Source organism: Peribacillus sp. NJ11, from assembly GCF_030348405.1.
GTDB lineage: Bacteria > Bacillota > Bacilli > Bacillales > DSM-1321 > Peribacillus.
In genome coordinates, this window is sequence record NZ_JAUCFO010000001.1 from 1 (window position 1) to 115,343 (window position 115,343).

Consider the following 115,343-nt stretch of genomic DNA (forward strand, 5'->3'; position numbering starts at 1 on the left):
TTTTGTAATGCTCCATTTATTCCAGCTTTTGAACGAATTCCTTATATAGGGCCCTAAGTGCATCTCCCCTGCTGATGATGCCGACGACTTTATCATTTTTATCCACGACGGGGATTTTCTTGAAATGATGCTTGGAAAGTACCTTTATCAATTCATCTAACGGATCTTCGGGGGATAGCTTTGTAATTCTTTTATTTTTAACGATTTGTGAGACTTTATCATTCATCTTGGATGTAACCTTTTCATCCAATTCTTCACCAGGAAGAACCGTAATGTATGTGAAATACCCCATGATGGCTTCCTCGGCAGGTGTCAAATAACGAAGGATATCCCCGTCCGTCACCATTCCCAATAGCTTATCATGTTCATCCACGACCGGGACACCGCCCACTTTATTTTCGATTAAGATTCGCAGAATTTCCTTTAATGTAAAATCAGGACGGGCTACGTAGACTTCCTTTATCATGAAATCCTTAACTAACATATTACCACCCCTTTTTTAATTTGGACGTTCTGTATTTATCTCTCTTCTATTAATACCCTTACTAACTCTATTTAAAAACCCTTGCCGCCTGAACTGCCTTTTTCCAGCCATTATATAAACCATTCCGTTCCTGTTCTTCCATCTCTGGTTCGAATTTCTTATCGACTGCCCATAGCTTTGAAATCTCTTCCTGACTTTCCCAATATCCGACCGCAAGCCCAGCTAAATACGCTGCACCTAACGCTGTCGTTTCACTAATAACCGGTCTTTCGACTGGTACATTCAAGAGGCCGCTTTGAAATTCCATCAAAAAGTTGTTTTTGACAACCCCGCCATCGACCCTCAAAGCCTTCAAGTTAATCCCTGAATCGACTTCCATCGCGCTAAGGACATCTTTTGTCTGGTAGGCCAACGCTTCCAATGTTGCCCGGACAAAATGCTCTTTCGATGTCCCCCTTGTTAGTCCGAATACAGCTCCCCTGACATCACTATCCCAATAAGGGGTACCTAATCCGACAAATGCGGGGACTACATAGACGCCATCGGCTGAAGTGACCCGCAAAGCATACTTTTCACTGTCTTTCGGGTCATGCAAGAGTTTCAATCCGTCCCTTAACCATTGTATTGCCGAACCTGCAACAAAAATACTGCCTTCCAATGCATATTCGACTTTTCCGTTCAGCCCCCATGCAATCGTGGTCAACAGACCATGCTCTGATTTCACTGCCTTTTCTCCTGTATTCATCAGCATAAAGCATCCGGTGCCGTACGTATTCTTAGCCATTCCTTTTTCAAAGCATTCTTGGCCGAACAAAGCTGCCTGTTGATCTCCAGCTGCTCCGGCAATCGGGATTTCGTGGCCAAAGAAATGGTGTGGCGCTGTTTTCCCGTATATCTCCGATGAAGAACGAACATCCGGCAGCATCGATTGCGGAACTTGAAGAATTTCCAGTAGCTCTTCGTCCCACTTCAAATCATGAATGTTATACATCAGCGTCCTTGACGCATTCGAATAATCGGTCACATGTGCTTTACCACCCGAAAGTTTCCATATCAGCCATGTATCGATCGTACCAAACAATAAGTCTCCGTTTTCAGCCTTTTCCCGTGCCCCATCAACATTGTCGAGAATCCATTTCACCTTTGTACCGGAAAAATAAGCATCAATCAACAAACCGGTTTTCCGCAAAAATAATTCATCGAGGCCCTCATCCTTCAATTGTGCGCAGATTTCGCTTGTCTGCCGGGATTGCCAAACGATGGCATGATGAATCGGCTGACCTGTTTCCTTTTCCCATACCACGGTCGTCTCCCGTTGATTCGTGATGCCAATTCCAGCAATCTGTTCCGGTTTTACATTCATTTCCGATAGACAGGAAGCGATTACCGATAAAATGGAACCCCAAATTTCATTGGCATTGTGCTCCACCCATCCTGGATTCGGGAAATATTGGGTGAATTCCTTTTGGGCAATATGCAAAACTTCCCCGCTTTTATTAAATAAAATGGCCCGGGAACTTGTCGTTCCCTGGTCCAATGATAGTATGTAAGTTTCCATGGTTGTCTCCTCCTGCACTTAAGAAAAGGTTCATTTCAGCTTAAGTGTCATGCTGTTTTTTCTTTCTTCATTTTACTAGATATACCCGTGAAAACAAAAAATATATAAATTACGGCTGAAAAATTGAAAAATATTGGCAGGTTAAGAGTTTATCTTTTACAATGAAATTAAGGTCGATAGGAGGAATGGAAATTGAATAATCATGAAATAGATTTTAAGTTATATGGAGATGACATGCAGTTTGTTGAAGTGGAATTGGATCCTCAGGAAACCGTGATTGCCGAAGCTGGAAGTTTAATGATGATGGAAGATCAAATCAAGATGGAAACCATCTTTGGTGATGGGTCTTCAAATGGTGACAGCGGAATGATGGGTAAGCTATTCGGTGCCGGGAAACGGCTCCTTACTGGTGAGAGTCTTTTCATGACGGCTTTTACGAATGAAGGACGAGATAAAAAACACGTTTCATTCGCCTCGCCTTATCCAGGTAAAATCATTCCGATGGATTTAAGCGAGCTCGGCGGGAAAATCATTTGTCAAAAAGACGCTTTCCTGGCGGCAGCAAAAGGCGTTTCGGTCGGAATAGAGTTTCAGAGAAAAATAGGGGCAGGCTTCTTTGGCGGCGAAGGCTTCATCATGCAAAAACTTGAAGGAAATGGAATGACCTTCGTTCATGCCGGCGGCACGATCCATAAAAAAGAATTGGCTGCAGGAGAGGTCTTACGCGTCGATACAGGATGTTTAGTGGCAATGACTAGCGGGGTAGATTATAATATTGAAACTGTAAAAGGCGTGAAAACCGCTTTATTCGGAGGCGAAGGTTTATTCTTTGCAACATTAAAAGGACCCGGAACCGTTTGGGTGCAATCTTTGCCATTCAGCCGGCTTGCCAGCCGTGTATTTGCTGCAGCGCCGCAAAATGGAGGATCATCCGAAGAAGGCAGCGTAGCTAGAGGCTTATTCAATTTATTCAACGATAAATAAGAACCGGACCAATGGCTGCCCCATCATGGCAGTCATTGATCTCTTTTGAAAAGGATGGATAGCTAGATACAGCTTGTTAAGTGGTCTTACATGAGACGCTATAATATCAGGGCAATTTTTGATCAATTCCCGAATTCTCCTGTTATTTTCCGAAAAATAAGAGATTACTATTTTGTTTATACCGTTCACTGGACAGCTGCCGATGCCCCTATCGGTATAAAAGAGCTAGAAGAAATGGAACAGCTGCTAAACCGTGAGCTCGGAACTGAATTGCAATATCTTTATCGAAAAAAATGAGGTTACTCCTCGTATATCATTTTTCTTGTCATACCTCCATCGACGATAAGATCCGCACCCGTAACGAAATCATTTTCCGTTGCCGTCAAATAAAGACAGGCCCTTGCAATATCTTCCGGTTTGCCAACCCGATTGGAAAAATGCTGTTGATGATCTTTATCCCTCAGCGATTCATAATCACCCGTTTCAATCCACCCCGGAGAAATCGAATTGACCGTAATTTTCTCGTTGCCTAAAGAAGCAGCAAGTGCATGTGTCAGTGCTTTGATCCCACCTTTTGTCGCTGCATAGGATTCTGAATCCGGCTCAGACATTATTGCTCTAGTTGATGCTAAATTGATGATTGCACCCCCCGTTTCATTTTTTCGCATTGATTCTGCCGCCGCCCGGGAACAAAGGAAAACACTTCGCAAATTCGTATTCATCATATCGTCCCATTCCTCAATCGTCAGATCATAAAGCGATTTGAATGATGCCTTTCCCGCATTATTGATTAATATATCAATGGTCTTATATGTTTTTAGAGTTACATCCATCAAATGTCGGATGTCTGCTTCCTTACGAACATCCGTTTTAACGAACATGGCTTCATGACCATTACTTTTGAGCTCTTCCACATACAGAAGACCTTCCCGCTCGTCCAAATCTGCGAGAACGACTGAAGCTCCGCTTTCTGCATATCCTTTTGCCACACCTCTCCCTATACCATTCGAAGCGCCTGTAACAATCACCGTTTTATTAGTGAAACCCATTATTCCATCCCCACTTTCACAGCGTATTTTTCCCTATCATAATATCCAATTCGCTTCACTTCAAACAATTTTCCTTGACTGATCAACAAATCCTTTTCCTTATCATCAATAATCATCAGGACCCTTATATTTTTGCAGCTTCCTTAAAGTGATGTATGATAATAGAAACAACATGAATGAACCAGGGTGAAAGGCATCCGCTATTATCTTTCTTACAGTGTAAAAATTTATATTGGAGGAATGTAAAAATGGACTTATTAAAAAATGTGTTTTCTTTAGGATTAGGTGCTGCCGCTGCTACAAAAGAACAAATTGAAAAAGCAGTGGACTCTCTTGTAAAAAAAGGCGATATCAGTAAAGAAGACTCCAAGGTTCTTATTAAGCAATGGGTCGAAAAAGGGGAACAAGCCCAAAAGCAGCTGGATGATTCCGTCAAGGCCAAAGTCAACCAAGCGCTCAACGGCCTAAACTTGGCAACCAAAGAAGAAGTTCAGGAATTGGAGCGACGTATCGTAATTTTGGAGAAACAGAACCAAAATATACAATCGTGACAGGAGGTACTTGAATGTTTCGCAAGCGACTGAAACACGCACATCGTTACCAAGAAATCATTAATGCCTTCTTGAAAAATGGTTTTGGTTATTTCATCTATCGCCTGGGATTATCCGAGAACAAAGCGGCATCGAAACTCCAACCCGATGAAAACCTGAATCTCCGCTCAATTGGAGAGCGGCTGCATACGATATTACAAAGCTTGGGTCCTACATTCATTAAACTTGGTCAGATTGCTAGTACGAGGCGTGATTTCGTTCCGGACGAAATCGTCCGCGAACTTGAAAAGCTACAGGACCAGGTCAGCCCCTTTCCATTTGATAGGGTTCGCAAAATTGTCGAAGCCGAATTGGGTGATTCTTTGGAAAACATTTTTCTGGAATTCCATGAAAAACCACTGGCTACCGCTTCGATTGGGCAGGTCCATACGGCACGGCTTCCGTCACGGGAAGTCGTAGCAATCAAAGTGCAGCGGCCCGATATTCTGCCGACTGTGGAAACGGATTTGGAAATTCTCGATGATTTGGCAAGACTTATGGAAGCTCGGATATCTTGGGCAAGACGCTACCAAATCAGAAAAATGATTGATGAATTCGCTAAATCACTCCGCGCAGAACTCGATTATAATTCCGAAGGCCGAAACGGGGAAAGAATAGCCAAGCAATTCATCGATGATATAGGGTTTAAGGTACCAAGGATCCATTGGGAGTATTCCACAAAAAGGGTCCTGACGATGGATTTCATTCAAGGAATTAAGATCAATCATTATAAACAGCTTGATGATGAAGGTTATGACCGCCGGAAAATCGCGGAAAGGCTAGCGAATTCCATGCTTCAGCAAATATTGATCGATGGCTTTTACCACGGCGACCCTCACCCTGGCAATATCATCATTTTGCCAGGAAACGTCGTCGCACTCATGGATTTCGGAATGGTGGGACGACTGGAGGAAGAAACGAAGTATCAGTTCGCCTCGCTTGTCATCAACCTGAAACGCGGAAGCACCAATGGATTGATCAAGACGCTTTCAGATATGGGCCTTCTGACGGACGAAATCGATATGACCCCATTGAAGGGGGATATTGATGAACTGCGAAATAAATATTATGATATCCCATTGAGCCAAATCAGCTTAGGCGGAGCAGTCAATGACCTGTTCACGGTTGCCAATCGGCACCAAGTCCAAATTCCTCCCGAATTCACGATGCTCGGCAAGGCCCTGCTCACCATGGAGGCCATTGTCGAAGGATTAGATCCGAATTTCAGCATTATGAAAGCAGCTGAACCTTTTGGGGAAAGGCTTTTTAAGGAGCGCTACAATCCAAAAAACATTGCGAAGAACGCCTGGAATCAATTCATCGAGTCTGCCGAAGCCATTGCCGAACTGCCCAAGGATATCAGGGAAGTAACAGGTATCATAAAAAAAGGGAAATTGCGGCTCGATATCAATATTCCCGAACTTCAAGTTTTTTTACATAAGCTTGATCAAATCTCGAACCGGCTGTCTTTCAGTATTATACTGCTTGCATTCAGCATAATCATGGTCGGTCTCATTATCGGTTCTGCAATAGGCGGGGAAACACTGATCCTATGGAAAATACCGGTTATCGAGATTGGTTTTGTCGTTGCAACCCTGATGTTCTTACTCATGCTTTACACCATTTTCAGATCCGGAAAAATGTAAACTTACAAAAAAGGGAAAATCCTTTAATAAGGAGTTTCCCTTTTTCAAGATACCTTTCATTTGTTATTTATCCGACGGTCATATGAAACGGCATACGCACTGTGGCGAAAATGCAGGATTGGGTCCTCAGAACACTCAATTCCTTCAGGAATATTGGTTGGATCAAACAATAGATGATCCTCAGCACCTTCCAATTTATTAAAAATTCCCAAATGCCCGACCATGATTACCTGTTTATCTTCCGACCAAGCTTTGGTTGGATCGTCAGCCGGGTCATTTTCCCCTCCTATTTGAATGTTCAACTTAAAGCCCACCGGACCTTGCTTGAGCCTCTCTTCCATTTCTTCATTCAAATATTCTCCCGAACGCTCGGCTACCTCTTTTTTTGCCAGCATACTAAGGCCGGCATCAGGTACCCACTCATACTTAATGGCCTGACGCTTCCCTTCCGCGTTAATGAAATAGAATGCATGAATGGAGTAATATTGACACGTTGAGAAACTGGCTGGAGAACGCATTTCTTTAAGCATTTGCAGGCTTGCCTTGCTTTCAGGGTATTTCAACAGGATTTTGGCCAGCTCTTTCAGATTGGGGAAACCTTCTTTTGCAGATTTGAAAAAGCCCGCAATATCAACAAACGCTTCCGGTGTTTTTGCAAAGAATAGCGGAATGGTCACAGTAATAAGATCTGACACCTCTCCATTCGGCAATTGAAACTTCACGGCCATGCCCTTAACAGGGGAAATGGCATCAGGATGGCTTGGAATGGGCGAGCTATTTGAAAACCGAATGATCACTGGCACAGCTTCCTCCTGAAGATGCGAAGCCACCGTTAATGGGGACGCTTTTCCGTTTGGGGTAAAAACCCCCTCATACACATATCCCCTTGCATGCGCACGACGATAACCAGGGTATGTTCCAGCTACATTTTCAATCACATTAACTGCTTCACTGGCTAGTTTAGGTTTCAAATTTTTATCATTTTCCTCCATAACACAACACCCCATCTTTTCAATATTAACTCATTGTTCACTAGTTATTACCACTACCCATTAATCTACTTCCCTATTCAAATTAAACCCGCTCTATCACTTTTCTGATAACTGAACTTTTACAAAAAGAATAAAACGCCTGGATAAAATCCAGGCGTTTTATCTTTTATTCAAATTATTCCCCCGATTAAAGGGTGTCCGATTGATTCGAAACGGTTTTAAAAAGTTTAATTGGCGATAACCTTAAGGTAAATAATAATCTCTATAAAATTCCGAATGTTCCCTTTCAAAATTGCCGGTAGCATTATCCCGCTGAGTTTATTTAAAATTCCAGTTAGGGAGCTACTGCCCATTTAAAAAGATTAACTGAATAGTGGGAAGTTCATTCAAATAAGGGTTACAAAAAAAATTGATTCAAAGACCTATATCAATAGAATATGAATTAAACATGAAGTCATTCAACATGAACTGCCGTGCCGTAAGCAATGATTTCACAAGTGTTTTGCATGACCGCAGAGGTTTCCAGACGCATTGTGACTATTGCGTTCGCCCCTTTTCCTCTCGCTTCATCGACCATCCTGCCAATTGCTTTTTGTCTGGCTTCCTTCATCATTTCTGTATACTCAGTAATTTCACCGCCGACAATTGTCCGTAATCCCACGAGAATATCTTTTCCAATATGCTTCGATTGAACACAGTTTCCCTTAACAAGTCCCTTCAGTTCCTTAATTTCTTTACCAGGGACGGTATTAGTAGTCCCCCTTAAACCTTGAAAGATTCTCAATTGCTTTCGAATAAGTCTCCTGAGCTAAATCTTCAGCATTTTCGAGATTAAAGGTCAACTTCAGTAGATATTTAAGCAGAAAAGGATAGGAACCTTGAAACAATGCAGCCAACGCTCCATCATCTCCCTTTTTTGCCGCCTTAACCAGATCTCTTTCATCCATTTATTGTCACCACTCTCATATCCGTAACCTTTATACTTATTTGACGTTTAAGTTGATGATATCGTTCACGGGAAATAAAAAATTCTTTATTCCTGACTTATCTTTACCTCAGAAAGAATTACATGTGTAATAGTTGCCGCAAAAGGGATTGTCCGATTGATGAATTCCTCCACTTCTTCAAGGCTCTCACTGTGGATTTTCAGCATAAAGCAAGCCTGCCCGGCAATTCGATAACAAAAGTCAACATTCGGTAGCTTGGAGATATACTTTTTGAATTTCTCATATTCCCCATTTTTTATCGTTGCTTCCACGATGCACTCAATAGGAAAACCAATCTTTTTATGATTAATCTCGGCAACATACCCTTTAATGATCCCGAATGACTCCATTTGCCGTACCCGTTCTGTAACGGTAGGGGCGGAGAGGTTTACTTTCTTTGCCAACTCCCTCATGGAAATCCGGCTATTCAACCTTAATTCAGCAAGGATGCTTTGGTCTTTTTCATCTATTTTCATTTTAAAATTATTCCCCTTCTTTTCTTTATATTTATTCATTATTCAACCGGAATACTTTACAAACGGAATTAATATTCCTGTATTTTTATATTAGGATTATCTCAAAGGGGAGATGTTCATGACAAGAATAAAAAAATCATCGATTGGATCCAGTCCGTTTCAAAGGTTATTTCATTCAGAAGTTATTTCGCATAAATGGTCGGACCTCTCAGATTGCGTATCTGCAGATGGGTTACTTTCGAAGGAGTTGAAGGAAAACGTCAGAAGGGTGTTGGCATACGGTAATGGTTGTTCATACTGTCAGGCCAAAGGGATTCCATTAAAGCCGGAAGAAACGAAAGAAAGCTATGCAATCGCCTTTGCGGAAGTATTCCTCATTCAACGTGAAAAAACGGAGGAAAAGTTTTTCCGAGTATTGAAGGAGGCATTCAGTGATGAAGAGATTTCTGAACTATTGGCATTCATTTGTTTTACAACGGCCCAGCAATATTTCGGTGCTTTGATGGATTTAAAATAACGCCAAAAAAAGGAACAGGCATCTCGCCTCGTTCCTTTTGTAAAAAACCTATGAACCCTTCAACCGTCCGAACCCATTTACCGGCATCAGTTGAAATTCCAGCTAGGATTTCGCACCATGATCCTCCATTTCATTGACCCTTGGAAGAATGGAGCGGGAAGGTACCGGAGATGTCAAAACTATGGAAGTATTCAGATGTCCATAAGGTATTAATCGATCTATTAGTAATCTCATGCTGTCCATATCAGCTAAAGCCGCTTTCAAAAAATATCCAACTGTTCCTGTTACACGATGGCACTCGATAATGTCTAAATCATTTTTCACTAATTGCTCAAAATCGGAAACAGAAACCTTAAGTTCACTGACTTGAATGAACACAAGTACACCTCTGCCTATTGCCAATGGTGAAACCCTTGCGCTGAAACCCTCAATGATCCCCTTTTCTTGCAGGCGATACATACGTTCAGAAATGCTTGGTCGACTGAGAGCCAATTTCTTCGATAGTTCACTAATCGTAATGCGTCCATTCATTTGTAAAAGTTCCAGTAACCTGACATCTATTTCATCCATGAAGCAACCGCCTTTCATAATGAAGGAATATAAGCTTATATTTCTTTAAAATGTTGTATGGAAAGCGAAAAATACATTCTTTTTTGTATGTAATTTTAACAGTTAATATTCTATCATTAAAATAATCAAATAGATAAAGAAAATTCAGAATTTACCAAAGGGAGGAACCTGCATTGACCTATACGAAAATCCCGGTTCGAAAAAACATCGAAGACATCAGCCCATATGTTTCCGGTAAGCCAATTGAAGAAGTGCAACGTGAACTAGGACTTGAAACGATTGTAAAATTGGCATCCAATGAGAATCCATTCGGTTGTTCAACCCTGGCAAAAGAAGCCATGCTTATCGAAATGGAGCAAACCTCCTTTTATCCTGAAGGTATGGCACCGTCATTAACTGAGAAGTTGGCAAGGAAATTGAATATCGATCAAGACCATATAATCTTAGGCAATGGATCCGATGAGGTAATACGTTTGTTAACAAGAACCTACATTCAACAAAATGATGAAGTCATCATGGCTGATGTTACTTTCCCTCGCTATGAAACGAATGTAGTGATAGATGGCGGCACACCGATAAAGATACCGCTTATTAATGGTGCACATGACCTGCAGGGTATGTACGATGCCATAACTGAAAAGACAAGAATGATATTTGTCTGTAATCCCAATAATCCGACAGGAACGATCGTTCAAAAAGAAAAGTTAAGATCTTTTATCGAGAAGGTGCCGAAACATATTTTACTGATCGTTGATGAAGCCTATTATGAGTATGTCGACGATGCAGAATATTTAGAAACTTTGCCACTGCTAAATAATCATTCAAATCTGGTCATCTTACGCACTTTTTCAAAGATTTATGGATTGGCTGCATTAAGGATTGGATATGGTTTAATGGATGCTTCCATCATACAAGAGCTAGTTAAAGTGAAAGAACCCTTCAATACGAATCGTTTAGCACAGGCTGCGGCCTTCGCTTCCCTCGACGACCATACATTTGTAGAGCAATGCGCACGTAAAAATGCGGAAGGAAGAAGATATTTAGAAAACGAACTACGCGAGATGGGATTAGCTTTCTTCCCTTCACATGCCAACTTCTTGATGATCAAATTGAACCATCCTGGCAGGGACGTTTTTGAGAAGCTATTAATTCAAGGTGTCATTATCCGTTCCGGTCATTTGTTAGGCTATGAAAATACTATCCGCGTGACCATCGGCACCCCACTTGAAAATGAAAGATTCATAACCTACTTACAACATGTAATCAATAAAATGTCGACTACTTGAACTATCAATGAAGTTGCAGCTTGATTGTAATTATTAAAACATGAAAGATACGACATAGACGCCTTTGCCCATGTCGTATCTTTGACGTGAATTTATTTAACAAGATTCCTTTTCTATTATGGTCGTTTCCTGTTCATCCCCATTTTTAAATTTGAAGATCGAAATCGAGATTAATGCAGCCAGCACAATAAGGCAAGCAATGATACTGATTCGGTTCTGTTCACTAAACACGAACATGACACAAATTACGCTTAAGGTGATTACAGCAAATAATGTTACATATGGAAAGCCCCATAATTTAAAACTCGGAGCCTTAGGGTATGAATTGCGAAGTTTTAGCTGCGCTAAACAGATGCTAATCCATACAAGTGAGACCACAAAACCCGGAAACGCCATTAATAGAGTAAATGCCTTGTCCTGGGCAACGTAGGTAATCATGGAGCCGACGACCAATACAACGGCACTTAGTATTAAACTATACAAGGGAACTCCATTTTTCGATACATAAGAGAACGACTTTGGAGCTTCCCCTTCTGCAGCTAAAGAATGCAGCATCCGTGTACACCCATATATTCCAGAGTTAGCAGCAGATAATACGGCCGTAATTAAAATGAAGTTCATGATGTGTGCAGATCCCTGAAAACCGGACATTGATAATACTTGTACGAATGGACTTGCCTGGTCGCTAATTTCGTTCCAAGGAATCAGACCGCAGATTATAAGGATCGGTAAGGTGAAAAATAATACGACTCTCCAAATATAGTTTTTAATGACCTTCGGTAAGATGCGTTCTGCATCCTTCGCTTCCGTTACCGTCACCCCGATTAACTCAGAACCGCCATATGAGAACATGACGATCAGTAATGCCGAAAAGATGGACATCCACCCATTTGGGAAAAACCCTCCGTGCCCTGTGAAGTTTTGTAGATAATTTGATCCGCCGCTTGGGATGACCCCAAATAAAATACAGGCTCCCAAGATAATGAATACGATGATCATTGTAATTTTAATGCCAGCAAACCAAAATTCGAATTCGCCATAATGTTTAACATTCATCATGTTGACCCCAATGATCAAAGCAGCACACCCTAAACTTAATATCCATAGTGGGATTGCCGGGAGCCAATACTGCAAGAAGCTGCCTGCCACCACTACCTCAATGACACAAACGGACAGCCACATGAAACAATACATCCAACCTATGATGAAGGAACTTCGCTTTCCAAATGCTTTCTGAATGAAACCTTTCATATTCGTATTTGGATAGACGATTGCCATTTCCGCTATAGCTCCCATGACTACAAGAAGTAATAATCCTGCAAACATATAAGTAAAAATGACTCCTGGTCCTGCTAACGATATGGTTTCGGAACTTCCTTTAAAAATCCCAGTACCTATTGCCCCTCCCATTGCCATCATGCTGATATGCCGCGGCAATAATCTCTTTTGCAGTGATCCGCCATTTGATTCCATTACATTTGCCTCCTTTATTCCATAATTTCTCAGTATAATAAATCCAACTCATTTCAATCGTTGAATGGCGAATAGATAAATTATCTCATCAACCGTTATGGTTCAGGAGTGAAAGGGTGCAAAGCCTTTTTGAAAAATTTTCTCATACCTCACCAAAGTAAAAATGATATCAATATACCATTAGTTTTACAAGAGGAATCATTACAGGCTATTACTGTTTTGACTTACGGCGGACCAATGACTAGGTTTCTAACTCCATTAAAATAAACCACTCTAATCGGGGACTACACCGGTAATCCCCACTAATTACCAGTTATCCTATTTATTAACAATGTGAATCGCATGTCCCAAAACTGCCTCCGCCGCTTCCATCCATCCCTCAGCCAAGGTTGGATGAGGGTGCACGCTGAGGGCTATATCTTCGACCCGAGCCGCCAGCTCAAGGGCGAGGACCCCTTCACCTATAAGGTTGGAAGCATCTGCACCAACCATATGCATTCCAAGCAATATGTGGCTTTCTGCATCCACGATCACTTCAGCAAATCCCTCTGTTTCATCCATTGCAAGCGCCCTTCCGTTGGCACTGAATGGGAATTTCCCGGTCTTGACGCTGTATCCCTGTTGTTCAGCTTCTTCACGGCTTAAACCAACCCCTGCTATTTGTGGTTCCGAGAAAATCACATAGGGGACATAAGGAGAGTCAATCGCACTTGGCAACCCCCCTATTACTTCCGCTGCCACGATTCCCTGTTTGGACGCTCGATGGGCAAGAGCTGGACCAGGTGTAATGTCTCCGATGGCAAAGATATGCGGCACATTTGTACGGCATTCCATATCTACAGCTATATAGCCTTTTTCGCCAACCGTAACGCCAGCCCGATTCAGGCCAATCTCTTCAGTGTTAGGAATCCTGCCAATCGTAACCAGGGTCTTTTCGCTCACGACCACTTCCGCCCCCTGTTTTTCCGAGGAAACCTGAAGGTGTACATGACCATCCACTACACTCGCCTTTTCTACCCTCGAGGATGTTTTAATGTTCATCCCCAGCTTCTTGGCATTACGGGTAACTTCCTTGACCAGGTTTTCGGCAACCTGGGGGAGAATGCGGCTAGCCATCTCAATGATGGTCACTTTAGTACCTAACTTGGCAAAGGCCATACCCAATTCGATTCCGATATAGCCTCCGCCGATGATCGACAAGCTGGATGGGACTTCCTGCAGCTGCAAAGATGCTGTTGAATCCAAAATATATTCTCCATCGACCTTAATGAATGATGGAATATAAGGTCTGGACCCCGTCGCAATAATTGCCTGTTCAAACTTGTAAGTTTCAAAATCGCCATCGGTTTCGACTCCGATGCGGTCATCAGATAAAAAGGTTGCTTGACCTTTAACCACCGTCACTCCATTTTCTTTACACAAATGGGCAATACCTTGGTTCAACTGGGAAGTGATGCCCTCTTTCCAATCCTGCCAAATTCCCAAGTCCATTGTGTTTTTTTCTTGAGAAAGCCTGATACCCATTTTCCCTAAATCGTTAAGCCTTTGGTACTGATCAGCTGCGTGAATTAAAGCCTTCGAAGGAATACAGCCCCGATTTAGGCAAACCCCGCCCAGCCTATCCCTTTCAACCAGCACGACCGATTTCCCTAACTGTCCGAGACGGATAGCCGCAGCATATCCCCCCGGACCTCCTCCCATGATGATAACATCCGTCTCTACAGCAACTTCCCCTACTACCATTTATCTCATCTCCACAACTAAACGAATTGGATTTTCCAGCAGTTCCTTGATCCTGTTTGTAAAATGTACCGCTGTTACACCATCAATTAAACGATGATCGAAAGATAAAGACATATTCATCATTAAACGGATAACACCTTCCAAATCGCGAACGACCATGCGGTGTTCCATCTTATGCAACGCCAATATTGCCGCTTCCGGATAGTTAATGATCGGGGTGGCATGCAACCCTCCGATCGGTCCTACATTGCTTATGGTAAATGTGCTGCCTGTGATTTGATCTATGCTCAACTTCCCTTCCCTGGCTTGAGTTGCCAATTCCCTGATTTCATCAGCCAGTTGGAAAATGGTTTTTTGATCTGCATGTTTTATGACAGGAACAATGAGACCCTCTTTTGTATTTGTTGCAATCCCAATATGATAATAATTTTTCAGGATAATTTCATTGGTCTTTTCATCAATTGAAGCGTTTAAAGTTTTAAACTCCTTTAAGGCAATGACAATCGCTTTAACGAAAAATGGTAAAAAAGTCAATTTAATATCCTTAACATCGGAATACGCCTTTAATTGATTTTTAAATTCCTTCAATCGGTCCATTTCCAATTCATCTACATGGGTTACATGAGGAATGGTCGAAACCGACTTTACCATATGTTCAGCGATTTTTTTACGAATGCCCTTAAGCAGAATCCGCTCTTCCCACTCATTTTCCAATCCCTTTGCCTTATCGGCATTCTTCATTGTGGCAGTATCTTGAAGAATCTTGTTATCGTTATTATAGACATTTTCCCGTGTAATCGAATGATTTTCTTTAAACTGCTTCAAGTCACTTTCGGTAATTCGCCCTGCAGGACCGGAGCCCTTAACCTGCTCGATATCAATCTTCATTTCCCTCGCCATTTGACGCACGAATGGGGTAGCCAACACACGCACTGCCTCAAGATGCGGCTTGCTTGTTATTTGTCCTGCATTTACTTTTACATCACCTGATTGCACGGCCTGGATTTCTTCTTCACCCATGTCTGTTTCCGGAGCAGGCATACCGTTTTCTACTTGAATGGTGAATATGGTGGTTCCCACTTCCACGATATCCCCTTCGGAAAAAAATATCTTCTTGACCACTCCCGCTGCGGGAGCAGTCAATTCCGCATTGACTTTATCCGTTTGCACTTCAACAATGGGTTGGTCCTGTGTTACCGCATCCCCTTCTTTGATGAGCCATTGGATAATTTCCCCTTCATGCATCCCTTCCCCTACATCAGGAAGTTTGAATTCCAACATGCGTCTTCCTCCTTCTCCACCTTAATCATCAATTAAAATGATATCGTTTCGACTATTCCTTGTTTTACACGGTCAACAGTCGGTAAATAATGATCTTCTATTGTAAACGGCGGAACCGGTACATCAAATCCTGTTACACGCTTAATCGGCGCTTTCAGGTAAATAAGGGCTTCATCATTAATGATGGAGATAATCTCCGCACCTAATCCGGCAGTCTTATGGGCTTCATGGACGATTAATGCACGACCTGTCTTTTTAATGGATTGCACGATCGTATCCCTATCTAAAGGGTATAGTGTTCGAAGATCGACCACTTCACACTTCCAGCCTTTTTCTTCTTCAATCTTTTTCGCGGCATTCAATGCCTCCCTCAACATGGCCCCCCATGCAAAAATGGTCAGGTCACTTCCCTCCTGGACCACTTTTGCTTGACCTATTGGTATTCGGTACATTTCGTCGGGAACTTCTTCCTTAAAAGCCCGATACAATTTGGTCGGTTCCAAAAAAATCACTGGATCAGGATCTTCGAGCGCTGAAATGAGCAGCCCTTTTGCGTCATATGGATTACTGGGTGCAACCACCTTTAAACCCGGAGTATGGGCAAAGAAGGTTTCGACACTTTCGGAATGAAGTTCAGGCCCCCTGATTCCGGCACCATATGGCGTACGGATTACGAGGGGCACCCCAAATTGCCCACGAGTACGATACCTCATACGGGCAGCATGGGAAACGAGTTGCTCGAAACCCGGGTAAATAAAGGCGAGAAACTGGATCTCCACTATGGGCAGCATTCCGTTAAGTGCTAAACCAATGGCAGAGCCGATGATTCCGGATTCAGCTAATGGCGTATCCACAACTCGATCTTTTCCATACTTCTCATAAAGCCCTTCCGTCGATCGGAAAACTCCGCCATTCACTCCAATATCCTCACCCAAGATCATCACGCGATCATCATGACCCAGCATTTGGTCCAGCGCTTCCGTAATAGCCTGGAGCATCGTTAAATTTTTGCCCATTATTTCTTCCCGCCTTTCCTTAAGATTTGGTTCAATTCCTGCTTCTGTTCCTTTAGATGCCATGACTCCTCGGCATATACATGGTTAAACATTTCGAGCGGGTCGGATTTCGGATACCCTTCGGCTTTTTGAAGGTGAGCATCAATCAGTTCGTTGAATTGTTTTAACGCCAATTCTTCCTGCTCTTCATTCCAGTAACCCTCTTTATTCAAATACTTACTAAGACGTGTTATCGGATCCCGGTTTTCCCTCCAGTACGTTGAAATTTCGTCCTGATCGCGATATATGTTCGGATTGTCTGCAGTAGTATGAGCACCATAGCGAAAGGTAACGGCTTCGATTAAAGTAGGTCCTTCCCCTTTATGGGCTCTTTCGACAGCCTCCTTTACAGTCAGCCATACTGCGAAAATATCATTTCCATCCACTCGCACCCCATGGATGTCATAAGCGGCAGCCCTTTGGGATATGGTTTTAGATGCTGATTGCTTTTCAAAAGGCACACTGATGGCGTAGCCATTATTTTGGCAGAAAAAGATTGTTGGGGTTTTATAAACGCCAGCAAAATTCAGTGCCTCATGAAAGTCCCCTTCAGAAGTGGCTCCATCACCAAAATAAGCAATGCTAACATTCTGCTCGCCTTTAATCTTACTTGCCCAAGCCGTTCCAACCGCATGAACCATTTGAGTGGCAATGGGAACACTTGGAGGCAATATCCTTTTGCCTTCTGGACAAATCGAACCATCAAAATGCGCCATCCAGTATAGGAAAACACGGTATAATTCCTGACCATGAATGATTGCCGCTCCATGATCACGGTATGTGGGAAACATCCAATCCCCTGCCGACAATGCTAAAGCGCTTCCTACCTGGGATGCTTCCTGTCCTTCGAAAGGTGCATAAGTTCCAATCCTGCCTTGGCGCTGGAGATTAATTGATTTTCGATCAAATGTTCTGAGCAGGAGCATGCTTTCATACATCTTTAACATCAGTGATTTATCGATTTTTCCATCTATCGTTTCAATGATTTCCCCATCAGGAGTCAATACACGAAACATTTCCGGCTCAACTCCACTTGAATGCGCTTTCATTATTGGGTTTCCCGTCTTTTCCATTTCATTTCTCCCCTTAAGATAGATTTGTTTCGCAAACTTACCAAGGTTTTGAACAGTCATGAAATAACAGCCCAAAATGTTTTCATTGGTCTTTTATGTTTGTGAATATATAATGTTTCATAAACTACATTTGCTTATATAAAAGGATAATACATCCAAGATTTTAATAATATGTTAAATGGAATGAATTTTTCGTATATTACCTTTATTTAGAATATGTTTTCTTATACCTCACCTTCATTTTGAAATTAAGCACCATTAATGGGAAAATTTTATATAAAATCACCAGGTTACCGACAAATTGTTGGACTTGCTTCGATTGATTCAAGTCACCCATTCGCTTGCAGAGGATCCCAAAATGCAACAAATCAGTATCCAGCCCAAAAAGACCCATAATATATTTATGGGTCTTTTTTCATTTCATGATTGTTGGATGTCTTGCAACCACAGGAAAACAGCAGCTACCATAAGCGTAATCCATTATGTTTTTGCGGATTACCATACCAATTTAGTTTCATTTCCTTTTCCCGCTTCACGGATATTAGAAAGATCTATTTTTCAAATGTTCCTTTCACGACCGCTTCACCGTCTTTGACCATGATCCGTCCCATCGCGATGACACTATTTATTTCTAAAGTTTGTTTCTTCATTATAATCAGATCGGCGTCTTTACCTACCGCAAGCTGTCCCTTTTTAGAGAGTTTTAAAATATTTGCCGGATTTTCCGTCACAACTCGTACGGCATCGGCAATTGACACCCCATCCTCGAGGACCGCATCGACAACAGAATCATATAATGACATGCATGTACCAATGTTCAATCCGCGCAGGTTGCCGCTGCCATCGAAGTCAGGCAGACTTGCTTGTCCATCTGAAGTTAAAGTGATCTGCCCGATTTCAACACCTTCTTCCAGTGCCCTTTTTATTGCTGTACTTGCTTTAACCTCCCCTTCTTCAAGGAACTTCTTGATCGTACTTGTCGTAAAATCAATATACCCCCCTTTTTTTGCATATTCCATCCCCGCTTTGAATAAATGCGGATTTCGATTTATATGTGTAGGGTAAAACTGAGTGATTGGTATTTCCGTTGTCTCGACTACTTCTTCAATTACCTGCAAATGATCTCGACTATCGCCGACATGAATGTTGACGATACCGCTTTTCCCGGACAACAGACCTCCATTACGCGCCTGAGAGGCTAGTTTAGCAAGTTCAGATGCAGTCGGCTGCGAAGAACGATGATCGGCAATGGCGATTTCGCCCACACCGATAATTTTATCCACTAGAATCAAATCATCTTCAATCTTGCCGGTTAACGTCTTGACTGGAACTTGATATGAACCTGTCTGAACGAAGCAGCTAATTCCTTCTTCTTCAAGCGCTCTGGCTTTAGCAAGCAGTGCTGGCATCGTCCTTGTCGTACCATCTGTTCCGATGACCCCTACCAATGTCGTTATACCCGCTAACGTGGCATCCGTTAATTGTATTTCAGGTGTCCTCGTCTTGAATCCTCCTTCACCGCCTCCGCCGATAATATGTACATGAGCATCTATAAAACCCGGAACCACGACTTGACCACTCGCATCAATCACTTCCAATTCAACGAAATTGGCAGGTACATCAATCTTGTCCTCAATGAAGCCAATTTGCTTTCCAACCAAGAGGATATCTTTTGGTCCCATATATTCCGGGCCATAAATCTCCCCATTTTTAATTAGTGTGAGCATTGTCCCTCTCCCTTCAAAAATTGAAATTTTCAAATAGGTTTCAAAATCATTTACACGGGTAAATATACAACATGACCCGCTAACAATTACATAAAAAAGACCACACATACTTGTTCGATTTTAAAAATTGTAGCTGAATTGACATCTTGATTATGCTTTTCCAAAAGTATAAAAACATAAAGGAGTAAACGACATGAATAAAGTGATTTCTTCTGACATTAAAACAAATAAAAGATTATCCATGCGACAAATCATGAACCTATATCAAGTTACGAAAGACTTTAAAGGGAATATATATTTTATCTGCAACCATAAATTGGTTGATGCCAAGAAACTTTCAACTTTTGTATCCTTTGTGCTCATTCTCCAAGAATGTGCAACCATGAAAGTCATACTTGAAGGCGAAAATGTACATGCCATGCTCGAAAAAGTACAGGCTATTTGTAAAGAAAATGATGAAAGTGCATTTGGTTTCCAATCGAACCAAACCGTTATCATTTAAATGATTCCAACAATTTCGGGATAAGAAGAGGTTGTATAGAATGAGAACCATTTTAATGGTCATAGGCGCAATCGTCGTAATCGGCATAATAGCAAATCTTATTTTTTAAGAATGATGAAAGACTGTCAAATGATTGACAGTCTTTTTTTGTGTAGATTTTTATTGGAAAGAGCCTGTGTTCCATAGTCCCTTTTCAGAAAAATTACCACGGCACCTCCCAATCCCTCCATTTATTCAAACCATCCCGAATTTCTTTTCCTTTATCAATCCAATATTGCTTTCTTTGCTCCTCTTCTTCCTTTGTCTGTTGCTCCTCTTCTTCCTTTGCCTGTCGCTCAGCTATAAGTGCCTGTTGTTCAGCTATTAGCGGTCCGATATCTTGAGCTTTAAAGGATTGAGCCGCTTGATTCTGTAGAGCTTTCGACATTATTTTTTGAAAGATGAGTGCACTTCCCTGACTGCTGTGTGTCGTTAGGTAATTTTTTTCATCCGTCTTATCATATCCAGCCCATACAGCACCGACCAGTGAAGGTGAATAACCGATGAACCATTGATCTTTAACCCCTGAAATCCCTTCGATGGGCACTTGTGTGGAACCTGTTTTACCTGCTATTTCATAACCGGAAACAGCCGCGTTTTTAGCTGTGCCATATTCCACTGTACCAAGCAGCATCGCATTCATTTTATCGACGACGCTTTTAGAGGTTACTTTGGTGCTTTTCTCTTTCCAGGCCCCTACCTCTTTTCCATCGTTATTTTCTATTCTTACAATGGCATGAGTTTCCTCCCTTTCCCCATCGTTTGCAAATGCTGAAAAGGCTCCTGCCATCTGCAGCGGGGACACACCTTTCCTCATCCCTCCTAGAGCTAGCGACAGATTTCGATCATCCTTGTCATACGGAATCCCAAACCGCTCAAGTGAATCCAGCCCCTTATCGATGCCAATCTCATTCAATAGCCAAACCGTTGGTACATTCAAGGAATTCATCACCGCTTCATACATGGGTACTTCTCCTTTGTATTCACCGCTCAGGTTTGTTGGCTCATATTCACCGAAGCTCATTTTTTCATCCTTTAAAGGGTCAGTGATATCGTATCCCTCCTCAACCGCTGGAGTGTAAACGACAAGTGGTTTAATGGATGAACCCGGAGATCTTGACAGCTGGGTTGCCCGGTTATATCCCATGAATTGATGCTCACCTCTACCACCGACTAGTGCCTTTATCCCGCCCGTTTCAGGATCAAGGAGGACTGACCCGCTTTGAACCATTTGCTCTGTACTCGTTCCAACTGGAAAATTGGCTTCATTCGCATACACGGATTCTGTAGCCTGCTGCATGGATTGATCCAGTGTAGTGTAAATTTTATAGCCCTTTGAAAGCAGTTCCTCAAGCTTAATTCCATATTTACTCGATGCTTCCGATAAAACATGATCAACATAATAAGGATACTTACCTCTTAATGGATCGGTTTCCTTCTCCCCCATAAGAAGTGTCACCGAATCTTTTTTTGCGGCTGCTTCTTCATCTTTCGTCAAATAACCATGTTCCGCCATTCTGGAAAGAACCAAATCACGCCGCTTCACTGCTCCGTCCAAATTCTTATATGGATCAAGTTTGGATGGTAGATTAATGACACCCGCCAGCAAGGCTCCCTCGGCAACGGTCAATTCAGAGACCTCTTTGGAAAAATAAATATTTGCAGCCTTTTTGATTCCCCATGCCCCATGGCCAAAATAAACTTGATTCAAATACATTTCCAGAATTTCATCTTTCGTATATTGATTTTCAACTTCCTGGGCTAGAAAAAACTCTCCTATCTTCCTCTTCAATGTTCGATCCGATTCCAGCATCGTGATTTTCACAAGCTGCTGGGTGAGCGTGCTCCCGCCTTCAACAACACTTCCAGCCTTCGCATTTTTAACCAAGGCTCGCAAGATCCCTTGATAATCTATACCGTGATGTTCATAAAAACGGTGATCCTCAATGGAAACCACCGCTTGTTTCATATGTTCCGGTATTTCATCTATCGCAACACCTTCGGATTTATTTGCCGTGATCGTACTGGCAAGATTCCCATCCAGATCATAGATTCCTGTCGGTTGCTGAAGATTATTTTCAAGATGGCTTATATCTGCACCCTGCCTGAAATACAAGAGTGAACCGGCGCCTAAAACCACAATCGCCAATATTATAATTAGAACTAATTTCACTAACCCTCTCATTTGTACCCCCATTTTCCCATCTGCGACATGTTTCATTAAAAATATTTTACCCTTTTTATTAAAGAAAACTCGTCGATTGACTAAAAGGCTGCAGCTCAGTCGCTTTTTCTTTTAGCACTATACTCGCGTACCGGCTTCCTTGCTGATGATATTCCTTCCGAATGAAAAATAAAGCACGCCAACTAATTGAAGGACCAGGATTTCATCCAACCATTTTAACAATGCTCGTATCTATCCTTTACCCGTAATTGGCGATCTATATACCAATTAAAGGCGTGAAGCCATTTAAAAGTGGGTATAACACCTTAAAGACTTATAAATGGGAGAGATGATATTATGAAAGACGTAAAAAATATTGTCGTCGCTTTTGATGGAAATGAAGAGAGTACACAGGCCGTGGAATATGGAGCAACAATCAAAAAGGCCTTTCCTGAAGCTGAGCTGACCGTAGTCCATGTCCTAAATGATAAGGTTGAACAGAGTATCATGGGAAACGTCACAGCTCCTGGATTCGTACCCGCTGCAGGATTTTATGTCGATCCCGTTCAGACACATCCCGTCGTTGAAGTTGAACAGCGAGAACAAAAGGTAATTGACACCCCTTCCCCCATCGAGAATAGTGTTCGGAACGCAGAAAGTAATACGTTGAGATTGCTAAGTGAATGTCAAGTCAAGGGGAAATTCGAGATATTGGAAGGACATGCGCCAGATAGCATATGTGAATATGCAGAAAGAACTGCGGCCGACCTCATCGTCGTCGGCAATAGCTCTAAAAGCGGTTTGGAAAAATTCTTTCTGGGAAGTACAAGTAGTTCAATTGCGAAAAACGCCCCCTGTTCGGTATTCATTGCAAAATGAGATTGAGCCAGTTCGCCCTGTACGTATCGTTTGGTCATTCTCCGAAAAAAAGCCGGATTCTTGTAGAATCCGGCTTTCTTGTTAATAGGCTTTTTTCAGTAATACATTTGAAGCTGCCGAATATAACATCATCACCACAATGGCCGATAAAATAAAACTGATCAGCATATAAGTCCCATTATAAATGAATGAATAAACCGCTACTGGCTGTCCTTTTGGCGCTGCAGATCCAAAAAACACGATTCCAGAAGTGAAATGACAGAGAAACCTCAGGAAGCTGCCCAAAAACATGCCACCAATCCCGTATAATTTCGCTTTGGAACGCTTTTCCTCTTTATAGCTGTTTACAAACTTGTTCATGAATACACCGGATATCCCGACAACCATAAAGGCAAGATAATAATCAATGAAGCCTTGAATCGGTGTTCCGATCCATGCTGTACCACTTACAATCTGCAATAGTCCAAGTAACAATCCGGCTAACATCCCACCTTTTATGCCCCAACGATATGCCATCAGAAAAATAGGTACCATGGCTATTGAAATCGAACCCCCTTGAGGCCAGATTCTTGAAAAAATGAATCCAGAGACCATATCCAGTAATAAAGCCAATGAAGCAAAAATGGCGACCTCTGTCATGAATAACGTTTTATTTTTCATCATGCCACTCCTTTCTCCAAAAATGAAAAAGTGTCCATGAGTTCCCCCTGCCAATTTTGCGCAAAAAAAGCAACACCGGGGCGGTAATGGATGCCCAGTATTGCTTGTATCCAAAACCACATCCCTACGCTAGTGCTAACTATCAGGTTCATAGGGTCTGAACTCAACCGTTCACTCTCAGCCTTTTTGGCTCCCCTTGTGGAAGTATTTATTTTTCGATCCTCGGTTAGAATATACTACTAGTTTCTTTAATTGACAACTAAAGAAATTGTATATGTCAACAACTTGTCATTCCCATTTTATGGAGATATTCTTTCTTATAAACAACTTCTTTACATACCTTCAATACATCTGCAATTAACCAAGTTAGATGGTTAAATACGACAATTTTTCTATAGACTCACTAAGGTTTGTTTTGATATCTTTATTAAGCCTAATTTACATTGGGGAGGGAATGGACATGGATAAACATTCGATTTCAGCTGAAAAAGGCGCCTACATAAGCATCGCCGCTTACATATTCTTGTCTGCCCTTAAATTGTCATTTGGTTATTTCGGTGATTCTAAAGGACTTTGGGCAGATGGTTTAAATAATACGACCGATATCATCGCTTCCATAGCCGTATTGATTGGTTTGAAAATTTCGAAGAGACCTCCAGATGATAATCATTCATATGGACATTTACGGGCGGAAACCGTAGCCTCGTTGGTAGCTGCCTTCATCATGATCACCGTAGGCCTGCAGGTTGTATTCAGTGCTATAGAATCCTTCTTCCAGCAAGATTCAACAACCGTTCCCAATATGCTTACCGGTTATGTCGCCCTATTCTCTGCAATCTTCATGTACGGAATCTACCGTTATAACTTAGCATTAAGTAAAAAGATCAACAGCTCTTCCATCTACGCCGTTGCACAGGATAATCGTTCCGATGCCCTTGTCAGTGTCGGTGCTTTCATTGGAATCATCGGTACTAAGATGGGAATCCCTTGGCTTGATGCAATAGCTGCAGCAGTCGTGGGGATCATCATATGCAAAACGGCCTGGGATATCTTTCGGGATGCCTCCATCTCTTTAACCGATGGTTTCGACGAGCAGCTCCTGCAAAAGATCGGACAAACCATTATATTGACAGAAGGTGTTAAAGACATGAGTGAAATTAAGGCCCGTATGCACGGAAGTGAAATCCTGCTCGAAACTACCGTTCATGTTAACCCTCTTTTGACCGTCATCCAAGGTCACGATATTACGGTTAAAATCGAAGAGAATCTTTTGAAGGAATATAATATCCAGCATGTGATCGTTCATATCGAACCATATACATTTCATAAAAAAAGGTAACCGTCATTAACTTTACGGATACCTTTTTTTATTATTAATTCATGTAATCACTGTAATAAAACTGTGTCAAAAAAGGTATTTATCGATTGATTGACGAATATTTATCCAATTGACACATGTTAAAAGAACTCTAATCTGTTATCATAAAAGCAAGATGTAATTATTTTAATATTTTGTAATTTTTTTCTAATACATTAATTTCTGGGTCAAAAGTAAATTCATTTTCCTACAGTATGGAGGGCAAAATGGTATCTAATCGAGAAATGACCATTCACTTTTTATCTTCTCAAAAAAGCAGTATCATATCCAAATGGAAAGATGAGTTGCTGCATTTACCGGACGGATATATGGGATATTTTAAGGGAGAAGTGGAAAATATCTTTAATCTGCTAATGGATCAGCTTGGAAAATCGGATACTGACATAGACGATGTAATGAAGGTCGTAGGGGGAAAAATTGCGTCTGATCGAGTTAATAAGCAATTGGATATGGAAAATTTCTTTTCCACTGCAACCATCGGCAGATCCATCATCATTGAGCACGTTTTGAATTCCGAAGCACCCAAAGAAGAGATATCCGATCTAATTAAGCAAATAAACGTTTACTTCGATAAACTCATTCATTTTGCATTATCCCATTATACCGAATTGAAAACGACGGAACTAGAAGAACGCTATAATTTCATAAGCCCAAACCATAAAGACCGTTTGACGCTCCTTGGCCAAATGACCTCTAGCTTTGTCCATGAATTCCGAAATCCACTGACATCCATCATGGGATTCATACAATTGTTACAGGCAGAACAACCGGAAATAAAATACCTTGATATCATTTCAAAGGAATTGGATCAGCTCAATTATCGGATTACACAATTTCTTAATATTTCCAAAAAGGAAACCTCAACATCACCACCAGATCTATTTTCCATTGCTAAGCTAGTTAACGAGGTCATCGAATTTTTATATCCAAGCATTTTGGAAGTAAATGCTTCCATTACATGTAATATTGCCGATGATGCAGTAATTTCCGGTTCTGAAGAAGAATTCCGTCAGGTATTACTTAATATTATTTTAAATGCTCTTGATGTAGTTGCGGGGATGCCTTCCCCATCCATTTACATTTCAGGCTCTGAGTCACCACCCGGCATCCTTACCTTAAATATTTCCAACAATGGGCCGAAGATACCAGACGAGGTAATGCCGAATATTTTTGAACCATTCATCACCACAAAAAAAAGAGGAACGGGATTGGGACTATTCGTCTGTAAAGAAATCGTTTTAAAACATCAAGGAACCTTATCCTGCCACTCTACCGATTTCCTAACGACCTTTTCCATACAATTGAAAACTAAATAATGGATAAATATCCTTTTTTCCATGGGTTTTTAGTGTGAAATTTTTGACTGATTGACGCCCAGTTACTTATACTAATAGTTAGGTTCCACTACTAATCGAGGTGAATGATCCTATAGATTGAAAATAAAACCCTCATAATTTTCATACAAGATAATCGATCTTATTTTTCATCTAACATTTTATACATTAATATCATTTCATCCATTATCGGTTTTGGGAGGTGACTGGGATAATTAAGTCGTTCGGTACATCAGGCGATTCAATTAAATCCCACACTAATTGGACATATTAAGTTTTTTATTAGTCATTATTTTAATCGCTTTAACTGCCTTTTTTGTAGCTTCGGAATTTTCGATCATAAGGGTCCGCAGCTCCAGGATCGATCAGTTGATTGAAGAGGGAAGCAAAAAAGCGATTGCGGCCAAGAAGGTTACATCCGATCTTGATGAATACCTATCCGCCACTCAGCTTGGAATAACCGTTACTGCCCTTGGATTGGGGTGGCTAGGACAACCGACCATCCTCAAATTGGTTGGACCTTTATTCAATGCCTTGAATTTCCCTCAAGAAGTCACAAACATTCTGACATTTGTCATTTCATTTTCCCTGATAACGTTCCTGAATGTGGTTGTAGGTGAATTGGCTCCAAAGACGGTTGCCATCCAAAAGGCTGAGCAAGTGGCCTTGGCTATTGCCGGCCCGCTGATTTTTTTCCATAAGATTGCCTTTCCCTTCATCTGGGTATTGAACCATTCTTCACGTTTCGTTGTCGGATTATTTGGCTTCAAACCTGCATCCGAAAGCGAAATAGCCCATACGGAAGAAGAATTGCGTTTCATCCTGTCGGATAGCTATAAAAGCGGAGAGATTAACCAGTCCGAATTTAAATATGTAAGCAACATCTTTGAATTCGATGACCGTATTGCCAAAGAAATCATGGTACCAAGGACAGAAATCATGACGATATCCAAAGATGAAACGGTACAGGAATTCGTCGATGTGGCCAAAATGGAGAAATACACTCGATATCCTGTTGTCGAAGGTGATAAAGACCATGTCATCGGCTTAGTGAACTTAAAGGAGGTTTTCTCGGATCTTATAAAGAATCGGGAAATCCATATCAAAGCGATTGAAAATTACACGCGTCCGATCATTCGGGTTATGGAAAATATACCCATTCATGATTTACTGTTGAAAATGCAAAAAGAACGCATTCATATGGCTATTTTGATGGATGAATACGGCGGTACTTCAGGACTTGTCACAGTTGAGGATATCCTCGAGGAAATCGTTGGGGAAATTCGTGATGAATTCGATATCGATGAAGTCGCATCGATCAGGAAAATCAAAGATGGACACTATATTTTAGACTCTAAACTTCTTGTAAAGGAAGTGAATGATTTACTTGGCATTCACTTGGAGGAAGATGATGTCGATACTATAGGCGGATGGGTCCTTACTGAAAATTATGATGTGAATGTAGGGGACATCATGGAAAAAGACGGATTCTGCTTTAAAGTGATTGAAATGGAAGATCACGCCATTCGTTCCATCGAGGTGACAAAAAAGGTCGTACAGCTTCCTCTGGAAGAAGACCTTCCCCAAGGATAATAATTAAAAACAGCCACGGAAAAGGTGATTTTACGTGGCTGTTTTTTGATGTAATCATTTATCGAAAAACCGTCCCATTTTTTTGACCGTTACGATTGGAGGTGTACTCTTTTTTTTCCAGATGATATAAAGCATGATAAGTATAAAGGAAAAACCAGCTACCGGAATAAGATAAGGTGCAGTTATTCCCCTGATTTGCTGCCAATTTTCGCCGAGGATCCTCCCTAAGGTCAGAAACAATATGGTCCAAGGTATGACAGCGGCAACCGTATAAAATATAAACTTCCATACGGACATCCTTGCAATTCCGGCAGGGATGGAAATGGCATGGCGAACAACGGGAATGAATCGTGCCGTAAAAACCACTCCTACCCCATAACGTTGAAACCACTCTTCAGCCATTACGATATGATTTTCTTTAATAAAAATATATTTTCCATACTTCAAGAGAAAGGGCCGTCCTCCATAATAACCAGCCCAATAGAGAAATAGTTGTGCCATCGTCCCACCTACCACACCAGCTAAGACAGCTCCCCAAAAATTCATTTGCCCTAGGCCGACCAAATAACCACCGTATCCAAGAACAAGCTCACTCGGGATGATTTCAACCATCAGCCCCAATAAAACCCCCATATACCCCATTTCTGCAAACCAATTCAATATCGTCATTATAAGCTGTGATATCATGCAATCGGACTCCCTTAACGCTAAATTTCAAATTGTTTGTCCTTCTATCCTATTTCAGCTCATAAGGTTCTATTCGATTTTTCATTTCCTGCTTCACCGTGTATCACTTTAGGAAAGCACAAAAAAAGACCAGCTGATATGTACCCCGGTCCCATTGCATCAATATTCTTTTAGCTCCCGTTTTTGGGAAAATTGAGTAAAAGCAGCTGTGGTGAGTAAGGATGAATCGTTTTGTGAAACATTAGTGAAAATCTCTCGGCGTGATTTCGTTTTTTCAATATGAATCCCGAGATTCTTAAACTTTTTGATTATTTGATTATTCATGCTTACCCTCCCTTTCTGCTGTATCGTTATCCTTTAACTTCCCATTTAACGAAAGGATAAAACCCATTTAAACAATTCCATCAAAAAAACATTTTACACGGTGTCAATTTACTTGAATGGTTTGTAATTGGTGTTCATGCACTTCGTCTTTTTCTACATGTACCTGCACCTTATAGGTTCCCGATTCTTCGAATGATACCTTATTTAGATATGTCCCATTTCCATCTTCTTCAGCTTTGGTGAAATGACTCTCTTCGCTGCCTTCCTTCCACACTTCGAAATTCACATCAGCATTTGTCAGTGGCTTACCATCCAATTCTACGGTTGCTTCAAAGTTCGAACTGTTTCCTGCCTTTACAGGGTTACTTTGAAACTCGATTGATACATCCGTACTTGGATGAACCGATGCACCTTCACTTTCATGTTCTGGAACGACAACTTCTTTTTCAGGCATCACATGAAGGCCTTTGGCCGTTACATGGGAAACTACAATATATTTGCCTTGTTCTTCAAAAGTATGCATCACTTGATACACGCCACTTCCAGTATTCTTCGCTTCCAGCATTTCCCGTTTATCCTGTCCGGACTTTCTCACTTCAAACAGTACCTCATCAGCTTCATTCACCAATTGGCTTCCTTGTTTTACTGACGTTTCAAGAATGACTTCTTTGCCAGGCTCCACTTTCCCTTTAATGACGATTGAAGCATCCATCGAATCCGGAACAGCACTGTTCACTTCTTTATCCTCTGGCATTTCAGTCTCTTGACACCCAGCCAGCATAAATAACAACGCAGAACATATATAGAATTTTTTCATAAAAACTTCCCTTTACTATTTATTTAGACTAAAAATCTGTCCTTTTCATACTGCCCATCCTTTCCTTTTTTCAGATTTTTATACATAATTCAATATCAAATAGTTCGCATCACGGTGACTGAAGTCAGCATGGCCACCGCGATGATCGTTAAAAATGAATATAAAAAGATTGAAGTCCCTACAACGCTCAGTCCGCACAGCAGTACGCATCCGTCAATCAAAAAAATCAGCAAACCGACATTGAGCCCACTCTTCCTGGAAATGATCTGTGCCAACATATCCGTTCCGCCAGTAGAGGTTCCATAACGAAGCATCAAGCCGATTCCAAGTCCAATCAACCCTCCCCCAATTATCGCACTTACATAAATGGGAAGATTCCATCCGGTAACGGCATCGGAAAAAATATCGATGCATAAAGAGGAAAAAAGCAAGCCATGCAAGCTGTTCAGAAATAGTTTTTTTTCAAAGTACCAAGCATATATATATAATGGAATGCTGCTCAAAATCACACCCAGGCCTGTTGGAAGTCCCATATAGTAATGAAAGATCAGCCCAATCCCTATCATGCCCCCATCCAATAAATGATAAGGGATCAGAAAAAAATTGATTCCCACACCCACAAGCATGCTGCCGGCAATGATCGCTGCCATCCTTTCCATGATTTTCATGGCTGCCACCTCCTTTAATCTAAATTAAAACCTGTCCAGTTTTTATAGAATATGTTTATGCCATCCAAAAAATAATGAAAATAGCCATTTTTTTGAAGCAGTCTCCCAGTTTTCTGAATATTCTATAATATGATACAATAAATTAGAGAAAACAGTCAAAAATCGCTAATTATTAGCTCAAATTGATCCTTTACAAGCAATTTACCGGATTTAAGGAGCCCTAAGCTGTTTGACTGAATGACTAACTCTTTCTATAATGAAAGTATTTAAATTGATTAAATGAGGTGATTTGATGGGGCATTAAAGAATGTTCGTTTTGACGGACGGACGCTGCTTTGCGTAACGGATATGTGCATACTTTTGAAAAATGGCTGCACTCCTTCATACAGAAATTCTTCTATTTCCCGTCTACGCATCGCTAATCGGCATATACTATTATTCTCTTCATCACTTGAAAAAATGGGAGTTCAAACGGCTGCACACCTATTTACCACAGCTATTTTGAATAAATCCCGAAAATATTCAGCACAGCAAAAAAAATATACTTGTATATTTTAAAAATGTAGGAGGTGGACTCCTTATTCGTCTCGAAGGCGAGTTAAGGGAGACTATTTGGACATAATAAACTTGGTTCTTATTGCCATTTTAATTGCTTTAACAGCATTTTTTGTAGCTACGGAGTTTGCGATTGTTAAAGTGAGAAGCACGAGGATCGATCAATTAATTGAAGAAGGAAAGCCGAATGCTCTTTCAGCAAAGAAGGTCATATCCAACCTAGATGAATACCTCTCGACATGCCAGCTTGGAATTACAGTTACCGCTCTTGGGCTTGGGGTGCTTGGGGAACCGACAGTTGAAAACATTTTGCACCCACTCTTAATTCAATTGAATCTTCCAGATTCCGCTTCACATGCACTCTCAGTTGCAATTGCCTTTTCTTTCATAACCTTCATACATGTGGTTATTGGAGAACTGGCACCGAAAACATTGGCGATTCAAAAAGCGGAGCAAGTAACTTTATTGGTTTCCAAACCTTTAATTGGTTTTAACAAAGTCATGTATCCTTTCATCTGGGTACTGAATGGCTCTGCAAGGACGCTTACAAAAATGCTAGGATTAAAAGCAGTTTCCGAACATGATTTGGCTCATACAGAAGAAGAGCTTCGTATCATTGTTTCCGAAAGCTATAAAAGTGGCGAAATTAACCAATCTGAGTTTAAATATGTGAATAAAATTTTTGAATTCGATGATCGGATTGCAAAAGAAATCATGGTTCCACGTACAGAGATTGCAACGGTATCCAAAGATGATACGATCCAACAGTTTTTCACCGTTATGGCGGAGGAGAACTTTACACGATACCCTGTCATCGATGGTGATAAAGATCATGTTATCGGAATGGTCAACATCAAAGAGCTATTCACTGAAATGATAGACAGGAACAATCAGGCAGCGTCAACGATCAACCGATATGTTCGTCCGATCATCCGTGTCATCGACAGTATCCCAATTCACGATTTACTTTTAAAAATGCAAAAGGAACGCATTCACATGGCTATCCTCATGGATGAATACGGCGGTACATCAGGATTGGTGACCGTTGAGGATATCCTTGAAGAAATCGTTGGCGATATCCGCGATGAATTCGACCTGGATGAAGTGCCGGATGTCCGCAAATTAAAAGAAGATCACTATATCATCGATGCCAAGGTATTAGTCAGTGAAGTGAATGATTTACTTGGATTGGATATCAACGATGAAGATATTGATACGATGGGCGGATGGATCCTTACCGAGAATTACGAGGCCAAACAAGGCGATATCCTGACTTATGGTCCCTATAACTTCAGGATAAAAGAAATGGAAGATCACCATATTTGTTATATTGAAATATATAAACCGGCAAAAGTCGTAAGCGAAGTAAAAGAATTCCCGATGATATCACAAACCGAAATCGTTTCATGATAATAACCCCCGCTCCTAATTGAAAATAGGAGCGGGGGTTATTTTTTTTCAACTGGTACATGAAATAATATAAACACATAATATATAAAATCTGCTGCATTTAGATTGAATGATAACATTAAGTATAGTTCTACCTTTATTGTTTCATACTGTTAGAAAAGCGATACTTTTTGAAGGAGTGAGGAATTATGAAACTCATAACCATCTGCCAGCACTGCAAAGGGAAAGGGAAAACCCGCTATCTGCAATTCTTTTCCCGGGACTGCAATCATTGCAACGGTCAAGGTAAAGCGGTAAAAGATATGTCCAATTTAAGAAATCAGGCAAAACACTTCTAATAATCTTTCATATTTTGAAGTTGGATTTGATGACACCTGCCCTCTTTAACGTATCATAAACAATCAGTATCGAAGGTCCAAGGAAAAGCCCAATGAAACCAAGCATTTTAAACCCTAAATAAAGACTGACCAACGATGCCAAAGGACTCAACCCCATATTCGCTGAATAGATTTTTGGTTCGATGGTCCTTCTTATGATGGTGATGACCAGGAACAGGATAATAAGGCCAATCCCTAGATGATGGTTTCCTTGCGCCCAAACAATTACTGCCCAAGGAACCAGTATAGATCCCGTCCCCAGGATAGGAAGAATGTCCACAACAACTATTAACAGTGCCAATGGGATCGTATACTTTACATTTAACAACCAAAGTCCTCCATAAGCCATGATGAACGTAATTAAACTCAACAGGATTTGTGCCTTGATGAAGCCAACTGCTGCCATACTTAAATCTTGATAAACTAGCGATATCTTTTGATAGGTGGATGTCTTCAAATAAAGGATTGCCTTTTTTCTTAACTTAGGCAATTCAAGACTAATTAAGAATAAAGCGATTAAATATATTAAAAAATCAATGAAAAACCCCGGAATGAGTGTAACGAACTGAACCATATCCTGAACAAAACCCTCAGTGAAACCTTCTAGAGCCATGACTCCCTTTTCCATCGTTTGTTCTATGGACTGAATGAGATTTGGCGGCAACGTTTGGGAATATTGTTCCCATTGCCTAATGACCGGCAATAACGCCGTCAAATACATTTCACGTATGAATCCAGGAAATTCCTCCGAATAGACAATGACCTTCTTGATTAAAACCGAAAAGGAAAAATAAGTGACACTCATAAGCCCGCCTACATATAAAACAAATGAAATCAATACTGCCCAAATCCGGTGCAGCTTTGCCGTTTCACCAATCATGCGGACCATTCCATCCAAAAGGATGGCAGTGAGTAATGCTAATATCAAAGCCCATGAATAGGGAATGACGATAAATATGCCTAAAAGGAAAATACCCCTCCAAAACCAGCGAAAAAAAACAGCGACATTCACTAAGTAAACCCTCCTTGCACTTCTTGTTCTCCTTATATTTATGAAACGGGGTCGTATATATTTCGCTTATACGTTTTATTTTCTCAATAAGGGGAAAAAGAGATACAAAGGGATGGAGGGATTGACATTGGATAATAAAGATAAAGAAAAGTATGTTGAAGAGCGTAATGATAAATCCAAGGCATTCAAGGAAAATCAGGAAAAACAACTGGAACGTGATCAAGTAATCATGCCCATCGATGATTTACCAATTGATGAAATTAAATATGAGCGACAAGAAGAACGAAATAAAAAAGAAACAAAACACCGCTCCACCAGCGAGAGGTTTTAATCAAAAACCAGCCCACTCAGAGGCTGGTTTTTGATTACAGGATATATTGCGCTTTCAGCTTCAAGTAGGGCTCTGCGCTATAAATTCCCTTAAATGCCCTTCATCTTAAGCTCCTCCTATTTCAACTTGAATTCAAGTAGAGCTCTTCTTTTCCCTTCTCACCTTAGTCTTTTCAAATTACCATTCCTTCCGGTTTAATTAACGGCAATCATTCTTACCATTGCATAGCATCCTTTTGAATGATGATTTTCTCCCCCCCTGTTTCCTCCAATCTGGCTTTTTATACTCGCACCTGAATTTCATGGGTACCCCAGAGTCCGTTATCCTTTCTGTTTCAGTAAGGTTCCTCTTGTCAGTTTGTATATGCTTCACCCATTTTTTCTTGATGATTCAGGGAGACTGGACTCTCCCTGAATTCTTTCATTCTGCGATTATCTTTCCCTTCTCTGCGTTGTTTCCAAAAATAAACATTGACTGAAATAAATGATTCTTTACAATAGACTTTTAAGAATTAAAGAATATAATGGACTGGTCGACCATTATAAAGGAGAATCATATGACGAACCCTACTCAATTATTTCATCAATATTTACAAGTATCCAGATCATTAGTCAGCAAAATGAATGAACAAATTACAGCCCTGGAAATTTACCATAATCAGTGGACAATATTGAATTATTTAAAGAACTGTGGATATTCCACAATACCTGATATTTGCAATTACCTGGATGTAGATGGTGTCATCATCACACGTTCGGTCAACAGCATGGAACAAAATAATATGATTAAACAGGTCCCTGGAAAAGATGAACAGGAAAAACGAATCGAACTGACTCCGCGGGGCAAAGAGGTACATACAAAATGCCTTAAGATTGCAGAAAAAATCGAAGGAAAAGCCCTGGAAGGCATTACTGAAGAAGAACAGGACTTATTTTTCCAGACGGTCCTTAAAATCCTCAATAATATAAGAAACTGAATGGGTATCTTATATTATTGTTGAATCAGTGAGAATCAGGGCCTTCCCATTGATCACTTTCGCACCAAGCTATAGCCATGCTTTTTTTAAAAGTCGGATTCCTTCTTCGATTTCCCTTTCGGTTAAACCACCGTACCCAATCAAAATAGTCGGCTCTTTTACCTTCTTTGAAAGATAAACCGAAGTTGGGTGGACTTTAACCCCAACACTGGCAGCCTTTTGAATGAGCTCTGACTCACTGCTGCCGTTTTTTACTTTTAATAGAATGTGCAATCCCGACTTTTCACCGATTACGGCTACACGATCATGGAAGCTCTCTTCAATTGCATTCAGCAACACATTATTCTTTTTACGATAAATCGTTCGCATTTTATTCAGATGGCGTTCCCAATGTCCATTTTTCATAAAAAGACAGAGCGTTTCCTGAATCAGTCTGGAAACGGTCTGTTTGTATCCTATTAGCTTCTCCTTATATTGGCATGCCAACTCCTTGGGTAACACCATATACCCCACTCTGATTGATGGGATTAGCGACTTTGAAAACGTGCCTAGGTAAATGACCTTTCCATTTGTGTCCAACCCCTGCAAGGACGGAATCGGTTTACCTGTATGACGGAATTCCCCGTCATAATCATCTTCAATAATAAAACCACTTTTTTCCACTGCCCAATTCAACAATTCCACCCTTCTGGTTATCGGCATGATCATACCCGAAGGAAATTGATGGGAAGGAGTGACATAGGCAACATTCGCTGCACTCTCTTTCAAGGATTCCACACTCATTCCGCTTTCATCTAATGGAATGAATGCCATATCGGCCCCCTCCAACCCCAGTACCTCCCTAACCCGATGAAAGCCAGGGTCTTCCAACCCAAATATCCGCTCATTTCCAAGAAGTAACCGCAGTAGATGGATGAAATACTGTGTACCTGCCCCAATGATGATTTGACCAGCGCCGCAGCGAACTCCTCTCGATTGAAATAGATAGGAAGAGATCTCAGTCCGGAGCCCCCATTCCCCTTGAGGATCACCGCTCATGAACATTTCCCTTTCATGTAGATACAACGTATTATTCAAGCATTTTTTCCACACAGCATGCGGGAAAGCATCCACATCCACCCGGCCATGATTGTAATCGATCTTATTCCTTTCATGCAGAGGGCATTTCATCACCTCTGCAACATGCAACTGCTCATTCAAAGGTGAGATCGGTTCTAAATCGGCTACGTAAAAACCTTTCCTTAATTGACTTTCCACATACCCTTCTGCCATCAACTGCTGATAAGCCGTATCCACTGTATTCAGGCCTATACCTAAATGCACAGCTAATTTACGTTTAGAAGGCAGTTTCGTTCCTGCCTTTATTTGTCCATTCTGGATTTCCGTTTTAAAATATTTATACAATTGGACATATAAGGCTTCATCTTTATTCGTTTTATCTATGGTAAGAGTGATTTCAAACATTTGGTCCTCCTTAAAACTGGTTCCATAAATTATATCAGCTTTGGTCCTTATTGCAGGACCAGATTATTTTTATAATGAGGATATCAAACAAGAGGAGGATACTATGGAGCATATCGAATTATTCGGGAAACACGTGATACTCACCCCAATGATGGATCATCATATCGAACCGCTTTACGCCGCTTCCCTGTCATCTGAAATATGGAAATGGAGCGCTACAAAGATCTTGTCATATGAAGAGGCGATTTCCTATGTAAAGGAAGGAATTCGGGCAAGGGAACAGGAACTTCATCATCCGTTTGTCGTAATCGATCAGGCTAACGATGCGATAGTTGGCAGCACTAGCTTAAGAAATATTCAATTTGATAATCAATCCCTGGAAATCGGTGCGACTTGGTATCATCCCGACAAATGGCGAACAGCCATAAACACAGAATGTAAGTACCTGCTATTGAAGCATGCTTTTGAAAAGTGGCATATGAAACGGGTTGAATTCAGGACGGACGAATTGAACAAAAGATCACGTGCAGCAATAGCCAGGCTCGGCGCACTTGAAGAAGGCATTTTACGGATGGAGAAAAAACTGCAAGATGGAAGGATAAGGAATACGGTGGTTTACAGCATCCTCGAGCACGAATGGCCCTGTGTGAAAAAGAATTTGGAAGCTTTTTTGGAAAAATGAAGATGGAGAAAAAGAGTGCCGCTCATTTTGGACACTCTTTTTCTCTTGCTCTATTTTTCAGGTGAGTCTTTATGATCCGATTCAATCCTCGCTAAAGAATCCTTTTTACTTTTCGTTGATCGAATGAATATGAAAACGACAATTGCAAATAGAAGCGGCATTAGTAAAGCAAAAACAAGATAAATCATATCTCCAAAGAACAAGTTCATTCCCCCTAAGCAATTAGACCCGCACTTTTGTCTGTAAAGCTATTCCCTATAATTGATCATTGCTTAGTCTCCCGTTCCCATCAAATACTTTGTGACAAGCGGATCATATCCTGGCACTGAATCCCATTTTCATAAATGGCCTCGGTATAGTTAATATTAAAAAAATCGCGATCGATCCCAGTTATTCTAAAACCGCATTTTTGGTAAAGGGCAAGTTGTCCTATCCCCGAATTCCCAGTTCCGATTTCAATCGTTTTATATCCTTGTTCCCTTGCATGGCTTATGGCGTGTCCGATCAATTGTTTACCGATTCCTTTTCCATGGTGCCGTTCATCCACTGCGATGTTCATTATCTCTATCATTTCAGGACCTTTTTGCAGCAAAACATAGACTCCAATCATTCGCTTATCCATCTCGGCAACAAAGCACGTCCCACTTCCCAAGTATGCTTCCACCAATTTCCTTGAAGGATCAGCCAAAAGCAACAAATGCATCGGCGGGGACTCCTCCCTCAATAATTCCCTTATCTCCATTTCCATTCAAACCCTTCTCATTTTAGTTCTTCTACAAGAAGTTCCATCAATTCTGATGCCGGAAGGTCCCTGCTCAATTTATACCCCTGTCCTGCCCACAACGCCATCAATTCAGGATTGTTTTTTTGTCCTGCCGCTTTTCGCATATGCTTGGTCATGTGATGGATATAAGGATAGGCGGCTGGTGCAACGCTATCATATTCCGTTAAAAAATGATTCACCAGCCCGCGTGCCCTCCTGCCGCTGAAGGCGCGGGTAACAGAGGTATGAGTAAAGCGCGGATTTCCGAGAGCTGCCTTATGGACGGGACTTGCCCCGCTTTCGGGACAGCGTAGGAAAGCTGTTCCCAATTGTGCGGCTGTTGCTCCCGCTGCGAGCACGGCAGCGATATCCTTTCCATGCATCAACCCACCTGCCGCAATGATCGGTAACTTCAGTTCATTTTCAATCATCCGTATTAGAACTAAGAGACCATAATCGTCTTCTGAGCAGTTTTCAAAGCTTGCTCGATGCCCTCCTGCCTCAATCCCCTGGACACATAGAACATCGGCACCTGCACTTGCCGCCCTTTTTGCTTCCTGAAGGTTGGTCACTGTCACGGCAATATGGGAACCTGCACTTTGTAGCTCCCTGATTACATTTTCCGAAGGACAGCCAAACGTAAAACTGACGACAGCGACCCGAGCCTCCATTAATGCAGTTAGTTTATTTCCCCAATCATCATCATCACTATCGGCTTTTCCAACCTCAGCCCCTACACTCTCAGCGTCTTTTTTGATTTTTTCACCATAGGCAGATAATAACGTTTCATCCACCACTTCGTTGCCTGGCACAAATACATTCACACCAAAAGGGCGTTCGGTCAATTGACGAGTCTGCCCTATCTCGTCCTTCATCTCTTCTGCAGTCTTATAGCCAGCTGCGAGAAAGCCCAATCCTCCTGCATTGGATACGGAAGCCGCAAGCTTTGGAGTGGAGGCTCCTCCTGCCATCGGTGCTTGAATGATTGGATATTTCAGTAAATCTTTAAACATTCCACACAACTCCTTTTGATTTTTCTTCATGCCCTTATCATTTTTAAGTTTTCTTGGTATAATGATTGTCTGTAAGAGAAAAGTGTCTTAATGATCACCCTTTATATCTTGCAAATATAAAACATAGGTGGTAAATAAAAAATGGAAACAAAACCATATAGAGTATTACTTTATTATTTGTATGTACCTATCGAGAATCACGAAGAATTCGCAGCCGAGCATCTTGCGGCATGTAAAGCACTTGAATTGAAAGGCCGTATCCTGGTGGCATCAGAAGGTATCAACGGGACTGTTTCAGGTACGATCGAACAAACCAACCAATATATGGACATGATGAAAGCAGATCCCCGCTTTGCCGATATCGTGTTTAAAATAGATGAAGCCGATGGCCATGCTTTCAAAAAAATGCATGTTCGTCCACGCAATGAACTTGTCACGCTTCGTCTGGAAGATGACATCAACCCGAACCGGACGACAGGCCAATATTTGAGCCCGAAGGAATTCTTCGAGCAAATGCAAGATGAAAATACTATCGTCCTTGATGCCAGAAATGACTATGAATATGATCTAGGACATTTCAGAGGTGCAATCAAGCCGGAAATCACGAATTTCCGGGAACTTCCGGATTGGGTCCGTGAAAATAAACAAATGTTCGAAGGTAAAAAAATCCTTACGTACTGCACAGGCGGCATCCGCTGCGAGAAGTTCTCCGGCTGGCTTGTCGAAGAAGGCTTTGAGGATGTTAGCCAGCTGCATGGCGGCATCGCAACATACGGGAAGGATCCCGAAGTACAAGGCGACCTTTGGGATGGCCAAATGTATGTATTCGATGAAAGAATTGCCGTACCCATCAATCAAAAGGAACACGTCATTGTCGGACGCGATATTTATTCCGGGGAGCCTTGTGAACGCTATGTCAATTGCGCTAACCCTGAATGCAACAAGAAAATCCTTTGCAGTGAAGAGAACGAACACAAATATATGCGCAGCTGTACCCACGAATGCAGAGTGCATCCGCGTAACCGCTATGTAGTCGAGCATAACCTTTCTGAAGAAGAAGTGGCTGAGAGATTACAGCGAATTGAAGAAACCATTACAGCAAAATAATCAACCAAACCCGAATCAGTGGACATGATCCCTATTCGGGTTTTTTATTATATCCTCATAAATTTTTCAATAAATTTTGGCAATCAATAAACTTCCAAACTAACTACCCTAAAATTCAATCCTTACTCTTACTTCTATATCTAAATAGAAAAACCCTTTTTAAAACAAAAGAATTTAGCCCAAGTACTGCCGAAAAATGGCTCATATTTATATTTTATGAAAGATTCTTATATCATGAACACTTGTAGAAACAAGGAGGAAAAGTAAGCTAAGTGTATGTTATATTTTAATAAAAGGTATAAGTTGGGGGATTATTCGATGTATCAATTTCAACATGAATTCCAACGAAAAGAAAGGATTTTTAAGGCCTACATCTTTTTATTTATCTTAACGGTGTTAGTCAATATCGTTCTATTTTTGGTGGATACTAATTCAAGTTATCCGATGTTTCGTGGCAGTATGAGGTTTTTTTTTCTGTACCATTCTATACTTCGGCTTACGAAGGAACACTTGGGCTGTGCTCATCATTAAATCTTTTGTATGGGTGCATCTATTCTTATTAATTATCGTCTTTCTTAGTTTTATTTAAATGAAAAAAGCGATTCCCCTATAGAAGAATCGCTCTTGCTTCATTAAATTTAATTCTCCTCTGAACTGACAACAATTCCGCAAGCTTGCCGATCGCCTGCATCACCAGTTTTCAAGGTATCTTCATCAGGTCCTTTTTCTCCATTGGCTTCATAACGGTCAGGGATATTGGCAAAGTTGTCTGGATTTGCATGTACGATGACAGCCAACTCCTCTTTCTTCAGTTGGTCCACTGTCATGTTATCCAATGTTGCCGTATACTTCGCTGTCCCATCTTCTTTTACATAGAGAGGGGGCATGTCCCCTGCATGATTCGAGTGGGTTACATCAGTTGGATTGAAGTGCCCCCCCGCTGTAGTGAAAGGGCCATCCTTAGCATCCGCTTCACATGCTGCGTTTTCGTGAACATGGAATCCGTGATAGCCTGGCTCAAGGCCTTCCAAAGCGGTCTCGATCACTACAGCATTCTCTTCCGCGGTAAAGTTTACCGTACCAAGCGTTTTACCTTCTACATCTTTCATTTCCGCTTTAACCTGCGGATCAACCTCTGTTTGTGTTCCTTGTCCCATCGTATTCATGTCCTCGGCATTTTTGTCGGCCTGATTTGAATCATCAGCAGAATTACATCCATACAGTAAAAAGGCAGCACACATAGGAAGCACGAGTTTTTGTTTATAATTCATGATAAATTCCCTCACTCTCTTTATGTATATTCCTCTTATTACTTTCCACTATTATGGAAGAATAAACAGAAAGCGGGATAAATAGGAAAATAGATTACATCAGTGAGAGTGAGCCCCTTACTAAATACACAGACAAGAATTATACTTTATAGCTTAATGGGCTCACATTTTACAAAGTGATGACACCGAAAGTAATGGCTGCGATCGTCATGATGATCGTTGACCCAAACGCCCATTTAAACAGGAATTTTTGATGATCCCCAAAATCCACGCCTACAAGACCAATCAATATGAATGTTGCAGGCACCAATGGCGATAATGGGAACCCTGTGGTCGAATGACCTAATAAAGCGGCCCTTCCGATTTCTACAGGGGCAATACCGAAGTTCGATGCCGTTTCACTTATGATTGGTAGAATGCCAAAGTAATAGGCATCAGGTGAGAATATGAACCCCATCGGAATACTCGTTAGCGCTACCACAAGCGGCAAATGTGCCCCAAGCCAATCCGGAATGACGGTTACGATTGAAGCTGCCATCGAGTCCATCATCTTTGTTTCTGTGAATACACCCGTAAATATTCCTGCAGCGAAAATGAGCGTACAGATCATCACGAAACTATTGGCATGACTTAAAATCCTTTCCTGTTGTTCTTGTGGGTTCGGAAAGTTAACGAATAATGCAATCGCAAAGGCGGAGGCAAATAGGATTTGAATTGGCAGCACTTCCATCACTAACAATACCATCAGTAGAATCGTCAAGAGCCAATTAAACCAAAATAACTTGGATGTTGCTTTAGGTGTGGTTTCGACAGCTGCAGCCTGTTCACTCATACCAGGTGGCATGGTCGTCTCCTTCGAACTGACTCCTAATCTCTCCCTTTCCTTTTTGCCAAGTACATATGCCGAAAAAAGAGTCCATATAAGCCCGCAAATCATGACCGGAATGAGAGGAAGGAATAACTCCGATACTTCAACTTGAAGGCTGGCGGCCGCTCTCACCAAAGGACCGCCCCATGGAATCATATTCATGACCCCAGCACCTAAACCAACGACACAGGCCAGTACGAGCCTGTTCATCCCTAATTTAATATAAAGCGGAAGCATGGCCGAAACGGTGATCATGAATGTGGAAGAACCGTCTCCATCCAAACCTACCAATATGGTTATAATGGCCGTTGCCATGACAACCTTTAGCGGATCGCCTTTTACAAAACTCAGTATTTTCGCGATCATCGGCTCGAATAATCCAACGTCAATCATTAAACCAAAATATAAAATAGCAAAAACGATCATGACTGCTGTCGGTGTAACCTTTAAAATACCTGCCACCATCATATCTCCCATTTCAGATGCAAACCCACCAATCAGGCCAAAAGCTATCGCCGTGAAGATAAAAGCGACGACAACCGATAGACGCTTTGTGATGACTAAGACCAGAAACGTTAAAATCATGCAAAATCCTAAAATAGTTAACATGCTGAAAACTCCTTTAATTTGAAAAACGAACGCTTTTCATTTTGTCTAATTTTTCTGAAAAATCAATATTTTCACATTATATCATTTGCACATTCATTAAAAAACCAGTTTTATCATCAAAAATCAAATTCGTTTAAAAAATCAACTAATTTCTGTATACTATTATTTAGGAACCCGAAGTTTTTTTCGGAGGAAAGAAGTGTTGTATGTAAAATGAATGCTCATAAAGTAGCTAAACGGAATCTTTTCATCATGTGGTTCGCCAACTTCTTCATAGGCGGAAGCATGACGATGGTTCTTCCATTCATATCTTTATACATTGGAACATTCGGGGATTATTCGACTCAATACATCCAGCATTGGTCCGGATGGACATTTGGGATCACTTTTGTGACTGCCTTTTTATTTTCCCCCATTTGGGGACGGATTGGTGACCGGTATGGCAGAAAGAAAATCTTGATTGCCTGTGCCTTTGGGATGGGACTGTCCATTTTCTTGATGGGATTCGTTGAAAATGTTTGGCAGCTATTCGTCTTAAGGATGTTCACGGGAATTTTCACTGGCTTCATATCCATGTCACAGGCCTTCATATCAACGCAGACCCCGAAAGAAATTGCCGGACGCGTACTGGGGACACTGCAAACGGGTAATATAACTGGTTCACTTTTCGGGCCATTGCTTGGAGGCATTCTTGCAGACACACTCGGCTATTCAACCGCCTTTAAATTCACCTCCATCACCATTTTCATCTCTGGACTTCTTGTTTTTGCAACCAAGGAATATCAAATGGAACGGCAAAAGGGAACAAAGTCGAGCTATACAAGCAGGGAGGTTCTTTCGCATATCTTACGGAATCCGATCCTAGTGAATGTCATGCTCATTTCGACCCTTGTTCAAGTTGCCCACTTCAGCATCCAGCCCATTCTTTCTTTATACGTTGGCGAGCTGCATGGAACTTCCAATCTTGGATTTTATTCAGGTATCGCCTTTTCTGCAGCAGGCCTAGGGAATTTATTGATGGCGCGTCACTGGGGCAAGATAGGTGATCGGCATGGACATGTGAAGATTCTTGTGCTGCTTCTTTTTCTGACTGCACTTGTCTACTTGCCTGGTGCCTTCATCAATCATTTTTGGCAGCTTGTTTTTGTACGTTTCATACTCGGCATGGCCATAGGCGGCATCATCCCTGTTAGGATAGCCTACATTCGCCAGGAAGCGCCTGTCACAATGCAAGGGGAAGTACTTGGGTACAATACGAGTCTACGCTTTTTAGGCAATATCATCGGACCTGCAATGGGCGGAATGGTCGCCGGTTTCTATGGATTCTCCGCTGTATTCATCACGACCAGCACCTTGCTCCTCATCGCCGGACTTGTCCTCTATTTCGCGATGCACCGCAATCCGGAGTTGGCCAGATCACATTAATCGAAGGCCTGCTTTCAGAAGAATGCAGGCCTTTATATGTTTAATGCTCATAAAGCCGAAGTACTGGTTACCTCTCAACTGGTTTGTTTCGGTCAGATTCCGATAAAAAGTTAGAAGAAAAATCATTGGAAATAGCAGAAGGAAATCTTGTTACTGAAGTGAATGCGGTATTATCGAAGGAAAACCGAGAAAAAAGATTGGAAACGGATCACTTTCAAGCCTATCAGTGAATAACATGCAACCCTTGTAAAGATGGATTCAACAGAAAATGAATCAAACAAGCTAAATGTTACTGTTGGGGCTAACCACTTTAATATCTTCATCCCCACCCAGTAAACTGATAAGTATTTTTTCCGCACTTCAATTTTATGTTAAGATTATTTTAGGCAAATTTTATGAAAGTAAAAGACGCAAAGCCACGGGCCTAACCCAACAACTTAGTTGCCATGGCAGCCGGGCTGCCAAGATTTATCTTGAATTAGATCGCTTTATTATTTATTTCTTGCCCCTTTTTAATTTGCCTAAAATTAGAAAAAGGAGGGTTATATTTGTTTTTTCCAACCATTTATTCAGCTACTACGGATGAGAGACACATAGTTAAAGATAAAAACACATGTGCTTGCGGCGCAAGATATAATGTATTCGCAATGTTGTCCAGAAGCGACCTACGAAAGATCAGGTTCAAACATTATAAAGAAGTGACATGTCCAAAATGTAAATCCAGTATCAATGAAAAGGGATAGCCCCTTAACACAGGGCTCCTCACCACTTCCATGCATGGTGAAAAGGGAAAATCTCGTTCCGGTAAAAAAAGCCATTTTACCTCATGCCCATTGATATAAACCCTTTCGGGAATCCATTCTACTGGCATTATAAGCATGCGTGCCCTGTTTGTAGGCATAATGATAATCCTCCACCTCAATTGTGGTAACGCCCACCTCCATATGCATCGTCAAGGAAAGCTTCTTGAAAATGGCTGTTCACTAGATAATGGTATGCCTCTTCCCAATACGCAGTTGCGAGTTCCCTTTCGACCGGTATCATCAAAAGCATCACATCATCCCTTTAGTCATGATGATTTCTTAATATTCAAGTACAGTTGTTCTTTCATAGGATCCCATTCCGAGGCTTATTCTGCCTCTTTTTCAATCAGGTTTTAATGGGAAGGCGTAAACTCCACTTCCAGTTTCAATACAGCCCAATTTAAATGCGTCCATTGCCTTATTGGCTAAATGTAACATTCCAATTCACCACCAACGGAACCGACAACTGGATGCCCACCGCAATTCATCCCCCCATTTTGGGATAATCGTTTCATTCAGTTTCGGAAACCCTATCGAAGTGCTTTACAAAAAATGTTTACCGATTCATCGTATAGAAAGATCGAGGTTTCTTCAGCCTTGGTTTCCTCAATGATAGAACTGGCACTTCTTGCACCAAACCTTCCTTCTGAGCATACTACGTTCATTAGCCTGTATATGATAAGACATGAATAGCCCTCGATTTGTCGTTTAAAAGAAGGACTCATGCTATAATTTAGTGCGTTAAAAAAGAAAATTAACACACATAAAAGAAAGAAGGAGTGTTTCTTTGAATACATCTGCATACAAACAGGAATGGTTTGGCAACGTTCGAGGAGATGTTCTATCCGGAATTGTCGTTGCCTTGGCATTGATTCCAGAGGCGATTGCCTTTTCGATCATTGCTGGTGTTGACCCAATGGTTGGTCTATATGCCTCATTCTGCATTGCCATCGTCATCTCTTTTGTCGGCGGAAGGCCGGGAATGATATCGGCTGCCACTGGAGCAATGGCACTCGTCATGGTCGATCTTGTTAAAGATTACGGCTTGAACTATTTACTTGCTGCAACAATATTGACTGGATTGCTCCAAATTTTACTAGGGGTTTTCAAAATCGGGAAATTAATGAAGTTCATCCCAAAGCCAGTCATGACTGGTTTTGTGAATTCTTTAGCCATCTTGATTTTCACGGCACAGCTCACCCACTTCGTCGGCGAAACATGGATCATGTATGTTATGACAGCCGTTTCATTAGCTATTATTTATCTTTTTCCGCTGATCTCGAAAGTCATTCCTTCACCACTTGTCGCCATCATATTCATGACGATCGTTGCAGTTACTACGGGGGCTACGGTACGGACTGTTGGGGATATGGGGCAATTGACCGAAGCACTTCCGATGTTCATGCTTCCAGACATCCCTTTGACCTTCGAAACTTTGGCGATCATTTTCCCATATTCCATTGCCCTGGCGTTTGTGGGGTTGCTTGAATCGTTATTGACAGCTCAAATAGTCGATGGGATGACTGACACGGACAGTAATAAAAATAAGGAAGCCAAAGGCCAAGGGATTGCTAATATCATCGCCGGATGTTTTGGCGGCATGGCAGGATGTGCAATGATCGGTCAATCCGGTATCAATATTAAATCAGGAGGAAGGGGCCGGCTCTCCACTTTTGTAGCTGGCGCATTCCTTATGGTATTAATCGTGGTACTGAATGACGTCCTTATTAAAATACCGATGGCTGCACTTGTAGCAGTCATGATCATGGTTTCAATCGGGACATTTGACTGGTCTTCCCTAAAGAGGCTCAATAAGGCTCCAAGGACGGATGCAGCCGTGATGATCGTGACGGTCCTCATTGTCCTATATACGCATGACTTATCAAAAGGGGTATTTGCTGGAGTGCTCTTGAGCATGATTTTCTTCTCAGCCAAAATTTCTAAAGTGGCTGTTGAGAAAACGGAAGACATCCAAGCTAAGAAAATCACTTATCGTATCAGCGGACAAATATTTTTCGCTTCGGTCCAGGACTTTGTTTCGAAGTTCAATTTCAAGGAAAAAGCCGATGTAATCATCATCGATTTTTCCCACTCTAAAATATGGGATGCTTCTGCAGTCGGTGCTGTTGATACGGTTGTCCTAAAATATCAGCTACAAGGTACACCTGTCCAGGTGCAAGGCCTCGATGAGGAAAGTTCGTTATTGCTAGAAAAACTCGCCACATCAGAAAGTAAAATATCTTGAAGTAGTAAAACTCTGCTGAATAGAAACTTTTCAAACCGACAAAATAGATAACATGAAATATTTCCTTTTGAAAGGAGCGAAAAGCATGACATCCGAGCAGGATTATACGGCAGCAAATCTGTCACCAGATTTATTGAATGAACTGAAAAGCTTTGAAAGCAAACTTGGCGAGGAAGCCAATAAAGAACTGATTGTCATCGCCTATGAAAAAGAAAAGTAAACTTTGAATTAAGAAAAAAGACTCAAACACCTTTAAATGGATGGTTGAGTCTTTTTTTGCATGTACAGAAAAAGGATGCACACGTTTTTAATGAGCACCCCTTTCCCTATATTATTTACTGAATACGCCCGTTAAGACCGGCACGATTTGTTTTTTACGCGATACAACGCCCTCTAAGACGGCGATGTTATTGTTTAATGAAACGTCATATGCTTTTTCCACTGCATTGGCTGCTTTACCAAGAGCCAAGGCAACAGAATCATTGGTCAGGATATCCGTTACTACGAATAGGAATAAATCCAATTCCTTCACAGCGATGACCTCTTCAATGGCTGCTTCTAGTTCGGCCTGCTTAGCAAGGACTTCGTTCGGATCAACAGCATTGACCTGGGCTATCTCCACTTTAGCCATGCCCATGGAGAATTCTTTTGCATCAAGAGTGATAAGCTGGGCAATCGTTTTGTCGCTCAAGTCAGCTCCCGCCTTCAACATTTCCAAACCATATGTTTCAGCGTTGACTCCCGCAATATCAGCCAGTTCCATAGCTGCTGCAACGTCTTGCTCCGTGCAGGTCGGCGATTTGAACAATAAAGAATCCGAAATGATGGCAGACAGCATAAGACCTGCGATCGCTTTAGGGATTTCAACGCCGTTTTCTTTATAGATTTTATTTAAAATGGTTGCCGTACAGCCAACTGGTTCCGCACGGTAATATAAAGGATCGCTTGTTTCAAAGTTAGCGATGCGGTGATGGTCGATAACTTCCAACACACGTACTTGGTCAATATCTTCAGCACTTTGCTGGCGTTCATTGTGATCGACCAGGATCACGCCATCAGCTTCCCCTGCCACCTTTTCCACAAGACGAGGAGCTTCGAATTTGAAGTGGTCCAACGCATATTGAGTTTCACCATTCACTTCACCCAGACGAACTGGTTCAGCGTTGATACCTAACTGCTTTTTCAGATCTGCATAAGCGATTGCTGAACAGATTGTGTCTGTATCCGGGTTTTTATGTCCAAAAACTAATACTTTTTCCAAGATTTTATCTCCTTTTTCATAAATATTTTTCCGCGAATCCCCTTATCGCAATTAAGGAGAGCCACCTTTACTATACACTTTATTTTAACACAAAATCCCCTAAATTCAGTGCTTGAATTACCCATTCCCCAATAAAATCTTTCATTCTTTCACCCTCTACCTTCGCTTTGTCAATAGATAAGGGTTGGTTTTTCTCAAATATATTAGTTGAATTATCATCGTATATGGCTTACGATAATATAAGCAGAAATACTAGATATTGATTACACAAACAACACTAATAACTATATATAGAATTTTTTGTAATCCAAGGTGCCAGCGATGGCTGAAAAGGGAATCCGGTGCGAACCCGGAACTGTCCCCGCAACTGTAAATGTGACGAAATGAGAAACCACTGTATAGCTCTCTATACGGGAAGGACTCAAAGTAGGATGATCATGAGTCAGGAGACCTGCCTTGAATTTTTCACGTTTCTTATTCTTCGGGGATTGAGATGATGAAACGATAGCATAATGGCTATTTTTTCATGGCTCTTTTATTCTATCGTTTGATCCGCTCAATTTATTGGGCGGTTTTTTTTTATTTTAGCGGAAGTTTACAAGGAGGATTATTAATGACTCAAACATATAACTCTACCATAAGTGAAAATGACACCGACACGAATTCCATCCAGCTTGAGATGTTATCGAAGGAATTCGAAGGCCGTCTCGATATGGAAAAGTTCAAAAAGCGTTTTACAAAATGGCTTGATCGCAAAAGTGACTCAACCGAAGAACAGGCATCAAAGAAACTGATTCAGCTCGCTCTTGAAAGTGTCGATATCGATGCTCCCGATTGGACGTTCGTTGCTGCAGCAGAACTGTTGAATGCGATGTATAGGGATGCACAAGCCAATCGAGGTTATGAAGGCATGAGTTATGGCCCATTCTATGAACTGATCACGGAACTCTCCCAACTTTCAGAAGGCCAGCGTTACCCCATCTATAAATCAGAACTGCTCTCTTCTTATACGAAAGCGGAAATTGAGGAATTGGGTTCGGTGATCGACCCGGAAAAGGATAAATTATTTTCTTACATAGGCATCTACTTATTAAACGATCGCTACCTAGCCCGCCCAAAAAAGGACAAGGTCTACGAACTGCCCCAAGAGCGCTTCATGATCATCGCGATGGAAATCATGCGATTGGAAAAAACGGAGCACCGCCTGCAACTTATCAAAGAAGCTTACTGGGCAATGTCCAACCTTTATATGACTGTTGCGACACCTACACTCTCCAATGCAGGAAAAACGCATGGACAGTTAAGCTCTTGCTTTATCGACGCAATTGAAGATTCCATTGATGGTATCTACCTATCTAACTACGATGCCGCAAAAGTATCAAAATTCGGCGGCGGTGTCGGTCTTTACGTTGGTAAGATCCGGTCGCTTGGTTCCGATATCCGTGGTTTCTCTGGAAATAGTTCCGGCACGACTCCTTGGATTCGACTATTCAACCAGACAGCTGTCAGTGTCGATCAATTGGGGCAACGTAAAGGTGCCATCGCGATTTACTTGGATGCCTGGCATAAAGATATCATGAGCTTTCTTGATTTGAAGACGCAAAACGGGGATGACAGATTAAAAGCCCATGATATTTTTACGGGTGTATGCATTCCTGATTTATTCATGGAGGCTGTACGTGACAGAAAAGAATGGTATCTTTTCGATCCGCATACCGTCAAGCAAACCCTTGGATTCTCACTTGAAGACCTTTACGACGAGAAGAAAGGCGAAGGAAGCTTCAGGAATCATTATGCACTTGCTGTCGAGGCCGCAGAAAATGGTACGCTTCCAAACTATAGCTTTGAAAAGATCAATGCGATGGACATCATGAAAAGCATTATGATTTCTCAATTAGAAGAAGGCGTACCATACATGTTCTACCGCGATGAAGTGAACCGGAAGAATCCAAATAAACATAAAGGTATGATTTATTGTTCTAACCTTTGCACCGAGATTGCCCAAAACTTAAGCCCTTCGACGATCACGGATGAATACGAAACAGAAGATGGAGATGTCGTTGTTGTTCGTAAAAGCGGCGATTTCGTTGTCTGCAACCTTTCATCCATTAACTTGCCCCGTGCGGTGAGCAGCGATGTTTTGGAAAGGTTGATTCCCATTCAGATCCGGATGCTGGATAACGTAATCGATGTGAATAATCTTCCGGTCAAGCAAGCATCCATCTCGAACAAACGGTACCGGGCAATTGGTTTAGGAACGTTTGGATGGCATCATTTACTTGCCACACAGAATATTTATTGGGAATCGGATGAGGCTGTTGAATATGCCGATGCATTATACGAAAAGATCGCTTACTTAACGATCAAGGCATCCAATGAATTGGCTATGGAAAAAGGATCGTACCCATATTTCGAAGGATCGGATTGGCATACAGGGGAATATTTCGAACTGCGTGACTATACGGATCAAAAATGGATGGATTTAAAAGCAAACGTCCAGGAACACGGGACCCGTAATGGATATTTAATGGCCATTGCCCCCAATTCATCGACCGCCAAGATCGGTAATTCCACGGATGGGATCGATCCTTTGTATGAAATTGAATTTTACGAAGAAAAGAAAAACTTTAAATTCAAGGTGACCGCACCAGGCTTGACGCCAAATACGTATGAATATTATAAAAAGACCCGATTTAATTTGGATCAACTGGAAAGCATCAGGCAAAATGCTGCCCGCCAACGCCATATTGACCAAGCAATCAGCTTTAATCTGTATGTACACAACACAATCAAAGCCAAGGTCCTATTGGATATACATTTATCGGCTTGGGAATCCGGGTTGAAATCAACATATTATGTTCGTTCAACTTCTTCCGAATATGACAATGCCTGCGAAAGCTGTTCAAGTTAACGACGACCATAACCCAGTAATCTACTCTTAAAGGAGTTTTCACGAATGACAAATCATATCAAAAAGATCCGGATGCTGGAACCAACGCATCCAACTAAAGCGACAGGTGTTTTCAAAGGAGAAGCCTCAGGCTTTCTCCTTTGGAACGATATTCAGTATGAAAAATTCTATGATACCTATACTCAGCTCATCAATAACTTTTGGAAACCATCGAGCGTAAACATGATTCAGGATAAAAAGCAGTGGGGCGAATTGGACGAAGATATCCAGGACGCTTTTCTTGATATCCTTACGATGATTGCTGGAATGGACAGTCTACAAACGCCAACTTTAGTAGAAATCCTTCGGTACATCAAAGATCCGGCGGCAAAAGCTATCCTGGCCAATATGGCCCAGCAGGAATCCATCCATAATGAATCTTATTCCTATATCCTTGCTTCCCTGATCCCAGTAGGCAAGCAAAAACAGCTTTTCGACCGCATTAAAGAACATCCGGAAGTAATAAAGCGTAATCAACCGATCGTGGATGCCTATCAAACGTTCGTGGACGATCCAAGCCCCCAGCATTTATTCGAGGCACTGATCCATTCAACGAACCTCGAAGGGATTTATTTCTATTTGGCTTTCGCTTTCTATTATAATTTAGGACGCCAGAACCTTATGACCGGTTCGGCTACGATGATATCCTATATTCATCGCGATGAAATGGTCCATTTTGATTTCATTGGTATGCTCGTTCAAATCTTGATGTATGAATATCCTGAGTTAAATAATGAAGAAAACACGAAGTTCATTTATACAACGATTGAAAAAGCCGTCGAACTCGAAAAGGAATGGTCTGAATATATGCTTGAAGATATCCAAACCAAAGCCGATCTCGATTTGGAAGAATTCAATGAATACATCGAATATATCGCCAACAAACGGTTACGCATGCTAGGCCTTGAAAACTTGTATAAAGAATATAGCGAGAACCCGATGCCATGGATCAAAACGTTCGATGATGAATCCATCGGACTTACCAAAACCGATTTCTTCGAACAGAAGTCTAGGACATACAGTCAAGTAAATGCCAGCAATGGGTTCGATGAGCTATAAAGTTGCCATTGTCTATCATTCTGCCGGAGGCAATACAAAAGCGCTTGCTGAAGCCATCGCTTCCCTATTACCTAAATCTGAACTATATCGAATGAATGAATTCGATTTACGTACATTGCCGGATTACGATGCATTGATCGTTGGTACCTATACATGGGGAAACGGCGAGCTGCCTGCTAAATCAGCAGCACTTTATACAGAACTGGAGCAGCTGCCAATTGCTTCTCTTAAAACGGGAGTATTCGGAACTGGTGAAACCAACTACAATCATTTTTGTGGGGCGGTCGATCATTTCCGGGACATGTTATTTGCCAAGAGCCAGTTATTGGTGACATTGAAGATAGAACAAATGTATCAAGAATCGGACTTGTCCAGACTTCAAAAGTTCGCCTCGCTATTCCAGAACTGACTGAAAGGGGATATGCATTTTCGCATATCCCTTTCAGTTGTTTTTAAATAAACTTAGTTCCGTGTATCATAGCAAGGGTAAACATGAAGTATAATGAAGGAAAAAAGGAGATAAACATGTCTGATAATACTGCCTATCCTTTTTATGCTAGTGCTTGTCGTATTTGTTATATTCATTGTGTTTTACCTGACAGGGCATTTTAATCGTTCAAAACGGATCGAAGAAAAATTGGACAGAGTATTAAAGGAAATGGCCGAAAAAAAAGAAGCATGAACGTGGCTTCCCTTACAAGGAAAAAAATAAAAAGACTCCAGAATCGGAGTCTTTTTTTATATGCGTTCAATTATTTTTGAACGTTAGCTGCTTGTGGTCCACGAGCGCCTTGCTCGATTTCGAAAGAAACTTCTTGGCCTTCTTCAAGCGTTTTGAAGCCTTCGCCTTGGATAGCTGAGAAATGTACGAATACGTCGTCTTGGCCTTCAACTTCGATGAAACCGAAACCTTTTTCTGCGTTAAACCATTTTACTTTACCTTGTACCATGATAGTTCCTCCTGTGTTTGGAAAAATCCATTTTATTACTATTTTTGGTTCTGGATAATGTTTCAAGAGGAATCCTATAACAGTAAATCCTTCTATCAAACTTATTCCGAACAAAAATAATTACTCATATTATATCATGGGAAATCCAAAAAAAACAAGATTATCACAGTAATTCAACCGACAAATTATCCTAAAATTCTACATTTTCCGCTTCTTGCTTTGACGAAAGCCTTCGTCCAATAAGTAGCGTTCCGCCTCTACTGGACTCTCGAAACACTCCTCCAGATTCGAACCTGAATACACGTTCCAAAGTTGGTCTTCCCTTTCAAGTGAAAGCTCTTGCTTTTCACGGCCAATCCATGTTCCTTCCAACCTAGCGAACTCGTTTTCCTCTTCCTCGATTTCAACAGGAGGTTCAGAAAGATATTCCATGCTTTTTTTGATCAGTTCTTTTAATTCCGCTTCATTATAGTCACGTATATTGATGAACCCTTTACGGTCAGTATCTTTTTTTCTCATATGGCCGGCGTAAACGAATCCATTTCCATTGGGATGCAAATGCTGAACGACGATCTTTTTCTCCTGGACACTTTCTGGATAATGGAAATTCACGCGTCCCAATGAAACGTCTTTTCGCTGTAATTCCGGAAAAGTTTCAATGATGCTCAATTTTTCTTCAAATGTTAACAAATTTCTTCCTCATTTCATTAGTTCATATTGTTTGTCGATTATAACACAGACTGATAAGAAACAATAATCTCCCTCTTCCATTATAATGTAATGAAAGGGAGTGATTTGATTGATCATGAAAATTCGGGACTTGGACTCCGATTATGGCCGGCAGCTTTATAAACTTCAAAAAGCATCCTAAGGTGGAAGCGGATATGATCGGCTATGCCGATATCCCTCCATTATTGGAAACATATGAACATTTCATTCATTGTAATGAATCGTTCATCTGCTTTTTAAAGGGGGATTCCTTAGCAGGGGCAATATCGTATACAAAGGAAAATAGGCTAATGCGTATTTGCCGAATGGTCGTCCACCCCGATTATTTTCGGCAGGGTATTGCGGATGCCCTGTTGACTGCTCTTCAATTACAAGGTGGATGGGATACGATATCCGTATCGACCGGTAAAATGAACCTGCCTGCTCGGAAGCTTTATGAAAAAAACGGCTTCACCCATAAAGAAGACATAGAGGCCGCACCTCTCTTTTTCATAAGCAGCTTCGAGAAACAGCATTCATTTTATGTACGTCACGACAAAAAGCATAATGAATGAAATGACGATGATTACCGCAACCCATAGCCATGCCAATGTCATATTCCCGGAGTCCATGGCGATATAAATCGCGGTTGGTATGGTTTGTGTCTGTCCGGGAATGTTTCCGGCAAACATGAGTGTCGCCCCGAATTCCCCCAACGCACGTGCAGAACTCAATATGCCACCTGTGACGATGGATTTGACTGCCAATGGAAGGGATACAAACAGGAACAATCTCCATTCGCCGGCACCGTCAACCCTTGCTGCATTTTCAATTTCTTCATCAATACCCTCAAAACCTGTTTTAGCCGATTGGTACATAAGCGGAAAAGCCACCACAGTGGATGCAATGACCGCCGCCCACCACGTGAACATCAGGGACTGATCAAAAACCCTTTCAATGAATTGGCCTGGCATTCCATTATTCCCAAAAATCACGATCAATAAAAAACCTACGACAGAAGGAGGCAGGACAAGCGGCAATAAAAATGCTGTTTCCAACAGGACTCTTCCCCTGAATTGCTTTTTAGCCATCATACGCGCAAGGATAATCCCGAAAATGAAAACAAGGATACCCGCTAAACCTGCGACCTGTATCGATAGCCTGACAGGTGACCAAAAATCCCCTGTCATGATACTATCCGCTCATCCATCTTAATTATGAGCCTATGCTGGTGCTTGTTCGGCATTTTCACCGAATCGGTTTTTTTTTCATTAAAGGCAGATTGCATTTCATTTTCTCCCTTTCTTTTGAAATAACTTTTAAGTTTATTTTTCTTGACATCTTGCTGACACATAGAAACGTTAAAGTAAGAGTATCACAAATGTAAAAATAAATTCATTCCATAAACTTTAAAACTTTGAAGGAGTCGATTTTAAATGGTAACAATTTATACTACTCCAAGCAGTTTAGCCTGTCGTAAAGCAAAAGCTTGGCTTAAGAAAAATGAAATTTCATACAATGAACGCAACCTATATTCCCAACCTCTTTCTATAGAAGAAATAAAAGAGATTTTACGTAAAACGGAAGGCGGAACAGATGAAATCATCTCAACCCGTTCCAAAAAATTCAAAAGCCTGAATATCGATATAAATAATACACCACTTAATGATCTTTGCAAGCTTATTCAAGATAACCCTGATCTACTCCGCAGGCCGATCATTTTCGACCATAAGAACTTGCATGCTGGATATAATGAAGAAGAAATGGGACGCTTCCTTCCAAGGAAGGTCCGTCATGTACAATTATGGCGTGCAATCAGCCAATTGGCATAATTAGTTAGCATGTTACGTGCAGTTGCATAAAAGAAGGGTTGTCCATTAAAATCGGACAACCCTTTTTTTATATCTGATTCGCTTTCTCTATAATGATCGTGAAGGTGGTACCTTTTTCATTGCTATCCTTAAGCACAAGATCTCCCTTTTGCGCTTTTGCGAGCATTTTACTGAATGGCAGTCCCAAACCTAAACCACGTACTTTCAACTTTTTGTTTTCCCCCCGATAAAATGGTTCGAACACAAATTGTTGTTCATGTTTTGGGATTCCCCGGCCACTGTCCAGTACATCAATGAAGATTCGTTCTTCATCCTTTTCATAAAGGTGAATCGCAATTTTCCCGTTACCATCAAGTGCATGCCTGGCATTATTCAAAAGGTTAATGACGATTTGCTGCATCCGCAATGAATCAATTTGACCAAAGACCGGTTCATCAGGTACTTTTATCTCAAAAGCGAAAGCTTGATCATCATCCTGGGTCACTTGCCAGCGATAAGCGATTTCCTGGATGAATATATTGATATTTTCTTTTTGCACCCGAATTTTAAAAGCTCCTGCCGATATGGCATTATAATTAAGTAAATCCTCTATCATATCTTGCAGACGTTGAGTTTCCTTTAAGGAAATATCGAGGAATTCCTTACTTTGCTCTCCCGTAACGACCTCATCCTTAACCGCTTGTATGAGTCCGCTAATGGAAGTGACTGGCGTTTTCAAATCATGGGTTACGCCTGCAAGCAATTCCGCCCGCAACCTCTCCATGACCTTCAATCGATTGGTCATTTCCTTAAAAGATTCTATCAGTTCATAAATTTCTTCTTCCTTGATCTCCTCTTCCTCTTTGAAATGGATATCGTAGTTGCCTTCACGAACCTGGACAGCGGCGTTAGCTACGTCTTGGATGGGTCGCGAAATCTGCCTGGAAAGAAAATAAATGACTCCCGTCCCCAGAATTAGAAGGCCTCCAATCATGATTGCCAATAAGCCATGATCTTGGTTGATTTCCTCCAATGCCCCTTCTTCCTGTGCAATGACCACCCAGCCTCTCGTCTCACCATTAAACGTAATCGGGGATTTGACGACATATACTTTGTTGTCGGAAATCTTGACCTTCTGGATTAACTCCTTATTTTTCATAATGACGTCCGGAAGTTTATTTTCATCCGGATCGATATACAATTGAGGCATCGTATATATGATGCTGGCATCAGGGTCGACGATATAGATGATTGGCTGTTGGTCCAAATGAAGGATTTTCTCCCTTTCCTCAACAATCTCCGCAAGGATCGGGCCAACGACAATCTGACCATTTTCCTTTATCGCACGGTCGGATGTTTCATCAGCTAAGTACTTAAGGAGGCTAAGCCTATATTCCAAAGCTGTTTTTTCCATCCACCATAAGGAAAAAACAGACAATAATATCAAACCGGAAATCAAGGTCAATACGTATCTCTTAGTCCAATATCGTTGTAAAGTGGTTCTTTTTTTAGTTTTCATAGACACTCAATTGATACCCCAATCCACGCAATGTTTTTATTTCCCCCTCAGTTACAGGCCATGCATCAATCGCCTTCCTGATCCGTTTGATCGCCAGGTCCACGGCACGGTCGCTGCCATCATAATCCATGCCCCATACTTGATCGAGAAGTTGTTCTCTCGTGAAGATTTGATTAGGGTGCTTAGCAAAAAAAATGAGCAGCGACAAATCACGCGGAGTCAAGTTTATTTCTTCCCCATTCAATTGCACCATATAAGACTGGTCATCGATGGTTAAACTCCCAAACTCATGAACATGTTCATCTTCCGCAACAACCGTCGAGGACCTTCTTAAAACGGCATGCACCCGGGCCACGACTTCTTCGGCAACAAATGGTTTGGAGATGTAATCATCCGCACCTGACTTAAATCCGGATAATCGGTAATCTACATCGTTCAGTGCCGTCAACATGATAACCGGGCATGTATCGTCCTCCCGAATTTCCTTCAATATATCCCAGCCTTCCTTTCCAGGCAACATGACATCAAGCAGGACAAGGTCTGGCTTCGCATCTTCAAAAACCGGAATGGCTTTTAGTCCATCGTATACTTGGACTACATTAAAACCTTCACGCTCCAAATATGCTTTCAATACCATCGAAATGGCAATTTCATCTTCTACTACAAGAATTTTCTTCATATAGGGATTCCTCCTTCCTGAATTATAGTGGAATCATTTTGTATATGCTAACTATTAAAATCATCAAAGCCTTTTTCCTCAATCTTACCCTTTGAATGTGTCAGGATTATGTTCGCAGACCGATGTTTTCACTTAGTATTTTCCATAACTTATTTTGTACAAGTGTTCTCGACTCATTTTACAGGGCTGCATCTGACTGGTTCAATAAAGTCATATGGAAATGGATATGAAATCGCTTGTAAAAACTTATGATAACACCCTTAAGAGACTGGCTCTAACTTAGAGCCGGCCTCTTTTCAATTACATGTCTCGTGTGGATTCGGACAGCCTGCCTCCTGCCTTTCCACTTGAATCGTGCTATGTTCAATTCCAAACTGATCGTGAAGAAGTTTTTGAGCTTCTGCTAGAACTGAATCGTGATTGCCCCCCTCATCAATGACAACATGGCAACTCATTGTCAAAAAACCAGAAGTAATCGTCCAGATATGGAGATCATGGACATCGGATACACTGTCCAAATCCATCAAGGATGCTTTTACGTCATCCATATCGACTTGGTCGGGTGTGCCCTCCATCAAGATATGGAAAGAATCCCTCACCACCCTAAAACCGCTGATAATAATTAAAATCGCGACTATGACGCTCGCAATCGGATCCGCTATTCCCCAATCGAAAAAATAAATCAAAAGTGCGGCAGCAATGGCTCCCACAGATCCGAGCATATCGCCCATCACATGTAAAAAAGCACTCCGAACATTCAAATTTTCTTCCTTATCCCCGCTCATTAAAATCCATGCCGCAATGACATTAACCAGTAAACCAATGATTGAAATCATTAGCATTCCCAAGCTTTGCACTTCAGGGGGATCCACGAACCTCTTAATTGCCTCTATGAAAATGAATACGGATATAACGATCAAGGTCAATCCATTCAAACAGGCAGCAATGATTTCAAACCGTTTATATCCATACGATTTGGTCGATGTCGCTTTCCTTTCCCCCAACCTTATCGCTGTATAACTAAGTCCTAAAGCTGCTGCATCGCTAAGCATGTGACCTGCATCCGACAGTAAAGCCAGACTATTTGTCATGAATCCCCCAATGACCTCAACTACCATAAATGTGGAGATCAATAAGAAAGATGCCAACAACACTTTTTTATTATTAGTATGATGGTGGTGTCCGTGCCCATGATCATGGGAGTGACCATGATGATGTCCCATGCCATCCCTCCTCTCGGATTTAAAACTTATATATAGTATGGGATAAATCCAGAATGGTTTCAAATGATTCACTTCACAGGTTCACCGCTGGAAAAAATGTAGGCCCTGATCCATTTAGCGGGGATCAATACTCTGCCTTCAACCATTTCAAAGCTAAAAATAAACGCTACAGACATTTCCTGCAGCGTTCCTTCCAATTTATCTTTCCTCTTGCATCGTATCATCGACAATGGCGTGTAAATCTTTATTAAACAATTCATTATTACAGACAAGACTGTGTCGTTCCATCTCTTCTTGCTCTTGATTTACCTGTTCTTTTTCCTTCATAACCTACCTCCAGCATCATCATCATGTTTTGCCTATTATCGTATCCACAGGCATGTACATTTATGCTGAATATTTCCCCATATTTCATCATTTATGAACGCACCTGCTGTCCCCCATGGAAGGCCCGTATAATGAATTCATACTCGGGAACCAGTAAGCTTTTATACGATAACAGAAACGATGAATTATCATAGAGGACTTTTTCAAGATTTACCTGTATACCTGTATTTTCAATCGTCACAATGGCATAAGGAGCAATTGGTTCACCATTACAGCCTAGAGATCCCGGGTTCAGATATATCGTTCGGTCATTTTTAAAAAGGTGGGTAGGGTGATGATGTCCAAATCCTATTAAATCATGATGCTCATCTTTGAAAAGCGTTTCTAAGTTATTTAAATTCGGTTCAACGATTTTACTAAATGGATTTTGGCTAATGTGCTCATCCAATTTCTTCGATTCCATATGATAATGGGTGAAGTAAACGGAGTGATCATTAATGATATGCTGTATGGTGCGAGGCAATTTTTCCAGTTTGGTTATGAAATTCCGATGCATTCTTTCAGCTATCCATTCATGATGCTCCTTTACATGAATATGACCGTCCGGATGCGGCTCCCCGTTAATGATGGCCAGGACAGCTTCATCATGATTTCCAGTTATCATCGATAAATCATTTCTTGCAAATAAAAGTTCAAGGACTTCATTTGTATCCGGGCCAATCCCAACCATGTCTCCCAAACAATAGATATGATCTATATCATCCCTTTGATCAATATCCCTAAGAACGGCTTTTAACGCTGAAGCATTACCATGCACATCCGTTATAATGGCAACTCTCATGACTAAGCTCAGCTCCCTTCCCCCATAATCCATATGGTATATTATAACATTTTAAACGAAATCAAAAAAATATTCGGGCTTATTCCCCTTGATTTACCAACGCCCATTTTTTATGAATAAGCAAACACTTTGGCCTAGAATACATAGTATGAAGTATTCCCGGTAAACATGTTTTGCTAGGTATGTAATTCATAAAATGTATGAGGAGGAAATTAAATGGGTGGAAAGGGTAACGATTGTTGTGGCGTCGGTGGCGGCTGCGGCGGTTTCGATAACGGATTTGCATTGCTGATCGTATTATTCATCTTGTTAATCATCATTGGATGCAGTTGGGGATTCGGCGGCGGTGGATGCTGCTAATAATGAAAGAAATGAAAAAGGCGCCTGATCATGGCGCCTTCTTTGCTATTGATTGACTTTTATTTTTTCTCTTTGCTGTTGTTTTCGAGTCTTCATAATGAACCAAATGACTATAAGTGCAATGGGGATAAGCAAGAAATTCGCATATTGTGAAAAGATGGCTCCCGCCTGCTCCCAGCTAGGTCCTAACTTAAACCCTAAATAAACATAAACGCTTGTAACAGGAAGCATCGCCATATAGGTATATAATATGAATTTCCAAATATTCATTTTCAATATTCCGCATGGCAGCGACACGGCGGTACGAATACCTGGTACAAACCGTCCAAAGAAGGCAATTCCCCCACCATACCTTTCAAAGAAGCGGTCAGCTTTTTTCAACTGCTCATCTTTGATCAAAAAGTATTTTCCGAACTTTAATACAAGCGGTCTCCCGCCATACTTGCCTAAGGCATAAAGCGTCAATGGTCCCGTTACCCCACCAAGCGAACCGGCAAGGATAGTCAAGTATAAATTCATATCCCCTTGATAAACCCAGTATCCTGCCAGTGGCAAAACTATTTCAGCAGGAATGAATTCAAAAGTCAAAGCTAGCAAAACACCGAAATAAGATAAAGATTTAAACGCTTCAATCATATCCATTATTAAAGTTTCCATTGAGGTTTCCCCTTTTCTAACTTTTATTACATATAAAAAGGGGTGCTCCAAGATGAATCCGGGCACCCATGATGTCAAAAAGGACATTTTCCATTGTATCACAAGTTAACCCGCATTTTTCCATAATGTTATTCTAAAACAATGTTCTTATGGAGTCCATGTTTTGTTATCGGGCTATTTACTACAGAACTAAGCTTGTAAGAAGAACGATAATAATAGAATATCAGATGGTCCCGAAACGAAAAAAACTTGAGGACGAATTGACCTCAAGCATTCGATATAGTTAACCAAGTGAATAGCCCCTAAATGGGTAGAGATGTACACATGACAAGATCGATACCCTTAGTTCTCAAATCATAAAGGGGGCGGAAAGCCTACTCAATCCATCTTCCAAATGCTTTTTCGCGTCTTTCATCATGCCATCAAGTAATTCTTTAACCGTCGGTATATCGTCAATCAATCCGGCAACCTGGCCGCTGTTCATAAAACCATTATCAACATCACCGTTCATCGCACCATTAATATGGTGGACTTCCGAGGTCATTTCACGGTAATCAATAGGAGACAGTCCCTGTTTTTCCAAATCCAGGACTTTCTCCGTATATCGGTCCTTCAATACTCTTCTTACCTGGCCAACGGATCTGCCCAATATAAACGTATCATTGCCCATCGCTTCGATTAGTTTTTGTTTATATGATGGATGGAACGGTGCTTCTTGTGTAGCGATCAGCCTGGTTCCCAACTGGACTCCTGACGCTCCCAGCATCAACGCAGCGGCCAACCCCTGTCCGTTGCCTATTCCGCCAGCGGCCAAAACCGGAAGCGCCACATGCTTGCTAATTTGCGGAATGAGTGTAAAGGTCGTCAATTCCAGGTTCGAATTGATACCGGCAGCTTCAAACCCTTCAGCTACCAACACATCGGCCCCTGCAGCTTGCGCTTTTTGCGCGTGCTTGACCGATGCAACGATGGCAATCACTTTAATATTCTTTTTTTGCAATAGTGGAATGTAAGGGGCAGGATTTCCCGCAGATAAGGAAACTACAGGAATATCATGCTTCAGGACAAGATTGATTAACTCATCTGTATATGGACTAACGTTAATCGGAATGTTCAACGCAAAATTGTTATTGGTTTTATCTTTGGTTTCGAGAATGATGGCTTCTACCTGTTCAGGATTCATGGTACCACATCCTATTGTCCCTAAGCCCCCTGCATTGGATACTGCAGCGGCAAGACTTGCATTGCTTATATTCCCCATTCCGCCTTGAATAATGGGATATTTTATCGAAAAAAGCTCACAAATATATTTCACTTTCATCCCTCCCTATCCATTTAATGTTATACTATATTCATTAGAAAAACAATTCTGACTTTTCCAAAAGGAGCGAGACTATGATTATTCCGTACAATAATAAAAAGCCATCCATTGATGAATCCGTTTTCGTTGCACCTGGTGCCCATTTAATCGGTGATATTTCGATTGGGAAAGAATCGACCATTTGGTTTAACTCCGTTTTGCGCGGTGATGAAGATTCAATTACAATCGGAGAAAAATGCAGTATTCAAGATAACTCCACCATTCATTTATTTGAAGGGTGCCCAGTTGTCATTGAAGACGAAGTGACGGTTGGTCACAATGTTATCCTACATGGTTGTAAAATAGGAAAACGGTCCATCATCGGGATGGGCTCAACGATATTGGATAATGTAGAGATCGGTGAGGAATGCATTGTCGGCGCGAATACATTGATTTCCTCTGGTAAAATCATACCTCCACGTTCGCTGGTTATCGGTTCCCCGGGGAAAGTGGTTCGCAGATTGAATGATAAAGATCTCGAATTGATCCAACTTTCGATTGATACGTATGTTCAAAAAGGAAAGGACTTCAAAGGGATACTTGATTAATTATCACAAAGGGAATTCCCCCGTTGTCTTTAGTGACTTAAAGTAGAAAAGAGCTCCGGCAAGTCGTCATTAGCGACTGGCTGAAGCTCTTTTTCACTTAATGATAAGAGGATGATCCTTGGCGTCATAGGTTTCGTCTTTCCGCCATAAATCATTGTTTTCCTGAAAAACGCTTTCAAAGAAACGGCTTGCCGGTTCAGCCAAAACTTGATAATACTGGCTAAATAAAAGAGCAGCATGATTCCCATTCCACTTTGAAGGCAACAGTTCCTTTGGCAGGCCCGGATCGACAAATAAAAACTTACGGTATTCATGTACCAGGTTCGTTCGTTCCACAAAGCAATCAGCATCGGACATTTCCCCCCTGCCAATGATGCTTTGATGAACGATGAATTGTTTGCTGTATTTCTCAATGAATTCTTCATATTTATTTTCAATCTCTTCTAAATGCCAGCTTTTCTCGACAAGCGATTGATTTTCTTTTGGACCCTTGTATTCCGAAATGAAAAAATCAACATATTCATTGATGTCATATTTCTCGATCAAGCGCTTGATTTGTTTCTCCAAATCATTAGGGGAAATCCAGCAACCACTGGAAAAACTGCCAAACCCGCTCCATAATAATTCTTTACGTAGATCATCCCGTAATTGCCGCTTATCTTCAGGGATCGTGTACATCAAGATACGCCATTTACCGTCCCATTCATTTGGTTTCATCTTATATATGCGATTGGCCGCTTCATCCATTCTCTGCACACCGCGATCGGTCAAAAAGTAATAACTTTTATTTCCGTGCTTTTCTGACTGAATCCACCCTTGCTTGACCATTCGTGAAACGGCTACACGAACGCCCTGCTCATTATGACCGAATTCCTTTAATAAACGAATTAAACTGCCTATCCAGATTTTACTTCCGTAATTACGGATATAATCACCGTATATCGTAAAAATCATCGATTGCGTATTAGTTCCTATTTTTCTCACCTCACTCTCACATTGTTACTATTTTCACACGGACGACATAATTATTATTATATCTTTTTGAATTGAAACCGCAATATTATTTACCTGAAAATTGCGTTTTTCTCCGTTCACTAAATGCCAGGAGTGCTTCCAATCTGTCTTGAGTCGGGATGGTCAATTCATAGGCTTTTCCCTCTATGGCCATTCCGGTTTGCAAGTCTGTATTCATCCCTTGGGTAATCGCGTATTTGGCTTGTTTGACTGCAATCGGCCCATTTTTCATGATATCGGCTGCCAATCCCTCACAAGCTGACATAAGTTGATCCCTTGACACGACCTTCAAAAGGATCCCTAATTGACATGCCTCTTCTGCAGTCAATTTTTTAGCGGTAAAGATTAATTCCTTCGCTTTCATTTCCCCTATCAATCTCGGCAGCCGCTGTGTACCGCCTGCCCCGGGAATAATGGCCCAGCTAGTTTCAGTGAGCCCCAAAGAAACACCTTCAGCAGCAATTGCGAAGTCACATGAAAGCATCCATTCAAATCCTCCCCCCAATGCATATCCATTGACGGCAGCTATGGTTGGCTGCGGAAGCCCTGCGATACTATTAAAAACATCGCGAATCGCTTTGACGTTCCTTCTTACTTCCACATCATTCAAAGCCTTCCTTTCTTTCAAATCCGCGCCCGCGCTGAATGCTTTTTCCCCTGCACCCGTGAAAATGACGACGCGGATATCGCCGTCCGTATAAACTGCATCGATGACTTCCTGCAGTTCAGAAAGTGTCTCATAGTCGAAGCAATTCAATACGTCAGGCCGATTCACTTTTACATAGCCGATTTGATTTACTACTTTATAAATAACCTTTGACATGGGTCCTCGCCCCTTTTTTAAGAAAATGTCCCTTATACTAAGAAAAATAAGGGCCGATCATCAATCGTTTCCAATATTTTCTATGATGGCAGCAATTCCCTGACCAACACCGACACACATCGTTGCAAGACCATAGCGTACATTCCGCTTTTTCATTTCGTGAACAAGTGTTGTTAAAATACGTGCCCCGCTTGCACCGAGTGGATGGCCAAATGCTATCGCCCCGCCGTTGACATTCACTTTATCCTGATCCAATTTCAATTGGCGGATGCACTCTACGGATTGGGAAGCGAATGCTTCATTCAATTCAACCAGCCCGATGTCTTCAATCGATAAATTCGCCCTTCCCAATGCTTTTTTAGTTGCATGAATTGGACCCAGGCCCATAATGGACGGTTCTAAGCCCGCTACCGCACCTACAACATATTTGGCCATAGGTTTTAGTCCAAGGTTTCGTGCTTTTTCTGCACTCATCAATAGTAATGCTGAAGCTCCATCATTTACACCGGAAGCATTACCCGCCGTTATAGTGCCACCTTTAAAGATCGGTTTGAGTTTTTCCAACTTTTCGATGGTCGTGTCAGGACGAGGGTGTTCATCTTTTTCGAAAATGACCTCATTCCCTTTGCGATCCGTATATCGAACAGGTACGATTTCATTAATGAAACGTTCTTCTTCCACTGCCTTTTTCGCTCTTTGCTGGCTTTGGAACGCAAATTGATCTTGGTCTTCCCTTGAAACCAAAAACTGCTGGGCGACGTTTTCTGCCGTTTGAGGCATGGAATCCGTGCCATACATTTCTTTAAGTTTCTCATTCGTGAAACGCCATCCGATCGTTGTATCCTGAAGCTCCATTGAACCCCGCGGAAATTCACCTTCAGGTTTGGCCATGACGTACGGCGCCCTTGTCATGCTTTCAGTCCCGCCTGCGATATAAATATCGCCTTCTCCTACAGCAATGGAACGTGCAGCATACATAATGGCATCCAGTCCGGATCCACACAAACGATTTATTGTCGTTCCAGCTACGTTTACTGGAAGACCAGCTAAAAGGGCGGACATCCTTGCCACATCGCGATTATCCTCTCCCGCTTGATTTGCATTCCCGAAGATGACATCTTCAATTTGATCTGGCGGCAGCTCTGGATTGCGATCTATCAGCGCCTTGATTACAATCGCACCGAGGTCATCCGGGCGAACCCATTTCAAAGCACCTTTATATCTTCCTATCGGCGTTCGCACAGCATCGATAATCACAACATCCTTCATTTCCTCACCAGCTCTCCATCTTGTGTATAATCGTACACCCCTTTACCTGACTTGCGGCCGAGCCTGCCAGCTTTAACATACTGTTCAAGGAGGGGGGCCGGACGATACTTCTCACCAAGTTTACTATGTAAATATTTTAAATTATTCAATCGGGCATCCAATCCCACCAAATCCCCTAGCTCAAATGGCCCCATTGGGTAATTCAGCCCTAACTTTATCGCCTTATCGATTTCTTCCGGTGTTCCTAACCCTTCTTGAAGCATAAAGAACGCTTCATTACCTACCAAACAGCTGATCCTGCTGGTTACAAACCCAGGGAATTCATTAATGACCACGGTTTCTTTCCCCATTTTTTCGGCTACTTCTTTTATTATGGCTGCCGTTTCATCGCTGGTTTCAAGACCACGTACAATTTCAACCAGCGGCATTTTTTGTACAGGATTGAAGAAATGCATGGCAATCGTTTTTTCAGGACGTTTTCCATAAGAACCAATTTCCGTCGGACTCATTGTGGAAGTATTGGTTGCAAAGTAACAGCCTTCTTTTGCATGGTCTTCCATCGTTTCGAAGACTGCCCTCTTATTTTCTGCCTTTTCCGGAACTGCCTCTATGATTAAATCGGCATATGCTGCTGATTCTTTCAAATTGGAAGAATACGAAAATCTGCTTTTTGCTGCTGCCACTTCTTCCTGGGTGATTTTTTGGTAGCGCACACCCTTTTCAAAAATGGTATCGATCTCTTTTCTTGCACTTTCCAATGCATCTTGATTCACATCCACCAATACTACGTTGAAGCCTCCTGTTGCTCCTACATAGGCTATTCCCCTGCCCATGACACCAGATCCGACAATCACAAGATTTCTAATCATTCGTTCATTCCTCCTTTAAAAATAAATAGGGCTGGCTACGATGAATCAGATCAGCATTCATCCATATCTGAATTACTTCTCCGACATACCGTTCAGCCAGCCGCCTATTTTATGTTTTTATTAAATTCCAAAGGGATTTAAGGGACGGCTTCCATGATAGGAAATGATGCTTTTCGTTTCTGTATATAGATCAAGTGTCTCAATACAAAGTTCCCGGCCGAATCCTGACTGTTTATAGCCTCCGAAAGGTGTTCCAGGAAATGCGGAGAATGGGCAATTCACCATGACGATTCCCGCTTCAATTTGATTGGCCACTCGAGTCGCACGGCCGCCATCCTTTGTCCAAAGAGCTGAACCCAAACCGAATTCCGTATCATTCGCGAGTCGCACGGCTTCTTTTTCATCTTTGAATTTCATAATGACAACGACCGGTCCGAATATTTCCTCTTTCACTACTTTCATTTCATGATTGACATTCACTATGACCGTCGGCTCATACCAATATCCGTTCTCGAAACTTTCTATAACCGCTGGCTTTCCTCCTGTCAGGATTTCCGCTCCATCAGCAATGGCAGATTGTACATAATTGTCGATGACATCCAATTGCCCTTGATCTATGACTGCACCGACATGCGTTTCTTTGTCGAGTGGATTGCCCAATTTCAAATTTTTCGTTTTTTCTACGAATCTGGCAACGAACTCATCATATATGTCTTCGTGAACATATAAACGGGACCTAGCTTCGCAAGATTGCCCAGTATTGTAGAAAATTCCATATAATGATCCATCGATAGCTGCTTCAAGGTCCGCATCTTCAAAGACAATATTAGGGGATTTTCCGCCAAGCTCCAATGTCACCCTTTTTAATGTCTGTGAAGCTTTGCCCATAAGATCCCTGCCGATTGGCGTAGAACCTGTAAAGGCCACCTTATTCACTTTCGGATGCTCGACAAGGTAATTCCCTACGTCCGATCCAGGACCTGGAATGATATTGACAACTCCTGGAGGAACACCAGCTTCTAAACAGATTTCCCCTAATACAATTGCAGTCAGCGGCGTTAACGAAGCTGGCTTAACAATGACTGAACAGCCAACTGCGATCGCAGGTGCAATTTTCCATGCTGCCATCATCATAGGATAATTCCAAGGAATGATTTGAGCACAAACACCTACTGGCTCTTTTTCCGTGTAGTTATGGAATTGACCAGGTACATTATTGACAGTTCCGCGGTGTCCGACTATAGCGCCTGCATAAAACTCGAAATCTTCTATTGCCTGCATGACTTGGCCTTGCGCTGCAGAAATGGATTTTCCGCTGTTCAGAACCTCCAATTCAACCAATTCATTAAAGCGTGAACGCATGATTGCTGCAATTTTGTTCAAAACTCGAGACCGTTTATTAATCGGAGTTTTCTTCCATTTCCCATTATCAAATGCTTCACGTGCAGCTTGAACAGCTCTTTCTGCATCTTCCTTAGTCGCCTTTGCAACTTTGGCAATGATTTCACCAGTCGCAGGGTTGTACGCATCAATCGTGGATCCATTAGAGCTTTCCACTCTTTCGCCATTAATGATCAGATGATAATAATCACGCTTCATTTCCGCTTTTTCAAATGCTGCCGCTTGAACTCCAACCATGTAATCCCACTCCCTTTTCTATATTACTTGCCTATGAATTTAGCTTTCCTTTTTTCAGTGAATGCTGCCACACCTTCAGCATAATCCATCGTTAAGCCAGCAATTCGCTGACCCTCCGCTTCTTCTTTTAAGTATTCTTCCAATGAAAGGTGGTAGGATGCCTCTAAGTATCTTTTGATTAAGCCGATCGCTTTCGTTGGTTTGTTTGCAATATTCGCCGCAAAGGCTTTCAATTGCTCGTTCCATTCTTCCACACCGATCACTTTTGTAGCGAGCCCGATATTTTTCGCCTCGCTAGCAGGGATCTTTTCCCCCAATAAGGATATTTCCAAGGCTTTCGCATGCCCAACAATCCGTGAAAGGTAATATAGATTCCCTGAATCAGGAATCAATCCGATATTGACAAAGGCATTTAAAAAACTGGCTTTTTCAGAAACAAGCCGGAAATCGCATGCAAGAGCAAGGCTGAAGCCAGCCCCTGCAGCCACTCCATTGACTGCTGCAATGATCGGTTTTTCACAGCTTGCTATTTGCTGCATCATCGGACCGTAGTGATCGCGCAGCACCTGGCCTAAATTCATGCTTCCATCAACATCCGATAAATCTTGCCCTGAACAAAAGGCCCTGCCTTCCCCTGTAATGATAATGACCCGCACTTCATCGGACCCCGCAGATATCTTGATCGCTTTCTGTATTTCCTTATTCATTTGGGACGTAAAAGCATTAAGTTTATCAGGACGGTTCAAAGTAAGCCAAGCCACTCCGCTTTCAACCCTATATTTGATCGTTTCGTACATAGAGCACCCCTTATCCGCCTGTAAAATTAGGCTCCCTTTTTTCAACAAATGCTTTCATGCCTTCTTTTTGGTCCTCTGATGCAAAAAGAATATAGAAGTTCTTCCGTTCGAATTGCATTCCCTCATATAAGGGGTAATCAACGGCTTTATTGACGGATTCTTTAATCAGCCTTACAGCTAACGGGGGTTGGTTTGCTATCTTTCTAGCGAAATCGACCGTTTCTTCCATTAGCAATTCAGGGGCAACGATCTTATTAATGAAACCATATTGCAGAGCTGTCTTTGCATTTATCCTTTCAGCCGTCAATATCCATTCGAGTGCCTTCGTCTTCCCCACCAATTTTGTCAACCTTTGTGTTCCTCCTGCACCAGGCATGACTCCCAGTGTCACTTCCGGAAAGGAAAACTGGGTATCGCTGGCGGCAATCAGGAAATCGCAGGATAAGGCAAGTTCAAAACCACCACCGAATACAAAACTTTTCACAGCACCGATCACAGGCTTCTTGACTAGGCTCATTCGGTCCCAATCGGCAAATTGGTTGGTTAACTCCAGACTGATTGGATTGTCGTCCATCATCTCGTCAATATCAGCTCCAGCGGAAAATGCCTTTCCATTGCCCGTTAGCAAGATCACCTTCACTTGTGGGTCCCGGTCGAATTCTTCCATGGTTGAAACTATTTCCCTGACCATTTTCCTGTTAATGGCATTCAGCTGCTTCGGCCGATTTAAAAAGATATAACCAATGCCATCCCCGATTGACGTTTCAATGAATTGAAGCGCATTCATTTTATTTCTTCCCCAATCATCATCGTTACGAGTTTCCCGGCAAAGCCCATTAGGTCTTTCCCTGATGCTTTTCCTTCCGGGGAACGCATTCCTTGTTGCAATGCATCGTGGTCTTCATAATACATTTCACATAGAATGTAATACTCAGAGTCTTTGCCCATTGGGGTGCCTACTATTTTAGTGACCTCCATTTTTTGAAGACCTGGAATTTTTTCCGTTATCGGACCATGTACATTGAAATAATGCTCATCGAATTCTTCCTTGTTTTCAGGTTGTTTATATAGGGCGATTAACTTTACCATTTTAGAAAACCTCCATTTTATTAGATCATTTTTATCATCGGTTTCATCGCTTCGAACGGATTTTTACATGCTTTACAATATAAAATGCTGCGGCAGGCCGTTGGACCGAATATATTTTCCATCGTGACATAAGTAGATTCACAATACGGGCAATCCACATGCCATGATCCATCTTTTTTCATTTGTCGAGGAGGAGGGGAGATCCCGAAAACCTTCAATCCAGCTTTCCCCTTTTCCGTGATTCGATCAGATGTCCAGGAAGGGGATCGTAAAAATTCCACGCTTACTTTTTTTACGGCAGGCAGCTGTTTAATGGTTGTTTCCACATTTTTTTGAATGATTGACAATGCCGGGCACCCTAGAAAAGTTGGCAGCATTTTCACCGAAACGTCCCGGCCCGAAACCGTCACGTCTTCAACCATCCCTAAATCCAGAATACTTACTGTATCGATTTCGGGATCTTTAACGTCTTCCAGGAGTTTATATATTTCTTCTGCGGTTAACAGTACGGTCGACATGATACCCCTCCCCTTTTTCTATTGGTTCACCATGAAGCTGATTTATCGGTTGCGTACACTTCACTTAACGTTTCTATCGCCTTTTCCAAATCTTCCGTATGCTGGCCACTACGTCCATCACCTTGGGCCATTCCTATTTCAAGAGTCGTTGCCAAGCCCACACTTTCAAAAATTGGGGTGACAGCCTCGATCCATTTCTTCTGTAAGGCAGCTTCGCTTTCTATCAAGCCAAGCTCGACCATCTCTTCTCCATATTGTCCAAGTGAAAATACTCCAGCAAAATCCGGCATCGTTTTCTCAATCGCTGCATTCATTCTCGAAACCGCCTCTTCGTGACCAGAACCCAGCAATTGGACGAACCATGTTTTCCAGTGCATCAAATGATAATAAAGTTCCATCTGTACCTTTTGTGCCACTTCAGCAAGCGGTTCATATGAACTTGATTGAAGGGATTGAATCTTAATCGCTTTGGCTTGGGTATAAAAATAATTCCGCACTACCGCAAACGCCCAATCATAATCCGGGTCTTTCATATAGTATCCAGGACCATTGACCAATTCGAGAATGATCGCATTACGCCGTTCCTTGGCGGGACGGTCGTGAGCCAGCTTATCTGCGTCCCCTTCACCTAGTTCATCCAGTAATTTATAATATATGGTCGCATGCCCCATCGTGTCTTGAGATATCGAAGCCGATGCAACATCTTCTTCAATATGCGGTGCGAGTCCAAGCCATTCCGAACCTCGGTATGAATGGATGAAATCATCGTCCGCCAGTTGAAGCAGCAATTCTTTGATAGCGATGTTCTCCAATGATTCATTCCTCATTCTTCACGCCTCCACCCCAAGACATTATCTCTTTTTCATCGAGCATTCCCTGCTCATACTTCCGCCACTTTTTCTTTAAATACCCATACCCTTTTGTGGTCCTGTAATCTTTATTATCAATACGTTGAAGCGTTTTCTTTTCCTCAATCGTCATTTTCCGTATATTCTGTCTTTTCACTACCCAGATATCATCAACTGCTTCACGTCTCATGAAATTTTCTTGCGCCATCATGATGGCGATATCCTCATTGGGAGCCAGCAGGCTAAAATGGTATTGAACGGGTGAAGATTGCGTTTTACGGCTAAATACTTCAAATTCTTCAAAGTAAGTTTTTTGTCTAGTTTCCATATCATCCTTCCCCCTACCTTAGATGACCTTTGGCGCTAACGCCTCACGTACCCATTTATTATTTTCATAAGAAGTTCTTCGAAGACGTAAACGATCCTGAGAAAGGGGCCCTTCATTCCTTGCGAACACCTTCAATTTCCCCCAATCAGGTTGTTTGTAAATCCAGGTTTCAGAATCTTTATCAAACCTAAGTGTTTCATCAGGAATGGTAAAGCCGAGTGAAAGGATCCGCTTCACATATTTAGAAAAAAAGGCTTGGCGAAGCTCTTCATTCGTACTGGCTCTGATTCTGTACTTAATCGTTATATCCTGTTTGGATGAGCCCACTTCATTCTTACTGGGAGGTCCAAAAAAGAGTAATAAAGATTCCCACCAATAATTGATGGAGTCTTGAACCAATTTCCTTTGTTCTTCCGTTCCTTCAGCCAAAGCCATGATTATCGCTTCACCATGCTGTGCATGAAAAACTTCTTCCGCGCAGATCCTCAGTAAAGCTCGGGCATAAGGTCCGTATGAAGCCCCAAGCATGTTCGTCTGGGAGATGATGGCTGCCCCATCAACAAGCCAGCCAATCAATCCTGCATCGCCCCATGATTTGGCTTCCATGTGGAAGACATTATGAAACTTTAAATCTCCATTAAATAAATCTTGCATAAGGTCATCCCGTTTTTTGCTGTACGGCTTTAGCAAATCCTCGGCGACTCGAAGCAATAATTGTCCATGTCCCATTTCATCCTGCACCTTAGCCATGATTCCAAGTTTTCTATTTAAGGTCGGGGCTTTAGGCACCCATTCTTTTTCGGGAAGCGCCCCCATGATTTCACTGATGCCATGCATCGATATTAACTTGATTAAAGTGCCGCGGTAATCGTCCGGCATCCAATCATCGGCTTCTATCTTTTCTCCTGCTTCGATTCTGGCAATGAATTGATTTAGCTTTTCTTGTTCAGCCATATCATTTAATTGAACGTTCATTCAAATCACCTCTCTTTTTATTATATAACGTTTATATAACGTTATTATATTTTACAGTTATATTTAATGCAAGACTATTCCGTCTTTTTTTGAAATAAAAGGAAATTAACAGGAGATTTTATGATATTTTTAATCACCATGATGCCTCCTTCCCTATTTCAAATTGGTTCTTTCTTCTCTTCTGATTAAACCTATTCTATGAAGGGGCTGCACTTTTTATTTGACCGTCAGAGTTCATAAGGTTTTTCACCGCGAATTTACGATAGGCTCGAGCATTAAAGCTTCGTCAACGGCAGAATCGCCAACAAGGAACATCCTTTTCCATGAACGAATCCAGGTCATCCAACGTATCTCCATCCAGTTATCAACTGGTCACTTCATCTTTCCGCTTATCAACGACACGAATGGCTTTTCCTTCTGAACGCGGAATGCTTTTTGGAATGTTGACAACAATATCCATCGTTACAAGACATGCGGATTTCATATGATGCTGGATCGTTTTCTTTAATATCTCTACATCTCCATGCGTTAAGTCTTCTTCAATCCCCTTATAGAAACCGCTTTCAATTTCAATATGCAGTTCAACACCGTCCATTTTCCCCTTCTTAACGAGATGAATCTGATAATGAGGCACTATTCCCTCCATTTGGAATAAAACACGCTCAATTTCAGAAGGAAATACATTCACTCCCCTGATTATGATCATATCATCCGTTCTGCCTTTAACGCGGGACATTCTTGTTGTGGTCCGTCCGCATTTACACGGTTCATGGGTAATGGATGCGATATCACCAGTACGATAACGAATGATTGGCAGCGCTTCCTTGGTAAGGCTGGTAAAGACCAGTTCCCCATCTTCGCCGTCCTCAACTGGCTCAAGTGTGTCAGGATTAATGACCTCAACAAGGAAATGGTCTTCTGCGATATGCAGTCCTTCCTGCGCTTCCTGGCATTCTATCGCAACTCCTGGACCCATGATTTCACTTAGTCCGTAAATATCGATTGCTTTCAAATTCAGTTTTCTCTCAAGTGTAGCTCTCATTTCCTCAGACCACGGCTCAGCTCCAAAAATCCCATACTCTAACCCATTATCAGCAGGGTCAATCCCCATCTCTTCCATCTTTTCAGCGATATTCAAAATATAAGTAGGGGTTCCGCAAATACCGCGAGGTTTAAAATCATTGATGATGGTAATCTGGCGATCGGTATTTCCACCTGAAATGGGTACGGTGGCAACTCCTAGCTTTTCTGCTCCGTAATGGAGACCCAATCCGCCTGTAAACAGGCCATATCCATATGCATTATGGAAAATATCCGACTTACGGCCTCCTGCAGCTACAATTCCACGTGCGACGATCGTTGCCCAGTTTTCCAAATCGTTTTTCGTATACCCGACAATGGTAGGCTTTCCGCTTGTTCCGGATGAACCATGAATGCGTGTTACATCCTCCATTGGAACGGCGAATAAACCGAATGGATACTGATCACGAAGAGTCTGTTTTTTTGTAAAAGGAAGCTTTGACACATCGTTCAGATTTTGAATATCTCCTGGATCAAGGCCCATCTCTTCAAATTTCCTTCTGTAATAAGGTACATTTTCATATACACGGCTTATCGTTTTTTTGAGGCGTGCCATCTGTAAACTTTCCATTTCAGCACGCGTAGCCGTTTCAACTTCCGGATTGTACATCGTTTCAGTCCCCCCTTAATTTTGCTCGTGTCCCATCCGATTCTCCATATATAACGGTAACAAAACGGATATTATATAATTGTTATGCTTAATTTTAAGATTAATACGTCATTTCTACGTTGTCAATAATGTTTTTTTGATTTAAGCAAAATGGCCGAATAGACAAAAAAAACATTAACTAAATTTTCAGACTATATTAATTTTAACAATGATATATCATTTTATCAAACACTCGTTTTAAAAACGTATTAAAATATTAGGAAAACAATTTTCCTGAAGTACTGTTCATAAATATGTAGAGCAGGCAAAGGGGTGATTCCCGATTTGGAATCACCCCTTATAATGGACCCAACCCGATAATCAAAGCCTTCTCCCTAGTTATTGACCGCAATACTGGAATCTATCACTTTTATCCACTCCCCACGCTCCCTTTCACTTATGACATTATTTTTATAAACTATTTTCCCTCTATTAAAGGTAGCGGTGATTCGGCAAGGAAAGGAATGGCCCATATAAAGGCTTTGCTTATGTTTCGCGAAAAAATTCGTTTCCGAAGCCTCATGCGGAACATCAAGGGAAATGATGGCAAGATCTGCATCCATTCCATCCTTAATTTGTCCTTTTCTGGAAGAGAGACCAAATCTATTTGCCGGGGCTGAAGCTGTCCACTCAGCTACTTTGTGAAGTGGGATATCATGCAATACAGCCAATTCTATCATCGACATCAGTGAAAATTGCCCCCCGCTTATTCCACCCCACGCTTCGAAAATATTATGTACGCCAGGGTCTTTCAACTCATAAGGACATGGTGAGTGGTCGGAAGAAATCATATCGAATTTCCCTTCCATTAAACAGGCTATCAATCTTTCTTGTTCTTCTCTTTCCCTTAGTGGGGGAGCACATTTTGCAACCGCACCTTTTTCTATTAAATCACCCTGATTGAATAATAAATAATGTGGACACGTTTCAACCGTTACATCCAGTCCCTTTTGTTTGGCTGATTCAATTTTTTCGATGGCCAAGCCACTACTAATATGAACAAAGTGCAGGGCACAGCCTGTTAACTCGGAATATGCAATGGCACGTTCCACAGCCTCCGCTTCTGCTTGCACAGGTCTTGTGGCTGCATAATCATTCGCACTGAATAGTCCATCCTTCTCTTTTTCTTGCTTCAGCCATTGAGTGATCGAATCACTTTCCGCATGAAGGGCCAAGACCTTGCCCAATTCTGCAATTTTCTTCATACCATGTAAAAGGGTGAAATCATCCGCACGCTCAAACTCATCATTTCCCGTCTCTGAGAGAAAAGCTTTAAAACCGATGACTCCGGATTTTGATAGCTCCTCTAATTCATCAATATTTCCCGGGACCAGCCCTCCCCATAATCCAAAGTCTATAACTGATTTCCCTTCACCGATCTTGCCCTTTTCAAGGAGAGCCTTTCGATCGATGGTTGAAGGGATTCCATTCAATGGCATATCGAAATATGTGGTGCAGCCTCCCGCTGCCATCATTTGCGATCCTGTTTCAAAGCCTTCCCAATGAGCGCGGCCAGGTTCGCTAAAATGTACATGGACATCAATCATACCCGGAAAGATATGTTGGCCATCCGCATCATACTCTTCATCCGCTTTACCACCCAGACGATCCCCAATCTTAACAATCACCCCATCTCGGATTGCAAGATCAGCTTTCTTCACTTCATCTGGAAAAACTACATACCCATTGCGGATAATAAGATCATATATTGACATACGGATCACTCCTCCAAAATATTTTTATAGAATCAAAGAGATCCCCTGGATGCAGGCACTTTCTCCGTTTTTCCCACATACACATCGAGTGCAGCCTGCAAAGCCTCTCCCCGATTCACTTGAAACCCCTGGCGCAAAAGGACAGCTTCCAAGGAGGCCAGTACAAAGAGGATGTTTTCTTTCCTACAACTGAATCCCATTGTGCCGATTCTCCAGATTTTTCCGTGAAGCGGACCAAACGAGGAGGCAATCTCGATACCGAATTCATTCAACAGCATTGCTCGAACGGCTTCCCCGTCGATTCCTTGTGGAATTTCGATACAAGTTACACAAGGAAGTTTGTTTTTCCCATCCCCGAATAACGTTAGTCCCATCGCCTTGACCCCTTCAACGAGAGCAGCTTCGTGGAGTTCATGACGGGCAAATCGGGTTTCCAGACCTTCCTCAAGTACCAGGCGCAAACCTTCACGTAACGCATAAATCATTGAAGTCGCTTCTGTGTGGTGATTCAAACGGCGCGGTCCCCAATAATCCTGCAGCATGCTTAAATCGAAATAATTACTGGTGATGGGACGGCGGATTGAAATCTTTTGGTTGTCTTCATCTGTTGCAATACCACGTTCCACCTTTTTGCGGGACTGGATGATTTCTTCTATTCGCTCATTATACGTAATCGGCGCCATACCCGAAGGAACGGACAAGCATTTTTGAGTCCCGCCTATCATTCCATCAATGCACCATTCATCCACCTTTACATCCGTTCCCCCGATGGACGCAACCGCATCCACCACAAGCAGGACACCCATTTCACGGCAGGCCAACCCGATTTCCTTCAATGGCTGCATACAGCCCGTGGAAGTTTCCCCATGGACGATTGCCGTTATTTTAGGTGAGACTTTCTTGATTTCCGCAATGACTGCTTGCGGGTCGAACACCTCTCCCCAAGGACATTCGATCGTATGAACCTCAGCTCCGTATCGCTCACAAATTTCCACCAATAAATGACCGAATCTTCCGAAGATGGGAACCAGAACTTTATCTCCTGGCTCAATGATGCTGCAAAGAATCGCTTCATTTCCTGATCTTGAAGTGCCATCTATCGGGAACGCCCATTTATTTTTCGTTTGAAAAACCAAACGCAACATTTCCATCACTTCATTCATGATATTAGTGAATGCAGGATCGAATTGACCTAATATCGGTGTGCTCATCGCTCTTAAAACACGTGGGTCCACTTCGACTGGACCTGGCGTCATGATCGTTCTCATCGGTGCATTCAATTCTGAATATGCCATTTTACCCAACTCCTTCAATAGGCTAATTTATATAGTATTTCGCTTAAAACATCGATTCCCCTTTCCAAATCCGGAACACTCGTAAACTCCTTAGGCGAATGGCTGACTCCGTCATTACTTGGGACGAACAGCAGGCACGTCGGACAAAATGAACCAAACACTTGCGCATCATGCCCGGCTCCGCTGATCATATCCTGATAAGGTATATTTTTATCTTCAGCAATTTTGCGGACAAGGCGATTCATTTCCCGATCCATCGCAACAGGTTTGACATCCATCCATTGTGAAATCTCCATCTTCATATCCGCTTCTTTCGCCAAGGCATCGAAAGCCGCAAAGATTTCCTTACAAAACCTATCAAGAATCACTTCCTCGTGATGCCTGATATCGAGACTGAATTCCACTTCACCAGCAATGACATTCGGAACATTAGGTTCAACATCCATTCTGCCAACCGTAGCAACTAAATCCGAGTCCATCCCCTTCGCTTTTTTCGTTAAAAAAGAAATGAATTCCGCAGCTGCACTGACTGCATCCTTCCTGTAAGACATAGGAGTGGTCCCCGCATGATTGCTTTCACCAATGATTTTCACCGTATAACGGCGCTGCCCGACAATATGGCTGACGACCCCGATCGTATTCTCATTCTTTTCAAGCACCATCCCCTGTTCTATATGAATTTCAACGAATCGGTCAATATCATCGCGGACGGGGGGCATATAGGCTTCAGGTTCAAATCCTGATTTTTTCATGGCTTCCAAAAAAGAAATTCCCTCTGTATCTTTTAAATGCTTTACGTTCTCAAGACCATAGACTCCTTTGATATTCCTCGATCCCCAAAACGTCAAGGGAAATCTGCTTCCTTCTTCCTCACAAAAAGAAACGACTTCAATCGTCTTCCGAGGCTGCCCATAGGCTTTAAACAACCTCTTAACTGCCAGGAAACTAGCGATGACCCCATATGCACCGTCATATTTCCCCCCATCCTTGACCGTATCTATATGAGAGCCGGTCAGAATGGTTTCACCGGTGGAATCCGTCCCCTCAAGCCTGCCAAACAAGTTGCCTACACTATCAAAATATGTAATCAGGCTTTCTTTTTCCATCTTTGCTTTCATTGCATGCTGAGCGCTCATCCATTCCTCGGAATATAATAAACGGGTCACCCCATTACTCTCCGTTGCCCCGAAAGATGCTAACCATTCAATCATCGAAGCAACATCATCCTTTTCATCTATGAATTTCTCGATTTGAATTGCCATCACTTCGCTTCCCTTCTCAATATTCATTAATGTTATGAATATTCACAAATATATGTTATCTACTATTTTACTTCTTTTCGCATATAACTTCATTGGCAATTCTGTTAGTATTTCGGTGTTTTTTTGTGCAAAATAACCAATGGAAATCCAATCCAATAATGCCTGTAAAAGAAGAGAGTGCCCACTAAACATGGACACCCTCTTCCTCTCAACTTGTATAATTCGAACCTAAGCCCAATTCCCTTAATAGCTGACGATACGCAATCGACGTCTTATCAGCGGCGATATGCCCTTCCGCTTGTAAATCTAGAGGCAGCTCCTCCGGCTTTTGATTTTCAACCATTTCCTTATCTTCATTGAAAATCTGTAAATTGAATTCATAGGTATCTTCTATCGGAGCATCTAAATCGAAGTTACGGGCCATCGGCGAAAACATTCTTGTCTTACGTGCAGAAACTGGACTGGCACAGTTCAGGATATGAAGTTTTCCGTCCTCCGGGAAGTGGACAGTCAGTCTGGCCGCCAGCGGTGGATAGATATCAAAAACACGGAGCCATTCAAAGTTGGCAGGTTCTAAATGCTGCATGTCTTTGCCATAATTACTGACGGAACCTAAGTATTCCACGTGCAGGCCATATTCCGTTTTTTCAACTTTATAACTAGGAACGATAGGATTGTTACGATCAGCGAAGCTTTCCGAATGTACCCAAGCAAAGTGGGACACATCCAAAAAGCCTTCCATCTGCCGACCGGCTGAACCAGCAATGTCAATGGATGGAGGCAGGATGTTCAAATATTCATCATCTTCCCATGCCGGTAACTTCGGAATATCCACTTTATCGCTCGAAATCGATGTCCAAACTAAACCGTAGCGTTCCACCGTGGGATAAATATTAATGCAAAGGCGCGGGGATATTTTAGCATTGGGATGTGCAGGAATCCCAGTACAATTACCTTCAGGTCCATATCTAAAACCGTGGTAAGGGCATACGATATTATCATCTTCCACCCACCCCATGCTTAATGGCACACCACGATGCAGACAAAGGTCCCTCGCAACGATAATCTTCCCACTAGCCCGATAAAGGACAAGGTGCACATCGAGAAGCTTAATGCCTATCGGTTTTTCCGACACTTCCTCGACTGCAGCCACAGGAAACCAATATTGCGATAATACATCCCAGTCCTCTTTGCTGAATGTGCATTCTTTCGGAAACGGCGTGACTCTTTTTTTCTTACTTGAAGCAACTGTGCATTCACTCATTTTATCGTCTCCCTTATTCCCATGTTAATTTTTATAAATATTAACAAAATTCAGTCATTATGTCACTAACAATGTTACAAAACCTTACACACAAACCCTTTTTTGTCTACCTCAACAAACCAAACAATGAAATTTGTAAGATATGCCAAAGGAATTGTATGATATGATAATGAAAATCCACAAAGCATGTGAGCAAACAGAGGGATTCAGATAAATATCAGTTACATGCACTAATTTAAAACCGATCAATTCCCTGGATTCACATAGAGCTTTATTTATAAAATCACTTCAATAATCTAATTTTCCAGAATGAGGTGTTTCAGATGAAGGTAACCGAACTTTTAACATTGCCCGCATTATCCGGCATGCATTTAATTGCCGGAGGAACAGGGATCGAACGCGAAGTCCAGACTGTCAATATGATGGATGCTCCAGATATCATCAACTTTTTAAAACCAAATGAATTCCTTGTAACCACAGCTTATCACGTAAAGGACAAGCCACACCTTTTGTCATCACTTGTCGAAGCGATGGCAAATCAAGGCTGCGCAGCCCTAGGGATAAAGACACAGAGATTCCTAAAAGAAATACCCGAGGAAGTACTGGTTCTAGCCAATGAAATATCCTTACCAATCATTGATCTTCCGGCAGAATTGTCACTTGGGGAAATCATCAACCATACATTACGGGGGATTTTGGATCAACGGGCAGCTGAATTGACTTTCGCCATGGAAACACATAAGCAATTCACAAACTTAATCATGCGGGGTAAAGGGATTCAAAAACTGCTTGATCATTTATCGAATATGATTGGATACCCCATTTTATTAGTTGACCAGTACCTTAAACCGATACTCCATCCAATCTCAACATCCGGAATTATTCCAATAATCAAAAAAATGAATAGTGAAGGATACCGATTTCATAAAACCCTAGCTTCGTTCTTTTCATTTTCATCTCTATCCAATAAACAAACCTATACCGTATTCCCCATCTATATGGATGAAGAAAAATTTGGCTATTTGACGATATCAGGAGAAATCAAGAATAGCGATAACCTGATAACACTGACGATAGAGCAGGCAACTAATGTCATTTCTTTTGCCTTGATGAAAGAACACGCCCTTAAACAGCATGATCGGAATATCCGAAATGATTTCTTCCTTCATTTCCTGGATGGGAGTTTCTCTTCACAAGAGGAAATCATAAACCGAGCAAAAGAGTTTTCCTTACATAATGAACAAGCCTATATATGCGCAGTCGGAAAAATCGATGAATCCGAATCAGCCAAAAGTTACACACAGCTGCAACGAAGGGCTGATTCGATATACGAGTTTTTGGAAGATGAGCTTCGCCTTTCACCTAATCCCATTCATCTCTTTACAAAAGGTAAGAAATGCATTCTTTTATACGAAGTGAATGAAGTCTCTCGCGATGTTCTTCAATATGTCGAAACCTCGCTAAAATCATTGCAAAAGATAACAGCCAGCCATTTCGACTGCACGATATCTTTCGGAGTGAGCCATATGAGCCCGAATTTTTTACAGAGCAAGAACGCTTACAAAGAGGCGAACGACTCCCTTCTGGAAGGAGGTCTTTCGAAAAGGACAGAATACATCCAGATATTCCGGACGAAGGATATTATGGAATTATTGAGAATCATCCCCGAAGAAGACCTAATGAATTTTTACCTTTTCGCATTACAGGGATTTTCAAAGATTTCCACCGAGGAGGAGCAATCCTTACTACAGACATTATCAGTCTATCTCGAAACGCATTGCCAAATATCCGAAACTGCCAAAAGATTATTCGTTCACCGTAACACCGTTGTATACAGACTCGAGAAATGCGAAGAGCTGCTCGGCAAGAGCTTAAAAGATTCAGAGACCACACTCCAGATACGACTTGCCCTTCGCATTAAATCCTTACTTAATATATAAAACCCAATCTCTCCTCCCTTCACTTTATGCAAGTTGTCTATATCAACAACTAAAAATTGTCTAATCTAACTAATGACAATTTTCTGATTTTTTATTATGATGGTATTAATCATAACAAAGTCGCGTGATATAACATGACAACCAATTAGAGGAGGGAGATTTTTTATGAATGAAAGAATTAATAAGTCCAAGGCCTTCTCGTTAGGTCTTCAGCACGTTCTTGCCATGTATGCTGGTGCCATCTTGGTACCGATCATCGTCGGCGGAGCATTGAGGTTCACTTCTCAACAGCTCGCCTACCTTATTGCCATTGATCTATTAACCTGCGGAATCGCTACATTATTGCAATCCTGGAAAAATAAATATTTTGGCATTGGCCTCCCGATAGTATTGGGAACTTCTTTCGTCGCAGTCACCCCGATGATATCCATTGGCAGCAATTATGGCATTTCCGCTATATATGGATCAATCATCGCCGCTGGGTTATTCATCATTTTATTCTCCAACATATTTGGTAAACTGCTTAAATTATTTCCGCCTGTCGTGACCGGTACCGTCGTCATCATCATTGGATTATCCTTAGTGCCCACCGGCATAAAGAATATGGCTGGCGGTTCTGGCAGCAAAGACTTCGGTTCAGCCGAAAACTTAATGCTTTCTTTCGGTGTCCTCGCTGTCATTCTGTTAATCAATCGCTATTTCACAGGATTCATACGCGCCATTTCCGTTCTGATTGGCATCATCGCAGGAACGATTGCTTCAACATTTTTTGGGAAAATGAACTTTTCCACCGTTGTCGAGGCTTCTTGGTTCCATATCCCTGCTCCTTTCTACTTTGGTACACCCACCTTTGAACTAGCTCCCATTCTTACGATGATGTTGGTTGGCACAGTCATCCTGATCGAATCCACTGGCGCATTCCTTGCTCTCGGAAAAATAACAGATAGGGAATTGAGTGAAAAAGATATTGTCAAAGGCTACCGCGCAGAAGGCCTGGCATTCACTTTAGGTGGCATTTTCAATGCCTTCCCTTATAGTACATTCGCGCAGAATGTAGGTCTCGTTCAATTATCCGGAGTGAAAAAAAGAACGATCACCATTGTAGCCGGCTTCATTTTAATCGGGCTTGGACTGGTACCGAAAATCGCAGCTCTCGCTACACTGATTCCTACTGCCGTCCTCGGGGGTGCTACCGTCGTCATGTTCGGAATGGTCGTTTCATCAGGGATTAAAATGTTGAATGACGTCGATTTCTCGGATAATGCCAATTTATTGGTCATTGCTTGTTCAGTCTCACTCGGACTGGGCGCCACCGTCGTTCCCGAGTTATTCTCGAGCCTGCCGGAAGCAATCCGTATCGTTGTCGGTGATGGAATCATCACAGGAAGCCTGACAGCCATCATCCTGAATTTGATCTTGACTCCACGCAAGAAAAAAGCCGCCGATAGTACCATCCCCGATTCAGATCAGCTAATGGCAAAAAGTATATAAGAAGGAGACTGGAGATGATTACCCTTACTTCATTAAATGCACTAAGCGAAAAGGAATTTACGAAGTTCCTTGGGGATACTTTCGAACATTCACCTTGGATTGCAGAAAAATCGGCAGGCAATAGGCCCTTTTCTTCAATAATCCACCTGCATCGATGCATGGTGGATATTGTAGGAAATTCGTCAAAGGAAGATAAGTTAACGTTAATCAGGAAGCATCCGAACCTTGGGGACAAAGTTGAAATGAGTGATGATTCGATTAAGGAACAGCATGGCGCCGGTTTAAAGGACCTTACGTCCGATGAATATGAAGATTTCATATCATTGAACCAGAAATATATGGATAAGTTTGACTTTCCATTTATCCTGGCTGTGCGAGGCAAAGATAAAAATGACATATATCAATCGATGCTTACAAGGATTCACCATGCAGAAGCAGCCGAGTTCGATAAGGCCTTAACTGAAATTTATCAAATAGCCCTATTTCGTTTACAGGATAAAATTAAAATTGAAGGAGAGAATTTAATGAAAAATAAATCAGCCGCACAAACACTTAGTTATGGAAAAGGGAATGTTTTTGCCTATAGGACCTATTCGAATCCTTTAACCGGAATCAAGCAAATTCCAGAATCCACTTTTTCAGGAAGAGATCATATCATTTTTGGCACGAATGTAAAAGTTTCCGTTGGCGGCTCCTCTTTTCTTCCCTCATTCACGGAAGGAGACAATTCCATGGTCGTCGCGACTGATTCGATGAAAAACTTCATCCAAAGGCATTTAGCTACATTCAAAGGCGCAACATTAGAAGGATTTGCTTCATATGTGTCAGAAGCCTTCCTAAACAAATATCCTCAAATCGATACTGTTAAGTTGATTGCCGAAGATATCCCTTTCGAAGCAGTGACTGAAGCAACGGATCCCCAATTGAAACCGAGTGACCTTGTATTCAAAAAGTCCCGCAATGAACGGGCCAAGGCTGCCGTCGAAATCATCCGTGGGGAAACTGGCAACGAGATCGTTCAGCAAAGCAGTTCCATCCTCGACCTTCAATTAATCAAAGTAAGCGGGAACTCTTTTGTCGGTTTTGTCCGTGATGAGTATACGACGCTTCCCGAAGATGGAAATCGTCCGCTTTTCATCTATTTGAATCTCCATTGGGTCTATGAGGATCAAAAGGATGCATTCGGCATGGCCCCCTCTAAATACGTAGCTGCCGAACAGGTAATCGATATTGCTACATCCGTTTTTCATGAAATGGAAACTCCTTCGATCCAAAATCTGATTTATGAAATCGGCTGCCGCATTTTAACTAGATTCCCTCAGCTTCTTGAAGTTACATTCGAATCCCAAAACCACACATGGGATACAGTCGTTTCCGAAATACCGGACTCTAAAGGAAAGATATATACCGAGCCGCGCCCGCCATATGGTTTTCAGGTCTTCACCGTTAAAAAAGAAAATCTCGAAAACAACAAAATCCTGGCTGCCGCTGAAGAAAACATCGGTTAAGGAGTATATATGCCTGGTATAACAACACATATATTGGATTTAATGCATGGCCAGCCAGCCGAAAAAGTGACGATTGAATTATACTTTTCCGAATCATCCACCGCTAGCTGGCAGCTGCTCCAGTCAGCTGTCACAAATCCAGACGGGAGGCTCGATGTCCCGCTGCTGAACGCAGAAAACACCAAAACGGGAAACTACGAAATCGTTTTTCATATCGGGGATTACTTCCGGAATAAATCCATCGAACTCCCTGATCCGCCCTTTTTGGACCTGGTTCCCGTCCGATTCGGACTATCTTCCCCATCCTCTCATTATCATGTGCCCTTGCTCGTTTCCCCATGGGGCTATCAAGTATATCGTGGAAGTTAAAGAAACTGCCAGAGAAGATCACCTCCTTCTCCGGCAGTTTCTTGTTTGATTGATTACAGTCAGGATCGTTCGTTCCACTATTAATCCGAGTAATAAAGATCTATTATAGATTGCAACATCTGGGATACTTCAAGAATAGAGTTTTGGAACGTAGATGCTAGGTATCTCCTCAAGCGGAACCGCAAGAAGGTCACGGTCGAGGACAACGATATCAGCAAGCTTCCCTACTTCCAATGTCCTTAATTCACGCTCCCCGAATGTACCAATGGCCAAGCCGCCAGTATAAGCTTATAATGCTTCGGCAAGGGCGTTCCGTTCATGTTGATGCCATACTACTTTTTTTCCACTGCAGTCGATTCTCGTTACTGCACGATAATCCTTTGTTTGTTCCCTTTTTTGAAGGGGATGGGGTTGGAAGTATTTCCTTTTGTAATATTGGGTCGTATGTATCGACACGACGGTCTCTAAAGAATTGTAGAATGTTTCTAGTCTTTTCTATTTCTTTTAAATCAATCTCTTGTACAATAATTCCTTCTTCATCATCAAGTGAAGCTAAAATATTCCCTAATGTATCGCTAATGAATGAACCACCGTAAAAATTCATGTCTTTTTCCTGGCCTACTCGATTTGTTGCAGCAACGAATACACCATTAGAAATGCCATGAGCAGAAATTGCCTTTTCCCAGGATGGTCTTGTTGATATCTCAGGATGATCTGGCTCTGAACCTATGGCAGAAGGATAGAATAATAACTCTGCACCTTGTAAGCTCAAAATTCGGGCAACTTCTGGAAACCACTCGTCCCAACAAATCCCGACTCCTATTTTTCCATAAGCAGTTTCATAGACAGGATACCCGGTATTGCCTGGAACGAAATAATATTTTTCATGATACTGGGGACCATCCGGAATATGATTTTTTCTTGTAATCCCTAAACATTCTCCATCTGCATCAAATACAGCTGCACTATTAAAATAAATACCAGCACCTGCTCTTTCGTAAAAAGGAACAATCAAGACGATTCCTAATTCCTTTGCTAATTCACCCATTTCGGCTAATGCACCACTATCTACATCTTCAGCTAAATCATAATTTTCCACACTAACCGTTTGTGGAAAATATTGCGAAGAAAATAATTCTTGTAAGCAAACGATTTGCGCACCTTTATTTACTGTTTCTTTTATTTTCTCTATCGTTTTTTGAATATTTTGCTCAATGAATTCTCCGCAATGAATTTGAATAAGACCAACTTTTACTTTTGACATTTTCTCACTACCTGACTTTTTTATTTTTTCTTATAAAGTTGGGACGACCTGGTTTTCATATACAACCTTTCCATCCATAATCGTCATCTTCACTTCAGTTTCAAGAATTTCCTCTGTTGATATGCTAAATAAATTTTTATTTAATACTGCGATATCCGCTATCTTTCCTGCTTCCAATGTGCCTAATTCTTTTTCCCTAAAAGACCCGAATGCTGGTGTAGCCGTGTAATATTTTAATGCTTGTGCTAAAGTAACTCCTTCCGACTCCTGCCACGCATTCCCGGTTAAATCTTTTCTGGTGATTGCCTGATAAATACCCATCATAGGATTTAGGGGTACTACAGGAAAATCTGTACCAAAGGCAATTTTAGCACCAGTATCTTCTATTGTTTTGATAGGATAATAGAGAGGTTGTTGTTTTTCACTAATTCTAGCTGTATATGCCTCACTTTCCATTAATTCAATATGTTTGGGTTGAAAGGAAGCGATTACACCTAATTCCTTAAAGCGATGGACATCGTTTGGATGCAATACCTCCACATGTTCAATGACATGTCTGGCATCTCTTTCTCCATTTACGTTTCTTGCTTCTTCAAATGCATCCAATGCTAAGCGGACAGCACCGTTACCAATAGCATGGAAACGAATTTGAAATTTTTCCTTATCTGCCTTTTTTACTAATTGTTTAATTGTTTCAGCTGGATAAGTGGTCCCGCCTCTTGTTTCAGGACGGTCTTTGTAAGGCTCCAATAAAAAAGCGGTATGACTTGTCACAACACCATCTATAAATTGTTTTAATCCAGAAAAGGTAAGCTTGTCTGACTGATAATTTATTTGTAATTCCTTTGCGACAGCTAAATCCACCATTTTTAACTCCGGAGAAAAGTGAATTCTAGTTGTAAGTAACCCTTCTCTATCAAATTCCTTAAAAATTTCAAGATCGTCTAATGGGTTTGGCGCTATTTTAGCTCCGTATAAATCATTAACGGATGTGATTCCCAGTCTTTTTGTTTCATCGAGAAAACCTTGGAATAGTTTTACACGTTTTTCTTTCGGTAATTTATATGCATGTTCCGATGCATACCCAATTGCCTGTTCAAATAGAAGGCCTGTCAGTTCCCCATTATCATCTTTTCCAATTTCTCCATATTCCGGGTCTGGGGTATCCTTCGTTAATTGAATCATTTCTATTGCTTTACTATTGATCCATGCGTAATGCACTTCTGCATTGAATAATAAAACGGGACGATCAAAAATATATTTATCTAATGTTGTCCTATGTGGTAGCACTTTCTTTTTCCAATTGGTATGATCCCAGCCAATACCAAATATCCACTCATCATTTGGTCTTGTTTCTGCAAATTCACCTACTAGTTTAGCTACCTCTTCTTCTGAAGTAGCATCAAATAATTTGGCACTATCCTTCTGTAAAATGCTTCCCATCATTATGTGCATATGAAAATCATGAAATCCCGGAATAATTAGTCCCTCTTCCATGTCATACACTTTAGTTCGATCCCCAATGTATGAATATATTTCTTCTTTAGGACCGATCTCAACAATTTTATTATCTTTAATAGCGATAGCTGCTTTTATTGGCTCATCTTGTAGCCCAGTAAAAACTTGTTGACCAGAAAGAATGATGTCTGCCTTTATCATTTTTGTCCTCCTTGATAAATCTAGCTTTTATGCTTGAATTTCATTTTCCTTCGCACTATCAATAGAAAGCTCTGGTGGTCGTTCACTAAACATTTTCGTATTGGAAAGGAGCATGAAGAAACCTATTCCAAACCATCCTAGTCCGAGTAAAAGTGCCTTTGAATCAAGACTAGTCCATAACCAAATTGTGAAACTGGTTCCAATCAGAGGCAATATTAGGTATTTTAGTTTGTTAATTCCGTTTCGCTGTTTCTCCCTAATAAAATAATGAGAAATAACCGAAAGATTAACAAATGTAAATGCAACGAGCGCTCCAAAGTTAATAAAGGATGATGCTGTCACTAAATCAACAAATAAAGCAGATAAAGCAAAAATTCCCACTAAGATAATGTTGTGTGTTGGAGTTTGAAATTTTGGATGAATATGACCAAATATTTTCTTAGGAAGAACTCCATCTCTTCCCATCGCATACAAAAGTCGCGATACACTTGCGTGAGCTGATAAACCAGATGCTAGCCCCCCTGTAATGTATCCTGCTAGAAAAATAGATTGAAATAAATTACCCCCGATGTATATAGCAATTTCTAAGGCAGCAGAATCTGGATCTTTAAAGGCTTGGAAATTTGGGTAAACAAGGTGACTGATGTATGAGATGGCGATAAACAGACCTCCTCCTATTAATGCTACGAGGAAAATAGCCTTTGGTATTATTTTTTTAGGATTAATGGTCTCCTCTGAAAATGTAGTGACAGCATCAAATCCTAAAAAAGATAAACATAAAATAGAAGATCCTGCTAATACTAAGGATAGTGGTATATCTCCATTCACAAATGGAGAACCCATAAATAATGTCCCTGAACCCATTCCGTTTAGTAACCCTTTAATTGAGAGGAATGTAAATATAACTATTATTAAGAACTGACAGGCAACTAATAAAAGATTTATCTTTGTTGCTATTTTCACTCCGATTATATTTACAGTGGTGATTAAAATTACAAAACCAATTAACCAGACGGAAAAAGGAACGGATGGAAAATATGCGTTTAAGTAAATAGCGATTAGTAATCCATTAATCATTGGCAAAAATAAATAGTCTTATAGTATAACCCAGCCTACTAAGAATCCAATATGAGGATTAAGAGCCTTTTGAGTAAATGTATATGCAGAACCGGCAACAGGATAGGCCTTAACCATGTGACCATAACTATAGGCTGTAAACAACATACCAACTAAAGCTATAATATAAGCGGCAGGTACCATCCCTTTCGTTATTTCCGCAACAACCCCATAAGTAGAAAAAACTGTTGTAGGTGCCATATAAGCCAATCCAAATAGCACTAAAGGAAATACTGTTAACGAACGTCTTAATTTTGCATTCTCCATGTATCACTCCACCCTTAATCGTACTTAATTAACTTATATGCAAATATCATACCAAGTGAAGGATGATTATTTAGAGCTTGAACCAAAGTCTTTTTCCCAATAATTACAATATACAGAATCTTCAATAAACTTATGATTTTATGCAATCTTACATCAATTATTTAAGATTGCATAATTAGTCGTTAAAGACGGGTTCCATAAGAAAAGGAGCTGCCAAAGCAACTCCTGGTAAAGCACCTGTTAATTCAATATCAGTTATTTATACAAAATATCATCTCTTAGTGAAGCAACTTTAGTTAAAGCTGTATCTATGTCAGCTTCATTCACTCCAAAGTGAGCAAGTGCATCGCTAAGATGATTTACAATAGCATTAAAATGGGCTGGTTGCAGATCCATTCCTTGGTGAGCTTTTGCCATGGATTGTCCAGAATATTGTTTTGGGCCACCTAATGCAAAACTTATAAACTTTGTCTGATGACCGCGTTGTTTTTCCATATCCGTTTTTTCAAAAAAATGATTAACTGTATCGTCCTTAAGAACCAACTCAGAGTAAAAATAGTCCACAACTTTTGCAATCGCTTCTTCTCCGCCAACTTTTTCATAAAGTGTTTGTTCCATATATACACTCCTACTTTTTAATTAATAGGAGTATTCTCTGCAGAAAATTTGTTTTTATTCCTTATCTATTATTTAATCCCTTTAATCGAAAAAAGCACCTTATGCAACTATGCCCTTTAAAATCGATAGAAAAAGTCTGCCATGGCAACACCTTTAATGAAGTAAAGCGCCTGTCAGTCATTAGGAAACGCCGATTCTAATTAAACGTGCCCTATTGTTGGAGTAGAACTCGGTGATCCATTTATCCCTCATCTATTTCAGCTTGTTGCTACTAAGATGCTGAGAATGCATAATTGATTTGGGGAATTCTTTATTACATTCACTGTTCATTACCTTTTATTTTACATATTCAAATTGGAATGTGACAAAATTGTAATCTAACTTCGTGTTACATCTATGGTGGAGAATAGGATGAATTTTATAGTATGTAACATGAGGAGGAGATTTACGTTGAAAAAAGTATTACAAACTAAAAACTTATCTAAATTCTATGGAAAGACACAGGTTTTAAAGAATATTGATCTGACAATAACTTCGGGTGAATTTACAGCTATTATGGGTCCTTCTGGTTCAGGAAAAACAACACTGATGAATGTGCTATCGACGATTGATAAATTTTCTGGCGGGGAGGTCTGGCTTGAAGAACAGGCGCTGTTATATTTAAACAAAAAGGCATTACGTACATTTCGCCAAGAACGAATGGGTTTCATCTTTCAAGATTACAACTTGCTTGATACTTTAACGATCAAAGAAAACATTCTTCTGCCCCTTTCATTAAGGAAATTTTCTATAGATGAGATGGAAAGACGGCTGAGACCAGTCATTCAGGCATTGAATATTGAAGAAGTCCAGGATAAATACCCTACGGAAGTTTCTGGTGGTCAGAAACAAAGGGCATCATCTGCACGTGCCATCATTACAAATCCTGCGATTGTCTTTGCAGATGAACCTACAGGTGCGCTTGATTCCAGATCAGCAACACAATTATTGGAACAGTTAGCTACCTTAAATGTAACCTTTCAAACGACTATCCTTATGATTACACACGATTCGTATGCAGCAAGCTTCTGTAAACGAGTTATCTTCTTGCGTGATGGAGGAATCGTAAACGAGCTTTATAAAGGTGACCAAAGTCAAAGTGACTTCTTTGATCGAATCCTTCACATCCAGAGTGCCATGGGAGGGATTTAAAGGTGAACTTACTGAATATGACGTTGCGGAACGTTCAGCGTAATTTCCGTGTTTATACGATTTATCTGTTTGCCATGATTACAGGTGTCATGATCCATTTCACCTTCTCATCACTTATGTATAATCAAGATATATTGGATGTACTCAACAATAAGGAAAATTTCCAAACGGGTGTATCGATTGCCTCAGTGGTTATCTTCCTCTTTATCATTTTCTTTATTCTCTATGCTAACTCTTTCTTTATGAAGCAAAGAAAAAAGGAATTTGGACTCTATTTGCTTCTAGGTATGAAAGAAAGTCAGATTACACGAATGGTATTCGTTGAAAATTTGATCATTGGATCGTTCTCGCTTGTAATTGGAATACTTCTTGGTGGTCTATTATCCAAATTATTCGGTATGTCATTAATGAACTTAATGCAATACGACAATGTCATTACGCTAAATTTCCCTTATCAAGCGATCGGCTCGACAATTATTCTGTTTCTCTTGCTAGTGGTCATCGTAAGTATCCAAAGTTTCTTCATGATCAGCCGCGTTCAACTGGTGGAGTTGTTTCATGCCAAAGAAAAAATGGAAAAACCCATACCTTCTTCGTTCATTATGGCTGCTTTGTCGTTAGTGTTATTAGCAACGCAATTCTTTTTGATCAGCCGGGGCACAGAATCAAGCATATGGCAAGAACACGCAACTTTTGCCATGATTGCTGTCACAGTCGGAATGATAGGTGGAACGTATTTGTTCTTCCGTCAGTTCTCCGGCTGGCTGCTGCAAAAGATTAGCCAGAAACATAATTTCCATGAAGGCAATCGGGTATTGTGGATCTCGTCATTGCGCTTTCAAATAAGGTCGAATACGTTAAACCTTACCTTCATCTCTTTGTTCAGTGCAACCATCATTTTCTTGATTGGATTCGTTTCGATTAATTACGCTGTCCAGTTTGAAGCTGTCGGCAGGAATTTACCAAATGATATTGCGTTCCAGTCATTGGATAAGGAAACAAACGATAAAATTGACGCTAAAATAAAAAACTCCGACCACTCAATAGAGTATCACAAAACTTTGGAAGCCTTAGTAGGAAAGCCAAATACAAACATGGACCTGGCTTTTGAGAACCCTGAGTATTTTTCAAAGGACGTTTTTCTTTTTCCAGAAAAAGCATATAACGAAATCATCTCATTGCGTGGAAATCAGGAGGAAATCCATTTAAATGATATGGAAGCTGTATCTCTGTCACAAGGAACAGATTCTCCAAAATCCTTCCCCTCCAATCAGCTGCCAAGTTTTAAAGTGAATATAAATGAAGATATCACTCTAAAACTGGTAGAGAAGAAAGATTACGCATTATTAGGCTGGGCCAGCGACCCTGTTCAATCTATGATATTAAAGCCTGCAGTCCTGATCATTTCAGATGATGCTTATCAAAATTTAAAAAGCACAGCCAAATCGATCCCTTTTGAAATTTATGAAATCGAAAATGAGAAGCAGGCTGAATCCCTATCAAGTGATATACATGCCATTGTAACGAAGAAGCCCGGCACTTACTATTCTTCGTTTGCTGATGTGTATTCGAAGCAAATAGAAGGTTCATCTTTAATGTTATTTGCAGCTGCTTTCCTGGCTGTCATTGCACTGTTTGCATTGGCTAGCGTTATTTACTTTAAACAACTGCGGGAAGCAACGGAAGAACAGAGACAGTATTCCATTCTGCGAAAGATAGGTACCGCAGACCGTGAATTGAAAAGCGTGATTCGTAAACAACTTCTCTTTGTTTTCTTCCCTCCGCTAGTTTTAGGCATTTTGCACAGCTGGCTCATTTTAAAATACTATATCCTGGATTCTGTACAAGATTTTCCGCAGCTTACTTCGATGCTCTGGGTCATCTTTGCTATATACTTTGTGATTTATGTATTGTTTTATCTGTCTTCTGCGAATCTCTACTACAAAATCGTAAATCAGAAATATTAATTAAAAAACGCAATGGCCTTTATCAAGGTCTCATTGCGTTTTTTTGCATAATGAAATAGGGATCGACATTTTTGGGAAAGTGCATGACAAATTCGGTATACAAACCTGTTTCAGAGGTGCACGTGATATAATGACCAAGTTTATTGGATAATTGCTGGGCTAAATATAACCCCATCCCTGTAGACTTTGTGTATGTACGCCCGTTAGTTCCTGTAAAACCCCGGTTAAATATCCGTGGTAAATCCGATTTTTCTATACCAATTCCATTATCTCTAATAATCAGCTGCTTTTCTTTTAAATCGGAACCTGTCTCAATCTTAATTTTCCCTCCTTCTTCCGTGTACTTCAAGCAATTTGAAATTAATTGATTCAGGATAAATTGCAGCCATTTGGGGTCACTTTGGATGGTGGTTGGTTCTATCTGTAACTGCAGGCGGATTTTCTTGGAAATAAATGTTTTGGAATGAGTTTTTATGACCACTTTCACCAATTGGTCCAAATCACAATTCTTGATGTCATAGTCTTGATTGAAGCTATCCAACTTTGCATAATAAAGTGCTTGATCCACATAATGCTCTATCCTTGATACCTCATCATGAAAGCTCTTGGCATCGATCTCCGTCTGCTGCATCAATCGCAGCACTGAGATGGGTGTTTTAATTTCATGAAACCACGATACAATAAAATCGTAATACTCGTTTTGTTTCTCATGAATCAGATTGAGAGACCTTATATGTTCCCTTTCCTTCTCTTCAAACAACTGCTGTAAAGAGGCTGCCTCTAAAGAAAGGTTCTCATGATCTTCGTCACCCCTGGCTCGGATCGCGCGTAAATTTTGCTGATACCGGTACAAAAAGAAAATAATTAATATGAAAAGCGTTAAAACCCAAGCATATAGAAACGTGTTCCAGTTCCATGTCATATTAGGGTCAGTGTAAAAAACGGCAGAAACCATACAAAAGATAAAAACAAATAGAATGATATAAGGCTTCTCATGTTTTAAAAATTGCAGGAACCTCATTCGATCAGATACCCCATTCCTTTACGTGTCACAATAAAGTCTTCCAATCCAATTCCAGAAATCTTACGCCTTAATCGATTTACGTTAACAGTCAGTGTATTATCATCGACAAACTGTTCATCATTCCAAAGAGCATGCATCAAGTCATCTCTGGATACAATTTTCCCTATTCTGCGCATCATCAATTGCAAAATGATAAACTCATTACGTGAAAGCTCAATGGCCTGTTCCTCAAATTGGATTGTTGAGTTTGTTACATACAATGACAAGTTCCGGTGCGTTAATTTTAAGTTATGGCCATTTTGATAAGTATAATTCCTGCGTAACAATGCACTGATTTTTGCTACAAGAACATCTAAATCAAATGGCTTCTGTATAAAATCATCCCCTCCCATATTAATGGCCATGATGATGTCCATGTTTTGATTTCTTGAGGAAAGGAACAGAATAGGCACACTTGAGATAGCACGAATCTGCTGACACCAATAAAAGCCATCAAAGGTTGGCAAGTTTATATCCAATAAAATTAAATCAGGTTTTGATTTCTCAAAATCATCTAGAATGTGGTCAAACTCCATAATCTCCATAACTACATATTTCCACTTCGTTAGTGTATCAGCCACTATTTTTCTAATCTTTTCATCATCTTCAATTATCATAATTTTAAACATAACAAGCTCCTATTCATGGACTGAATCGATAAAGGTTTAACATGCGTTTTAGCATCTTAATACTAATTATTCCAAACTCCTGCCTTTTGTACAATACGTCACACAAGAATATGGCCCAATTAAGCAACTATAGAGACGAAGTGAGACAAAGCCCCCCTCCAAAATCCCCCTTTCGGCACCTTTATTTGGAGACGCTGGAATTCCCATAGCCCATTACGATTTATTCAAATCCCCATGCTTTGGAAATGCCAGGAAAAGTCATTATACTTTTAGCAGGTAATTGCTGCCAAAAAATAGTTGTGTCCGGATACTATACTCGCTTCGCTCTCCCAAATCAAGAGCTAATCATCAACTGTATTTAATATTTATAAAAAAACAAAGTATAAGAATGTAATAGAGTGGATAAACTAATAAAAAAGGAGTGGGAGATTATGGAGACTAAAAATAAAGAAGGAACGAAAGAAATGTGGAGCGAAATTAATGATTGTATAAATCGAGTAATTGATGAAAAACATGATTTATCTTTTCAAAAGAAGAGCAATGATAATTATATGAATCTATATATTCAAACAGCCGTTTTACACACCTTATTTGAACTTTCAAATGAATTCAGGAAAATTGAAAGGAAATATACCGAATTGTGATATTTCTAGAAAGGCATGTACTAACTTTGACTATTAATGTGGATTAGGATAAAAAAACTCCCTAAGAGACTATTAATGCCAAAGTATTATCCAATCTTTAGTCCACGTTTTATTTCCAACACTAAACATTACTATATAATATCGATCATTTTCGATACCACATTTGACCAAGTTCCATTTGTTCTTTACCTTCCCTACAAATAACCTCTTCATTATTCCAACTGAAAATCCATTTTCGAAAAATGTTTTTTGCAATACTAATTAAAAATAAACTCTTCATACACATGACAGAAACCCCACCTGTTATTAGCAACTGGTGGGGTTTCTATTTGGCTTCTACATCTACATCAACCGGGAGGTCCATCTTGTGCAATCACGCCCTTTCATTTAAACAGCTAATTTACTGTATTCATCCAACTGATCTTTGGTTAAATTTTTGATGAAGTGATCGATATTTATCGACTCCATTTCATACCTTTCACAAATCTTTAAATAACTTTCATAGGCTTTATCATAAGTGTTCATCATCTTGCTCCCCTTTCTGTTATATAACAATTAATTTAACTTAAAAACAATATATAACAGAGTTATTCCCGTGTCAATATAATTTTCTGAAAATTTAGAAATAACTCATATTACCTTTAGTATTACCCCAATTGTTCTTCGCTAACCGTATCACTTAACAAAAAAGAGACTGACACAAATTTAATTGGATAAGTGGCCTTCAATAGCGAAGATGGAACTTTTCACATAATTAAAGTGACAATAAAACATTTTTTTGTTTATTTAAATGAGTATGTAGTTATTGCTTACTGATTTTTGAAAGGAATGATTAGTAGAATCTCGGAACAGTTTTATTGTATGATATGATAAAATAAATTTTTTGAAAGTGAGCTGAAAGCTTATGATGTGGTCACCGCTATTCGAAAATGATGTACCTGCAGTCATTCTTCCTTAACGGTAGAAAACTTGCAACTCCGTTAAGGACTGGAAAGATCTAGTTAAAACGGAGGGTACAAAATGAAAAACACTTTATTAGGTTCTTTATATTTATCACTCGCTGCTAGCATTTGGGGCGGAATGTACGTGGTGGTAAAAGTTGTGGTAGACGTTGTTCCACCACTTGAATTAGTTTTATTACGATATGTAATTGCGATTTTAGCATTGCTAACCATTGGTTTTATAACAAAACAATCTTGGCGGATTGAAAAAAGGGACTGGCTATTAATTCTTATTATGGGACTTGTTGGAAATACAATTTCCATCGTAACCCAGGAAGTCGGTACGCTACTTTCTACTGCACAAATGGGAGCCATCATCACTTCAACAACACCTGCATTTATGGTGATATTTGCACGTATCATTTTAAAAGAAAAGATTACTTTTAAAAAATCAATTTCGGTTATTTTAGCGACAATCGGTGTCGGTATCATTGTCGGAAATGCCCATATCGGTTCATCTCACCAACTTGGGGGCGTATCACTGCTTATTGCTGCATTAACTTGGGCACTTATGTCAGTTCTAATTAAACGTGTACCTGGGCAATATTCACAACTGGTTGTAACTACCTATGCTGTGCTTGTGGCAATTGTCTTTTTAACACCTTTTACAATTAGTCGATTGGATGAGCTCGATTTCCAAGCAATAATGCATCCATCCATATGGGGCGGCCTTTTATACTTAGGCGTTATTTCGACAGCATGTGCCTTTTTACTGTGGAATCGCGGACTGCAAATGCTTACCGCTTCAAGTGGTGGATTATTTTTCTTTTTACAACCTATAGTCGGTACGTTTTTAGGCTGGTTATTACTAGGTGAGCAAATCGGCTTGTCTTTTTGGATAGGTACAATATTAATTTTTATTGGTGTGTTAATAGTCATTCGGGAAGAATAACCGTAATAAAAACGTTGAATGGTGTTTTATATTAAAAAGTACCCTATAGACACTTTTAAAAAGGTCTGCCTATAGGGTACTTTTTGTAATAAAAAAGCGGATTGGAAAAAGTTGTGCTACTATAGCAGTCTCGGCAGTATTCTCATCTGTGGAGCCTTAAAAGGAATTCATACATTTATTCCATCATTTTATTAACCTATTGAACGAAAACAACCAAAGTCTCTTGGTACAAGTGCAATAAAAAGTCCAGAAATGATTAATAGTTTTCTTAAGAACAGACGCTCATTTCCCCATGTACATTTGTAATTTCCAGCTCCGGTTTTTAGTGATCGGAATCACTACACAGGCAGCTACAACAAGTGCATAGTTAAAGAATAGTACTACTTACCAGTGCAATTAGGTGCTCATATTTTTTTATGTTGCCGATGCCTCTATAGCAATCATAAGCTCCCGGATACTTTTCATATGTTCAAGGTTTTGAATGGTTTCTGATAACCTCTGCGCAGGTTCTATTCCTAGAAATGGCGTGGTCAGCCTGAAAAACTTGTCTTTTTTTTCTTGAGCCGTTAAGGGGTAATTATAGTCTCCACGAGCTTGCATAATTTCTGATTGATATGTGCATCCATCCTGCATTAGTATTTTAACCATACTTAATGCTTTTTCAGGGAATGCTTCGTTAAGTTGTTGATCGATTACCACTGAAATCTTGTCCATAATGCTCAAAATTTTTGGATCATCCAGATGGTCTTGTATTTGTTTTGGACCCACTTCACCGTAAGAAATAAATGCTGCAACAGGAAAAAACAGATTGTACTGTGCTTCCTCTGTAGTTTCTGGATAATCTTTCGATAATGCTGCCGATTCTGTAAATGTATGAATTACTATTTTATTAATATTTGTGGATATTAGTATATTTTTAGTTTGTATTTCCCTAATTGCCTCAATAGCTGGCTGTGCCCACCGGCAGCATGCATACGGCTTATAATACAGTTCATTTACACGATAGTTTTTTCCTAAATCGTGTGTAAGCCCTTCTGCTTCTTTTTGTGTAAATAATGATGGAATACCTGTATAGCCTGCTTTTGCTAAATGAGCTGCACTAACCCCGGCCATACATCCCCAATTAATTCCGTCTTTTAACATAGACGGGTGTTCGATGCAGCGCATCATTGGAGAATAAGCACCAAAATATTCTGCATTGCCCAGTGCGTTCCCAATCGTATTCCCTTTTAGTCCTAAAATGTACGAAACACCAGCTGCAGCACCAACTGCTCCCCAAGAGCCTGTACAATGATAATCTGGCCGGCTCAGGTGTGCTGCAATTCCAGCACGGATGCCCACTTCATAGCCTATAAGGAGTGCCGTCAAAAACTCTTCTCCGCTTATATTATTTTCTTCTGCAACGGCGAGTACCGCGGGAAAAACAACCGCGCCGGGATGCCCTTTTGTGAGGCGATGACCATCATCTAAATCTAGGGCATTTGCCATTGTCGCATTGACAAAAGCTGCCCCGGCAGTCGTTAATCTTTCACGGTACAGGATGAGCGAACTGTTTCCCGTCCCCCACTGCGATACAGCAAATTCTTTTGAAATCTCTGCTGCATTCGTATTTCGACCTGCAATAGTACAAGCGATAATGTCTGCTAGAGCTTCTTTGAGTGAAGTTAATGTGCCTCCGTCCAAACATTTTATCGACTCAGATTCTATGTAGGTGATGAGTGAGTTATTTGCTTTCATCTCAATCTATCATTCCCTGTTCAACCAGCCATGTTTTAGCAACTTCATTAATATCTTCATGTTTAATATCAACACGATAATTTAGATCCTTCATTGTATCTGCATCTAAATGATCTGACAGTTCATTAAGTAGATCTCCTAATTCTGGATACTCCTCTAATACTTCTTGACGAATGACAGGTGCTCCATTATACGCTGGAAAAAACTTACTATCATCTTCCAACACAAGAAGTTTAAACCCTTTAATGCGACCATCTGTAGCAAAACCAACAGCTACATCAACCTGGCCTTCTTTTAAAGAATTATATAGAAGTCCTGTATCCATTTTGACGACATTTTTAGCTGGTAAAGAGAAATTATATTTTTTCTCTAAACCTTTCATTCCATCTTTTCGTGCATAGAACTCAGAGTTTGATCCAAATTTTAATTTACTAGAATTTTTCTTTATAAAATCAGCAAGATCGGATATTGATTTGATTCCTAATTCTTTTGCATAATCTTCCCGCATTAAAATAGCATATGTGTTATTAAACTCGGATTTATTTAACCATTCAAGTTCATTCTTTCTGTCCAGTTCTTTTACTTTTTCATATGCCTTATCTGGATCAGTTTCAACAGGTTCCTTTAAATAGACCATTAGTGCCGTACCCGTATATTCCCAGTACACATCGAGCTGGCCATTTTCAAGCGCAGACCGGGCCACTGTGCTCCCCATACTACTTGCTTCATCGACTTTATATCCTTTTTCTTTTAAATAAATAGAAGTAATTTGCGTTAAAATGTGCTGTTCAGTAAAATCTTTCCCGCCTACCGTTATTTTCCCTTTACTTGCATTTGAACCGGCATTGGACTCCGAAGAACTGCATGCTGTAAGCATACAGGCAAGAAGCGCGACACAAAATAATAGGCTAAACTTTTTCATTTTACTTCCCCCTTTATTGTCTTATATAAAATCAGCTTTTCTTTGTAATCCTTTCGGAGTAGTGACTTCTTCAATTTTTCCTAATAGAAAATCAATTGCAACGGCCAAAAAGATTACAGGAATGGCACCTGCGAGCATAATGCCTGGATCGTAAAGTGAAATTCCGGTAAATATAAGGTCACCTAACCCACCTCCTCCAATTAAGAAGGCAAGTGCAGCTGATCCAACATTAATAACTGTTGCGGTACGAATGCCAGCAAGAATCGCATATGACGCATTCGGGAGTTCAAGCTTGAAAAGAATGAGCTTTTGCGTCATCCCCATTCCTGTTCCAGCATCAATAATTGATGGAGGAACCGATTGAATTCCAGCGATTGTATTACGTAAAATTGGGAGAAGTGAGCTGAACCACAACGCAAATACCGCTGTTTGCCACCCTAAACCTAAATAACTCATTACAAGCGCCAAAATTGCTATACTCGGAACCGTTTGCCCGATATTCGCAAAATTTACTACTATAAATTCAAATTTTCTAAACTGAGGTCTCGTAATAAAAACCCCCAGCGGCACGGCCACAAGAATGGCTGCCATCGATGAAAGCGCCACCAATTTCATGTGCTGTCCAGCTAAGTATAGAAGTTCACCAGAGTTTTCTTTTATATATTGAAACGCACCTGATTGGAAAGTATAAACGAGTAGGGCAACAATAATTAACACTAACAACGCGCGAATCATTATTTCTATCTTGTTAATTTCCTTCATCAAAAACCCTCCTTATTGAACTATTGACTTTAACTTCGAAGGGTGAACACCTGTCAAAACTTCAAAGTCACCAATACCTAGTACTCCGCTTGGCTGTCCTTTATGATCCATAATCACGGCTTCCCCTTTTGGGGATGATAATAATAGAGAAAGCGCTGTTCGAAGATCTGTATCAATATTAACGACATATTCGCTAGATTCAATTTTCATATTCATTTTACGATTTACCTTTTTCGCTTTATTCAATAGATCCCTAACCGTTAATAGCTGTAATCGTTTAATTTCACGATCATTCCCAATGAAATTCTTCACGAAATCATTTTGGGGATTAGACAAAATCTCATCCGGTGTTCCATATTGCATGATTTGGCCATCGTTAAATATAGCGATTTTATCCCCAAGGCACAAAGCCTCATCGATATCGTGACTAATAAACAAGATTGTTTTCTTTACATCTTTTTGAATTCGTAAAAATTCATTTTGTAACTTATCACGAATAACCGGATCCAGTGCTCCAAATGGTTCATCCATCAACATGACGGGCGGGTCTGCCGCTAGCGCTCTTGCCACTCCAATACGCTGTTGCTGTCCTCCGGATAGTTCCCAAGGATAACGCTTTCGGTATTCCTCATGGTTCAATCCCATCATTTCCATTAATTCTTTGTAACGTTTTTTCATTTCCCCTTCGTTCCAATTCAGCATCTTTGGAACAACATTAATGTTTTCTTCAATCGTCATATTCGGAAACAAACCATTTTGTTGAATCACATAGCCGATTGAGCGTCTTAATTCGATTGGGTCCAATGAGTAAATATCTTTGCCTCCGATTTCAATAGTCCCATCTGTAATCGAAACCAGACGATTAACCATTCGTAAAAGTGTTGTTTTCCCACAACCTGAGGGGCCAAGGAATACACAAATCTCGCCTTTTTCTATTGTCATATTTACATTATCCACTGCTTTCACCGATTTATCAGAGCTTTTATATACCTTCGAAACATTTTTAAATGTAATCATAAGACATCCCCTTCCCTATCCTATATGAACTTTTTTGGGCGAAACCCGTTTTTGTACCTGACCTAGTAAATAGTCAGCCGCGATCGCTAATATTGAAACAGCAATGGCTCCAGCTTGAACCATCTCTGTGTAACTTGTGGATATCCCTCTTGCGATATATACACCAAGTCCACCCGCACCGATATAGGCTGCAATGGCCCCAATTCCAATCGTTAACACAACGGCCATTCTAATTCCTGCCATAATGACTGGAAGGGCAATTGGGATTTCAACTTTTAGAAGACGCTGCCATGTTGTCATTCCCATTCCTATAGCCGCGTCACGCATATTGGGATCCACATTTTTAACAGCGATGAATGTATTACGGATTATTGGAAGCTGCGAGTATAAGACCAAGGCGATAAACGCTGGTAAAAACCCAATTCCCTGATTAATAATAGATAAAATCGGAATCATGATACCGAACAGTGCAATACTTGGTATCGTCATAATAATACCTGCAACTGTCAGTACAAGGTTAGACAACTTATCGTGCTGTGTAATATAAACTCCAAATGGAACACCGAGTAAGATGGCTACCCCAACCGCTAATCCAACTAATTGGATGTGTTCCCATGTCATTGCTAAAAGGTCCCCCCAGTTCGAACCGATAAAGTCTAATAGTTCCACTTCGTTCTCCCTCCTTTAATTTTAATGACGAGCTGCTGACTTATAGTTATACAAGTATTAGGCCACATTAAAAGCCATATTTCAGGCACTTTTTTAATTCAGTTGTAAAAAAATGTTTTTTTCAATGTGTGTCAATCTTTTTATATATGGAAATACTACGGTCTAGTGTCACTTCCATAAGCGTTTGCCTACTTAATTAAACAAGCATCCGCTAATATTTCTACAATGTGTTTAGCATCCACATCACCTCTAGTGCCGCTTCTCTCTACACCTAGTTTCATTTGGAGCAGGCACCCCGGATTGGTTGTAACGATTGTTTTCGCTTTGGTTTTTCCAGCTTTATGCATTTTTTCATCTAATATTTTCATCGATTCATCAAAATTGATTAAATTATAAATACCGCCAGAAGCACAGCAACGGTCACTACCCTCCATCTCCAAATAACTTGCACCTGGTATGGACCTAAGAAGTTGCCTAGGTTCTTGAAATACTCCCTGGACATTTCTCAAATGGCAAGAATCTTGATACGTTATAATACCATTCCAATCTTTTTTAAATGGGAGAGGGCCAAACTTCACCAGAATTTCGGTAATATCTTTTGATTTCCCTACAAATGCTTCACTGCGCTTTTTCCATTCTGATTCTTGGCCAAAAAGGTGATTATACTCACTAAGCATCGCTCCGCAGCCTCCAGCGTTATTGACATAATAATCAGCACCGGACGCTTCAAATGCTTCTATATTTGCTTTTGCGAGTTTTACAGCCTCTTCTTTCAATCCTTGATGGGAATGAAGTGCACCGCAACAATTTTGATTTTGCGGAATAATCACTTCACAGCCAATTACTCGAAGCAGTTCAATTGTAAGTCTATTAGTCTTAGACATGATAGCGTCCATGATGCACCCCGGGAAGAAGGCAATTACTGCTTTAGTCTCACCTATTGCAGGGAATTTTTGACCGTATTTATAACGTTTATATGGGGCTTCGAGCTCCGGCAAGACCTTTTCAAACTGTCCCATGGACTCTGACACTTTATTAATCATTTTTGTTTTTTGCACCACTTTATTTAAATTCGTTTTTTGATACAGCCAGGTTAGGTTGCCTAATGTACGAAGACGCTTGCGGTGCGGAAATAAACTTGTCAACGTAAACTTGACCACTTTTGTTTGAATCTTGGGTTTACTATTTTGCTTTTTATGATGTTCATGCTTTTGATTTTCAGTTATGACTTCTTTGGCTGCCTCATAAATTTGTCCGTATGGTACATTAACCGGACACGCTACTTCACAAGCTCTGCAACCGAGACAAAGGTCAATTGGTTCAGCTAGATCTTTTTGAAGATCGATTTTTCCCTCTGCCGCCATTTTGACCAGGTTAATTCGTCCGCGAGGTGATTGTGATTCCTTCCCCATAGATTCATAGGTTGGACATGCAGGGAGACAGTATCCGCACTGCACACATTGATTGGTTGCCTCATACGAAAGATCATGCAATTTTTGGGTAAACTTATCTGTAAGCGCTAGTTCCTTTTCAAGAGGAGCTTCATTCATGTTAGTTCCACCTTTAACTTTCCAGGCTGTGGAAATATTTTTCCTGGGTTTAATATAGAATTTGGATCCCATGCATCTTTAATTTTTTTCATCATGAGCAGACCATCAGATCCAAGCTCCAATTCCATATATGGAGATTTTAATATCCCAATCCCATGTTCCCCTGAAAGCGTCCCGCCAAGTTCTATAGCAGCTTCAAAAATTTCACTGACTGCATCCTCGACACGTTTCATTTCTTCTATATTTCTCTTGTCGGTAATAATATTGGGATGGAGATTACCGTCCCCCGCGTGACCAAAAACTACTAAGTTCAGCTGATATTTCTTACGAATTTGATAAAGCTTTTCAATCATCGCGGGAATTTGACTTCTTGGCACTGTCGCATCTTCAGAAATTTTCGTTGGTCCCATTTGTGTAATAGCTGGAGAGACCATTTTACGCGCTTTCCATATCACATCCCGCTCAGCATCTGTTTTCGCCACTTTGACATTTGTTGCGCCTTGTAAGAGACAGATATCTTCACACTTTTTTATTTCTGCTTCGATTGCCGCCGGATGACCGTCTACTTCAATGATGACAATCGCTTCCGCCTCAATTGGCAAACCTGCTGGTGAGTAATTTTCAACCGCACGAATACATGCATTATCCATTAATTCCATCGCACATGGTAAAATACCATTTGATAAGATTTTTGTTATGGCGTGCCCTGAATCAGCAATTCGTACAAATGAAGCTAATAGAGTTTTTCTTGCAATCGGTTTTGGAATAAGACGTAAGATGGCTTCTGTTACAATTCCCAGTGTGCCTTCCGATCCAACTATGAGTCTTGTTAAATCGTAGCCTGTCACATTTTTAACCGTTCGCCCCCCCGTCCGAATAATTTCCCCGGTTGGCGTAACAACTTCCAAACCAATCACATACTCCTTCGTAGTACCATATTTCAAGCCTTTTGGACCACTTGAATTTTCCAGCAAGTTTCCTCCAATTGTTGAGACATGGGAGCTGCTTGGATCGGGAGGATAAAATAAGCCCACCTCTTCTGCCTTTTGTTGTATGTCACCTGTAATTACACTTGGTGAGGAGATTGCCAGTAAATTTTCACGGTCAATAACAAGTTTTTTCTCAAATTGTGACATATCTAGAATCATGCCCCCTTCAACAGCAAGGGAACCTCCGCTTAAAGAGGTAGCTGCCCCTCTTGGGTAAACAGGAATTTTAAATTCGTTTGCTAGCTTGACTAAGTCTGCCACTTCTTCTTTATTTTTTGGTTGAACAACGATTTCCGGCAAGTATTCACCGAATGAAGCATCAAAACTGTAAGAATATAGCTCTGCTAAATCTGTCAGTACCCTATCTTTTGGAACGATGGTATATATAAGTCTAATCAGTTGCTCTTCCATCACACGCCACCACCTTCACTATTCAATATCTAAAAGCTGCTTTGGATTATGAACAATCATCCTTTCAATCTCGGTTTCCGTTATACCTTCTTCGATCATTTCACCGACAAAACGACTTAATGCTTCTATTGGCGGAATATTGTGTTCTTGGCCATAATCAGTTACAAGTACACAGGACATTGGCCCGATTTCACGTATAGACTTAGCCATTTGAGCTACCGTTAAGTCTTGAAAATCCTCACCACAGGCTAAATAGCATTTCTCGATGATAGCGCCTTTTTTGGCAAACTCTTTTTGCATTTCAATTGAGACAGGGGCAATGCCTAGATCTGCATGCTGAATTAGAATTCTATCGATATGACGTTCTTTGGCTGCATCAATTAAAACAGCCACTTCTTCTTCCGATAAATGACCTGTTGCAAGGGTTATATTTGCCTCACTAATAAGTTCCAGAATTTCAATGACTTCAGGTTTTAACTGTTTATTCTCATTTAAAATGGTTAAACCATCTTCAATGGGCAGGCTCCGTTCACTATTGAAAAAACGGGTTTTCTTCTTGGCAAAATTACAACAATGCTGATTTGCTGAAATAGTAGGCATCCAAATTATTTTGGCACCCTGCCTAATTGCAGCATCAACAGCTTTGGGTGATAAGCCACCTGTAAATTCATTTAACACAAGTCCACCATAAACATGAAGATCAGGCTCTTTTAAGCGTATTAATGTAGTGCGGTCTACAGTTGATGCCTCATGTGCCTTTAACACGGCCCCCGCCATTTTAGCCTTTTTTAGGTCTTCTATAAATTCCCAATCAGTTTGCTTTCTTGGGAAAATACTCGGATACGTATGGCAATGCAACTCAATTGCACCTTCTAATAAAGGATGAAAACCCATCATGCCACTCCTTTTTTGAATTTATTCCTTTAATAGAAATGAATGCAAGAACTATGCCACACGCTATAATAAAGGTTTTTTTAAAAATTCTTCTTTTTTTGTAAAAAAATTTTTCTCTTTGAAAAAATCCTTTTACAAAAAAAGTGAAGATTACAAATATTAAAACAAAAAAAAGAAGAATTAATAAAACTCTTCTTTTTTTTGCTTAATTTCTTCAGATGACTTATTCATTTGTTCATGATATTTATTTATCTTGTAAAATAACCGCTGCCTTGAAATACCTAGTTCTCTAGCTGCTGCAGCAATTTGGCCATTGTTCTCCTCAACTGCAGACAAAATAAATTGTCGCTCAATGTCTTCCATTTGTTCAGGAAGCGTTCTCTTCTTATTAAAAGAAACGATGGTGGGTAACTCTGAACTCAGTTCACTAGATCCCTTAATTTCGCAAGGGAAATCTTGTAACGACAAATCTTCCTCCTTACACAAAACAACTGCTCGCTCTACAGCATTTTGAAGCTCCCGAACATTACCTGGCCATTCATAAGCTGTCAAAATATTCATAAGCTGAGGTGATACACGATAATTTTTCTTCATTTTTTTACGGTGCTTCTCCAAAAATTCCCCAACCAAAAGGGAAATATCTTCTTTTCTTTCTCGAAGTGAAGGAATATGCATATCTATAATATTCAAGCGGTAATACAAATCTTCGCGGAAAGTTCCTTCTTGTACCATTTGTTTCAAATTACGATTTGTTGCAGAAATAATTCGAACGTCCACTTGTTTTAATTGATTGCTTCCCAGACGCATAAATGATTTCTCCTGAACGATTTGAAGAAGCTTAGCTTGAAGCGTAAGTGGCACCTCACCAATTTCATCCAAAAAAATAGTACCATTTTGGGCAGCTTCAAATTTTCCCGCTCGACTGGCTGCAGCTCCGGTAAAAGCACCTTTTTCATAACCGAAAAGCTCACTTTCCAATAAATTTTCAGGGATAGCCGCACAGTTTACAGAAATAAAATGACCTTGGTTTCGATCACTTAAGCTATGAATCATTTTGGCGATCATACTTTTTCCTGTTCCACTTTCTCCATGAAGAAGAACCGTTGCATCTGTGGCTGAGACACGTCCAATTAATTCATAAATCTGTTTCATTTGTTTGCTTATACTAATAAAGCCCTCTAACGATTCAAGCTTGTTTAACTGATTTTTCAATTGGATATTCTCTTGTTTAACTTCAAGTAGTGTATATGCCCTATTAATCACAAGTTCTATTTCTTCTAGTTTTGCTGGTTTTACTAAATAATCAAATGCGCCTGCCCTTATTGCGGATACAGCACTTTCTATATCGCCATAAGCTGTCATAATGACGAACACTTTTTGAGGATAAAGTGCAATGAACTCCTCTAAGAGTTCCAAACCATTTGCATCAGGAAGATTCAAATCCAGAAAAATAAGATTGGGATCGTCCTCTTTCATTCTTCTTCGTGCTTCTTGTCCATTCGCAGCAAGAATTACGTCATATCCCTTCTTTCGAAATGACAGTGATAGAACGCGTAAAAGTCTAATTTCATCATCCACAAACAGAATGCTCTTCATATTGATTCTCCTCATATTTTAGTATCTCAATATGTATTGTGGTTCCTTGAGAGTCTACGCTTTCCGCCCAGATTTCCCCACCGTGTTGAGCTATTATTTCGTGGGCAATAGATAACCCTAGACCAGTCCCCTCAGGTTTCGTGGAATAAAATGGATTGAAAACCCAATTTAGTTTATCTTCTTTAATGCCTTCTCCCGTATCCGAAATTGAAAGCTTCCAATATGCCCCTTTCTCATTAAGCGAAATATGAATATTGCCCTCATCTTTTATCGCTTGTATACTGTTCAAAAAAATATTCAAAAGCAATTGAGTCAATTTATGCCGGTCCCCTAAAACTGGGGCTTTACTAAAATTGTATTCGGTTGTGACCATTATGTTTGCATCATTAAATTTTCTTCTTAATAAATTTAGCAATTCATTTGTAATAACAACCAAATCCGTTAGAACATGCTTGTTATATTCATCATCTTTGGTAAGCTTCAGAAAATCCGTTAATAGTTTGTTCATGCGATCCGATGCTGTTAAAATATCTCCTGTCAATTCATCAATAACTTCATTTTCTTCAAATTCATCTTCAATTTGAAGTCGAATCGTTTCAGCTGCAACCTGAATAATACTTAAAGGATTTTTTATTTCATGGGCTATCCCAGCAGTCAACTCACCCAGTGATGCCAGCCGTTCACTTTGTTTTAAGTATTCTTCAAGCTTTTTAACATCACTTACATCACGAATGACAAGAATGGAGCCGATGTACTCATCTTGTTCCCCTTTAAGTAGAGAGGCATAAATACGAACATCATGGAACCCCTTTTCTTTATCAATAATATAGCTTTCGACTTCTTCAAAAGACTTCCCTGCATTAAACGTTTTTAACAGAACAAACTCTTGTATATCATGTTTTATGGGCAAATTAAAAATTAGCTGATTTAATACTTCTTCGCGTCTATATAGCATTAAATCTTCAGCGCCTTTATTAAAGGTCATGATTCTACCATCTTTGTCTGTAGTAATAACACAATATGGAATGGACTCCAGGATATAAAACATACTTCTTTCCTTTTCCCTCAATTCCGTAGCCATTTCTGATAAAACAATCGATAGATCCTCTATTTCATCATTTGTTTTCACTTTAACAAATGCATTTCGCTTACCTTCTTTATATTCTTGCACATGCTTAATAAGCGTCGTGACAGGGCGAATCACCCTTGATGCACTGAACATAGCAAGTCCTATTGCTATAATAAAAACGATAGAAAAACCTTGGAATAGTAAAAATTTCACCAATCTAGCTGGATTTAGTGCTTGTTTAATCGGTTCTCCCACAATCAGACTAATATCTCCCAAAAGAATGGGGCGATAGGCAATGACCATTTCTTTGCTGAAAATCTCACCATTCCATATATCAAAATCTTCTTTTTGAAGATGAATTCCAACTTCATGACTCTGAATGGATTTGCCAATATAACTTTGTTCGGTATGTGCGATAATTGTTCCATTGCGGTCAATCATCGCATTCACTCCTTCTTTTCCTATTGCAAACCTTTGAAGGTGATCTGATAAAACGTGTAGATTCAAATAAGCGACTACACTCCCCTTAAATTCTCCCTGTTCATTAATGGATGGATAGGCAATTGCAATGGTCTTCCGCCCGTCCGGCAGTTCAATCATATTTGAAATATAGCTTGTCTGACTCCAGGAAAGTCTTTTTATAATAGAACCATTTTCTACAAAATAAGAAAAGGGAACATCCGGAAGACGGAGGGCCAACTGATCCTCTTTATATACTTCAATAAACAGATATAGTGGATCGTGTGACAGGATTGTTTCCATTTCTACTCGATAAGCATTCTCTGCATCATTATCAAAATTTGTAACAATGGGTGATATCTGGCGCATATCGGAAACTGAATTTTCGAATATATTCTCAATTTGGTTCCCTAGGGTTTTTGCTATAAGTTCATCTCGATGCTCCATTTGAGACCGAACAGATCCATTTATTACATTTACGGCAATCATATAAAGCGAGGCCAGTACAAATAGAATGACAACTAAAACAATAGTTACATAACGTTTCATTAGCTTTGATTGAAATACTTTCATTTACAAAACCTCGATATGGGAGAAATGAAACAGTACTGTTTGTTCATATTAACTCCCACTTTTAATGAGTTACAATTATTAAATTCGAATTTGAAGCGTTTACATTTTTATTTTTTCACCAGCGGCCTGTAAAAGATAGTCCTTCTAGATAGTAAAAGCTTATGTTGATCAAACCACCAATTTTGTTCCATTTTAGAATTAACCACTATCAATACTTCTTCATTTTGAGAAGAGGCAACTACAGGCATATCACTTCCATAGATTGGATCAGGCGTATAAAGAGCACTCCCACCTTTACAACCGATATCAGTACCAATAAAATTTGCAATGAGTGTTTTCGTTTGCGAAAATCTTGCAGTTGCATCCCAAGTAGTCATTGAATTAAAAGGAAACTTATTCTCCATGATTTTTTCAGGAAGTGCCAATATTTCTCCAAATTCACCATGCCAGCATGAGGGGATAATAATAACATCAGCACGCTTTACGGCAATAATGCCGGCTATCTCAGGGAATGTAGCATCAGAACCGACTATTAGGCCCACACGACCAATATCTGTTACATTCGCAACAACAATTTCCCAACCTGCAGAGGCCCAGCGTTCGTCCGATTCTGACAAATGAATTTTACGGGCTTTAGTTACTATATCATCCTCTGGCGCCAGAAGAACAACTGTATTATAAAGGTGATTCTCTTCTCTCTCTATCATACCAAATATAATATTAATTTGATATTCAGCTGAAAGCCTTCTCATATCTCTTACAGTTACTCCATGTATGGGTTCACTGAGTTTCCGGATTTCCTCAGAACTAAGTGAATTAACAGGACCTGTTAAAGAAAGCTCTGGGCAAATAACTAGTGATAATTCGCTCTTTTGTTCTTTTGCTTTTACGGCAGCATCCGCCAAGAGCCTTTTTATTTTCTTTAGATTTTCTTTTTTATCTCCTATAACCGGTTCATACTGCAATAAAGCAGTAGAAATCTTTTTTTCATAATTCTCCGTACTAATTTGCTCTAATGTGTTTATCGATTTTTTATACTCCCATGGTCCGACATGCAACATTAGATCAGAGTAAAGGTCTGGCTTTCGTTTTTCCATTCTTTTTTTTGCAGGATTCTCAAATAATGCAGGGTCAATATCGGCATATAAAATGACGGTCTCATCTCTTGCTTGACTTTCTTCCACGTATGGAGTTTCAGCAAGTTTCCTACCTAAAGGTGACCAAACGGCACTTGCCCCGACCATATGATAATCGGTTTCTGTATTTGAACGATTCGCACCTATGACATACAGACCGTTCATTTCAGCCCATGCCTGCAGCATCGAAAGCGATCCACCTGTTGAATTCGTCGGAAAGCAAAGAATATCAGCTCCCTTCACTGCAACGATCCTGGCTGATTCAAAATAGCTTGAATCCATACAAATAATTATTGCAATCCTCCCAATAGACGTTTCGTAAACTGGTATACCCAAGTCCCCCCAATGAGCCCAGTTATCTTCTGTTGCCCATTGATGCACTTTCCTGTATTTTCCGATATATCCCGTAGGACCCACAAGCGCAGCGGAATTATAGCAAAGTCCGTCCTCTACATCCACTTCCGCCATTCCTATGACAATATGTGTATCGTATAATTTTGCGACTTCTTCAAAACGTTTGGTCGTTTTACCAGGGATGGTATCTGTAAATGGAAGGATAGACTGACGATCCTCATAATGATAGCCTGTTGTAGCCATTTCCGGAGTGACAATTAATTTTGCTCCATTTTTTGCTGCTTCTGTTACCGCCTCTAGCAAATTATCCATATTGTTGTCCAATTGATTTAATTGTGGATTAAATTCAATAACGGCTGTTTTGAAAGGATGCTTAATTCCCATAAAGTTGCTCCTTTTGATAAATTATATGAAAAGACAGATGACAAATAATTTGCCACCTGCCAAGCTATTATCTAATTCACCTTTGCAATTGGGTGACTTTTCTATCTTCTTCCTTTTTCGTTAGAATTCCATTAAAGAATGCTTTTAGCTGTTCATTCAAGTCTTGGAAAACTTCATGCTCATGATACATGAAATCATTATGCTTACCATTTATTATATAAAGTTCCTTAGGTTCATTTGCTGCTTCGTACAGCCCATTTGCCTCATCCAGTGGATGTAATAAGTTATCTTTCCCATGAGCAATGAAAAGTGGCACAGTTACATTTTTCACTTCTTCTTCTGCGTTCATGCTTATTATTGAATCTGTAAACTGCAACACTGTTTGCTTACCAAATGGAGATAGAATGGCCAATTCCTTTTCAACATAATCCGCTGTTTCCGGATCAAGTGGATAATGAATAAACGTATTGGCAAGTTGCGACTTCCCAGTTAATACTCGTTGTTCTCGATCTTTTTTAACTGTCTTTAAGATTTCATTCCATTCAACATAGGAATGAATGGAGCGTAACCATCTTTGGCCATTATAAAAACCATTCAGTGCTGCCACTGCCTTGACCCGGTTGTCTCTTGCAGCCACACGGACAACATTCGAACCACCCATACCCCAACCTATCAATCCTATTCTATCTGAATCTACTTCTTCTTGGAGGGAGAGAAATGTTATCGCATTTTGAATATCTTCTACCTGCTCATCCAAAATAACGCGACCTTCTTCTCCTTCACTTTTCGCAAAGCTCCGATAATCGAATCCTAAGCAGACATAACCTGCCGCTGTTAAATTTCGTGCAAATAGCTTTGGATAAAATTCATTAAATCCTTGATATCCAGAGTTCGGAATAATCGCTGGTCTTTTTTCTCCCTTTTTATAATCGTCTGGAAGATATACCGTGCCGTCTAATTTGTAACCTTCACTATAAAATTCAATGTGACGCTCTATCATTTCCATTACCTCCAATACTATTTTAAAAGCTTTCATGATTAGATATTGCAAGCAGCGTGCCAGTTTTGAATTTGGACATTGGAACCAGGAAAATGGAGTAAATAAAAGGGAAATCTAAAAATAGTCATAGTAAAAATCTATTAAAATCGAAAATGCGTTAAATTTTTTTTACATGGAAAATTAATTTTATGACAATTAGAGTAAAGGGAGTATATACATTCTATAGTTGAAGAGGACAATGAAATTGAAAAATCAAAAGTACTGTTACTTTTTGGACTTTGATCAAAAAAAGCAAGATCAATTAAACTTGCTATTTTTGGTTTGTTCAATTGTTGGAATCCAGTGCCTCAGAAACTGGATTTTTTTTAGGTACTATTTTCTTGAGATGAAGTCGATAAGGGTGTGTCAGATATAATATATAATATGAAGCTGCGGTTTTACCTTGCGCTTCTTACCCCGCGAAAAGGGATCTACTTTTCCCCTTTATATGCATCACGATTACCCTTGCTACCGGAGCATCCGCTCCATTGAAAGCACGAATTTCCCCGTCCTTCTTTTCATATGTAAGCCAGAAGGCATCTCCACCGAGTCCGGTCATATGTGGATAAACTACACCCAAACAGGCACTGACTGCCACTGCCGCATCAAAAGCATTCCCCCCTTTTTCAAGAATTTTGTGTCCTGCCACCGATGCTAAATAGTGTGGGCTTACCACCATACTTTTCGTTCCAATTATCGATTGGGTCATAAATCTACCCCTTTTGAATTATTTGATTTTTCAAAAATAATGATAATTGTATTATAACTTGTATGTTTTTCTTACGTAATCCAAATTTCATTCCCCAAAACAAAAAGTTGTTTTTTTATCACTTTTATAAGCCTATTTTATTTAAAAATACCAATTATTCGTTCATTACGTAATAATCATTAAAATTTTATATACATTTCGAAAGCATTTTTGTTATCATTAATTCATAATCATGGAAATGAATTCTAAATTTAAAACAAAGGAGGAATCGTTTTGAAAAATCCATATACGGAATTAACGGTCGGGATGATGAGAACGGGGA

At 40.6% G+C, this 115,343-nt stretch carries 112 protein-coding genes, 2 pseudogenes and 3 riboswitches (1 of these 117 running past the window's edge); of the genes and pseudogenes, 36 read left to right on the plus strand and 78 right to left on the minus strand.

What is annotated here, in order from left to right:
- Positions 1-16: 16 nt before the first annotated feature.
- Both QUF86_RS00005 and glpK read right to left on the minus strand, forming a co-directional pair.
- Entirely contained in the window at positions 17-484 is a 468-nt protein-coding gene (locus QUF86_RS00005) for a CBS domain-containing protein (RefSeq protein ID WP_289317601.1), read from the minus strand.
- 67 nt (positions 485-551) lie between these two features.
- Positions 552-2,042 carry a glycerol kinase GlpK gene (gene glpK, locus QUF86_RS00010; RefSeq protein WP_289333237.1) on the minus strand — a complete coding sequence of 497 codons (1,491 nt, stop codon included), beginning with the start codon at positions 2,040-2,042 and terminating at the stop codon, positions 552-554.
- Between the two features lie 192 nt (positions 2,043-2,234).
- On the opposite strand from glpK, the gene QUF86_RS00015 reads away from it, so the two are divergent.
- Together QUF86_RS00015 and QUF86_RS00020 are read left to right on the plus strand one after the other, a co-directional pair.
- The gene (locus tag QUF86_RS00015) at positions 2,235-3,026 is read left to right on the plus strand and encodes a TIGR00266 family protein (protein WP_289333238.1); all 792 of its coding nucleotides are present in this window, start codon (positions 2,235-2,237) and stop codon (positions 3,024-3,026) included.
- 90 nt (positions 3,027-3,116) lie between these two features.
- Positions 3,117-3,323 (plus strand): hypothetical protein, encoded by a 207-nt coding sequence (locus tag QUF86_RS00020; protein WP_222620127.1) that lies wholly within the window; start codon positions 3,117-3,119, stop codon positions 3,321-3,323.
- A gap of 2 nt (positions 3,324-3,325) precedes the next feature.
- On the opposite strand, the gene QUF86_RS00025 is transcribed toward QUF86_RS00020, so the two are convergent.
- The gene (locus tag QUF86_RS00025; RefSeq protein WP_289317605.1) at positions 3,326-4,075 is read right to left on the minus strand and encodes an SDR family NAD(P)-dependent oxidoreductase; all 750 of its coding nucleotides are present in this window, start codon (positions 4,073-4,075) and stop codon (positions 3,326-3,328) included.
- 248 nt (positions 4,076-4,323) lie between these two features.
- Here QUF86_RS00025 and QUF86_RS00030 point away from each other — a divergent pair, with 248 nt between their 5' ends.
- On the plus strand, positions 4,324-4,626 hold the full coding sequence (locus tag QUF86_RS00030; RefSeq protein WP_289317606.1) for a phasin family protein: 303 nt from the start codon (positions 4,324-4,326) through the stop codon (positions 4,624-4,626).
- 14 nt (positions 4,627-4,640) lie between these two features.
- Positions 4,641-6,311, plus strand: a complete 1,671-nt coding sequence (locus QUF86_RS00035) for an ABC1 kinase family protein (RefSeq protein WP_289333239.1) — start codon at positions 4,641-4,643, stop codon at positions 6,309-6,311.
- 56 nt (positions 6,312-6,367) lie between these two features.
- Here QUF86_RS00035 and QUF86_RS00040 read toward each other — a convergent pair whose 3' ends face one another.
- The 4 genes from QUF86_RS00040 to QUF86_RS00055 all read right to left on the minus strand — a co-directional run bounded on the left by QUF86_RS00040 (position 6,368) and on the right by QUF86_RS00055 (position 8,765).
- Positions 6,368-7,303: a catalase family peroxidase gene (locus QUF86_RS00040; protein WP_289333240.1), complete on the minus strand. Its 936-nt coding sequence runs from the start codon at positions 7,301-7,303 to the stop codon at positions 6,368-6,370.
- A gap of 454 nt (positions 7,304-7,757) precedes the next feature.
- A complete protein-coding gene (locus QUF86_RS00045; protein ID WP_289336170.1) occupies positions 7,758-8,081 on the minus strand; it encodes a YbjQ family protein in 324 nt (107 codons plus the stop codon).
- Entirely contained in the window at positions 8,053-8,250 is a 198-nt protein-coding gene (locus QUF86_RS00050) for a sigma factor (RefSeq protein WP_289317609.1), read from the minus strand. The genes QUF86_RS00045 and QUF86_RS00050 overlap by 29 nt, the downstream gene beginning before the upstream one ends.
- A gap of 86 nt (positions 8,251-8,336) precedes the next feature.
- Positions 8,337-8,765 carry an Lrp/AsnC family transcriptional regulator gene (locus tag QUF86_RS00055; RefSeq protein WP_289333241.1) on the minus strand — a complete coding sequence of 143 codons (429 nt, stop codon included), beginning with the start codon at positions 8,763-8,765 and terminating at the stop codon, positions 8,337-8,339.
- Between the two features lie 118 nt (positions 8,766-8,883).
- On the opposite strand from QUF86_RS00055, the gene QUF86_RS00060 reads away from it, so the two are divergent.
- Positions 8,884-9,282, plus strand: a complete 399-nt coding sequence (locus QUF86_RS00060) for a carboxymuconolactone decarboxylase family protein (RefSeq protein ID WP_289317611.1) — start codon at positions 8,884-8,886, stop codon at positions 9,280-9,282.
- 102 nt (positions 9,283-9,384) lie between these two features.
- Here QUF86_RS00060 and QUF86_RS00065 read toward each other — a convergent pair whose 3' ends face one another.
- Positions 9,385-9,852, minus strand: coding sequence for an Lrp/AsnC family transcriptional regulator (locus QUF86_RS00065; RefSeq protein ID WP_289317612.1), 468 nt, complete (start codon positions 9,850-9,852; stop codon positions 9,385-9,387).
- A 173-nt stretch (positions 9,853-10,025) separates the two neighbouring features.
- Between QUF86_RS00065 and hisC the strand changes: the two genes are divergently transcribed.
- Positions 10,026-11,138, plus strand: coding sequence for a histidinol-phosphate transaminase (hisC, locus tag QUF86_RS00070; protein WP_289333242.1), 1,113 nt, complete (start codon positions 10,026-10,028; stop codon positions 11,136-11,138).
- 96 nt (positions 11,139-11,234) lie between these two features.
- Here the strand turns inward: hisC and QUF86_RS00075 are convergent, their stop codons facing one another.
- From QUF86_RS00075 to iadA, 6 genes are all read right to left on the minus strand, one after another.
- A complete protein-coding gene (locus tag QUF86_RS00075) occupies positions 11,235-12,611 on the minus strand; it encodes an amino acid permease (RefSeq protein ID WP_289333243.1) in 1,377 nt (458 codons plus the stop codon).
- Positions 12,612-12,929: 318 nt separating this feature from the next.
- Positions 12,930-14,354, minus strand: coding sequence for a dihydrolipoyl dehydrogenase (gene lpdA / locus QUF86_RS00080; RefSeq protein ID WP_289333244.1), 1,425 nt, complete (start codon positions 14,352-14,354; stop codon positions 12,930-12,932).
- A complete protein-coding gene (locus tag QUF86_RS00085) occupies positions 14,355-15,635 on the minus strand; it encodes a dihydrolipoamide acetyltransferase family protein (RefSeq protein ID WP_289333245.1) in 1,281 nt (426 codons plus the stop codon).
- A 32-nt stretch (positions 15,636-15,667) separates the two neighbouring features.
- On the minus strand, positions 15,668-16,651 hold the full coding sequence (locus QUF86_RS00090; RefSeq protein WP_289333246.1) for an alpha-ketoacid dehydrogenase subunit beta: 984 nt from the start codon (positions 16,649-16,651) through the stop codon (positions 15,668-15,670).
- On the minus strand, positions 16,651-17,763 hold the full coding sequence (pdhA, locus tag QUF86_RS00095) for a pyruvate dehydrogenase (acetyl-transferring) E1 component subunit alpha (RefSeq protein WP_289333247.1): 1,113 nt from the start codon (positions 17,761-17,763) through the stop codon (positions 16,651-16,653). The genes QUF86_RS00090 and pdhA overlap by 1 nt, the downstream gene beginning before the upstream one ends.
- A 551-nt stretch (positions 17,764-18,314) precedes the next feature.
- Positions 18,315-19,490 (minus strand): beta-aspartyl-peptidase, encoded by a 1,176-nt coding sequence (gene iadA / locus QUF86_RS00100; protein ID WP_289333248.1) that lies wholly within the window; start codon positions 19,488-19,490, stop codon positions 18,315-18,317.
- Between the two features lie 193 nt (positions 19,491-19,683).
- Between iadA and QUF86_RS00105 the strand changes: the two genes are divergently transcribed.
- A complete protein-coding gene (locus QUF86_RS00105) occupies positions 19,684-19,992 on the plus strand; it encodes a hypothetical protein (protein ID WP_289333249.1) in 309 nt (102 codons plus the stop codon).
- Positions 19,993-20,194: 202 nt separating this feature from the next.
- On the opposite strand, the gene QUF86_RS00110 is transcribed toward QUF86_RS00105, so the two are convergent.
- Positions 20,195-22,252, minus strand: a complete 2,058-nt coding sequence (locus tag QUF86_RS00110; RefSeq protein ID WP_289317620.1) for a transglycosylase domain-containing protein — start codon at positions 22,250-22,252, stop codon at positions 20,195-20,197.
- 300 nt (positions 22,253-22,552) lie between these two features.
- On the opposite strand from QUF86_RS00110, the gene QUF86_RS00115 reads away from it, so the two are divergent.
- Positions 22,553-23,074, plus strand: a complete 522-nt coding sequence (locus QUF86_RS00115) for a universal stress protein (protein WP_289317621.1) — start codon at positions 22,553-22,555, stop codon at positions 23,072-23,074.
- Between the two features lie 81 nt (positions 23,075-23,155).
- On the opposite strand, the gene thiT is transcribed toward QUF86_RS00115, so the two are convergent.
- A complete protein-coding gene (gene thiT, locus QUF86_RS00120; RefSeq protein ID WP_353957641.1) occupies positions 23,156-23,734 on the minus strand; it encodes an energy-coupled thiamine transporter ThiT in 579 nt (192 codons plus the stop codon).
- 104 nt (positions 23,735-23,838) lie between these two features.
- A riboswitch (TPP riboswitch) is annotated at positions 23,839-23,941 on the minus strand.
- Positions 23,942-24,188: 247 nt separating this feature from the next.
- Between thiT and QUF86_RS00125 the strand changes: the two genes are divergently transcribed.
- The 3 genes from QUF86_RS00125 (at position 24,189) to QUF86_RS00135 (ending at position 28,039) form a co-directional block, all read left to right on the plus strand.
- Positions 24,189-25,073: a cation diffusion facilitator family transporter gene (locus QUF86_RS00125; protein ID WP_430101505.1), complete on the plus strand. Its 885-nt coding sequence runs from the start codon at positions 24,189-24,191 to the stop codon at positions 25,071-25,073.
- 245 nt (positions 25,074-25,318) lie between these two features.
- A complete protein-coding gene (locus QUF86_RS00130; protein ID WP_289317624.1) occupies positions 25,319-26,428 on the plus strand; it encodes a histidine kinase N-terminal domain-containing protein in 1,110 nt (369 codons plus the stop codon).
- Positions 26,429-26,707: 279 nt separating this feature from the next.
- Positions 26,708-28,039, plus strand: coding sequence for a hemolysin family protein (locus tag QUF86_RS00135; RefSeq protein WP_289333250.1), 1,332 nt, complete (start codon positions 26,708-26,710; stop codon positions 28,037-28,039).
- Between the two features lie 54 nt (positions 28,040-28,093).
- Here the strand turns inward: QUF86_RS00135 and uptA are convergent, their stop codons facing one another.
- From uptA to QUF86_RS00155, 4 genes are all read right to left on the minus strand, one after another.
- Positions 28,094-28,723 (minus strand): undecaprenyl phosphate transporter UptA, encoded by a 630-nt coding sequence (gene uptA, locus QUF86_RS00140; protein ID WP_289318463.1) that lies wholly within the window; start codon positions 28,721-28,723, stop codon positions 28,094-28,096.
- 162 nt (positions 28,724-28,885) lie between these two features.
- The gene (locus QUF86_RS00145) at positions 28,886-29,050 is read right to left on the minus strand and encodes an Lmo0850 family protein (protein WP_289333251.1); all 165 of its coding nucleotides are present in this window, start codon (positions 29,048-29,050) and stop codon (positions 28,886-28,888) included.
- A gap of 103 nt (positions 29,051-29,153) precedes the next feature.
- Entirely contained in the window at positions 29,154-29,867 is a 714-nt protein-coding gene (locus tag QUF86_RS00150; RefSeq protein WP_289333252.1) for a FixH family protein, read from the minus strand.
- A gap of 95 nt (positions 29,868-29,962) precedes the next feature.
- Positions 29,963-30,535, minus strand: coding sequence for a YitT family protein (locus QUF86_RS00155; protein WP_353957642.1), 573 nt, complete (start codon positions 30,533-30,535; stop codon positions 29,963-29,965).
- Between the two features lie 612 nt (positions 30,536-31,147).
- On the opposite strand from QUF86_RS00155, the gene QUF86_RS00160 reads away from it, so the two are divergent.
- Both QUF86_RS00160 and QUF86_RS00165 read left to right on the plus strand, forming a co-directional pair.
- Positions 31,148-32,500 (plus strand): hemolysin family protein, encoded by a 1,353-nt coding sequence (locus tag QUF86_RS00160; RefSeq protein WP_289317628.1) that lies wholly within the window; start codon positions 31,148-31,150, stop codon positions 32,498-32,500.
- Between the two features lie 188 nt (positions 32,501-32,688).
- Entirely contained in the window at positions 32,689-32,838 is a 150-nt protein-coding gene (locus QUF86_RS00165) for a hypothetical protein (protein WP_289317629.1), read from the plus strand.
- 7 nt (positions 32,839-32,845) lie between these two features.
- Here the strand turns inward: QUF86_RS00165 and ytvI are convergent, their stop codons facing one another.
- Positions 32,846-33,889 carry a sporulation integral membrane protein YtvI gene (gene ytvI, locus QUF86_RS00170; RefSeq protein ID WP_289333253.1) on the minus strand — a complete coding sequence of 348 codons (1,044 nt, stop codon included), beginning with the start codon at positions 33,887-33,889 and terminating at the stop codon, positions 32,846-32,848.
- Between the two features lie 127 nt (positions 33,890-34,016).
- On the opposite strand from ytvI, the gene QUF86_RS00175 reads away from it, so the two are divergent.
- Positions 34,017-34,220: a hypothetical protein gene (locus QUF86_RS00175; protein WP_289323986.1), complete on the plus strand. Its 204-nt coding sequence runs from the start codon at positions 34,017-34,019 to the stop codon at positions 34,218-34,220.
- Positions 34,221-34,776: 556 nt separating this feature from the next.
- A complete protein-coding gene (locus tag QUF86_RS00180) occupies positions 34,777-35,196 on the plus strand; it encodes a MarR family winged helix-turn-helix transcriptional regulator (protein ID WP_289317632.1) in 420 nt (139 codons plus the stop codon).
- 69 nt (positions 35,197-35,265) lie between these two features.
- Here QUF86_RS00180 and pdxR read toward each other — a convergent pair whose 3' ends face one another.
- Entirely contained in the window at positions 35,266-36,660 is a 1,395-nt protein-coding gene (pdxR, locus tag QUF86_RS00185; RefSeq protein WP_289333254.1) for a MocR-like pyridoxine biosynthesis transcription factor PdxR, read from the minus strand.
- Between the two features lie 103 nt (positions 36,661-36,763).
- Here pdxR and QUF86_RS00190 point away from each other — a divergent pair, with 103 nt between their 5' ends.
- A complete protein-coding gene (locus QUF86_RS00190; protein WP_289317634.1) occupies positions 36,764-37,342 on the plus strand; it encodes a GNAT family N-acetyltransferase in 579 nt (192 codons plus the stop codon).
- A gap of 50 nt (positions 37,343-37,392) precedes the next feature.
- Here QUF86_RS00190 and QUF86_RS00195 read toward each other — a convergent pair whose 3' ends face one another.
- The 3 genes from QUF86_RS00195 to QUF86_RS00205 form a co-directional block, all read right to left on the minus strand.
- The gene (locus QUF86_RS00195) at positions 37,393-37,545 is read right to left on the minus strand and encodes a hypothetical protein (RefSeq protein ID WP_289323983.1); all 153 of its coding nucleotides are present in this window, start codon (positions 37,543-37,545) and stop codon (positions 37,393-37,395) included.
- Positions 37,546-37,631: 86 nt separating this feature from the next.
- Positions 37,632-38,084, minus strand: a complete 453-nt coding sequence (locus QUF86_RS00200) for a GNAT family N-acetyltransferase (RefSeq protein ID WP_289336171.1) — start codon at positions 38,082-38,084, stop codon at positions 37,632-37,634.
- Positions 38,085-38,101: 17 nt separating this feature from the next.
- Entirely contained in the window at positions 38,102-39,118 is a 1,017-nt protein-coding gene (locus QUF86_RS00205) for a nitronate monooxygenase (RefSeq protein WP_289333255.1), read from the minus strand.
- 141 nt (positions 39,119-39,259) lie between these two features.
- On the opposite strand from QUF86_RS00205, the gene trhO reads away from it, so the two are divergent.
- A complete protein-coding gene (gene trhO / locus QUF86_RS00210) occupies positions 39,260-40,225 on the plus strand; it encodes an oxygen-dependent tRNA uridine(34) hydroxylase TrhO (protein WP_289317637.1) in 966 nt (321 codons plus the stop codon).
- Between the two features lie 638 nt (positions 40,226-40,863).
- Here trhO and QUF86_RS00215 read toward each other — a convergent pair.
- Both QUF86_RS00215 and QUF86_RS00220 read right to left on the minus strand, forming a co-directional pair.
- Positions 40,864-41,496 carry a superoxide dismutase family protein gene (locus QUF86_RS00215; RefSeq protein ID WP_289317638.1) on the minus strand — a complete coding sequence of 211 codons (633 nt, stop codon included), beginning with the start codon at positions 41,494-41,496 and terminating at the stop codon, positions 40,864-40,866.
- Between the two features lie 169 nt (positions 41,497-41,665).
- Positions 41,666-42,991 carry a CitMHS family transporter gene (locus QUF86_RS00220; RefSeq protein WP_289318466.1) on the minus strand — a complete coding sequence of 442 codons (1,326 nt, stop codon included), beginning with the start codon at positions 42,989-42,991 and terminating at the stop codon, positions 41,666-41,668.
- Between QUF86_RS00220 and QUF86_RS00225 the strand changes: the two genes are divergently transcribed.
- A complete protein-coding gene (locus tag QUF86_RS00225) occupies positions 42,992-44,398 on the plus strand; it encodes an MFS transporter (protein WP_289333256.1) in 1,407 nt (468 codons plus the stop codon). It begins immediately after the preceding gene.
- Between the two features lie 375 nt (positions 44,399-44,773).
- Positions 44,774-44,864, plus strand: a riboswitch (cyclic di-GMP riboswitch).
- A 452-nt stretch (positions 44,865-45,316) separates the two neighbouring features.
- Here QUF86_RS00225 and QUF86_RS00230 read toward each other — a convergent pair.
- Complete coding sequence (locus tag QUF86_RS00230; RefSeq protein ID WP_289323979.1) at positions 45,317-45,451, minus strand: hypothetical protein; 135 nt, start codon at positions 45,449-45,451, stop codon at positions 45,317-45,319.
- A 537-nt stretch (positions 45,452-45,988) separates the two neighbouring features.
- On the opposite strand from QUF86_RS00230, the gene QUF86_RS00235 reads away from it, so the two are divergent.
- Together QUF86_RS00235 and QUF86_RS00240 are read left to right on the plus strand one after the other, a co-directional pair.
- Entirely contained in the window at positions 45,989-47,446 is a 1,458-nt protein-coding gene (locus tag QUF86_RS00235; protein ID WP_289333257.1) for a SulP family inorganic anion transporter, read from the plus strand.
- An 85-nt stretch (positions 47,447-47,531) separates the two neighbouring features.
- Positions 47,532-47,666 (plus strand): hypothetical protein, encoded by a 135-nt coding sequence (locus QUF86_RS00240; protein ID WP_289317644.1) that lies wholly within the window; start codon positions 47,532-47,534, stop codon positions 47,664-47,666.
- Positions 47,667-47,777: 111 nt separating this feature from the next.
- On the opposite strand, the gene QUF86_RS00245 is transcribed toward QUF86_RS00240, so the two are convergent.
- Positions 47,778-48,707: a manganese-dependent inorganic pyrophosphatase gene (locus QUF86_RS00245; RefSeq protein WP_289317645.1), complete on the minus strand. Its 930-nt coding sequence runs from the start codon at positions 48,705-48,707 to the stop codon at positions 47,778-47,780.
- A gap of 293 nt (positions 48,708-49,000) precedes the next feature.
- Positions 49,001-49,180, plus strand: a riboswitch (cobalamin riboswitch).
- A gap of 140 nt (positions 49,181-49,320) precedes the next feature.
- Here QUF86_RS00245 and QUF86_RS00250 point away from each other — a divergent pair.
- The 3 genes from QUF86_RS00250 to QUF86_RS00260 are packed head-to-tail and all read left to right on the plus strand — an operon-like array spanning position 49,321 to position 53,125.
- Positions 49,321-51,618 (plus strand): ribonucleoside-diphosphate reductase subunit alpha, encoded by a 2,298-nt coding sequence (locus tag QUF86_RS00250; protein WP_289333258.1) that lies wholly within the window; start codon positions 49,321-49,323, stop codon positions 51,616-51,618.
- Positions 51,619-51,663: 45 nt separating this feature from the next.
- Positions 51,664-52,716, plus strand: a complete 1,053-nt coding sequence (locus QUF86_RS00255; RefSeq protein WP_289317647.1) for a ribonucleotide-diphosphate reductase subunit beta — start codon at positions 51,664-51,666, stop codon at positions 52,714-52,716.
- The gene (locus QUF86_RS00260; protein ID WP_289333259.1) at positions 52,706-53,125 is read left to right on the plus strand and encodes a flavodoxin domain-containing protein; all 420 of its coding nucleotides are present in this window, start codon (positions 52,706-52,708) and stop codon (positions 53,123-53,125) included. The genes QUF86_RS00255 and QUF86_RS00260 overlap by 11 nt, the downstream gene beginning before the upstream one ends.
- A 343-nt stretch (positions 53,126-53,468) precedes the next feature.
- Here the strand turns inward: QUF86_RS00260 and QUF86_RS00265 are convergent, their stop codons facing one another.
- Together QUF86_RS00265 and QUF86_RS00270 are read right to left on the minus strand one after the other, a co-directional pair.
- Positions 53,469-53,666 (minus strand): cold-shock protein, encoded by a 198-nt coding sequence (locus QUF86_RS00265; protein ID WP_028393295.1) that lies wholly within the window; start codon positions 53,664-53,666, stop codon positions 53,469-53,471.
- 198 nt (positions 53,667-53,864) lie between these two features.
- Complete coding sequence (locus tag QUF86_RS00270) at positions 53,865-54,356, minus strand: hypothetical protein (protein ID WP_289317650.1); 492 nt, start codon at positions 54,354-54,356, stop codon at positions 53,865-53,867.
- 194 nt (positions 54,357-54,550) lie between these two features.
- Here QUF86_RS00270 and QUF86_RS00275 point away from each other — a divergent pair, with 194 nt between their 5' ends.
- A complete protein-coding gene (locus QUF86_RS00275; RefSeq protein ID WP_289333260.1) occupies positions 54,551-54,949 on the plus strand; it encodes a GNAT family N-acetyltransferase in 399 nt (132 codons plus the stop codon).
- Here QUF86_RS00275 and modB read toward each other — a convergent pair.
- On the minus strand, positions 54,911-55,564 hold the full coding sequence (gene modB, locus QUF86_RS00280; protein WP_289317651.1) for a molybdate ABC transporter permease subunit: 654 nt from the start codon (positions 55,562-55,564) through the stop codon (positions 54,911-54,913). The genes QUF86_RS00275 and modB overlap by 39 nt on opposite strands.
- Before the next feature lie 246 nt (positions 55,565-55,810).
- Here modB and spx point away from each other — a divergent pair, with 246 nt between their 5' ends.
- The gene (gene spx / locus QUF86_RS00285; protein WP_057912582.1) at positions 55,811-56,206 is read left to right on the plus strand and encodes a transcriptional regulator Spx; all 396 of its coding nucleotides are present in this window, start codon (positions 55,811-55,813) and stop codon (positions 56,204-56,206) included.
- Between the two features lie 67 nt (positions 56,207-56,273).
- Here the strand turns inward: spx and QUF86_RS00290 are convergent, their stop codons facing one another.
- From QUF86_RS00290 to QUF86_RS00315, 6 genes are all read right to left on the minus strand, one after another.
- Positions 56,274-57,704 carry a HAMP domain-containing sensor histidine kinase gene (locus QUF86_RS00290; RefSeq protein ID WP_289336172.1) on the minus strand — a complete coding sequence of 477 codons (1,431 nt, stop codon included), beginning with the start codon at positions 57,702-57,704 and terminating at the stop codon, positions 56,274-56,276.
- The gene (locus QUF86_RS00295; protein ID WP_289317653.1) at positions 57,694-58,383 is read right to left on the minus strand and encodes a response regulator transcription factor; all 690 of its coding nucleotides are present in this window, start codon (positions 58,381-58,383) and stop codon (positions 57,694-57,696) included. The genes QUF86_RS00290 and QUF86_RS00295 overlap by 11 nt, the downstream gene beginning before the upstream one ends.
- Before the next feature lie 296 nt (positions 58,384-58,679).
- A complete protein-coding gene (locus tag QUF86_RS00300; protein ID WP_289333261.1) occupies positions 58,680-59,606 on the minus strand; it encodes a cation diffusion facilitator family transporter in 927 nt (308 codons plus the stop codon).
- Between the two features lie 68 nt (positions 59,607-59,674).
- Positions 59,675-59,803 (minus strand): hypothetical protein, encoded by a 129-nt coding sequence (locus QUF86_RS00305; RefSeq protein ID WP_289333262.1) that lies wholly within the window; start codon positions 59,801-59,803, stop codon positions 59,675-59,677.
- A gap of 1 nt (position 59,804) precedes the next feature.
- The gene (locus QUF86_RS00310) at positions 59,805-59,933 is read right to left on the minus strand and encodes a hypothetical protein (protein ID WP_289317655.1); all 129 of its coding nucleotides are present in this window, start codon (positions 59,931-59,933) and stop codon (positions 59,805-59,807) included.
- A 91-nt stretch (positions 59,934-60,024) separates the two neighbouring features.
- Positions 60,025-60,774: a metallophosphoesterase family protein gene (locus QUF86_RS00315; protein ID WP_289317656.1), complete on the minus strand. Its 750-nt coding sequence runs from the start codon at positions 60,772-60,774 to the stop codon at positions 60,025-60,027.
- Positions 60,775-60,990: 216 nt separating this feature from the next.
- Between QUF86_RS00315 and QUF86_RS00320 the strand changes: the two genes are divergently transcribed.
- Positions 60,991-61,134, plus strand: coding sequence for a YjcZ family sporulation protein (locus tag QUF86_RS00320; protein ID WP_289333263.1), 144 nt, complete (start codon positions 60,991-60,993; stop codon positions 61,132-61,134).
- Between the two features lie 45 nt (positions 61,135-61,179).
- Here the strand turns inward: QUF86_RS00320 and QUF86_RS00325 are convergent, their stop codons facing one another.
- Positions 61,180-61,791: a DedA family protein gene (locus QUF86_RS00325; RefSeq protein ID WP_289333264.1), complete on the minus strand. Its 612-nt coding sequence runs from the start codon at positions 61,789-61,791 to the stop codon at positions 61,180-61,182.
- Between the two features lie 349 nt (positions 61,792-62,140).
- A complete protein-coding gene (locus QUF86_RS00330) occupies positions 62,141-63,106 on the minus strand; it encodes an NAD(P)H-dependent flavin oxidoreductase (protein WP_289333265.1) in 966 nt (321 codons plus the stop codon).
- Between the two features lie 80 nt (positions 63,107-63,186).
- Here QUF86_RS00330 and QUF86_RS00335 point away from each other — a divergent pair, with 80 nt between their 5' ends.
- The gene (locus tag QUF86_RS00335) at positions 63,187-63,699 is read left to right on the plus strand and encodes a gamma carbonic anhydrase family protein (RefSeq protein WP_289317660.1); all 513 of its coding nucleotides are present in this window, start codon (positions 63,187-63,189) and stop codon (positions 63,697-63,699) included.
- 93 nt (positions 63,700-63,792) lie between these two features.
- Here QUF86_RS00335 and paaX read toward each other — a convergent pair whose 3' ends face one another.
- The 17 genes from paaX to QUF86_RS00420 form a co-directional block, all read right to left on the minus strand.
- Positions 63,793-64,674 carry a phenylacetic acid degradation operon negative regulatory protein PaaX gene (gene paaX / locus QUF86_RS00340; protein ID WP_289318468.1) on the minus strand — a complete coding sequence of 294 codons (882 nt, stop codon included), beginning with the start codon at positions 64,672-64,674 and terminating at the stop codon, positions 63,793-63,795.
- 85 nt (positions 64,675-64,759) lie between these two features.
- On the minus strand, positions 64,760-65,536 hold the full coding sequence (locus tag QUF86_RS00345; RefSeq protein WP_289333266.1) for an enoyl-CoA hydratase-related protein: 777 nt from the start codon (positions 65,534-65,536) through the stop codon (positions 64,760-64,762).
- A 60-nt stretch (positions 65,537-65,596) separates the two neighbouring features.
- The gene (locus tag QUF86_RS00350) at positions 65,597-66,805 is read right to left on the minus strand and encodes an acetyl-CoA C-acyltransferase (protein WP_289333267.1); all 1,209 of its coding nucleotides are present in this window, start codon (positions 66,803-66,805) and stop codon (positions 65,597-65,599) included.
- Entirely contained in the window at positions 66,802-67,674 is an 873-nt protein-coding gene (locus tag QUF86_RS00355; RefSeq protein ID WP_289333268.1) for a 3-hydroxyacyl-CoA dehydrogenase, read from the minus strand. Before QUF86_RS00355 ends, QUF86_RS00350 begins: the two co-directional genes overlap by 4 nt.
- Positions 67,675-67,794: 120 nt before the next feature.
- Positions 67,795-69,312: an aldehyde dehydrogenase family protein gene (locus tag QUF86_RS00360; RefSeq protein WP_289333269.1), complete on the minus strand. Its 1,518-nt coding sequence runs from the start codon at positions 69,310-69,312 to the stop codon at positions 67,795-67,797.
- A 23-nt stretch (positions 69,313-69,335) separates the two neighbouring features.
- Positions 69,336-70,109: an enoyl-CoA hydratase-related protein gene (locus QUF86_RS00365; protein WP_289317665.1), complete on the minus strand. Its 774-nt coding sequence runs from the start codon at positions 70,107-70,109 to the stop codon at positions 69,336-69,338.
- Positions 70,110-70,119: 10 nt separating this feature from the next.
- Positions 70,120-70,896, minus strand: coding sequence for an enoyl-CoA hydratase/isomerase family protein (locus QUF86_RS00370; protein ID WP_289333270.1), 777 nt, complete (start codon positions 70,894-70,896; stop codon positions 70,120-70,122).
- Positions 70,893-71,198: an EthD family reductase gene (locus QUF86_RS00375; RefSeq protein WP_034314904.1), complete on the minus strand. Its 306-nt coding sequence runs from the start codon at positions 71,196-71,198 to the stop codon at positions 70,893-70,895. The genes QUF86_RS00370 and QUF86_RS00375 overlap by 4 nt, the downstream gene beginning before the upstream one ends.
- A 20-nt stretch (positions 71,199-71,218) precedes the next feature.
- Complete coding sequence (gene paaD, locus QUF86_RS00380) at positions 71,219-71,716, minus strand: 1,2-phenylacetyl-CoA epoxidase subunit PaaD (protein WP_289333271.1); 498 nt, start codon at positions 71,714-71,716, stop codon at positions 71,219-71,221.
- 26 nt (positions 71,717-71,742) lie between these two features.
- Positions 71,743-72,543 carry a 1,2-phenylacetyl-CoA epoxidase subunit PaaC gene (gene paaC / locus QUF86_RS00385; RefSeq protein WP_289333272.1) on the minus strand — a complete coding sequence of 267 codons (801 nt, stop codon included), beginning with the start codon at positions 72,541-72,543 and terminating at the stop codon, positions 71,743-71,745.
- Positions 72,533-72,892 (minus strand): 1,2-phenylacetyl-CoA epoxidase subunit PaaB, encoded by a 360-nt coding sequence (paaB, locus tag QUF86_RS00390; RefSeq protein ID WP_289317669.1) that lies wholly within the window; start codon positions 72,890-72,892, stop codon positions 72,533-72,535. The genes paaC and paaB overlap by 11 nt, the downstream gene beginning before the upstream one ends.
- Before the next feature lie 18 nt (positions 72,893-72,910).
- The gene (paaA, locus tag QUF86_RS00395) at positions 72,911-73,867 is read right to left on the minus strand and encodes a 1,2-phenylacetyl-CoA epoxidase subunit PaaA (protein ID WP_289333273.1); all 957 of its coding nucleotides are present in this window, start codon (positions 73,865-73,867) and stop codon (positions 72,911-72,913) included.
- 364 nt (positions 73,868-74,231) lie between these two features.
- Positions 74,232-75,557: a phenylacetate--CoA ligase family protein gene (locus QUF86_RS00400; protein WP_289317671.1), complete on the minus strand. Its 1,326-nt coding sequence runs from the start codon at positions 75,555-75,557 to the stop codon at positions 74,232-74,234.
- A 374-nt stretch (positions 75,558-75,931) separates the two neighbouring features.
- Positions 75,932-77,311 (minus strand): allantoinase, encoded by a 1,380-nt coding sequence (locus QUF86_RS00405; RefSeq protein WP_289333274.1) that lies wholly within the window; start codon positions 77,309-77,311, stop codon positions 75,932-75,934.
- A 32-nt stretch (positions 77,312-77,343) separates the two neighbouring features.
- On the minus strand, positions 77,344-78,606 hold the full coding sequence (locus QUF86_RS00410; RefSeq protein WP_289333275.1) for a pyridoxal-phosphate-dependent aminotransferase family protein: 1,263 nt from the start codon (positions 78,604-78,606) through the stop codon (positions 77,344-77,346).
- Positions 78,607-78,620: 14 nt separating this feature from the next.
- On the minus strand, positions 78,621-79,868 hold the full coding sequence (gene allC / locus QUF86_RS00415) for an allantoate deiminase (protein WP_289333276.1): 1,248 nt from the start codon (positions 79,866-79,868) through the stop codon (positions 78,621-78,623).
- 208 nt (positions 79,869-80,076) lie between these two features.
- Positions 80,077-81,132, minus strand: a complete 1,056-nt coding sequence (locus QUF86_RS00420) for a Rieske 2Fe-2S domain-containing protein (RefSeq protein ID WP_289333277.1) — start codon at positions 81,130-81,132, stop codon at positions 80,077-80,079.
- Between the two features lie 323 nt (positions 81,133-81,455).
- Here QUF86_RS00420 and QUF86_RS00425 point away from each other — a divergent pair, with 323 nt between their 5' ends.
- The 4 genes from QUF86_RS00425 (at position 81,456) to uraH (ending at position 86,440) form a co-directional block, all read left to right on the plus strand.
- A complete protein-coding gene (locus tag QUF86_RS00425; RefSeq protein ID WP_289333278.1) occupies positions 81,456-83,072 on the plus strand; it encodes a PucR family transcriptional regulator in 1,617 nt (538 codons plus the stop codon).
- Positions 83,073-83,237: 165 nt separating this feature from the next.
- Positions 83,238-84,563, plus strand: coding sequence for a nucleobase:cation symporter-2 family protein (locus QUF86_RS00430; RefSeq protein ID WP_289333279.1), 1,326 nt, complete (start codon positions 83,238-83,240; stop codon positions 84,561-84,563).
- A 14-nt stretch (positions 84,564-84,577) separates the two neighbouring features.
- Complete coding sequence (pucL, locus tag QUF86_RS00435) at positions 84,578-86,071, plus strand: factor-independent urate hydroxylase (protein WP_289333280.1); 1,494 nt, start codon at positions 84,578-84,580, stop codon at positions 86,069-86,071.
- A 9-nt stretch (positions 86,072-86,080) separates the two neighbouring features.
- Complete coding sequence (gene uraH / locus QUF86_RS00440; protein ID WP_289317678.1) at positions 86,081-86,440, plus strand: hydroxyisourate hydrolase; 360 nt, start codon at positions 86,081-86,083, stop codon at positions 86,438-86,440.
- 129 nt (positions 86,441-86,569) lie between these two features.
- Here uraH and QUF86_RS00445 read toward each other — a convergent pair whose 3' ends face one another.
- The 5 genes and pseudogenes from QUF86_RS00445 to QUF86_RS00465 form a co-directional block, all read right to left on the minus strand.
- Positions 86,570-86,713, minus strand: coding sequence for a hypothetical protein (locus QUF86_RS00445; protein ID WP_289333281.1), 144 nt, complete (start codon positions 86,711-86,713; stop codon positions 86,570-86,572).
- A gap of 43 nt (positions 86,714-86,756) precedes the next feature.
- Positions 86,757-87,704: a carbon-nitrogen hydrolase gene (locus QUF86_RS00450; RefSeq protein WP_289333282.1), complete on the minus strand. Its 948-nt coding sequence runs from the start codon at positions 87,702-87,704 to the stop codon at positions 86,757-86,759.
- A gap of 30 nt (positions 87,705-87,734) precedes the next feature.
- Positions 87,735-89,363 (minus strand): amidohydrolase, encoded by a 1,629-nt coding sequence (locus QUF86_RS00455; RefSeq protein WP_289333283.1) that lies wholly within the window; start codon positions 89,361-89,363, stop codon positions 87,735-87,737.
- Between the two features lie 27 nt (positions 89,364-89,390).
- Positions 89,391-90,746, minus strand: a pseudogene (locus tag QUF86_RS00460) (APC family permease).
- 255 nt (positions 90,747-91,001) lie between these two features.
- Entirely contained in the window at positions 91,002-91,364 is a 363-nt protein-coding gene (locus QUF86_RS00465; protein WP_289317682.1) for a group I truncated hemoglobin, read from the minus strand.
- A gap of 450 nt (positions 91,365-91,814) precedes the next feature.
- Between QUF86_RS00465 and QUF86_RS00470 the strand changes: the two genes are divergently transcribed.
- On the plus strand, positions 91,815-92,555 hold the full coding sequence (locus QUF86_RS00470; protein WP_289333284.1) for an ABC transporter ATP-binding protein: 741 nt from the start codon (positions 91,815-91,817) through the stop codon (positions 92,553-92,555).
- Positions 92,556-92,557: 2 nt separating this feature from the next.
- Entirely contained in the window at positions 92,558-94,522 is a 1,965-nt protein-coding gene (locus QUF86_RS00475) for an ABC transporter permease (protein ID WP_289333285.1), read from the plus strand.
- 22 nt (positions 94,523-94,544) lie between these two features.
- On the opposite strand, the gene QUF86_RS00480 is transcribed toward QUF86_RS00475, so the two are convergent.
- Both QUF86_RS00480 and QUF86_RS00485 read right to left on the minus strand, forming a co-directional pair.
- On the minus strand, positions 94,545-95,543 hold the full coding sequence (locus QUF86_RS00480; RefSeq protein ID WP_289333286.1) for a sensor histidine kinase: 999 nt from the start codon (positions 95,541-95,543) through the stop codon (positions 94,545-94,547).
- Positions 95,540-96,214 carry a response regulator transcription factor gene (locus QUF86_RS00485; RefSeq protein WP_289317686.1) on the minus strand — a complete coding sequence of 225 codons (675 nt, stop codon included), beginning with the start codon at positions 96,212-96,214 and terminating at the stop codon, positions 95,540-95,542. Before QUF86_RS00485 ends, QUF86_RS00480 begins: the two co-directional genes overlap by 4 nt.
- Before the next feature lie 431 nt (positions 96,215-96,645).
- On the opposite strand from QUF86_RS00485, the gene QUF86_RS00490 reads away from it, so the two are divergent.
- On the plus strand, positions 96,646-96,858 hold the full coding sequence (locus tag QUF86_RS00490) for a hypothetical protein (protein ID WP_289333287.1): 213 nt from the start codon (positions 96,646-96,648) through the stop codon (positions 96,856-96,858).
- 387 nt (positions 96,859-97,245) lie between these two features.
- Here QUF86_RS00490 and QUF86_RS00495 read toward each other — a convergent pair whose 3' ends face one another.
- Positions 97,246-97,383, minus strand: coding sequence for a hypothetical protein (locus QUF86_RS00495; protein ID WP_289317688.1), 138 nt, complete (start codon positions 97,381-97,383; stop codon positions 97,246-97,248).
- A 495-nt stretch (positions 97,384-97,878) separates the two neighbouring features.
- On the opposite strand from QUF86_RS00495, the gene QUF86_RS00500 reads away from it, so the two are divergent.
- A complete protein-coding gene (locus tag QUF86_RS00500) occupies positions 97,879-98,751 on the plus strand; it encodes a DMT family transporter (protein WP_289317689.1) in 873 nt (290 codons plus the stop codon).
- A gap of 414 nt (positions 98,752-99,165) precedes the next feature.
- Here the strand turns inward: QUF86_RS00500 and QUF86_RS00505 are convergent, their stop codons facing one another.
- From QUF86_RS00505 to QUF86_RS00565, 13 genes and pseudogenes are all read right to left on the minus strand, one after another.
- Positions 99,166-100,488: an MmgE/PrpD family protein gene (locus tag QUF86_RS00505; protein WP_289333288.1), complete on the minus strand. Its 1,323-nt coding sequence runs from the start codon at positions 100,486-100,488 to the stop codon at positions 99,166-99,168.
- 1 nt (position 100,489) lies between these two features.
- Positions 100,490-101,410, minus strand: a complete 921-nt coding sequence (locus QUF86_RS00510; RefSeq protein ID WP_289333289.1) for a glycine betaine ABC transporter substrate-binding protein — start codon at positions 101,408-101,410, stop codon at positions 100,490-100,492.
- A gap of 21 nt (positions 101,411-101,431) precedes the next feature.
- Entirely contained in the window at positions 101,432-102,172 is a 741-nt protein-coding gene (locus QUF86_RS00515; RefSeq protein WP_289333290.1) for an ABC transporter permease, read from the minus strand.
- Between the two features lie 12 nt (positions 102,173-102,184).
- Complete coding sequence (locus QUF86_RS00520; RefSeq protein WP_289333291.1) at positions 102,185-103,189, minus strand: ABC transporter ATP-binding protein; 1,005 nt, start codon at positions 103,187-103,189, stop codon at positions 102,185-102,187.
- 15 nt (positions 103,190-103,204) lie between these two features.
- The gene (locus QUF86_RS00525) at positions 103,205-103,858 is read right to left on the minus strand and encodes an ABC transporter permease (RefSeq protein WP_289333292.1); all 654 of its coding nucleotides are present in this window, start codon (positions 103,856-103,858) and stop codon (positions 103,205-103,207) included.
- Between the two features lie 188 nt (positions 103,859-104,046).
- Positions 104,047-105,408, minus strand: coding sequence for a (Fe-S)-binding protein (locus QUF86_RS00530; protein ID WP_289333293.1), 1,362 nt, complete (start codon positions 105,406-105,408; stop codon positions 104,047-104,049).
- The gene (locus QUF86_RS00535; protein ID WP_289333294.1) at positions 105,405-106,808 is read right to left on the minus strand and encodes an FAD-binding oxidoreductase; all 1,404 of its coding nucleotides are present in this window, start codon (positions 106,806-106,808) and stop codon (positions 105,405-105,407) included. The genes QUF86_RS00530 and QUF86_RS00535 overlap by 4 nt, the downstream gene beginning before the upstream one ends.
- Positions 106,809-106,826: 18 nt before the next feature.
- A complete protein-coding gene (locus QUF86_RS00540) occupies positions 106,827-107,702 on the minus strand; it encodes a DUF6282 family protein (protein WP_289333295.1) in 876 nt (291 codons plus the stop codon).
- 180 nt (positions 107,703-107,882) lie between these two features.
- Positions 107,883-109,280 (minus strand): sigma-54-dependent transcriptional regulator, encoded by a 1,398-nt coding sequence (locus tag QUF86_RS00545; protein WP_289333296.1) that lies wholly within the window; start codon positions 109,278-109,280, stop codon positions 107,883-107,885.
- Positions 109,273-111,399 carry a PAS domain-containing sensor histidine kinase gene (locus tag QUF86_RS00550; protein ID WP_289333297.1) on the minus strand — a complete coding sequence of 709 codons (2,127 nt, stop codon included), beginning with the start codon at positions 111,397-111,399 and terminating at the stop codon, positions 109,273-109,275. Before QUF86_RS00550 ends, QUF86_RS00545 begins: the two co-directional genes overlap by 8 nt.
- 107 nt (positions 111,400-111,506) lie before the next feature.
- Positions 111,507-113,273 (minus strand): nitrilase-related carbon-nitrogen hydrolase, encoded by a 1,767-nt coding sequence (locus tag QUF86_RS00555; RefSeq protein ID WP_289333298.1) that lies wholly within the window; start codon positions 113,271-113,273, stop codon positions 111,507-111,509.
- Positions 113,274-113,349: 76 nt separating this feature from the next.
- A complete protein-coding gene (locus QUF86_RS00560; protein ID WP_353957688.1) occupies positions 113,350-114,387 on the minus strand; it encodes an alpha/beta hydrolase in 1,038 nt (345 codons plus the stop codon).
- A gap of 359 nt (positions 114,388-114,746) precedes the next feature.
- Positions 114,747-115,021: pseudogene (locus QUF86_RS00565) on the minus strand (gamma-glutamyltransferase); the annotation flags it as partial.
- A 273-nt stretch (positions 115,022-115,294) separates the two neighbouring features.
- On the opposite strand from QUF86_RS00565, the gene chrB reads away from it, so the two are divergent.
- Positions 115,295-115,343 carry the 5' end (the start) of a chromate efflux transporter ChrB gene (gene chrB, locus QUF86_RS00570; RefSeq protein ID WP_289317691.1) on the plus strand. The gene runs 539 nt beyond the window's last position, so the window shows 49 of its 588 coding nt (coding positions 1-49); the start codon lies at positions 115,295-115,297; the stop codon falls past the right edge of the window.

Coding starts and splice junctions, on each gene's coding strand:
- QUF86_RS00005 (WP_289317601.1), bottom strand. CDS start 484: ATGTTAGTTAAGGATTTCATGATAAAGGAAGTCTACGTAGCCCGTCCT.
- glpK (WP_289333237.1), bottom strand. CDS start 2,042: ATGGAAACTTACATACTATCATTGGACCAGGGAACGACAAGTTCCCGG.
- QUF86_RS00020 (WP_222620127.1), top strand. CDS start 3,117: ATGAGACGCTATAATATCAGGGCAATTTTTGATCAATTCCCGAATTCT.
- QUF86_RS00025 (WP_289317605.1), bottom strand. CDS start 4,075: ATGGGTTTCACTAATAAAACGGTGATTGTTACAGGCGCTTCGAATGGT.
- QUF86_RS00030 (WP_289317606.1), top strand. CDS start 4,324: ATGGACTTATTAAAAAATGTGTTTTCTTTAGGATTAGGTGCTGCCGCT.
- QUF86_RS00035 (WP_289333239.1), top strand. CDS start 4,641: ATGTTTCGCAAGCGACTGAAACACGCACATCGTTACCAAGAAATCATT.
- QUF86_RS00040 (WP_289333240.1), bottom strand. CDS start 7,303: ATGGAGGAAAATGATAAAAATTTGAAACCTAAACTAGCCAGTGAAGCA.
- QUF86_RS00050 (WP_289317609.1), bottom strand. CDS start 8,250: ATGGATGAAAGAGATCTGGTTAAGGCGGCAAAAAAGGGAGATGATGGA.
- QUF86_RS00055 (WP_289333241.1), bottom strand. CDS start 8,765: ATGAAAATAGATGAAAAAGACCAAAGCATCCTTGCTGAATTAAGGTTG.
- QUF86_RS00060 (WP_289317611.1), top strand. CDS start 8,884: ATGACAAGAATAAAAAAATCATCGATTGGATCCAGTCCGTTTCAAAGG.
- QUF86_RS00065 (WP_289317612.1), bottom strand. CDS start 9,852: ATGGATGAAATAGATGTCAGGTTACTGGAACTTTTACAAATGAATGGA.
- QUF86_RS00075 (WP_289333243.1), bottom strand. CDS start 12,611: ATGGAATCAAATGGCGGATCACTGCAAAAGAGATTATTGCCGCGGCAT.
- lpdA (WP_289333244.1), bottom strand. CDS start 14,354: ATGGTAGTAGGGGAAGTTGCTGTAGAGACGGATGTTATCATCATGGGA.
- QUF86_RS00085 (WP_289333245.1), bottom strand. CDS start 15,635: ATGTTGGAATTCAAACTTCCTGATGTAGGGGAAGGGATGCATGAAGGG.
- QUF86_RS00090 (WP_289333246.1), bottom strand. CDS start 16,651: ATGGGCAAAAATTTAACGATGCTCCAGGCTATTACGGAAGCGCTGGAC.
- pdhA (WP_289333247.1), bottom strand. CDS start 17,763: ATGGAAAAGACGGGAAACCCAATAATGAAAGCGCATTCAAGTGGAGTT.
- iadA (WP_289333248.1), bottom strand. CDS start 19,490: ATGCTCACACTAATTAAAAATGGGGAGATTTATGGCCCGGAATATATG.
- QUF86_RS00105 (WP_289333249.1), top strand. CDS start 19,684: ATGAATAAAGTGATTTCTTCTGACATTAAAACAAATAAAAGATTATCC.
- QUF86_RS00110 (WP_289317620.1), bottom strand. CDS start 22,252: ATGAAACATGTCGCAGATGGGAAAATGGGGGTACAAATGAGAGGGTTA.
- QUF86_RS00115 (WP_289317621.1), top strand. CDS start 22,553: ATGAAAGACGTAAAAAATATTGTCGTCGCTTTTGATGGAAATGAAGAG.
- thiT (WP_353957641.1), bottom strand. CDS start 23,734: ATGAAAAATAAAACGTTATTCATGACAGAGGTCGCCATTTTTGCTTCA.
- QUF86_RS00125 (WP_430101505.1), top strand. CDS start 24,189: ATGGACATGGATAAACATTCGATTTCAGCTGAAAAAGGCGCCTACATA.
- QUF86_RS00130 (WP_289317624.1), top strand. CDS start 25,319: ATGGTATCTAATCGAGAAATGACCATTCACTTTTTATCTTCTCAAAAA.
- QUF86_RS00145 (WP_289333251.1), bottom strand. CDS start 29,050: ATGAATAATCAAATAATCAAAAAGTTTAAGAATCTCGGGATTCATATT.
- QUF86_RS00150 (WP_289333252.1), bottom strand. CDS start 29,867: ATGAAAAAATTCTATATATGTTCTGCGTTGTTATTTATGCTGGCTGGG.
- QUF86_RS00155 (WP_353957642.1), bottom strand. CDS start 30,535: ATGAAAATCATGGAAAGGATGGCAGCGATCATTGCCGGCAGCATGCTT.
- QUF86_RS00165 (WP_289317629.1), top strand. CDS start 32,689: ATGAAACTCATAACCATCTGCCAGCACTGCAAAGGGAAAGGGAAAACC.
- QUF86_RS00180 (WP_289317632.1), top strand. CDS start 34,777: ATGACGAACCCTACTCAATTATTTCATCAATATTTACAAGTATCCAGA.
- pdxR (WP_289333254.1), bottom strand. CDS start 36,660: ATGTTTGAAATCACTCTTACCATAGATAAAACGAATAAAGATGAAGCC.
- QUF86_RS00190 (WP_289317634.1), top strand. CDS start 36,764: ATGGAGCATATCGAATTATTCGGGAAACACGTGATACTCACCCCAATG.
- QUF86_RS00200 (WP_289336171.1), bottom strand. CDS start 38,084: ATGGAGATAAGGGAATTATTGAGGGAGGAGTCCCCGCCGATGCATTTG.
- QUF86_RS00205 (WP_289333255.1), bottom strand. CDS start 39,118: ATGTTTAAAGATTTACTGAAATATCCAATCATTCAAGCACCGATGGCA.
- trhO (WP_289317637.1), top strand. CDS start 39,260: ATGGAAACAAAACCATATAGAGTATTACTTTATTATTTGTATGTACCT.
- QUF86_RS00215 (WP_289317638.1), bottom strand. CDS start 41,496: ATGAATTATAAACAAAAACTCGTGCTTCCTATGTGTGCTGCCTTTTTA.
- QUF86_RS00230 (WP_289323979.1), bottom strand. CDS start 45,451: ATGCTTTTGATGATACCGGTCGAAAGGGAACTCGCAACTGCGTATTGG.
- QUF86_RS00240 (WP_289317644.1), top strand. CDS start 47,532: ATGACATCCGAGCAGGATTATACGGCAGCAAATCTGTCACCAGATTTA.
- QUF86_RS00250 (WP_289333258.1), top strand. CDS start 49,321: ATGACTCAAACATATAACTCTACCATAAGTGAAAATGACACCGACACG.
- QUF86_RS00255 (WP_289317647.1), top strand. CDS start 51,664: ATGACAAATCATATCAAAAAGATCCGGATGCTGGAACCAACGCATCCA.
- QUF86_RS00260 (WP_289333259.1), top strand. CDS start 52,706: ATGAGCTATAAAGTTGCCATTGTCTATCATTCTGCCGGAGGCAATACA.
- QUF86_RS00265 (WP_028393295.1), bottom strand. CDS start 53,666: ATGGTACAAGGTAAAGTAAAATGGTTTAACGCAGAAAAAGGTTTCGGT.
- QUF86_RS00275 (WP_289333260.1), top strand. CDS start 54,551: ATGATCGGCTATGCCGATATCCCTCCATTATTGGAAACATATGAACAT.
- modB (WP_289317651.1), bottom strand. CDS start 55,564: ATGACAGGGGATTTTTGGTCACCTGTCAGGCTATCGATACAGGTCGCA.
- spx (WP_057912582.1), top strand. CDS start 55,811: ATGGTAACAATTTATACTACTCCAAGCAGTTTAGCCTGTCGTAAAGCA.
- QUF86_RS00290 (WP_289336172.1), bottom strand. CDS start 57,704: ATGAAAACTAAAAAAAGAACCACTTTACAACGATATTGGACTAAGAGA.
- QUF86_RS00295 (WP_289317653.1), bottom strand. CDS start 58,383: ATGAAGAAAATTCTTGTAGTAGAAGATGAAATTGCCATTTCGATGGTA.
- QUF86_RS00300 (WP_289333261.1), bottom strand. CDS start 59,606: ATGGGACATCATCATGGTCACTCCCATGATCATGGGCACGGACACCAC.
- QUF86_RS00310 (WP_289317655.1), bottom strand. CDS start 59,933: ATGAAGGAAAAAGAACAGGTAAATCAAGAGCAAGAAGAGATGGAACGA.
- QUF86_RS00315 (WP_289317656.1), bottom strand. CDS start 60,774: ATGAGAGTTGCCATTATAACGGATGTGCATGGTAATGCTTCAGCGTTA.
- QUF86_RS00320 (WP_289333263.1), top strand. CDS start 60,991: ATGGGTGGAAAGGGTAACGATTGTTGTGGCGTCGGTGGCGGCTGCGGC.
- QUF86_RS00325 (WP_289333264.1), bottom strand. CDS start 61,791: ATGGAAACTTTAATAATGGATATGATTGAAGCGTTTAAATCTTTATCT.
- QUF86_RS00335 (WP_289317660.1), top strand. CDS start 63,187: ATGATTATTCCGTACAATAATAAAAAGCCATCCATTGATGAATCCGTT.
- QUF86_RS00345 (WP_289333266.1), bottom strand. CDS start 65,536: ATGTCAAAGGTTATTTATAAAGTAGTAAATCAAATCGGCTATGTAAAA.
- QUF86_RS00350 (WP_289333267.1), bottom strand. CDS start 66,805: ATGAAGGATGTTGTGATTATCGATGCTGTGCGAACGCCGATAGGAAGA.
- QUF86_RS00355 (WP_289333268.1), bottom strand. CDS start 67,674: ATGATTAGAAATCTTGTGATTGTCGGATCTGGTGTCATGGGCAGGGGA.
- QUF86_RS00360 (WP_289333269.1), bottom strand. CDS start 69,312: ATGGTTGGAGTTCAAGCGGCAGCATTTGAAAAAGCGGAAATGAAGCGT.
- QUF86_RS00365 (WP_289317665.1), bottom strand. CDS start 70,109: ATGTACGAAACGATCAAATATAGGGTTGAAAGCGGAGTGGCTTGGCTT.
- QUF86_RS00370 (WP_289333270.1), bottom strand. CDS start 70,896: ATGAATGCGCTTCAATTCATTGAAACGTCAATCGGGGATGGCATTGGT.
- QUF86_RS00375 (WP_034314904.1), bottom strand. CDS start 71,198: ATGGTAAAGTTAATCGCCCTATATAAACAACCTGAAAACAAGGAAGAA.
- paaD (WP_289333271.1), bottom strand. CDS start 71,716: ATGTCGACCGTACTGTTAACCGCAGAAGAAATATATAAACTCCTGGAA.
- paaC (WP_289333272.1), bottom strand. CDS start 72,543: ATGAGGAATGAATCATTGGAGAACATCGCTATCAAAGAATTGCTGCTT.
- paaB (WP_289317669.1), bottom strand. CDS start 72,892: ATGGAAACTAGACAAAAAACTTACTTTGAAGAATTTGAAGTATTTAGC.
- paaA (WP_289333273.1), bottom strand. CDS start 73,867: ATGAACGTTCAATTAAATGATATGGCTGAACAAGAAAAGCTAAATCAA.
- QUF86_RS00400 (WP_289317671.1), bottom strand. CDS start 75,557: ATGTACAATCCGGAAGTTGAAACGGCTACGCGTGCTGAAATGGAAAGT.
- QUF86_RS00405 (WP_289333274.1), bottom strand. CDS start 77,311: ATGTCAATATATGATCTTATTATCCGCAATGGGTATGTAGTTTTTCCA.
- QUF86_RS00410 (WP_289333275.1), bottom strand. CDS start 78,606: ATGGCATATTCAGAATTGAATGCACCGATGAGAACGATCATGACGCCA.
- allC (WP_289333276.1), bottom strand. CDS start 79,868: ATGGCAATTCAAATCGAGAAATTCATAGATGAAAAGGATGATGTTGCT.
- QUF86_RS00420 (WP_289333277.1), bottom strand. CDS start 81,132: ATGAGTGAATGCACAGTTGCTTCAAGTAAGAAAAAAAGAGTCACGCCG.
- QUF86_RS00425 (WP_289333278.1), top strand. CDS start 81,456: ATGAAGGTAACCGAACTTTTAACATTGCCCGCATTATCCGGCATGCAT.
- QUF86_RS00430 (WP_289333279.1), top strand. CDS start 83,238: ATGAATGAAAGAATTAATAAGTCCAAGGCCTTCTCGTTAGGTCTTCAG.
- pucL (WP_289333280.1), top strand. CDS start 84,578: ATGATTACCCTTACTTCATTAAATGCACTAAGCGAAAAGGAATTTACG.
- uraH (WP_289317678.1), top strand. CDS start 86,081: ATGCCTGGTATAACAACACATATATTGGATTTAATGCATGGCCAGCCA.
- QUF86_RS00450 (WP_289333282.1), bottom strand. CDS start 87,704: ATGTCAAAAGTAAAAGTTGGTCTTATTCAAATTCATTGCGGAGAATTC.
- QUF86_RS00455 (WP_289333283.1), bottom strand. CDS start 89,363: ATGATAAAGGCAGACATCATTCTTTCTGGTCAACAAGTTTTTACTGGG.
- QUF86_RS00465 (WP_289317682.1), bottom strand. CDS start 91,364: ATGGAACAAACACTTTATGAAAAAGTTGGCGGAGAAGAAGCGATTGCA.
- QUF86_RS00480 (WP_289333286.1), bottom strand. CDS start 95,543: ATGAGGTTCCTGCAATTTTTAAAACATGAGAAGCCTTATATCATTCTA.
- QUF86_RS00485 (WP_289317686.1), bottom strand. CDS start 96,214: ATGTTTAAAATTATGATAATTGAAGATGATGAAAAGATTAGAAAAATA.
- QUF86_RS00490 (WP_289333287.1), top strand. CDS start 96,646: ATGGAGACTAAAAATAAAGAAGGAACGAAAGAAATGTGGAGCGAAATT.
- QUF86_RS00495 (WP_289317688.1), bottom strand. CDS start 97,383: ATGAACACTTATGATAAAGCCTATGAAAGTTATTTAAAGATTTGTGAA.
- QUF86_RS00500 (WP_289317689.1), top strand. CDS start 97,879: ATGAAAAACACTTTATTAGGTTCTTTATATTTATCACTCGCTGCTAGC.
- QUF86_RS00505 (WP_289333288.1), bottom strand. CDS start 100,488: ATGAAAGCAAATAACTCACTCATCACCTACATAGAATCTGAGTCGATA.
- QUF86_RS00510 (WP_289333289.1), bottom strand. CDS start 101,410: ATGAAAAAGTTTAGCCTATTATTTTGTGTCGCGCTTCTTGCCTGTATG.
- QUF86_RS00515 (WP_289333290.1), bottom strand. CDS start 102,172: ATGAAGGAAATTAACAAGATAGAAATAATGATTCGCGCGTTGTTAGTG.
- QUF86_RS00520 (WP_289333291.1), bottom strand. CDS start 103,189: ATGATTACATTTAAAAATGTTTCGAAGGTATATAAAAGCTCTGATAAA.
- QUF86_RS00530 (WP_289333293.1), bottom strand. CDS start 105,408: ATGAATGAAGCTCCTCTTGAAAAGGAACTAGCGCTTACAGATAAGTTT.
- QUF86_RS00535 (WP_289333294.1), bottom strand. CDS start 106,808: ATGGAAGAGCAACTGATTAGACTTATATATACCATCGTTCCAAAAGAT.
- QUF86_RS00540 (WP_289333295.1), bottom strand. CDS start 107,702: ATGGGTTTTCATCCTTTATTAGAAGGTGCAATTGAGTTGCATTGCCAT.
- QUF86_RS00550 (WP_289333297.1), bottom strand. CDS start 111,399: ATGAAAGTATTTCAATCAAAGCTAATGAAACGTTATGTAACTATTGTT.
- QUF86_RS00555 (WP_289333298.1), bottom strand. CDS start 113,273: ATGGGAATTAAGCATCCTTTCAAAACAGCCGTTATTGAATTTAATCCA.